Origin of the sequence: Haloarcula amylovorans (genome assembly GCF_004681185.1) — an archaeon.
In the GTDB taxonomy this organism is placed as follows: Archaea; Halobacteriota; Halobacteria; order Halobacteriales; family Haloarculaceae; genus Haloarcula; species Haloarcula amylovorans.
The window spans coordinates 115,343-230,685 of the sequence record NZ_SRIF01000003.1 but is presented as its reverse complement, the minus strand read 5'-3'; the positions used below and the strand labels follow the sequence as shown (position 1 = coordinate 230,685).

Annotated in this window: 81 protein-coding genes and 6 pseudogenes (2 of these 87 running past the window's edge); 47 read left to right on the top strand and 40 right to left on the bottom strand. The window is 55.5% G+C overall.

Going from position 1 to position 115,343, the window contains the following annotated elements; genetic code table 11:
• A protein-coding gene (locus E4S61_RS15475; protein WP_135304864.1) for a PDDEXK family nuclease crosses the window boundary here: on the top strand, nt 1–1,030 show its 3' portion. The gene continues 86 nt to the left of window position 1, outside the view; only the last 1,030 of its 1,116 coding nucleotides appear in the window; the start codon falls outside the window, past its left edge; it ends in the stop codon at nt 1,028–1,030.
• A 141-nt stretch (nt 1,031–1,171) separates the two neighbouring features.
• Here the strand turns inward: E4S61_RS15475 and E4S61_RS15470 are convergent, their stop codons facing one another.
• The 5 genes from E4S61_RS15470 to E4S61_RS15450 form a co-directional block, all read right to left on the bottom strand.
• Nucleotides 1,172–1,531 (bottom strand): hypothetical protein, encoded by a 360-nt coding sequence (locus E4S61_RS15470; RefSeq protein ID WP_135304863.1) that lies wholly within the window; start codon nt 1,529–1,531, stop codon nt 1,172–1,174.
• Nucleotides 1,532–1,787: 256 nt separating this feature from the next.
• Nucleotides 1,788–2,048 carry a hypothetical protein gene (locus E4S61_RS15465; RefSeq protein WP_135304862.1) on the bottom strand — a complete coding sequence of 87 codons (261 nt, stop codon included), beginning with the start codon at nt 2,046–2,048 and terminating at the stop codon, nt 1,788–1,790.
• 632 nt (nt 2,049–2,680) lie between these two features.
• Entirely contained in the window at nt 2,681–3,448 is a 768-nt protein-coding gene (locus tag E4S61_RS15460; protein WP_135304861.1) for a hypothetical protein, read from the bottom strand.
• Between the two features lie 161 nt (nt 3,449–3,609).
• Nucleotides 3,610–6,732: a hypothetical protein gene (locus E4S61_RS15455; protein ID WP_167768530.1), complete on the bottom strand. Its 3,123-nt coding sequence runs from the start codon at nt 6,730–6,732 to the stop codon at nt 3,610–3,612.
• A 251-nt stretch (nt 6,733–6,983) separates the two neighbouring features.
• Nucleotides 6,984–8,762 carry a DEAD/DEAH box helicase gene (locus tag E4S61_RS15450; RefSeq protein ID WP_135304859.1) on the bottom strand — a complete coding sequence of 593 codons (1,779 nt, stop codon included), beginning with the start codon at nt 8,760–8,762 and terminating at the stop codon, nt 6,984–6,986.
• A gap of 214 nt (nt 8,763–8,976) precedes the next feature.
• Here E4S61_RS15450 and E4S61_RS15445 point away from each other — a divergent pair, with 214 nt between their 5' ends.
• Nucleotides 8,977–9,801, top strand: coding sequence for a hypothetical protein (locus E4S61_RS15445; protein WP_167768529.1), 825 nt, complete (start codon nt 8,977–8,979; stop codon nt 9,799–9,801).
• 6 nt (nt 9,802–9,807) lie between these two features.
• On the top strand, nt 9,808–12,750 hold the full coding sequence (locus tag E4S61_RS15440; RefSeq protein ID WP_135304857.1) for a DEAD/DEAH box helicase: 2,943 nt from the start codon (nt 9,808–9,810) through the stop codon (nt 12,748–12,750).
• Between the two features lie 64 nt (nt 12,751–12,814).
• Here the strand turns inward: E4S61_RS15440 and E4S61_RS15435 are convergent, their stop codons facing one another.
• Both E4S61_RS15435 and E4S61_RS15430 read right to left on the bottom strand, forming a co-directional pair.
• Nucleotides 12,815–14,167 (bottom strand): hypothetical protein, encoded by a 1,353-nt coding sequence (locus E4S61_RS15435; RefSeq protein WP_135304856.1) that lies wholly within the window; start codon nt 14,165–14,167, stop codon nt 12,815–12,817.
• Nucleotides 14,160–17,210, bottom strand: coding sequence for an AAA family ATPase (locus tag E4S61_RS15430; RefSeq protein WP_135304855.1), 3,051 nt, complete (start codon nt 17,208–17,210; stop codon nt 14,160–14,162). Before E4S61_RS15430 ends, E4S61_RS15435 begins: the two co-directional genes overlap by 8 nt.
• Before the next feature lie 690 nt (nt 17,211–17,900).
• Here E4S61_RS15430 and E4S61_RS15425 point away from each other — a divergent pair.
• Nucleotides 17,901–18,623, top strand: coding sequence for a thymidylate synthase family protein (locus E4S61_RS15425; protein ID WP_135304854.1), 723 nt, complete (start codon nt 17,901–17,903; stop codon nt 18,621–18,623).
• Between the two features lie 3 nt (nt 18,624–18,626).
• Here the strand turns inward: E4S61_RS15425 and E4S61_RS15420 are convergent, their stop codons facing one another.
• From E4S61_RS15420 to E4S61_RS15410, 3 genes are all read right to left on the bottom strand, one after another.
• A complete protein-coding gene (locus E4S61_RS15420; protein ID WP_209309516.1) occupies nt 18,627–19,595 on the bottom strand; it encodes a hypothetical protein in 969 nt (322 codons plus the stop codon).
• A 303-nt stretch (nt 19,596–19,898) separates the two neighbouring features.
• On the bottom strand, nt 19,899–20,453 hold the full coding sequence (locus tag E4S61_RS15415) for a hypothetical protein (RefSeq protein WP_167768528.1): 555 nt from the start codon (nt 20,451–20,453) through the stop codon (nt 19,899–19,901).
• 86 nt (nt 20,454–20,539) lie between these two features.
• On the bottom strand, nt 20,540–22,264 hold the full coding sequence (locus E4S61_RS15410; RefSeq protein ID WP_135304851.1) for a DUF2254 family protein: 1,725 nt from the start codon (nt 22,262–22,264) through the stop codon (nt 20,540–20,542).
• Between the two features lie 336 nt (nt 22,265–22,600).
• Here E4S61_RS15410 and E4S61_RS15405 point away from each other — a divergent pair, with 336 nt between their 5' ends.
• From E4S61_RS15405 to E4S61_RS15360, 11 genes are all read left to right on the top strand, one after another.
• Nucleotides 22,601–23,440 carry a BrxA family protein gene (locus tag E4S61_RS15405; RefSeq protein WP_135304850.1) on the top strand — a complete coding sequence of 280 codons (840 nt, stop codon included), beginning with the start codon at nt 22,601–22,603 and terminating at the stop codon, nt 23,438–23,440.
• Nucleotides 23,440–27,192 carry a hypothetical protein gene (locus tag E4S61_RS15400; protein ID WP_135304849.1) on the top strand — a complete coding sequence of 1,251 codons (3,753 nt, stop codon included), beginning with the start codon at nt 23,440–23,442 and terminating at the stop codon, nt 27,190–27,192. Before E4S61_RS15405 ends, E4S61_RS15400 begins: the two co-directional genes overlap by 1 nt.
• On the top strand, nt 27,189–27,779 hold the full coding sequence (locus E4S61_RS15395; RefSeq protein ID WP_135304848.1) for a BREX protein BrxB domain-containing protein: 591 nt from the start codon (nt 27,189–27,191) through the stop codon (nt 27,777–27,779). The genes E4S61_RS15400 and E4S61_RS15395 overlap by 4 nt, the downstream gene beginning before the upstream one ends.
• Nucleotides 27,776–31,597 (top strand): hypothetical protein, encoded by a 3,822-nt coding sequence (locus E4S61_RS15390; RefSeq protein ID WP_135304847.1) that lies wholly within the window; start codon nt 27,776–27,778, stop codon nt 31,595–31,597. The genes E4S61_RS15395 and E4S61_RS15390 overlap by 4 nt, the downstream gene beginning before the upstream one ends.
• Before the next feature lie 92 nt (nt 31,598–31,689).
• Nucleotides 31,690–31,857 carry a hypothetical protein gene (locus E4S61_RS25495; protein ID WP_167768527.1) on the top strand — a complete coding sequence of 56 codons (168 nt, stop codon included), beginning with the start codon at nt 31,690–31,692 and terminating at the stop codon, nt 31,855–31,857.
• Between the two features lie 8 nt (nt 31,858–31,865).
• Nucleotides 31,866–32,372: a hypothetical protein gene (locus E4S61_RS15385; protein WP_135304846.1), complete on the top strand. Its 507-nt coding sequence runs from the start codon at nt 31,866–31,868 to the stop codon at nt 32,370–32,372.
• 80 nt (nt 32,373–32,452) lie between these two features.
• The gene (pglX, locus tag E4S61_RS15380; RefSeq protein ID WP_135304845.1) at nt 32,453–36,766 is read left to right on the top strand and encodes a BREX-5 system adenine-specific DNA-methyltransferase PglX; all 4,314 of its coding nucleotides are present in this window, start codon (nt 32,453–32,455) and stop codon (nt 36,764–36,766) included.
• Nucleotides 36,767–36,768: 2 nt separating this feature from the next.
• Nucleotides 36,769–38,919 carry a BREX-5 system phosphatase PglZ gene (pglZ, locus tag E4S61_RS15375; protein ID WP_135304844.1) on the top strand — a complete coding sequence of 717 codons (2,151 nt, stop codon included), beginning with the start codon at nt 36,769–36,771 and terminating at the stop codon, nt 38,917–38,919.
• 67 nt (nt 38,920–38,986) lie between these two features.
• Nucleotides 38,987–43,222 (top strand): BREX-5 system adenine-specific DNA-methyltransferase PglX, encoded by a 4,236-nt coding sequence (pglX, locus tag E4S61_RS15370; RefSeq protein WP_135304843.1) that lies wholly within the window; start codon nt 38,987–38,989, stop codon nt 43,220–43,222.
• Nucleotides 43,223–43,224: 2 nt separating this feature from the next.
• Nucleotides 43,225–46,137, top strand: a complete 2,913-nt coding sequence (locus tag E4S61_RS15365; RefSeq protein WP_209309515.1) for a helicase-related protein — start codon at nt 43,225–43,227, stop codon at nt 46,135–46,137.
• Between the two features lie 287 nt (nt 46,138–46,424).
• Complete coding sequence (locus tag E4S61_RS15360) at nt 46,425–47,876, top strand: ATP-binding protein (protein ID WP_167768526.1); 1,452 nt, start codon at nt 46,425–46,427, stop codon at nt 47,874–47,876.
• A 104-nt stretch (nt 47,877–47,980) separates the two neighbouring features.
• Here the strand turns inward: E4S61_RS15360 and E4S61_RS15355 are convergent, their stop codons facing one another.
• The gene (locus E4S61_RS15355; RefSeq protein ID WP_135304841.1) at nt 47,981–48,370 is read right to left on the bottom strand and encodes an HIT family protein; all 390 of its coding nucleotides are present in this window, start codon (nt 48,368–48,370) and stop codon (nt 47,981–47,983) included.
• 93 nt (nt 48,371–48,463) lie between these two features.
• On the opposite strand from E4S61_RS15355, the gene E4S61_RS15350 reads away from it, so the two are divergent.
• The gene (locus E4S61_RS15350; RefSeq protein WP_135304840.1) at nt 48,464–49,348 is read left to right on the top strand and encodes a DUF6997 domain-containing protein; all 885 of its coding nucleotides are present in this window, start codon (nt 48,464–48,466) and stop codon (nt 49,346–49,348) included.
• Between the two features lie 55 nt (nt 49,349–49,403).
• Here E4S61_RS15350 and E4S61_RS15345 read toward each other — a convergent pair whose 3' ends face one another.
• Nucleotides 49,404–49,958, bottom strand: a complete 555-nt coding sequence (locus E4S61_RS15345; protein WP_135304839.1) for a hypothetical protein — start codon at nt 49,956–49,958, stop codon at nt 49,404–49,406.
• 561 nt (nt 49,959–50,519) lie between these two features.
• Between E4S61_RS15345 and E4S61_RS26700 the strand changes: the two genes are divergently transcribed.
• From E4S61_RS26700 to E4S61_RS15320, 5 genes are all read left to right on the top strand, one after another.
• Nucleotides 50,520–50,876: a pentapeptide repeat-containing protein gene (locus E4S61_RS26700; RefSeq protein ID WP_135304838.1), complete on the top strand. Its 357-nt coding sequence runs from the start codon at nt 50,520–50,522 to the stop codon at nt 50,874–50,876.
• Nucleotides 50,831–51,319, top strand: a complete 489-nt coding sequence (locus E4S61_RS15335; protein ID WP_245180768.1) for a hypothetical protein — start codon at nt 50,831–50,833, stop codon at nt 51,317–51,319. Before E4S61_RS26700 ends, E4S61_RS15335 begins: the two co-directional genes overlap by 46 nt.
• A 186-nt stretch (nt 51,320–51,505) precedes the next feature.
• Nucleotides 51,506–51,886 (top strand): hypothetical protein, encoded by a 381-nt coding sequence (locus E4S61_RS15330; protein WP_135304837.1) that lies wholly within the window; start codon nt 51,506–51,508, stop codon nt 51,884–51,886.
• Between the two features lie 148 nt (nt 51,887–52,034).
• A complete protein-coding gene (locus tag E4S61_RS15325; RefSeq protein ID WP_135304836.1) occupies nt 52,035–52,745 on the top strand; it encodes a DUF429 domain-containing protein in 711 nt (236 codons plus the stop codon).
• Between the two features lie 108 nt (nt 52,746–52,853).
• The gene (locus E4S61_RS15320) at nt 52,854–53,420 is read left to right on the top strand and encodes a GIY-YIG nuclease family protein (protein WP_135304835.1); all 567 of its coding nucleotides are present in this window, start codon (nt 52,854–52,856) and stop codon (nt 53,418–53,420) included.
• Between the two features lie 119 nt (nt 53,421–53,539).
• Here the strand turns inward: E4S61_RS15320 and E4S61_RS15315 are convergent, their stop codons facing one another.
• Nucleotides 53,540–54,397: a hypothetical protein gene (locus E4S61_RS15315; protein ID WP_135304834.1), complete on the bottom strand. Its 858-nt coding sequence runs from the start codon at nt 54,395–54,397 to the stop codon at nt 53,540–53,542.
• Between the two features lie 158 nt (nt 54,398–54,555).
• Here E4S61_RS15315 and E4S61_RS15310 point away from each other — a divergent pair, with 158 nt between their 5' ends.
• Nucleotides 54,556–55,167, top strand: coding sequence for a tyrosine-type recombinase/integrase (locus E4S61_RS15310; RefSeq protein ID WP_135304833.1), 612 nt, complete (start codon nt 54,556–54,558; stop codon nt 55,165–55,167).
• A 443-nt stretch (nt 55,168–55,610) separates the two neighbouring features.
• Nucleotides 55,611–56,360, top strand: a complete 750-nt coding sequence (locus E4S61_RS15305) for a hypothetical protein (RefSeq protein WP_135304832.1) — start codon at nt 55,611–55,613, stop codon at nt 56,358–56,360.
• A gap of 36 nt (nt 56,361–56,396) precedes the next feature.
• On the opposite strand, the gene E4S61_RS15300 is transcribed toward E4S61_RS15305, so the two are convergent.
• Nucleotides 56,397–57,746, bottom strand: coding sequence for a PD-(D/E)XK nuclease family protein (locus tag E4S61_RS15300; RefSeq protein ID WP_167768525.1), 1,350 nt, complete (start codon nt 57,744–57,746; stop codon nt 56,397–56,399).
• Nucleotides 57,747–58,051: 305 nt separating this feature from the next.
• Here E4S61_RS15300 and E4S61_RS15295 point away from each other — a divergent pair, with 305 nt between their 5' ends.
• The gene (locus E4S61_RS15295) at nt 58,052–59,095 is read left to right on the top strand and encodes an HNH endonuclease (protein WP_135304830.1); all 1,044 of its coding nucleotides are present in this window, start codon (nt 58,052–58,054) and stop codon (nt 59,093–59,095) included.
• A gap of 46 nt (nt 59,096–59,141) precedes the next feature.
• Here the strand turns inward: E4S61_RS15295 and E4S61_RS15290 are convergent, their stop codons facing one another.
• The 4 genes from E4S61_RS15290 to E4S61_RS15275 form a co-directional block, all read right to left on the bottom strand.
• Entirely contained in the window at nt 59,142–60,437 is a 1,296-nt protein-coding gene (locus E4S61_RS15290; RefSeq protein ID WP_135304829.1) for a PD-(D/E)XK nuclease family protein, read from the bottom strand.
• A gap of 87 nt (nt 60,438–60,524) precedes the next feature.
• Nucleotides 60,525–61,430 (bottom strand): ADP-ribosylglycohydrolase family protein, encoded by a 906-nt coding sequence (locus E4S61_RS15285; RefSeq protein WP_135304828.1) that lies wholly within the window; start codon nt 61,428–61,430, stop codon nt 60,525–60,527.
• A gap of 43 nt (nt 61,431–61,473) precedes the next feature.
• A complete protein-coding gene (locus E4S61_RS15280; RefSeq protein WP_135304827.1) occupies nt 61,474–61,743 on the bottom strand; it encodes a hypothetical protein in 270 nt (89 codons plus the stop codon).
• 57 nt (nt 61,744–61,800) lie between these two features.
• Nucleotides 61,801–62,157: a hypothetical protein gene (locus tag E4S61_RS15275; protein WP_135304826.1), complete on the bottom strand. Its 357-nt coding sequence runs from the start codon at nt 62,155–62,157 to the stop codon at nt 61,801–61,803.
• 276 nt (nt 62,158–62,433) lie between these two features.
• Between E4S61_RS15275 and E4S61_RS26695 the strand changes: the two genes are divergently transcribed.
• Nucleotides 62,434–62,982, top strand: a complete 549-nt coding sequence (locus E4S61_RS26695; RefSeq protein WP_135304949.1) for an AlbA family DNA-binding domain-containing protein — start codon at nt 62,434–62,436, stop codon at nt 62,980–62,982.
• 158 nt (nt 62,983–63,140) lie between these two features.
• Here E4S61_RS26695 and E4S61_RS15260 read toward each other — a convergent pair whose 3' ends face one another.
• The 5 genes from E4S61_RS15260 to E4S61_RS15240 form a co-directional block, all read right to left on the bottom strand.
• Nucleotides 63,141–64,901 (bottom strand): hypothetical protein, encoded by a 1,761-nt coding sequence (locus tag E4S61_RS15260; RefSeq protein WP_135304825.1) that lies wholly within the window; start codon nt 64,899–64,901, stop codon nt 63,141–63,143.
• A 7-nt stretch (nt 64,902–64,908) separates the two neighbouring features.
• On the bottom strand, nt 64,909–65,949 hold the full coding sequence (locus tag E4S61_RS15255; RefSeq protein WP_167768524.1) for a nucleoid-associated protein: 1,041 nt from the start codon (nt 65,947–65,949) through the stop codon (nt 64,909–64,911).
• A gap of 573 nt (nt 65,950–66,522) precedes the next feature.
• Nucleotides 66,523–66,774, bottom strand: coding sequence for a hypothetical protein (locus tag E4S61_RS15250; protein ID WP_135304823.1), 252 nt, complete (start codon nt 66,772–66,774; stop codon nt 66,523–66,525).
• Nucleotides 66,771–67,064 (bottom strand): hypothetical protein, encoded by a 294-nt coding sequence (locus E4S61_RS15245; RefSeq protein WP_135304822.1) that lies wholly within the window; start codon nt 67,062–67,064, stop codon nt 66,771–66,773. Before E4S61_RS15245 ends, E4S61_RS15250 begins: the two co-directional genes overlap by 4 nt.
• A 140-nt stretch (nt 67,065–67,204) precedes the next feature.
• On the bottom strand, nt 67,205–67,600 hold the full coding sequence (locus E4S61_RS15240; protein ID WP_245180766.1) for a MarR family transcriptional regulator: 396 nt from the start codon (nt 67,598–67,600) through the stop codon (nt 67,205–67,207).
• A gap of 322 nt (nt 67,601–67,922) precedes the next feature.
• On the opposite strand from E4S61_RS15240, the pseudogene E4S61_RS26190 reads away from it, so the two are divergent.
• From E4S61_RS26190 to E4S61_RS15220, 4 genes and pseudogenes are all read left to right on the top strand, one after another.
• A pseudogene (locus E4S61_RS26190) lies at nt 67,923–68,231 on the top strand (PadR family transcriptional regulator); the annotation flags it as partial.
• A 1,126-nt stretch (nt 68,232–69,357) separates the two neighbouring features.
• Nucleotides 69,358–69,669, top strand: a complete 312-nt coding sequence (locus E4S61_RS15230) for a hypothetical protein (RefSeq protein ID WP_135304820.1) — start codon at nt 69,358–69,360, stop codon at nt 69,667–69,669.
• A 370-nt stretch (nt 69,670–70,039) separates the two neighbouring features.
• Complete coding sequence (locus tag E4S61_RS15225; protein ID WP_135304819.1) at nt 70,040–70,252, top strand: hypothetical protein; 213 nt, start codon at nt 70,040–70,042, stop codon at nt 70,250–70,252.
• Between the two features lie 141 nt (nt 70,253–70,393).
• The gene (locus E4S61_RS15220; RefSeq protein WP_135304818.1) at nt 70,394–71,281 is read left to right on the top strand and encodes a hypothetical protein; all 888 of its coding nucleotides are present in this window, start codon (nt 70,394–70,396) and stop codon (nt 71,279–71,281) included.
• 397 nt (nt 71,282–71,678) lie between these two features.
• Here the strand turns inward: E4S61_RS15220 and E4S61_RS26690 are convergent.
• From E4S61_RS26690 to E4S61_RS15180, 9 genes and pseudogenes are all read right to left on the bottom strand, one after another.
• A pseudogene (locus E4S61_RS26690) lies at nt 71,679–71,909 on the bottom strand (ester cyclase); the annotation flags it as partial.
• 102 nt (nt 71,910–72,011) lie between these two features.
• The gene (locus E4S61_RS15210; RefSeq protein WP_135304816.1) at nt 72,012–73,871 is read right to left on the bottom strand and encodes an ester cyclase; all 1,860 of its coding nucleotides are present in this window, start codon (nt 73,869–73,871) and stop codon (nt 72,012–72,014) included.
• A gap of 144 nt (nt 73,872–74,015) precedes the next feature.
• Nucleotides 74,016–74,897 (bottom strand): helix-turn-helix transcriptional regulator, encoded by an 882-nt coding sequence (locus E4S61_RS15205; protein ID WP_209309514.1) that lies wholly within the window; start codon nt 74,895–74,897, stop codon nt 74,016–74,018.
• Between the two features lie 476 nt (nt 74,898–75,373).
• On the bottom strand, nt 75,374–76,426 hold the full coding sequence (locus tag E4S61_RS15200; protein WP_135304814.1) for an NAD-dependent epimerase/dehydratase family protein: 1,053 nt from the start codon (nt 76,424–76,426) through the stop codon (nt 75,374–75,376).
• 215 nt (nt 76,427–76,641) lie between these two features.
• Nucleotides 76,642–77,037: a DUF7344 domain-containing protein gene (locus tag E4S61_RS26975; RefSeq protein WP_449405161.1), complete on the bottom strand. Its 396-nt coding sequence runs from the start codon at nt 77,035–77,037 to the stop codon at nt 76,642–76,644.
• A complete protein-coding gene (locus tag E4S61_RS15195) occupies nt 77,031–77,243 on the bottom strand; it encodes a hypothetical protein (RefSeq protein ID WP_135304813.1) in 213 nt (70 codons plus the stop codon). The genes E4S61_RS26975 and E4S61_RS15195 overlap by 7 nt, the downstream gene beginning before the upstream one ends.
• Before the next feature lie 277 nt (nt 77,244–77,520).
• Nucleotides 77,521–80,220 carry a PAS domain-containing protein gene (locus E4S61_RS15190; RefSeq protein ID WP_167768523.1) on the bottom strand — a complete coding sequence of 900 codons (2,700 nt, stop codon included), beginning with the start codon at nt 80,218–80,220 and terminating at the stop codon, nt 77,521–77,523.
• Nucleotides 80,221–81,547: 1,327 nt separating this feature from the next.
• Entirely contained in the window at nt 81,548–82,849 is a 1,302-nt protein-coding gene (locus E4S61_RS15185; protein WP_135304811.1) for a CHRD domain-containing protein, read from the bottom strand.
• Nucleotides 82,850–83,151: 302 nt separating this feature from the next.
• A complete protein-coding gene (locus E4S61_RS15180; protein ID WP_135304810.1) occupies nt 83,152–83,838 on the bottom strand; it encodes a DUF6517 family protein in 687 nt (228 codons plus the stop codon).
• Between the two features lie 575 nt (nt 83,839–84,413).
• Between E4S61_RS15180 and E4S61_RS15175 the strand changes: the two genes are divergently transcribed.
• Nucleotides 84,414–89,099 carry a multicopper oxidase domain-containing protein gene (locus tag E4S61_RS15175; RefSeq protein WP_135304809.1) on the top strand — a complete coding sequence of 1,562 codons (4,686 nt, stop codon included), beginning with the start codon at nt 84,414–84,416 and terminating at the stop codon, nt 89,097–89,099.
• 589 nt (nt 89,100–89,688) lie between these two features.
• Here E4S61_RS15175 and E4S61_RS15170 read toward each other — a convergent pair.
• Nucleotides 89,689–90,552, bottom strand: coding sequence for a hypothetical protein (locus E4S61_RS15170; RefSeq protein ID WP_135304808.1), 864 nt, complete (start codon nt 90,550–90,552; stop codon nt 89,689–89,691).
• Between the two features lie 198 nt (nt 90,553–90,750).
• On the opposite strand from E4S61_RS15170, the gene E4S61_RS15165 reads away from it, so the two are divergent.
• The 6 genes and pseudogenes from E4S61_RS15165 (at nt 90,751) to E4S61_RS26185 (ending at nt 95,533) form a co-directional block, all read left to right on the top strand.
• Entirely contained in the window at nt 90,751–91,521 is a 771-nt protein-coding gene (locus E4S61_RS15165; RefSeq protein WP_135304807.1) for an ABC transporter ATP-binding protein, read from the top strand.
• Nucleotides 91,514–92,749, top strand: coding sequence for an ABC transporter permease (locus E4S61_RS15160; RefSeq protein WP_135304806.1), 1,236 nt, complete (start codon nt 91,514–91,516; stop codon nt 92,747–92,749). The genes E4S61_RS15165 and E4S61_RS15160 overlap by 8 nt, the downstream gene beginning before the upstream one ends.
• The gene (locus E4S61_RS15155) at nt 92,746–93,981 is read left to right on the top strand and encodes an ABC transporter permease (protein WP_135304805.1); all 1,236 of its coding nucleotides are present in this window, start codon (nt 92,746–92,748) and stop codon (nt 93,979–93,981) included. Before E4S61_RS15160 ends, E4S61_RS15155 begins: the two co-directional genes overlap by 4 nt.
• Before the next feature lie 256 nt (nt 93,982–94,237).
• Nucleotides 94,238–94,519: pseudogene (locus E4S61_RS15150) on the top strand (hypothetical protein); the annotation flags it as partial.
• A 391-nt stretch (nt 94,520–94,910) separates the two neighbouring features.
• Nucleotides 94,911–95,270, top strand: coding sequence for a MarR family transcriptional regulator (locus E4S61_RS15145; protein WP_135304804.1), 360 nt, complete (start codon nt 94,911–94,913; stop codon nt 95,268–95,270).
• On the top strand, nt 95,270–95,533 hold the full coding sequence (locus E4S61_RS26185; RefSeq protein ID WP_245180765.1) for a type II toxin-antitoxin system PemK/MazF family toxin: 264 nt from the start codon (nt 95,270–95,272) through the stop codon (nt 95,531–95,533). Before E4S61_RS15145 ends, E4S61_RS26185 begins: the two co-directional genes overlap by 1 nt.
• Before the next feature lie 128 nt (nt 95,534–95,661).
• Here E4S61_RS26185 and E4S61_RS26685 read toward each other — a convergent pair.
• Nucleotides 95,662–95,748, bottom strand: a pseudogene (locus E4S61_RS26685) (type II toxin-antitoxin system PemK/MazF family toxin); the annotation flags it as partial.
• A 115-nt stretch (nt 95,749–95,863) separates the two neighbouring features.
• On the opposite strand from E4S61_RS26685, the gene E4S61_RS15130 reads away from it, so the two are divergent.
• On the top strand, nt 95,864–97,288 hold the full coding sequence (locus tag E4S61_RS15130) for a sodium-dependent transporter (protein ID WP_135304803.1): 1,425 nt from the start codon (nt 95,864–95,866) through the stop codon (nt 97,286–97,288).
• Between the two features lie 359 nt (nt 97,289–97,647).
• On the opposite strand, the gene E4S61_RS15125 is transcribed toward E4S61_RS15130, so the two are convergent.
• Together E4S61_RS15125 and E4S61_RS15120 are read right to left on the bottom strand one after the other, a co-directional pair.
• Entirely contained in the window at nt 97,648–97,989 is a 342-nt protein-coding gene (locus E4S61_RS15125; protein WP_245180763.1) for a cation-transporting P-type ATPase, read from the bottom strand.
• A gap of 157 nt (nt 97,990–98,146) precedes the next feature.
• The gene (locus E4S61_RS15120) at nt 98,147–99,004 is read right to left on the bottom strand and encodes a universal stress protein (RefSeq protein WP_135304802.1); all 858 of its coding nucleotides are present in this window, start codon (nt 99,002–99,004) and stop codon (nt 98,147–98,149) included.
• 379 nt (nt 99,005–99,383) lie between these two features.
• On the opposite strand from E4S61_RS15120, the pseudogene E4S61_RS15115 reads away from it, so the two are divergent.
• Together E4S61_RS15115 and E4S61_RS15110 are read left to right on the top strand one after the other, a co-directional pair.
• Nucleotides 99,384–99,733 (top strand): annotated as a pseudogene (locus tag E4S61_RS15115) (hypothetical protein); the annotation flags it as partial.
• 428 nt (nt 99,734–100,161) lie between these two features.
• The gene (locus E4S61_RS15110) at nt 100,162–101,370 is read left to right on the top strand and encodes an outer membrane protein assembly factor BamB family protein (protein ID WP_167768522.1); all 1,209 of its coding nucleotides are present in this window, start codon (nt 100,162–100,164) and stop codon (nt 101,368–101,370) included.
• Nucleotides 101,371–102,685: 1,315 nt separating this feature from the next.
• On the opposite strand, the gene E4S61_RS15105 is transcribed toward E4S61_RS15110, so the two are convergent.
• Complete coding sequence (locus tag E4S61_RS15105; RefSeq protein ID WP_135304800.1) at nt 102,686–102,904, bottom strand: hypothetical protein; 219 nt, start codon at nt 102,902–102,904, stop codon at nt 102,686–102,688.
• 30 nt (nt 102,905–102,934) lie between these two features.
• On the opposite strand from E4S61_RS15105, the gene E4S61_RS15100 reads away from it, so the two are divergent.
• The 5 genes from E4S61_RS15100 (at nt 102,935) to E4S61_RS26555 (ending at nt 108,265) form a co-directional block, all read left to right on the top strand.
• The gene (locus E4S61_RS15100) at nt 102,935–103,687 is read left to right on the top strand and encodes an MBL fold metallo-hydrolase (protein WP_135304799.1); all 753 of its coding nucleotides are present in this window, start codon (nt 102,935–102,937) and stop codon (nt 103,685–103,687) included.
• 250 nt (nt 103,688–103,937) lie between these two features.
• Entirely contained in the window at nt 103,938–104,900 is a 963-nt protein-coding gene (locus E4S61_RS15095; RefSeq protein WP_135304798.1) for a transcription initiation factor IIB, read from the top strand.
• Nucleotides 104,901–105,079: 179 nt separating this feature from the next.
• On the top strand, nt 105,080–107,365 hold the full coding sequence (locus tag E4S61_RS15090) for an AAA domain-containing protein (RefSeq protein ID WP_135304797.1): 2,286 nt from the start codon (nt 105,080–105,082) through the stop codon (nt 107,363–107,365).
• Nucleotides 107,366–107,607: 242 nt separating this feature from the next.
• Nucleotides 107,608–107,970: a hypothetical protein gene (locus E4S61_RS15085; protein WP_135304796.1), complete on the top strand. Its 363-nt coding sequence runs from the start codon at nt 107,608–107,610 to the stop codon at nt 107,968–107,970.
• A 172-nt stretch (nt 107,971–108,142) separates the two neighbouring features.
• Nucleotides 108,143–108,265, top strand: coding sequence for a hypothetical protein (locus E4S61_RS26555; RefSeq protein WP_280663815.1), 123 nt, complete (start codon nt 108,143–108,145; stop codon nt 108,263–108,265).
• A gap of 43 nt (nt 108,266–108,308) precedes the next feature.
• Here E4S61_RS26555 and E4S61_RS15080 read toward each other — a convergent pair whose 3' ends face one another.
• A complete protein-coding gene (locus E4S61_RS15080) occupies nt 108,309–109,043 on the bottom strand; it encodes a helix-turn-helix domain-containing protein (RefSeq protein ID WP_135304795.1) in 735 nt (244 codons plus the stop codon).
• An 89-nt stretch (nt 109,044–109,132) separates the two neighbouring features.
• Here E4S61_RS15080 and E4S61_RS15075 point away from each other — a divergent pair.
• Nucleotides 109,133–110,244: pseudogene (locus tag E4S61_RS15075) on the top strand (MBL fold metallo-hydrolase).
• 3 nt (nt 110,245–110,247) lie between these two features.
• Complete coding sequence (locus E4S61_RS15070; protein ID WP_135304794.1) at nt 110,248–111,540, top strand: MFS transporter; 1,293 nt, start codon at nt 110,248–110,250, stop codon at nt 111,538–111,540.
• 362 nt (nt 111,541–111,902) lie between these two features.
• Here E4S61_RS15070 and E4S61_RS15065 read toward each other — a convergent pair whose 3' ends face one another.
• Together E4S61_RS15065 and E4S61_RS15060 are read right to left on the bottom strand one after the other, a co-directional pair.
• The gene (locus E4S61_RS15065) at nt 111,903–113,222 is read right to left on the bottom strand and encodes a hypothetical protein (protein WP_135304793.1); all 1,320 of its coding nucleotides are present in this window, start codon (nt 113,220–113,222) and stop codon (nt 111,903–111,905) included.
• 114 nt (nt 113,223–113,336) lie between these two features.
• Nucleotides 113,337–113,816, bottom strand: a complete 480-nt coding sequence (locus tag E4S61_RS15060; RefSeq protein WP_135304792.1) for a universal stress protein — start codon at nt 113,814–113,816, stop codon at nt 113,337–113,339.
• Between the two features lie 1,443 nt (nt 113,817–115,259).
• Here E4S61_RS15060 and E4S61_RS15055 point away from each other — a divergent pair.
• A protein-coding gene (locus tag E4S61_RS15055) for a single stranded DNA-binding domain-containing protein (RefSeq protein WP_135304791.1) crosses the window boundary here: on the top strand, nt 115,260–115,343 show its beginning. Its footprint extends 963 nt past the window's final position; 84 of the gene's 1,047 nt are visible here — the first part of the coding sequence; its start codon is at nt 115,260–115,262; its stop codon lies beyond the right edge, outside the window.

Sequence of the window (115,343 nt, the reverse complement as noted above, 5' to 3'; positions counted from 1 at the left end):
GAGTGGTGAAGGCGAAGCCAAGTTAGAAGAGTGGTTAAATGCGGCTCCGGAAGCGATACTTGATGAGTCCCTGCTGCTATTCGCCCGGCAGCCAAGTTTGTCGACAGGCATCCCAGACTTGGTAGGACTCGACCAATACGGGAATATCGTCGTAGTAGAAATAAAATGTGGTGAATCAGGTTCTGAATCGGCCTCTGAAGGTAGTATCATCAGCCAGCCGCAACTGTATGCGCAGGCGCTTGACCAGTATGATTACAACGAATTCAACGATATCTACACCGAATATCGGAGTGGATCGTGGGCAGTACAGAACGCTGTCGCCGACAACGAATCACTTCTGTCTGCGTTCAACGAGTTCTTTGATGTTGATCAGGATCCGTGGGAACTGAACCAATCACAGCGGCTTGTTATCGTCGCAGAATCGATCACTCAGCAAACCCGTGACTCGACACGGTGGCTTCGGGACCGAGGGCTAAACATACAATGTGTCGAAGTGCAACGCTTTCAGTTCCCGTCCGGTGCAACCGGCTTTGGTGCGGTCACTATCGTTGACTACGATGAGTCCCGGTCGCAAACAGCCGCTCAATCCAAACCCGGTGATCGGGTGTTCACTACAAACGTGTTCACCAGAGCATTTCCCGAAATTCGGGATCTACTCTCGGTCGAGAGTATCGATCCAGTGCTTGGCAATCTCGCAACCAACTATCCGTATCTCGAGACACGAGCCGACGGTCATCCAGACTCGGTCCGGTATGCGTTGCGGGTAAACCCGTATGATGATCACGAAATCAAGGTCGCGATCGATGCCGCTGGGAGTAGTGCTGCAGACGCCGATCTGCTCAGGGAGTCTCGTGAGACATTCGAACATCATGGCTTCGCCGTGAGTTCTCGAAAGTCGATGCGGATCGTGGTTGATACCTGGGAAATTGATAGTGTCGAAGATCTGCGACAGGCTGAATTCATCCATCGGGTCGCCGAGCGGTACGCTGAACTAGTTACATTGGGGCATCAAGTGCTCACCTCAAGATAATCTCTCGCAGCGTGCCAAGATACTTGCAATAGTCCGTTGTGAGAGATCTACAAACCGATCTATAATATGTTTTTATCGATCTTAGTCCTCGTTAACTAATCAGCCGCGATCCACGTTGTCCTGATAGCATACACGAGCAACTTACTGAGAAGCCGTTCCATCCACTCGCGACACAGTCGTTTGATCAATTGACTCACCATCGATCAGTAATTCAATAGCGTACCCATCGCCGGTCCCATCAGGCTGGACGATGAGTGTCCCAACCCCATCGTCAACCACGGCAGTAAACCCGAATCGGCCCGGTTCAACGTTTGCCGTTGTTACTTTCTGGGCTGCCTCGACAGCGTATACTGGAAGCGTTCGACAGTCATCGAGTGCGTGAAAGTCCACTACGATATCGTCAGGCTCGGCTCCGAAGTTGGGGCGATACTCTGTGACGACACCACGGCCGTACTTTGGGTGCGTTACTTCAACGCCATCCTCAACGGCGGATTCCTTCATGCCTCTGACTCGAATGTCATCTGTGAAATAGTTTTGCGGGACTGGTACTGTTTCGTAGTCTAAGAGTGACCGTTACTGGCGGGGTGCCGCCAGAGACTTGAGTTGGCCTTTTCCAGGCTATTCCGGAACAAAGACCGCCAGCCACTATCTTATCCGTTAGGCCTCCGAATCGCGAACTATCCAAGAATCCCAACCCGGTGGCCTGAGCTAACGAGAGATCTTCGAGTATTACGATACTCAGCCTCGCTCATTTACCTTACCCCCAGACGGTTTCAGACTGGCCGACATGGATATAATACGACTCGTCGTCAACGATCGGGCGTGGGACGACGCCATCGTCGAAGTCGCGAAGCGTCCCAAGGTGGATTGGGAGATAACCGTCAGCGGGGTCATCCGAGTTACTCGTCGCGACTAACCGCCGGTTGACGAGTCGAAGTGTCGTCGAGTCACCGCACGATTCAGCGTCACGTTTCCACGACGTGATCGCCTCACGAACCTCGTCTCGCTTCTCCGGCATCACATCGTTGTGAGGGACATTCACCCAGATGTGTCCGTGTTCAGTAACGTATAGTCGTCCAGGGCTCGGTCTGTACTCCGCATACTTCGCAACCAGTTCGGAGTGATCGAACGCAGACTCGAATTGAAAGTCGCGCCAGTTCCAGACGAGCTGTCCTTCATGGCTCACTGACCATCGTTCACCGTGTTTGAACGGGAGACCTCTCCAAACTGAGGCCTGGCCACTCGGTACGTCGGGATTCGTATCGACGGTCCCGAAGTCGATCACACCCGAAAGTGTGCCGAGATAGACGGGAATCCAACCTTCGGAGACTGGCGCTTGATCGAGATTCTCGTACCGTTCTGCGGGGATTTTCGTAATGACTTCGCCACGAGCGGTAACACGGAAACTACCCTTTCCTTCCTTTTTGCCCGCACGTGTCATCGTAGAACTCAACCCCTTCGGAGCGGTCGCAAAAATCGAGAGGTCTCGGTGTTCCCACTTCAGCACGACGTGCTCGTTGAACTCCTCGTGGGTGACGAGACTATATCTAGATCCCCGGTATGCGGAGGGCCAAGGTTGCATTGATGAGAGGTTGACAGAACGGGTCTGATCGATCGGGACTTTCGTGGATTCTTCTTGGAACGTGAGCGTCATTCGTCTTCTCCGCTGAGTTTGTCTATGAACTGTTCGAAGCACTGGTAGTCGCCGTCGTCGTCAGGGTCTGCGTAGAGTATACCCTTCTCTCGGGTTCCGGATTCTGAATTGGGGGTCGGGGCGAAGACGGGAGACTCCGGCGGGTCAGGGACCTCACCTTCGCTGGTCCATTCGGTCGTTCCAACCGTTCCGAGTGGATCCTTAGTACGGATCTGCTCGGGGAGTTCCGGAAGGTCGGCGACGACAGACGCGATATCTTCTGTGCCTTCTTCGGTCTTTTCGAGGAGTCTTCCGAGAATGTCCTCTGTGAGATGAGCGTCCTCGAACCACCGATCCAGATGAGCGGAGCCGTACAACTCGATGTCGTTCTCTTCGGCGAGGTCTCGGCCCCGTTCGGTGAACCCCGCTGTAGAGACGATCCCAACGGTCGAAGGTGCTCGTCCTCCCGGTCTGGATATCTCTCCGTTGACGACTTCCTGTACCTCCTTTTCAGTGACGGGGGTTCTGGGGGGACGTCCAATTGTTCGGAGTGCGATTGTCGTGTGCTGGCGGTTCCAAAAGAGGTCAACTGCGACGTGGTCTTCATCGATGAGGGTTTGGAAGCTGCCATCGTATTGGGAGAGCACTACCCCGAGGACGAGAGCTAGATCATGACGGCCAAGGTACGCAGCATCGGTGGTGTCTACGAATCGGGATTCGAGTGGTCGCAGCTCGCCGACATCACACGTCGGCGTGTCGCTCTGACTAATCGGTCGTTCACGCACTGATTCGACGAGTGTACGAATTCGCTCTCGGGGAGCATCGAGCTCTTCGTCGACGAGAAGGTCCACGAGATCTCGGGTCGCTACGTCGGAGGTGCGGCCGGCGGTACGGATCGTTTTCGTGACGTTGCCGCGAGTGTACCACTGCGGAAGGTCGGCGCCGCTCATTTGGACCCCCGCTGGAGACGTTCCAGTCCACCCAGTTTTCGCCTGTCGATCTCTGCGTCGGTAGTTCGATCGAGGACGACGAGTTCGTTGGACCTGAGGAAGCCGTGGTATCCTCGGACGATGACATACGCGTCGTTCATGCCAACGCTCGCCGACCGGAACTCCTCGCTGATTACGTCGGGGAGAGCTCCGTTGTCGTCGAGATCACGACAAGTCCGACACCGTCCTTCGGCAAGTGCTGTGGGGTCGTACTCCTGTCGGCAGTAGTCACATGACTTGCTGTGGTCGGCACAGACGGTATTGCCGGTAATGGGGTCCTCTCGGCCATGGTCGATACAGAGTGCTTCTCCTCCTTCGGCACACGTAACGAGGTGGGATGGACAGCGTCCGTCTGCATCTGTCTCCGCTTTATCCTCACAGCGAGCACACGGTGTGAGGTGGTTTCGACAGTGTGGAGCGCCGTCGACCGCACAATGCCCTGTGTGTTCGGTACAGAGGGGGTCGCCGCACAGCGAACAATGCTCAGTATCTTCACTACAGAGCGTGTCCTCACACTGGACACACGACGTCGTATGTGACACTCCGACTGTCTCGGTACACTTGGCACACGTCTCGGTGTCGTCTCGACAGACGGCCCCGTCACACCCGGCGCACTCGACGACGTGGGTTGGACAGAACGCCTGGTCACACTCATGGCAATCGATACGGTGTTCTCGACAGAGATCGTCGCCACATTCCGCACAGTCGACAGTATCTTCGGGACAAATGACGTCACCACAGTGTCCGCACTTTGTCGCGTGTGTCTCACAGATGGGAGTGCCACATTCCGTACAGGCGACTGTATGGGCAATCGAGAACGTCTCGTCGCACTCGATACAGGTTTCGGCGTGATCCTCACAGACGCTGTCACCACTTTGCGTACAGGTACTGGTATGTGAGACGCAGACTGTCTCATCGCATTCGGTACACGTCGTTGCGTGTGACTTACAGACCACGTCGTCACAGGACGAACACGCCACCGTGTGCTCGACACAGGCGTGCTCACCACAGTGAGTACATGTCTCGTCGTGTTCGACACACACCGCAGTCTCACAGACCGGACACGTGTCGGAGTGATCTGGGCAGAGTTTCTCACCACACTCGTCGACGGTGGTGAGGTGTGCTGCACACGTTGGGCTTCCGCAGGCGTCGCACTCGACGACGTGTTCGTCACAGTAGGCGTCCTTACAGTGATCACACGCGACAGCATGAGCAGGACATCGAGACGCTCCACACTCGGAACAGGAGGCGGTATGTGTCTCACAGAACCCGCCCTCACAGACACCACACTCCGAGAGGTGGTCGGCGCACGTCCAGCTGTGACACTCCGTACAGTTTATGAGATCGTCATAACAGAACTGATCGCTACAGTCCGTACAGGGTGCCGTATGCTTTGTACAGAACGTATCGCCACAATCCTCACATTCGTGATGATGAAAGGGGCAGACGACGTCACCACAGGCCGTGCACGTCTCGGCGTGTTCGGAACCGACGACATCGTCACACGCGTCGCAAGTGACTGTATGTTCCTCGCAGTGTCTTTCGTCACAGTAGGCACACTCAGACAGGTGCTCAGAACAGACCCGTTCGTCACAGGTAGCACATGTCTGGAGATGAGTTGTACAGACGTCCGCACCGTCGATCGAACACGTTCCTGCGTGTTCTGCACAGACATACGATCCACAGAAGTCGCATGTTTGCATCGCAGACGTAGTGTGGTAGCCGTCACAGTACGGGCAGTATTCGGAGTGATCGGGACAGAGTGACCCATCGAGCGCCGTGGCCGCCACACGATCAGTAGGGCAGAACCCACCGCCACAGACGGCACAGGCTGTGAGGTGATTGTGACACGTCGATTCGCCGCAGTAGTCACAATCAGCAATGTGCTCAAGACAGTGGTGATCGTCGTCGGTCGTACAGACAAGGAGGCGGTCGTCGCAGTGAAAATCATCGCATGTCGCACACTGCTCGCCACAGAGTGTACAAGTTGGCTCACCATTGTCCGTACATTCCTTATGATGTGCCGAACAGACGACACGCCCACACTCACCACATGTCGACTGACACTCTCGACACTCGACGGTTCCACAGTATGCACAGTCGATTGGAGTATCGTCCTCAGCACCACATAGTAGCGTCCCACAACCCGTACACTCTCTCCGGCAAGACGAGCAGACCACGTGGCTGTCGTCACACACGACCGGTGGGCGTTCGGTATCGAACTCGCCACCGCAGTCGGGACACTCGAACTGCTCAAATTCGTCAGTCGCTGGTGTGTATCCAACACGGAGTGTACCAGTCCGGTCCTCGTCTTTGACCGAGATACTGAGGTCGCCGGAATCGTACGTTATAACGGTTATTCCGGCTGAGACGACATCCACTTCGACTCCATGTTGAGCGTTCAGCTGTGTGACCTGCTCTTTTTCTTCCTGATCGAGACGCTCCTTCTCTTCGTCGACCTCTTTTTCGAGTGACCGGAGTTCGTTAGTATTCACGCCCTCCTGACGCTTCTGGCGGAGTTCTTCGTCCAATTCCTGGCGTCGTTGCTCATAGAGCTCGCGGATCTCCTGCTCTCGTTCGCCGGCCGCATTCGCCGCCTCTGCATGAAGTTCTTCGACGTCTTCGTCGACGCGTTCCTGGAGAACATCTACTGCGGAGTCGTATAAGCGTGCGACAGTGCCGTCGTCAATGCTTACCGAGTTGGCCTCGCGTATACCAGTACTCAAGGCCTCAAAGTGCGAGACAAACCGCTCTGTGAGTCGTGGGCGACGAGCGCTGTTCTCGAGATCCAACGTTATCGTCTCGAACCGCTCGCGGTGGTACGACCGGACACTTTCGATCCGAACGTGAAAGTGGAACGCGAGTGCGACGTCAGCCGTGGTCGGCTCGAACGTAACCGACGGAATCTCCAGGTCTGTGACTTCGAGGAGCGGCGGCTTGTGTAGTTGGAGCTCTTCTGCGCCGAGCCTAATGTGAGCGACCGAGTTACCTTCTCGGGCAAGATCGAGCACCGAGTTGAAGAATGGTGTCCCGGGTCGGACTACGAGCGTGTCGACTGCGTCGTCGCGTTTGTCGAACACCAACGTCGTTTCCAGAGTTGAGTTCTCGCTGTCTCCGTCGATGTCCGACGCGATGGCATCGAGCGACGAATTCCCAGTATCTGACTGGTGAGCAGTTCGATCGTGTATCCTGTGTGGACTGAGTTCCGACGGCAAGGTTACCTGCCATCGGTTCGGAGTCGTTCGGTCAACCTCTCCACCGTTCGACTCGATAACCGCTTCGGTGAGTCGTTTGATACTCACCCGGTTAAGCACGCTCGTTTCAATCGAACTCACGCTTCACCACCTTTCTCGAAGGAATCGAGCACCTCTTTGGAGAACGCTGATGCCTTCTCTGCCGCTGCTTTGTTCTTCTCTAAGTCGACTGCCATCTCCTCGAAGTTGTTCTCCAACTCAACCTCCGAATCTGCGGTCCGGAGACGGTCAAATACTTCGCGCTCGAAATCAGTCCCAGATGTTTCCCGTCGAGAGAGGATATCTCGAAGTCCACCGATCGACTGCGTGAAGAGGTTGATCTTCCCGTAGAGTTTATCCAGGACGTGTTCTTCGACTGTGTCCGAGAGAGCGAGATTAAACACGTGCACCTCCCGATCTTGTCCGATCCGGTCGATACGACCGATCCGTTGTTCAACCTTCATCGGATTCCATGGGAGATCGTAATTCACGAGGACGTTACAGAACTGCATGTTTCGCCCCTCACTGATCGAGTCCGTCGCGACGAGTATCCCTCCTTTCCGCTCGAAGTCAGAGACGACAGCGTCTTTCTCTTTACTCGAGTAGTCACCATTCACCACGTGGACGTGTCGGTCGAGCTCTCGTGCGCTCTCGGCGATCTCGTCTTGTGTTTTCCGGAACTGTGTGAAGACGACTACTCGTGCCGTCTCAAGTTGATCTTCGACGGTCTGTATCACCTCGCGGAGCCGGCGTTGTTTTGTCGTTTCTGTTACCCTGCTTGCGACCTCTTGGATCTCCCGAAGCTGTTCCTGTTCGCGCTTCGTGATTGTCGCCGATCCGTCGCCTCGAAGCCACTTTTCGACCGTCGACAGTACCGCACTCGGACTACTCACGACCTCCTTCTGGAGCAAGAGCAAAACGAGATGCTTCGCATCTTCGCTCGAGTAGCTCGATCGAACGTACTCGGTGACGGCGTCGTAAAGCTCTGCTTCATCGTCGGACGGTTCGAACGTGTTCGTTCGCACCTCACGGTTCGTGAAGTCGATATCTGTCTCTTCACGCCGGTTCCGAATCATCACACGATCGAGCTTCCGTTGCAACGCCTTCGAGTTCCGGATCTGTGAGTCGTCGTTGTCCACAACATACTGATTCTGGAATTCCTGTCGTGTACCCAACAACCCGGGGCGAATCAGATTGACAATATTGTAGAGGTCAGAGATATTATTTTGGACCGGTGTTGCCGTCGCGAAAAACGCTTCCTCGTACTCCACATTCGAGAGAAGGTCGTATCGTTTTGTATCATGGTTCCGTGCGTAGTGTGCTTCGTCCAGTACGAGCACATCCCACCGACGGTTGAGGACGGTTTCGACGTGGCGTTTCGCCTTGGCGGTGTCGATGCTCGCAACGATTTTGTCATGAGCGTTGAACCCGCGGAACTCCTCATCGTAGTTGCAGACGAATTCGAGATCAAACTTCTCTCGAAGTTCCTGTTGCCACTGCGGAGCGAGTTGTGCGGGTGTGAGAACGAGAACGCTCTCTCGCGTGCCGCGTATGTCCATCTCTTTCAGAACCATCCCAATCTCAATGGTCTTTCCGAGACCGACTTCGTCGGCAAAGAGCATCCCGCGGCCCATGTTCGTGATCGCGCGGTGTGCCGCCGTTAGCTGGTGGTCGAGAAGCTTGACCTTGTCCTTGATCTCCTCGATCGCTAATAGGTCCTGCTCGCTCTGCGTAACTCCAAACCGATGTGCCTGCAGAGCTTGAACATGGGTCGTGGCTGCTACCTTAGTAGATTGCTCAGTTTCGCCGACCGACGGGGGGTCGTCTATTGACCAACTTACCCCCGGTCCCCCGGCCGAATCGTCCCCAAGAGACATCTTGACAAAGAAGAGAGTATAAAGAACGACTTGAATGTTTTCATTACAGACTACTAGTTATTGATAGCTGAAAACGATAATATCCAATATCTTCGATGTCTTGGCCCGCAGCTGGCATCTTCTCAATTCATTCTGTCGGATACTTATTAAGTTATCAGCATGCAATTTATTTGTAGTGACGTATTCAGTCAGGACAGCTAACGAGACGTTCCGAATGATCTCCAACCTATCTCCCGGTGACGAGTGGCCCGATTACTATCGTGGCTATCGACTCCGCACGAACCCAGACGGTGATATCTGGTGGCAAGTGTATCAAGGAACTGATCGGCTGTTCCTCGACCCGACTCCGGATACGCTCCTCGAAGACTTACGCTCGATCAAGCGACTCGGCGGACGTGTCCGGATTACTGAAGACAACGATGTCATCACACGTATCGAAGATGGTGATGACTACAGCGACGTCTATGTCGGCGAACTCACTCTCACCGGCAAACTCGTCCCGAAAGACGACCCATCGTACGGTATCGATGTCCATCCCACAGGCCTAACCCCTGGGGATGTCTGGCCGAGTGTCTACGACGGCGCGAAGTACTCCTTCGGCGGCGACCGAGTCTGGTGGAAACACCCAGGAACGCACAAACGGCACCCAGTCAAAACCGCGCTTTCCAAAGACGTCCACACAACCCTCCAACGGCACAAACCACGCGGCGGGTCATTCCGTGTCACCCCGTGGAATGACGTCGTCACGCTCGTCGAGAATCCACCGGATCCATCGAAGACGCAAGACCAACTTCACGAACTCCCGCGTGTCGTTAAGAACATCATTGTCATGCGGAAGAAACGTGGCGTCGAGATGCTCCCCATTTACGTTGGCTCTCTCGATGACACGCCAATCGAAGTACGAGAACCCCGGTCGCTCACCAGCGAACTCACACCCGACGAACAGGCAGAGCTCGACTCGTGGGCCGGCTCACTCGGCTCGACGACTGAGACGAATCCCGATGATCACCGCTTCGACGACGATCCCGAAGACTGGTGATCGTGCGTGAGTCGCCGCTTCCCCCCGCCGTTATTCGGTATCGAACGAACTAAACGACGAAGTACAGCATTCGTCCGACTCGCTATCGAGACCGACGGCGAACTCGACAAGTCTACGTTCGTTACCGAGGCTCGTGACCGTCTCCGTAAACCCGATAGCGGTGAGGAGTACTCCGAGAGCTACATACGACGAATCCTCTCGACGTACGTCCAACTCGGCGTCGTTCGCCAACGATCGGATAGGACGATCACCGTCTGGCAGTTCGCTCGCGACTGGAACGACGATGACATCGATTTCGAGACGTTCCTCTGGTATGCAATCAAACGTTCGTGGGTTATTGACGGAACCTTCCCCGAAGGGATCGATGGTCTCCGCTCGCTTCATCGCCTTCTTACGAACACCGAAGGACCACTCACCCGTGGTGAACTGCGGACGCAACTCGCGACCGAACACGACTACGAGTTCAACGACCAAGGCATCCGTGGATTCCCCACGTTACTCGAACAATTAGGCGCCGCGCGAAAAACTGACGATGGCTACCTCGCGACAAAACCACATGAGCGGTGGCAGGACCGATTCCGGAACGTCGATCTCCTCCCAAAGTTTGAACGCTGGCTCAAACAGGAAGGCGCGAACGTGGTCCCTCCCGGAGATCACATCAAACGAGACCTCGCGAAATACTACATCTACAGGGAGTCGAACGGTCACGGCAGACACAGACAACTCTTCGATACCTTCCGGCGGGACTACCTGAAATCCAGCGCATACGAGAATGACGTCTCCAACCCAACGATTCGTCGTGCCGACCAGTATATCAACGCCGAGAATCGTCGTCGGAATCTCCGCACTCGCATCCAAGATCGCTTCCCGTCATTCACCGGCGACGACCTCGCTGGCCTCTCAACTGATGCCCTCGAACGTATCGCCGACGCAGGAGACGAGGCGGAGGCGTACCGTGTAAAATCGACTACTGGATCCGGGTTGTCCAGAGCAGACTTCGAACGGTGGGCCCAGACAGATCGATCACCGTATGAGTTCCCGGCCAGCTTCGAACTCTACAGCTGGCAACGAGACGCAGCAGAGCAATGGTTTGAGTCCGGAACTGGCCTCAAAGCTTCAACCTCGCGCGACCCCGAAAACGGAATCGTACGCGTTGTCACCGGCGCTGGCAAGACCGTGATGGCGCTCGAAGTTCTCCGCCGCTGGCTACGAAAGCATCCCGATGGCGTCGTCACCGTTCTCGTCCCGACGAAAGTCCTCATGCGACAGTGGCTCGAAGAACTTGTCGAGAAGCTCGCTGTTCCCGCAGACGATGTCGGATGGGCAGGCGACGGTCACAAAGATCGATTCGAGGACGATTACCGCATACTCGTTGGAATCGTCAACACCGCCGTCAAAGACGACTTCCTCAATGAAACACTCGAGACTGCAGGGATCACAGACCACCTCCTCGTTGCCGACGAGTGCCACCGCTACACCAGTGATACCTTTTCGAACGTCTTCGACTACCCACGAACTGCCGCACTCGGTCTCTCAGCCACCCCCTTGTCCGATCCGGGGAATAACGACCGCTCAGAGAGCGACGAACTTCTCCTCCGAGAACTCGGCGACATCTACTACGAGCTCACCTACGACGAAGCCGTCTCGCACGACCTTATCCCCGAGTTCCATGTCAGGTATGTCGGGTTCGATCTCACGGCCCCCGAACGAGAGACCTATGATCGGCTAACCGACGAAGTCGTCGACGCCGTGGCTGATATCGAACACCAGTACGGGAACCGCCTCTACGAACTCAATGGTCACTTTGCACACAAACTTCAGGTCATCGCCGACTCCATAGACGGACCGACACCCGCGATCTCTGACTTCTTCCGGTATACCCAACAGCGACGCAAACTCGTCGCTGATGCGATTGGCCGCCAAGCGATCACGCTCTCGTTACTCAGACGCTCCATCGACGATGATCAGAAGAGCATTGTCTTCCAAGAGCGGATCAAACAACTCGAACAGATGATCGCCCCCGCCGAGTCACGCGGCCGCAACTATCGGACTGGCGGGATCGCTGACGAATATGGTGATCGCCAACAGCTCTACGACCAGTACCCCGGCCTCAAGATGGCCGACAAGGCACTCGAGGAGTTGTTCTTCGACACTCGGTATCGACCCGTGATGTATCACTCCGGTCACCGAAGCGAAGCCTGGAACGATTTCGCTATCGAGTGGTTCGGTGATGACGGCTTCGCGAACGTTATGTTGAGCGTGAAAGCTCTCGTCGAAGGCGTCGACGTCCCGAGCGCAGACGTTGGAATCGTCCGCGTCTCATCAGGGAGTGTCCGCCAACGTATCCAGACACTCGGCCGTGTCCTCCGCACTGGCGACGATCCCACACAGGCCTCCGAACTCTACGTCCTCTACGCACGCGACACTGTCGACGAGAAAATCTTCCGTGAGTACGACTGGGACGAACAACTCTCGACAGCAGACGTCTCACATCTCGTCTGGAGCCCCGACAGCGACTGGGCCGCCGGCGACTGGGACCCTGAGGCCCCGTTTGCCGATTGCGTTCGGGAGGCAACCGACGATGAACTCCCAGAACCGCGGCAGTCCCGTCCTGTCCCGGACACAGACGACCTTGCTCGCGGCGACCCATACCCCGGACCACGCGACGGCTACCGCTTCAGTGTCGATTCAGATGGGCGCCCCTTCGAGAAGACGGCCGACGGACGCCAGTACATCAACCACGACACTGCAGACGACATTGCCGAATACGTCTATCGACGCAAAGGAGGCGGATCGGTCATTATTAACGACTTCGGCCATGCGATGACCATCGTCGATGAATCCGCGATCTTCCTCGGTGTCCTCGATCCCGCTACCTTCGAATACGAAACAGACACCGAGTCGATCATCACCGATGTTGATGATGACGATTTGGATGGCCTCCTCTAGACTCTCTTTGGTGAGTACTGGATGGCCCTCGCCTATACTTGACTTCGTCACCTGCGATACACAATCAAATGATTTTGGAAAGGATATCCTTCAGATTCGTCTCCAACTCGGAGGCTTGGAGGATTTTCAGTTCACTCCCAGCCTGGGCCTCGAACGAAGCAGTCTCTTGCTCTAGGTCCTGCACGACCAGCAGCCCGTTCCAGCCGTCACCAAAGACACTCCCTGTATCATCGGTAAATACAAATTCGTCGTCTAGACGGAGGAACGCCACGTACTCCAGCGTCTCTTTGATGCCCTGTCTGATGGTTTTAATCCGCGAGCTGTTCTTGATCTCAGTGATCAGATACTCATAGGTACCGTCGGGTGAGATAATCTCGAGTGCGATGATGTCCGGACGACCTGTATGATTCTGGAACTCTCGGTCTGTAAAGTAGTTATTCGCGACTTCGTGGGCGACAAGCTGGACCCGATCCGACCGAGACAGTGAGTCATCGTCCGACTCTGCATCGACAACGGTCCGAAACGAGAGGTCCCGATCACGAGCAGAGTTATCGTGATAGATGACGATCTCTTTTTCGCCATCGAATCGGGCGACTTCCTGGCGATCGGTCGCGATTGTCTGCAGCGAGAACGACCCGTCCCACATATCATCGATTGTCGCGATGAATCGAAAGAGGACGAACAGCTCGAATAGGGTGTCCTCGTCGTCGGGTGTGACGGCCGTCTCGTCCAGCAGTTCCTGTAGCAACGCTTCGTCACCATCGAAGAGTCGCTGGCGTTTGCGGAGCAGGTCAGCGGCAGTTCGATACACAGCTTGCCGGGAATTTGCTGCCTGTGTCAGCATTCGTTCGGTCGGCTCGTAGGTTTCCGGTTCCCGGATGCGCGTGACGTGGACGTTTCGTTCGACAAGTGACTGTAGATCGTCGATGAGCTGGTCATCGCCACGCCAAGTGTCCTGCACCCACTCGTAGTCCGCTCGGAGGTACTCTTCGGCCTGGGAGAGTGTAGTATAGATGATCGACAGCAATCGCTTGAGAACGATATTCTCCGGGATGTCGTACTCCTCGGAGCGATTCTCACAGACGAACAGGCTTGTATCTCCGGGCGACTGGGCGTAGCGCTGCTTGATCGTCGCCGACCAGTCGATGCGGCCATCTACGGCTCCACGAGTCGTCCGTGAGACGTTTTGGGTTTCAGTCCGGATCGATCGCACGTGTTTCGGGAGTTCCTGGACGAACTCGACGACGTCGTCCCGGAGGATGAAATGCAGGTCCAGCAGAAGTTCGTACTCGGCGAAGCGCTCGTCCAGGCCATCGGGTTTGAGTGTGGCTGCAATCTCGTCCTCGGGGACGCTGCCATGCATGGCATAGGCGAGGATGTCTTGGGTAAGCTGCTCGAGGAGGGCGTCCTTATGCATCGTCCGTGAGAGCGTCGACCTGGAGCATGTCGCGGCCGGCCTGTTCGATGGTGTCGCGGTTAATCTCCTCAACTTCAGCGATGGCGGTGAGGATCTCTCGCCGCTTTGGCACGCCTTCGAGTTGCGGAAAGATGAAGCTGATCACCGCCTGGGTGAGCTGGCGCTCCATATCGTCGGCACGTTGGGTGAGATACCGGAGCAGGTCCTCGACAATGGCTGGACCGATCGATCGCTGGTCGACGGCCGTGTTTGTCGCCCGCCAAACATGACCGACGGCCAGGCGTTGGGCGCGGGTCGTCTCGAGGTTGTCCCACACGTCGCTGTAGCGCTGCATGAGCTGATTGAGCTGGTTATCGGTCTCGGGGATCGGTGGGACGTCGACACGGATGAACGCGAACCGACGCATGAATGCGTAGCTCATCTCGTACAGCGAGGTCTTGTCGTAGGTATTCATCGTCGCGAACAGCCGCCATGAGGCCGGCACGACGTACTGGTGCTCATCGGGTAACCCCTCAAGGTCAGCTGCGTTCTGGAGTTCGACCTCCGCGCCGTCTTTCAGATACGGGAGTTGGACGGATTGGCCCGACAGGAGCGTGAACAGTTGGCCAAAGGCCTTGTCAATATCCGCGCGGTTCAGTTCGTCGATAATGAGCGGTTCATTCCGTTGAGTGGGTGGCCGACGGCTCTTGAACCGGTTGAGAACGACGCCCGGCGAGAATTCGAGTTGGTCTGAGTCCGCATCGCTGCCGTCGGGCATGTAGCCACCCACCGTATCGAACGTCGACCAATCCGCCGTAGCAGTCGTTAGTTGCGTGTCTGTGTACAACTGGGGAGCGGTGGCCACGAGTTGGTTTGCAATCCGACGAGCGACTTCGGTTTTCCCGGTGCCCGGCGGCCCGGTGAAGATGACGTGTTTGCCAGCACAAAGCGCGCTCTCAACTTGGTCGACGAGTTCACTGCCACGATCTCCTTCAAAGTGGAGCCCGTCGAGGATGTCCTCGTGGTCGAGTTCGCCGTCGAACGACTGTGTAATATCGATGGGCGGCACGGCTGTGAGCGGTGCCTGCTTGGCCATCGCCTCGATGAGAAGGCGTGGCCGGTCGTGACTAGGTTGGTCGTTGTCGTCGAGGAACGGTGAGAACGTCTCGGAGATCGCCAGTCCCTGGCCGGTGTTGGTCTCACAGAGCCGTTCAGCCTTATCGTACGGCAGCAGATTCTGTGTGAGAGCCTGGAGTGAGTCGGTGAGGTCGATAGCTGTCGTGTCTGCGGTGATCGGGTTCGATCCAGTGAGAGGCTCGGGATCGCCCGTTAGATAGAGTGCTTCGAAGCTAGCGAGGAATGGGAATGTAGCGTCGGCGTTGTATTCGTCCCACCACCACGGGTCGTCGGTAGGCTTTTTCGTCATGTGGCCAACGATGCCGGCCCCGATGAAGCCGTGGCCGAGCTCGGCGTCGATGTCAAGGTTCGTCTCCTGGCAGTCGAATAGGATAACGTCACCTTGGGAGAGGCGGTCCCAAGCTGGTTTGTTTGTTTCCTCGAAGGAGACAGTCCCCGTGGCGATGCTTGTGAGCCAATACTCCGGTGAGGCAGTAAAGCGATAGACTGCCGCTTCTGGGGTGTCTGTGAGGTACTCGAGTAATGGGTGAGAGACGTCGATTGGACTGTCGGCCGGTGCGGTCTCGTAGTCGTCGTGGAGGATCGGTCCGAGTGTGTCGGGGTCCGCGGTCAGCTCGCAGTTGTGGCGGCGTTGCAGTGTCCGCACGAGGGCGAGAAACAGTGTCTCTACTTTGGAGAGGTCACTAAGGCGGCCGGACTTGATCGTGGCTGTGAGGTTTACGAGTTCGTTCTCACTATTTTGGTAGAGATCACGGAGTTGGGCATATTTCACGGCCTGTTCCGGGTCGACTGTCGTCTCCGGATTAAATTGTCGGAGGGCAGTCGTCCAGTCGTCGATGATCGTCGCCGTCAGTCGGGCCTCAAACCAGTCGAGAGGCGTTTCCTCAAGACGGTCGCATCGAGCCGTGATGTCGTCGGTTGCGGCGGTGACGGACTCGTAGGTGTCGGCCGGTTCGAACTCGGGGTCGGTTGGGTCGTTGGAAATGATGCGCTCGTAATCCTGTTTAGTGATTTTGATGATGCCGTACTGGATTGGGAACTCTTTGTCCAGCGACTCGCGAACGGCCTCGAAGTCGACGGGGCCGATTCCGTTGTAGTTCTCGATTGCAGCGAAATAGTGGGTCGTGCCGTCTCGATCACGGGCTTCGATAGTGTTGATCTCCCCTGTCGCGTAGAACTCCTTGTCTTCGAGATAGACGAACTTGGCCGGTGCGGCCTCGCGGAGTTGCTTCGACCCCGGAATGCCTTCTTTGAAGTGGTACTCGTCCGCGGGTGTGTCCTCGTAGTCGCCACCGCCCGTGCGGAGGATGAAATACGTGGGGCTGGTGTCGGGATCGGTGGTTTCGATTGCGGGGTTTGGTTCCGTGACGGTATCTCCGAGGATGGCTTCGATACCGTCGTCCACGGCGTACTCGGTGATGTGCTGCCAGATGTCGCCGACGTCGGCACGAAAGTCGTCGACGCGGTCGGGGGAAACTCTGGACAGGCCACGGCGGGTGAAGTTCTCGGCATAATCGAACCAGTCCCAGACAGTCGCCCGACGGATGGCGATATGAGTGTAATCGGTGAGTGTGTAGATGAACTGGCTCTCCTCACTGTCCCAGATGTAGTCGCCGGCCTCACTACTGCGAATTGTGTCCTCGATTTTGCCGGCCGCGAAGAACCACCCCTCAGTGTAGAACAGCATGATGTCCCCCGGGGCAAGTTGCGACCACATGTTCTCGTTACGGGAGCCAGTCCGAGTGCCCCAGATGCGGGTTGGGGGTTGGCCCTGGAGAACGGTTGGGCAGTCAGGACCGAACTCAAAGGGCGTATCGACGGTGCGTTTGAAATCGTCGAGCCACTGCTCGCGGTTGACCGGCATCATGAATACTTGCGGCGGCGTGTCGTCGGGCTCGTCGTCTGTGAGGCGGGTTTGCTGATTCATTGGTGAGCAAGTACTACGCTACTGATACGTGGGCTGGGAGTCCGGGGGTAATGAAATCCTCGAACACGTCAGGCGGGTGGAGAATGAGGAATTCTGGGTACTGTTATTTGGACTTAGAACAGCTCGTCTTCTGGTTCGTGGCTATCTTTCGTATTGGCCATGAGTGCGACTGTATTTGTCCGGTAGTATACGTTGGGGAAATCGCCGGATTCCAGGCATTTTGCGATTGGGGTACATTTCATGTATGCTTCTGATTTTTCCGAGGGTGGATTATAAGCCGATAGAAGTTTATTTCGATGTATGCGGAGCCAAGCCGAACATTTCAAAGAAGATGGGCGATTGAAAGAATTCGTTGACGAGGACATCCAGACGAATTTCAGTGCAAACAGATAAATGACAAACAAAAACCCTCCAAATTACTCTGTTCTTTATAAATGATTTATTTGAATTCTAGAAAGTCGTGATTAACGATGGATAGTGGCCGTATATACATAGAAGTCTGCTAAGTTCAGAATATCGGAAATTCTCTTCTGTCGATTTCGCACTTCAGAATGCTTTCTTTATAATCTGCGGGAAGCTATCGTGGTTTGTGCAGCGTGACCCCTAGGGGTGTAGCCCAAAATTCCCCTTCGCCACAATTGTCAAATCAGTTAAAATTTATTATCCTTCAGACCTTGTACCTTTCTCGGCATGACTGCTAGTTACAGAACAGAAGCAATCGGTGGCAGCTTCGTAGAAGCATATGCTGATGCAGTTGACCTGTGGCTCCGTCACCGACCACAATCCCTGACTGTGAGAGTAACCGACCCTGTTTCAGAGCCGAGTGCCGTCCCAAATATACGGGATACCCAGTTCAATACCTGGCGGCGAGCACTCCGACTCGGAGGCCAGTTTAGTGGTATCGAAGACCTTTCACTCAGCAAGACATCGCCGCTTGCAGGCGGTGACACCGTAGCACACTGGGTCGAGGACCGCGTGATCGAGCAACTGGATGGAGGATACTGGAAGCAGAGTGGGAAAGCAATAGAAGAGTGCATCGGCGAGGGGCTGAAAGGGTATCCCGGTAATCGGAGGAATGCTCTAATCGCCAATCTGTTCGATGAAAATGACCGGCAGCGGGCGATGAAGGCACCCCAGGTGAAAGGGCTGCCCTGCGTCAGCCATCTCCAATTCACGACGGACTTCGGGACGCTCGGCCTCTGCACGACGCTCCGAAGCCAGTTCTTCGGCTTGAAGGGGCTAGGAAATCTCGTGGCCTCCGGTGCTCTCCTAGCATACGCTGCGAGGCAAGCAGATTACGAAGTAGGCGAGGTACGCGAGGAGGTTCACAACGTGACGACCCACGACGAGGGGAATGTCCGAAAGATCTACCGAAGACTCCAAGAATCCGACCGAACCTGCTTCGAGAGATAGTCGTTACTTGAACTCTACCTCAGTCCGATTGTCAAACAACATCGGTTCGGTATCGAGAGGACCTGCGACTCCGCCAACCAGACAATCGAAGCAGTATATTGCTGTGAGTGTCTCTCCGTGGACACCCTCCTCAAAGAATCCGCCTTCTTGAGCAGCCTGTTGCTCAGTCCACTGCCCCTCAGTCATAGTCTCGAAGTCTGGTTCATAAACCAGCTTGTGGGTGCCGACTAAGACAAGCGGCTCTGAGCAAACGGGACATTCCCACTCAGACGTCTCAGAGTACCCCTCCTGAACGAGAGACATAGCCTTCGATTTGAGGTCAGCGAATTCTTCCCCTTCTTGGATCGCAATTTCTCGGTTGAATAGGACATCGTTCACCCCATTTGCGACGGCAGACCAGAGGTTGTCATGAATCGCAGAAAGATACTCACGGCTCATCGAGTCAATCTCTCCAGCTCGTTTCTGTACTTCCCATACCGTCGGGGTCCCCTTCGTATACTCCCAGTAGACTGTCGAGAGAAGACTCATTACGAAAGCCTCCTTGACGGACTTGAGCTCTCTAACTCGATTATACCACTGCTCGAATGTCGGTTCATCAAGCTCAGAACGATCATAATCAGATGCAATGATGACCGGGATGTCGAGCTCCTCTTTTCGACCGTCATTGTCGGTTATAGCAAAGACGAGGTCGATACTTCCGGGCGTGCCCCATCCAACCGCCCCATTGGTTTCGTGCCCGTGTTTGAAGAAATTCTTCAGGTCCTTCTCGACTTCCAATACCATCTTCTGCCCCTCATAGATGACCCGGCAGTCGCCACGTCTTCCTCTCACTTCCTTGTCGAGGTCGCCAGCAATCTCAAAGCCGTAAGCCTCGCTGTGCCCCTCGAGATAGTACCGGACCCAGTACTCTTTGTCCACCGAAAACTCAGCATCGGCTTCTGATTGCGCGACTGTCTCGCGGAAGCCATCCAATACTCGCTGCCCTCGCTCCTCTGACGTTTTAAGTCGAAACGGACCTGGTGAGCCAGTCAGAAGACCGTCAATCGTCTTGTTGCGCGTCAATTCCATTGATTTGAGCTATTCTTGTCGAGGTGTATTACATTGGCGCAGGTATGTCAAATATATTACGTTCATCTGAGGTCTGGCGTCGGGACAAATACAGCGGGAAATTTGCCTCTCAGATTCGCCTGAGTTTGTTTTCCCCTCAATGGGTGAGGGGTTCGCCGTGCTGGCGAATCTCCCGAAACCGGTGATCAAACATGCGACGAAAAACATCTACGAAACGAGCTTCGATGACGCAGTCTGGCGTCCAGCGTTTTTCCCAGCAGAACTCTCAACCGATAGCAGCTGACCACGATTGACGTCTACGTTCAGTCCCCACTCAAGGTCATTCTCCTTGATGTCCAGATCCTGCTGAACGAAGTAGACGAGTGCATGTGGTTTCGGAGTCTCCAAGAGAATCGCCTCGCCGAGTGCGCCGTAAAGCTTTGCCCCCACATCGAATGTCCACGTGTCCCCGTCAATCTCGGCTGGTTCTTTGATCGACGGGTTGTGGTCGGCGAGAAGATATGCGTCGATATCCTTCGGTTCGTTTTGTGGGACGGCTTGGATTCTAAGTGAGCCGTCCGAAGCTGACAATTGACGAGCGTAATATTCAGCGTGTTGTCTCGATCCGAAATTGAGGAGGCGACCGCGGGAGTCGACAGTCTCTCGAAGCTGGCCATTCACGTCGAGCGCCACGGATTTTACTTCGACCGCAAAGCCAGTCCGTTCTCCCGGTTCGATCAGGTCAACGGTGTGGTCCGTATCGGGGCCCTCGCTATCACCCACCCGTTCGACGAGACTCCCGTTCTCGAACCGAAGTTGAAACGTATCTGGTTCGTCATTATTGATCGCATTTTCCTCTGTAGGGGTCGTCATTCTCGCTCTTGGAGGTACTCCGTTCGTTCGAGTACTTCTTTCTCGAACTCGACAATCCACTTCTCAAACGATGTGTCTTCTTTTTCAGTGCTGAGGATTCGTTCAATGAAGCTCTTATCTGTGCTATCAACCGTTGGGTTGGCTGTTCGAACTGAGATATTGGCGCCCTCCGGCTGTTCACCCGCCTTTAGGAGTGCAAATGCTCGATCGACGATGACAGGATCGTAGTCTCGCCTGAGGAACCCAAGATTGTTCGTCCACAATCCAGGACGGCCATCCTCTAGCTGATCAACATGATAGGCGAGCTGAATCGTCGTAATGCAGCACAGCGTCGCCAGTCCATCGATATTAGCATCGGCAGCACACTCTGTAATTTGTCTCCAGCCGTCATCGATTGATCCTTCGACAAATGGATACTCTTCTTCGGAGACACGATAGCGCAGGACCGTTTCTGTGAAGTTAACGTATTCTCGCCAAAAGTTTCGAAGTGGCTCTGCCTCATTGGGGAGTGTCCACTTGCGCCCCTCAGTTGGCGAGACCCAATTGATATCTTGGTTTTCTACGTCAGGACCATACCGGTCAATGAGGGCTTCGAATATTTCAACAACCTCTCGCCTGTAGTAGTCCCCGACGAGATGGTGGGTTACATTCGAATCCGGCCTACGTCGCAAAAGAACCGTCATTTGGAAATTCAGTGAATGAAAGACCGCTCGTAACGTCGGGTAGCCGGCATCGTTCGCTGTGGATTTCGTGAGCTCAAGTAACGATTCTTTGATCGGATTTCGAAGACGATTCCCTTCCCACGTTAACGGAGCTGCATCGAACGCATCTGCGAGTCCCTCAGCAGCAGCCTCGGTGATATCAGTGAATCCACGGTCAAGCCCGTTCAGAGCTACCGCCTCGATATCTTCGATCGCATTCGAAACCAAGTCGTACTGTTCATGGGAGTAAGCTTGCTCCAGAATCGGCGGAACATACTCCATGAGGATCTCGGTCGAAACAACCGTTGCATACTGAGCAGCGTCCCCCTTAGAGCGCTCGCTCTCAAGATAACCGAATGTCCGTATGAGTACTACTCGAAGCCCACCAATTCCCTGTTCTGCGGTCTGGTATTCGCCCAGTTCAATCGCACGAGCAATAGTCTGATACAATGGACGAATCGGATGCACCTCGATCTCCCGGAATTCCGCAACTGAATCTGGGAGGTATGTGTTAGGTGCAAGTTCTCGTTCGATTAATACGGAAATGAGATTGTCGGGTGAGCTGCGTTGGATCATCATCCGTATAAATTGATATAGCGCAACGGTCGAGATAGAAGCAAACGCAAATGCGACTCCAATGGCCGCGTTCGTCAGGCGGTCGTTCTGTACCGGGAGCGAATAGACGACGAGCAGATTAAACGCTATTGCGCCAACGAAGAGAGCGAATGTCGTTCGGAACAGCGGCTCCTTGACGAAGAGCGAGGTGAGACGAGCTGAGTACCGCGTCACAACGAGTTGCAAAGCGACGACGGTCACGGAGAAGACGATTGCTAGAACTGAAGCTTCGGCAGTCGCCAGAGCTGTCAGCAACGTCCGGCTGTTCTCGCTTTCCACAGGCAGATTGAGGAGAGCTGTCAGCGTCGCGAATACCGTAGCCGTAGCGACCGTAAAGGCAGCATATCGAAATAGTAGATGATTAGACCATCCCCAGAACAATCCCCTCCACTTCCGCAAATTCATGTATTCACTCTCATAAAGGAATTAGCACTATTGTTTATATGTGACGCATTCCGCTCATGTTCTCTCTGATACAAGTAATCCAGACGTGATAGAGTAGGAGCTTCGGTGGCTCTCAGTAGATCGCGACTCTGTCAAAACAGAGCTAGTTGTATTGTTTAGTACAGGAAGTCCATTAATCGGTCAGAACAAGGTTCGCCGCTTGTCAGATCTATAGCGACCAGATATTCGCAGCTACCTCTATAAATTCGTGCGCTGTTGGACAGATTCAAGATTCCAGTCATTGGAGCCCTCCACGAGTAACAAACAGTAAAGTAGGTTGATTTTGTTGACCGCACTATGGACATTTCACCTGACGGCGGGAAGACGCCACTCCCTTCCCTCTCCCATCAACTCTCGCCGGCAGAAGTAAACATGGATTTGACCATGTGCGGTCTCTTAGTTGAGCGAGCGGAGGAACTCGCTCGTCTCTATGCGGAGCAGGGAAATTGGAACGAGGTGAAAGAGCGATGGTTCGATGAACGGCTGTCAAACCGGAGCACACGGGGGAGTTCACAGAAGATTTTTCGCGTATTGACATCCCGATTCAAGAATGCACCGACGACACTCCCGAAGCCAAGCCTTCTTCCTGAAGTGTTTGAGCACTGTGAGACGGCACGAGACAAGGCACAAATTCTCTACTTCTATCTTGTTTCCGACGATACCCTGGTTCGATACGCCGTTCACGAATACAGCAATCGTCTTGCTGGGGAGAAGTCGGAACCATTGGACTTCTCAAATGAAACTCTCCAGGATGTCCTCAACGGACTCACGTATACCGATGGCAGCAGCTTCGAGTATGCAGAATCGACGACGGAGCGGTGGTGTGAGGGGCTCCGGTCAGTGATGCGTGAGATTGGTGTTCTTGAGGGGCAACGAACGGTGACGGGATACACCCCAGCTGTAGGAACTGTACCGCTACTTGTCGCAATGGACTATTCGTATGAAACCGGTGACGAGGACTGGATTACAGCCCCACGAGGGTTACTATATCTCTTCCAACCAGAGAAACGCTGGGAGGAGCTCTTCGACCGTGTTGCTAGCACCGATGCGTGGGAGTATCTCGAACTCCACGGCAACCTAAATCTCCGTCCCACCGAAGAACCGTATGCATGGATACACCCTGGGAGTGATAGCTAATGGCTGATGCAAGTTGGTTCGATGATCTGCCGGATGATTTCGAGGAATCGATACGCATCGATCGGAATGAGCGCGATCACCGTCGGCACGCTATCCAATCATACCATATGACGACGGACTCCCAACGGTTTGTTGGGGACTTCGTCGACCGGATGCTTGGACGAGCAGATGACATGCGAACAGGGTCGAACTATTGGCTCTACGGCTACTACGGCAGTGGAAAGAGCCACCTCCTCACGGTCCTCGATGGATTACTTGATTCCAAGTGGCTCGATGGACAGTATGATGAAGTCTGGGACGACCTCACACAACTAGAAGCGGACAGCGCAACGCAGTTACGCGACCACTGGCGGACGATTCACCAGGATTACCACGTAATCCCCATCTCAGTTAACCTCCTCAAATATCAGGGACAGAAACAACGGAGCTTCAGCGAGATCGTGCTCAGACACGCCCATCAGGATCCTGATCTGACTGGTGTCGACGACGACATTTCGGAAGGGCTCTCGTCACAGCTCAATGTCGCATATTTCGAGAAGTGGTTCCGAACAACGGATGCGTGGCCCGAGCGACAGACTCGGGCACAGGAGATCCTCAAAACTGTCACGACTGGATCTAGTGGGTACGACTGGGAGACAGGGGAGCTATGGAAGGACATCCAGAACTACAGTGTCCTGGCGGATGTGATTCTACCAAAACTCTTCGAGGAAGTCAACGAAACTCGGGATGGATATCAGGACCTCCAACCGTCGGATATCGATCCTGAGGAAGTGGTGACTCGATTAGACCGATTGCGGGCTAAGCGAGAAGCGGAACTGGAGAAACCAGTGAAGTTGGTATTACTGCTTGACGAAGTGAGTCTCTTCATCGGGACTGACTTCGAGCGCTTGACCGAACTTCAGACGCTGGCAGAAAATATCGACGATATCGGTGATGGCGACATCCAGCTCGTCGCCACTGCCCAAGCGAAGATCGAAGACGTACAACCGAAGTTCGCTGCACACGGCGCGGATTTCAGTATCGTCAAGGATCGCTTCCCCCACCGCTACCAACTGCCCAGCAAACACGTCGGCGAAATTGCGAAACGGCGTCTCTTTGCGAAGTCCGACCAAGGAGAGATCCAAGTCCGCGAGGTGCTGGAAAATGCTTCTGTGAAGCCCTCGGAATCACTGGTATACAACGAGACCAAGCAGAATACGAAACCGCCACTCGACAGCATCGATGCAGACACGCTCGTCGAGTTCTATCCCTTCCTCCCGTATCACGCTCCACTCTTTCTTGAGATACTATTCAACCTGAGGCGGGAAGCTAGCGATCCTGCCAAATCGATTTTCTCAGGCACAGCTCGCGCGATCCTCGCACTCATGCACAATCTGCTCCAGCGCTGGGTCGAGAGCGGTGAACCCGATCAGGTAATTACGTTAGTTGACTTCTATGACCTGATCAAACCTGAGCTTCGCGAGACGCTTGAGCAAGATGTTCGGGTTGTTGGAGAGCTACCAGACAATGATGACGACGATGGGGAGAGAAACGATGAGAAAGGGCGAAGTATTGCAGACGAAGTTGCAGACGGCAACCTCGAAGAGTTCGACCTGGAGGTGGCGAAAGCAGTATTATTGCTGCAGCACGTCCACGACATCGTTCCACTAAACGAGGGGAACATCGCTGTCTCCGTCATGTCCGATCTCAACGGGCAGTCGTGGATCAGTACGCAAAATCGAGTCGAAGAATCGCTCGACCGGCTTCAGAAATTCATTCGACCGACAGAAGACGAATCTGGTGCCCGATATCGGTTCGCTACGCAGGAAGAACGACTCATCTACGAGGACACAGAGGCAAACGAGGAGGACCCAGAGTGGGATGCCATTCTCAATGCGTTAGATGAGCATCTCTGGGAGCGAATCATTCAGGACCTCTCGCTGCCGGAATCTGTTCCATACGGGGAGTCCGGTGAGGAGTATCCTGTTGCATATGAATTCAGCCTTGATGGCACAGACTTTGAAACGACCACAGAAGCTGACGGGGGACTGGAAGTCCCGATTTCGGTCCAGGGTGTCCATCCTAACCACACACTACAAAACACGGACGAAGAGACGCTCTACTGGGAGATAGATACTGACGGGCTCGACGACCTGCGCAAGCATCTTATCGATTGGTGGGCACTCCAAGATGCGATTTCGACACACAATGCCCCACCTGCCGTCGAACGTGATCTCGAACGACGAGCAAGTGCTATCAGAAGTAAGCTCGTCAGCGTAATGCAGCGCGGCTCCTTTACCGTGAAAGACCGAACGGACATCGGGAATCTAACGACGGCAGTACAAACTGCTGTCGACGTCGGATATCCGGACGACTTCCATCCGATGATGCTCCAGGTGACTGCAGATCGGCTGCAGGAGCTCGCGGAGCTGTCTACTGAAGATCCGCTACCTGCCTGGGCACAGACAATCCAGGTACCGTCCTCGGACCCATCCGCGAACCAGGGGAAGAAAAGCATTCAGCGAAACGTCCTGTCGCTCACTGGACGACAGCTGAAGGACACAGAAGCCGGCCTGAACATGAATACGGTCCTCGATGGGATTACCGACGAAAAGCCGTTCTACGATGACGCTCGGCCCGCATTGTGTGCCATCATCTGGGGGTTCTGTCGAAAAGGACGCCTTGTTCCCGTCGACGAAGCTGGAAATACGCTTGAAAATGCGGCCGTACTCGATCAAGACCGGCTCTCGACAACGAGGCTGAAACTGCTTCCACGCGAGTCGATTGGGAAGCTCCTCGAAGCGGGCGGCTTCAAAGAAACCACAGAGACAGTCGCTGACGGACTAATCCACCTCCAGGAGGCGAACCAACAGCTCCGTGCCACGCTCACTGGCCTCCAGGAAGATATCCAACTGATTGCAGACACCGATATCCGTTCAGACGCTGTAGCCGGTTTGCTTGGCGCACTCATCGATGAACTAGCTGATCGTATTGCTGCCACCACTGACCGTCTTGCTGTCGTCAAGTCACAGGGCGATGGACTTGGCGACGCGATAGAACAGACCAACGACGAGCAAGACTGGCTCGACGAAGTCGTAGACGTCTGGAACCGGCGGCTAGTATCTCTGTACCGCTTCGATGCCCAGCTTGCCATCGGTGACATTGAGTTCGAATGGATCGATACCGATGCCCAGTCGCTGGTGGCGGAGCAGCGTGATGCGCTCACGACGTTCGACGGAAGTTGGTGGACGACCGATGGCTGGACAATGTTGGCTGGAGAAGCATCTACGGAACTCAGCGACGAACTCCAGCGATCGTGGGACGAATATGTCGACGAACAGGGCCTCCCGTCGTTTGTCGATCGCCTCGAAGAGCATCCGTGGATCGTTGATGCAACGGCACTTCCGGCAAGTGTACAGCCTGCGTTTGAGCGGACATACATCACGCCGCTCCGTGAGCTTCGTCGCTGGTACGAAACCATCGAAGAGACCGTCTCAGCACTCGACGCCGACAATGAGGATACGCTTGTTTCGGCGGCTGATGACATCGCCGACGTGCAGGCTCGTGCAGACGCCATTGACGGCGATATCGAGGGACTAGAGTCGAGGCTCGACCGGTTCTCGACAATCGTCGGTGATCAGACACCCGATGATGTTGACCGAATCGGAACCATTCCAGACGACCGGCAGGCTCTCAACCAGCGCCTCGAACGGCTTGTTGAGACCCGAGAACTAGATATTGAGCAGGTCGAGTCGGGGGTGATCATCCGATGACAGACTCACCGTATCTCGCGTTCAAAGAGAAGCTGTGTACGTTTGCCAATGGACAAGCCGGCATCCGGAATCCGTTCGTCATTGCAGCGGTCGACCCCTCGCTCGAGCATCGGGTTACGGACCGACTCAGTGCGTGGGCGAGAAGCGCCGATGAACAACCAGTCATCAAAGACGAAGTCTCGGTACAGCCGATTTGGCTCGACGAGCTCCTCCCGAAGACGAAGGTGTACAATCTCTCAGTAGCACTAGGCGGCGAGACGACCGCCGAGCGCATCGAAGAGACGATGCAAGATCGTCTCGCTGCGGAACTCGTCGAAGAGATACTGGATAACGAGATCGACGACGAACGACTGCAAACCCAACAACACGTCGTCTTACTGCTCAACCTCGGGAGTCTCTATCCGTTTACCCGTGCCTCTGAACTCCTTGATGAACTCGACCGTCAAAACGTCAGATCTACCATTGGCATCCCGTTCCCCGGCGACGTCGTCGGTGGGAAGTTGAGTTTCTTCGGCGGTGACTCACGGCACTACTATCCAGCCCATCAGATCGCCGAGCCGATCAAAGAGCAACATCTCCAACAATGAGTATCAAAGAGCTATTCCGTAGTGATCCGACGCGACAACTCGAAGAAGTCCAGAAAGTAAACGCCCAAGAGCGAGCGGAGACCGACGTCGCAGAGTTTCATGAGACTGACAGCGCAAAGCGTGTACTCACGGAACTCGGGGAAGTCATACAGACATACCCTGAAGAAGCACCGCGCTTTCTCTATCTCCACGCGACGTTCGGATCGGGGAAAACTCACCTGCTGAAGCTCATCGGTCTTGTTGCAGACAGTGAATCGGAATTCGCCAACCTTGGTGACGAATTGGCTCAACAGTGGCCTGGGTTCGATAACCTTGCCCGGTCGATCGACGAGTCACACGTCGACCGTCTTAAGCCAGTCTTCCTGAATCTCCTCGACCGGGACGCTTCCAAGGAACCACCTCTCCCGTTCCTTATCTTTGAGGCGATTGGTCGCGAGCTTGGGTACCCGACAGATCCGAACTGGCTGCTCGAGTGGGCCTGGACCGTCGATATGGAATACGAGGGTATCTGGAACGCGCTTCTCGACGCCGAGCACGACGGCCAAACCTTCGAGGACGTTCTCGAAGAACGGGCATCGTTGCGACGCTGGCTCTACGAGAGCCTCCCGTCATTGCCAGAGACAAGTGGGACCGATCTCGACAGCAAAGCCGGTATCAAAGCGTCCATCGAGCAAGCAGAACAGGATGTGAACCCAGAGTCGTTCGATCCAGGAGACCTAGTCAAGCGAATCGAGACCGCGACTGACGCATTGAACGAAAGCGGCCCACGAACTGAGTTGTTGTTAGGGCTTGACGAGGTTGCGCTGTTTGTTGGTGATAGCCGGCATCGGTACCGAGAATTCGAGGAGACGATGGAAGCCCTCCAGCACGGCCCGAATCCGGTCGTTGTCACAACTGGGCAGTATTCGCTACCGGCGACACGCAAGAGCCTCATCGGTGAGCCGGCGGACGAACACTGGACACACGAGCAGGTCCCGCTTGAAGGCGCTGACACGGAGATTATCGTCCGGAAACGGTGGTTGCAGAAAGATAGTTCAGGTAGTGATCGAGTAGCCTCACTCGTCTCGTCGATGCCCGATCTCTCTCTGGAGACGTATTCGCCAGTGGCGAGTGCTGACCCCGACCCAGTCGAGTCGTATCCATTCCGCGAGTACGATCTCACGCTGCTTCGCAATGTGATGCAGGAGTTGATCACGCAGGGGAGAGCGACGGATCGGGACTACATCCAAGGACGAGCGTTGCTCGTGTTAGTTCGGTCGCTCTTTACGAAATTCGACTGGGCAACAGCGGAGGCGGGGGCACTCGTCACGTGGGACGAGCTGTTCGACCTGTTGGTCGAAGAGACAACGTACGTCCCGCTGTGGGTGCAGGAGATGTTGGACAATACGTTGATCCCGACCTTCGACGGCGATGAGAACGCCTGGGAGGTCCGGGTGTCGAAAGCGCTGTACCTCCTCAACCAGACGCCAGCCGTTCCAGCAACGCCGGAGAACCTAGGGCGGCTGATGTTCGATGACGTCCACTCCTCTGTCCATGAGACAGTTGAAGCGACCGAATCGGCGCTGAACACGCTCGTGGATAAGCGAAAGGTTCTCACTGAAACCAACGACGAAGGGGACGAAGTGTACACGCTGGTCTCGGAAGAACAGGAAAGCATTCTCAGCCGAGCCCAAACCAAAGCCGAGCAGATTTCGCCCCACCAACTGTCTGCATGGCTAGAGACGCGCCTCCGAGAAAACGACGACTTCTTCCGGAGTGATAGTAGCCGTCACGAAGTGGATGTCGGCGACGAACGGCGCGTCCCGCTCCGATATAAATACTCTATCCTTGACCCGGTTGGTCGAGCCCCAACAACGGAATTCGATGCCATGCGGATTCGGGTGTTGGCCGACGCTCCTGATACGGTTACTGAGCAGGTCGCAACGTGGAAGGACGTAAATGATGGGCGAGGCGGTGGCGAACACATTCTCATTGCCATCGAGGTGCCCGAGACGACGCTTGACAGGATTCGGAACGTCCTCGGCATGGGGAAGGTCCTCGAGGAAGAGACGGAGACACACGAGGAACTTGAACGGGAATATCGGACTGATAAACGTCAATTGGAATCTTCGGTGAGCGATCTCCTTGAAAGTGCAGCAGTCCACACGGTTCACGAGTACCGGGGAGAGCGCCCAAGTGTGCTCGAAGAAGTCGTCGAAGACCAGGTACATTCGGTCTTCGGGTCGACTCGGAAGGTTCTGTCCCGCCCACTCGTCGAGGTCGACGATGCGAAGGGGTTAGCAAAGTTCTTCCAAGGCAGTAATGAGTGGCCACTGGCCGAGAGCGATGCAGTCATGTTGGGGGTAGACACCTCGGAGCGGACAATCGGTACCAGCGGTTGGTGTCGGGAGTTTATCGACGAATACGAACAACAGAGCGCAGTTGATGTCGACACGTTGCTCCAGCAAACCCGCACGGCAAATGGCGACTATCGAGGAACGCCTCAAGAATCGATCGCAGCATTGCTTATCACGCTCGCGACATCCAGCGAGAAGGTTGCGCTCAAACAAGACACCGAGTACGTAACCGACCCAGCAGCGATCGGCCGCCAAGTGCGTACAAAGAGTGGGCTCACGTCGTTGCAGGTGCGGTTCGGTGTTGATACGGTCAATCCCAAGGAAATCCGCACGGTTGTCTCGACTCTCCTCGGTCACGATCCGGACGGCGACGACCCGGACGCATGGGTTGCCGAACTCGGTTCCTGGGTCGACGAACACAGTGTTCTCGTCAAACGGACGTTCAAGGGCGTCTCCCGGGAGTTTGATGTCTCTCTGGATACACTCGAAAGCGCACTGTCGCCGGCATACAGTGGTGGAGAAATCACTACCTCGGATCTTGTGACGGATGGTGTCACATCGGAGGCTGAGACGTTCGCAGACGCGCGTGAACTCTTTGCCGTCGACGATGGTGAGAAATCGCTCTGGGCGCAGTTTGCAGAGATGCTCGAGTTGATTGAGTCGTTGTATCCCCACGCTACAGTTACGTCACGAATGCAGACTACGGCCGAAAGTGGATCCGTGCCCACGAAGGAGACGGTGATAACCCGGATTGCAGATGCGAGCGGCCACCGTGTTGATGTCCTCTCTGAGCAGTACCGCCGAATCACTGGTGAGGCGGTGGACAAATCAGACCCAACGGAGATCTGTGGAGACCTTACAGCATGGGTGCGGGAGAACGAATCGTCGGTTCGTACACTGCTTGATGACGCTACAGACACGTTCAGTAGTGTTTCCTTCGACAGTATCGATCAGGTGTTCGAGACTGCGTGGGATGGCGACCACATAGACGAAGCAGCGCTGGTCACCCAAAGCGTTCGACAACAGATAGAGACATACGAGAACGTCCGCGAAATTCTCGATGGCGAACCGAGTCCGTGGGCACAGCTGGAATCGGCAGGGGACACTCTTCGTACAGAGCATCCAGACTCGCCGACGACCGAGGCCGTAGAGACCGTGCTCGAGTCATCGCAGCCACCGTCGCTGCAGCGAGTCCAGCAGCTCATCGAGGAAGCAAAAGATCCGAAGCCACCTGGTGCCGATGACGATGTCTGGGCAGAGCTACAACGTGTCGCCGAGGACCTCCGTCAGGAGCTCTCCAACTCGACGATCACTGATGAAGTGACCGCTGTCGTTGACGCTGACGAGCGTCCGACCGAAGAGCGGTCAGAAGAGCTCCTCGCAAAAGCGAAGACAATCTTGGATCGAATGCGGGCAGTTCAGGAGCAATTGGATGATCTTGCTGACGACGAAATCGTGCTCATTGACAAAGTCGAGAAGTAGCGAATCAACTCGTTGTAGAACGTGACTGCACGCTTGGCGCTAGAATTATAAGTCTCGATGCGCCTAGAGACTATCAACAGCAGGTGAGAGTCATGAGTGAGAAAACAGCAGAACTGTGGGCGCGTGCCGAAGACGGCGATGAGTCACCTGCGGAAATCGAGGCAGCACTACAGGAACTCAATCAAAATCTCGACTGGGATCGAGAAACCCTCGCCGCAGAAGCAGTAGATCAGCGAGAATCACTGCCGGCGGACGACTGAGTTTCTGAATGCTGATTTTGGACAGCAACGTTTGGATATACATAGCAACAGCAGACGAACTCCCGGTAGAGATCTATTCCAATACGCTTGGCGAACGTCTATACTTCACTGAAGAGTTCTATGAAGGTCGCCATCAGACCGTGCTGTCTGCGTATATGCTAGAAGAGATTCAGCAGGGACTTCATCGGTCAGACCGGGTGGAGAGCGAGGAGATCGATGACGCGCTCACACTACTTTTCAAGCTTCTCAGTAGCTGTGATGACGTAATCACCACTTTCGACGACGATGAGCTTAACGAGGTTGAGTTGCGAGACGTGCGACAGAAATCACACAATCAGCTGTTGGGACACTTATTAGATATCCAAGCGAAAGACGTCCCTATTCTCTCGCTCGCGTACGAGTACCGATACGAGCGGCCACATATATTGACTGACGATGGTGGTTTTGGTGAGCTATCGCCAGCAGCAGTCGGATTAGAGAACATCACCATCGAAGAGCTCTCACTAACGTGGTAAGTAGGATGGCCTCACCCAGTCGCCTTCGGCAACATTGAAGTCACTGCTCACAGTGGAACATATCAGACAGGTCATCTCATATGGAACATAATTCTCTCTCTCAACAGAAGGCGCAACTCGATAAAGCCGAACGCGAACATCTTGAAGACGTCATCACGGAGATGCGAGATCGGGTCGAAGATAACGTCCGATTCCAACTCACGCAGCAAGGCCTCGACGACAAACCGGATGATGTGGATGCATTAGACGAGGATACAACGTCGCTTGTCGAAGCGATCGAGCTGGAGGCTGTAGACGGTCAATCTTGGAGTGATGGTTTTGAGCAGTATGTTACGAGTGTGGGCTATACAATCGTCAATCGACTGGCCGCCCTCCGCTGTATGGAGGTTCGTGACTTCATCGATGAGGAGGTCACCGTCTTCAAAGACAATGGTCTGACCCCCGCCGCGGAGACGCTCGTCCACGAGAAATTTCTACTCGAAGATGAGGCTATTCTAGAGGCATACCATCGAGCATGCGATACCCTCGCTGAAGAAATCGAGATTCTATTTGATCGCTCGTCAGCATACAGCCTCGTCAATCCTGATGACGATACCTTCGAGGAACTCTGCGAAATGCTTGACTCGGTCCCCGATGAAGTCTGGCGGGCCGACGACGTACTCGGATGGGTCTACGAATACTACAACGTCAAGCTGCTCGACGACCTGCGCCGCAAAGGCGACCGCGAAGGCCTCGACCCTGAGGACGTTCCCGCGGCGAACCAGTTCTATACGCCCCACTGGGTCGTGCGGATGCTCACCGACAACTCGCTCGGAAAGCTCTACCTCGAACACACTGGCGAGTTGCAGGACGTCGTCGAAGCGCAGGAAGCATTCTCCCCGGACGAACGCAAGAATCGACCGCTCTCTCCCGACGAGTCGCCCGAAATTTCCGATTTCTGTACCTATCTCGTTCCCTCGGAGGAAGAGGGTGAGCCGACCGACTTCGAGCACCCGGAGGAGCTTCGCGTCATCGACCCTGCCTGTGGCAGCGGGCACTTTCTGCTGTACGCGTTCGACGTACTGGAGCGCATCTGGCGTGCCGAGACGGACCTCTCTGAGGAGGAGATCCCGCGGAAGATTCTCCAGCACAATCTCTACGGCGTCGACCTGGACATGCGGGCCTGCCAGCTCGCGGCGTTCAATCTGTATCTAAAGGGACGGACCCGCGCAGAGGCGGAAGGTTCTGACGGGTTCGACATGCCCGAGGTTGGTATCGTCTGTGCGGACGCGAAGGTAGCCGACGTCGACGGCGTCGAGGCAGTGTTCGACGAGGTTGCCGGCGACGATCCAAAAGTCGAGGACGCCCTCCGGCGAATCCTCGATGCCTTCGAGGAGGTCCACGGACTCGGAAGCCTGCTCGACGTTCGCGGGACGCTCGGTGACCTTTTCGAGGACGACAGTGATACCGAGGGCGTTCAGATCACACTCGGCGACGATCCGACGGCAGACCACACGCTCGGACAGGTGCTCCACAGTCTCCGGGAGGCTGTCGAAGAACACCGAGACTCGGATTCGTTCCTCGCACAGGACCTTCGGAGCTTCGTCCGGCTACTGGATATTCTGGCACAGGACTACGACGTGGCGCTGATGAACCCGCCGTATGGGTCCCGGAATCGGATGCCGGATACTGTTACATCATATGTGAACGAGCATTATCGATACCGTCCAGAATTTTACATTAATTTCTTCGAGACATGTGAGTCTCTTGTCTCGGATAATGGCCGTATTGGAATGTTGATTCCTCGAACATTCATGTATAAAAGCTCATTCGAGGACTTCAGAACAGATTTTGTCGGTAGTCGGGGTTCCTTTGACTTCTTAGCAGAGTATGGAATCGGAGTTTTGGACAATGCTACAGTTCGGACTGTTGGTAGCGTTGTGAGAATCGGGTCAGACAGTCAACAATCTAACGGGAGTTTCTATAGACTTCATGACATCAAATCTAGCCAGAAAGAGGACCATTTCTTGAGAGCAGCCTTCGAGAATGAGGTCATTGAGGGTGTAAAGAGATCATTTGAGGTTGAGATGGACGAGTTTGGAAGAGTTCCGGGAACCCCAATTAACTACTGGGTACCATCTAATATCAGGGTTCTCTACGAGTCAGATGTGGTATTTGACGCAGAAAACGGAGATATTGATAGAGAAAGCCATGGGACAACGAAACAGGGCCTCATCACTGGAAACAGTGATCGGTTCGTTCGGAGTTTCTGGGAATCTCTTGGTAATGATTGGGTCCCGTTAGCGACAGGCGGTGAAGACGCATGGGTGATTCCCCAAGCGAGTCAAACCGTTCTCTGGGAGGGAGAAGGGAAAGAGATACGAAGGATACAGAATTCTCGTACTAGAACATTTAGTGTTCGCTTTGATCAAGCGCTGGCATACAACAGGATCAAAGAAACGGCGAGACGGTTTGGGCTGCTGAACTCGGATTCCATATTCAGTGACACAGGGATGGTATATGATCCGAATGAGGCTCCGTTTAAGACTTTAGCTTACGGTAATAGCGATATACTAACATATCTTGCTCTGGGTCTCACTATCGGCAGGCACTGGAACACAACGGAAGTTGGAAAATTCCCCTGGCCAACCGAATTGGGGAATAATGACTCGATAGGTGAGCTTGCGAAAGAACAGTTTTCGGCACTAGTTAAGTTAAGAATCCACAATCCTAAGAGCCCGTATTATATCGGACCTTCACTATTGCCTGCCACAGCTGAACTAAGCTCATTTTATGGACATCCGCACGCGGAGAACACACTTGACGCTGTCTCTTCGGATATGTTTAGAGAGCCCAGTATGGACCTTCACCAATCGTCCAGACGGGCTCGGAAAGATGAGTTACAACATAAAAATGAGCTAGAAAAAATTGCCTCTCAGATAGATGATTCCCTGTTCGAAAGCCTATCAATCGGATCAAATACTCAGAAACAGATTCAGCAGGAAATATTCCTTCGAACGGCAGAAAGCCCCGAGGATCGCGAGGTTCCCGACCCAGAGTCGGTCCCAGAAGTACCCCAGAACATCGGCACACAAGTCAAGGACCTTATCCACCATTTCGCAATGGATGCCGTTCGCGAGGAAGCCGACGATATCATCCCGCTCCATAATATCAAAGGTCAAGCCAATATGCTTGATCTCATCGTCAAGCGCTTTGAGCACGCTTACGGTGAATACGCAGACGACCGCCTTGTCGAAGTCGACGAAATCCTCGGAGCCAAGTCGGCTGCAGAAGAGGCATACCCCAACCTACGGGAGTTTGTCGAGAATGACCTATTCGATTACCACCTCAACATGATGGAGAATACGCCTGTTCTTTGGAAGCTCACTACCGAACGCCTTATTGCAGACTCAACGGGGGAGGGCTTCGCTTGCTTCGTCGACTATCACAGTCTTGATGCCAGCATTTTCGATCGGCTTGCTAATCAGTACCTCGAGCCTCGAAAGGCCGAACTCCGGGAACGCCGCAGTGCCGCAAATCGACGCCGGAGCGACGAATCCCTCTCGACGAGTGAGCAGGCGGAAGCCGCCGAGCAGTACGAGCGCTGTGCAAGCGGGCTCAACCAGATCAGCGTCTTCGAAGACGTGCTTCAGGACCTAGGCAGCACAACCGAACGCGACTTCGAGGACGAGGACCGGCAACTCGTCAAGGAACTAGTCCCAAAGGTCGCCACCTTCCGTGAGGAGACCCGGGAACGCGTGGAGACACTGGCCGAACTGCGAGAGCGCAACAGCGAAGAGTGGTTCCAAGACACCTTCTCGGACAACTTCTGGAACGCCGTCGACGAGTGGCGAGAGAAATGGATCGACGCCCTCGGCGAACTCGAACGCGCTTGCGAGGAGTACGCCAGGCCCGCCGACGAGTCCGTCGAGGCACACCTGGCCGATCTGTTCGACTACTTCAACTGGCGACTCAAGGGGTCGGACCACTACTCCAGCACGGGCATCCTCTTCATGACCTACTACTTCGAGCGCGAAGGGGCTGATCTCCTCGACGATGACGGAGAACCGTTCGATACGCTGACCGATGACGAACGCCTACTTGCCTCGCTCGCGACCGGTCTCGACGATCCCTCGGTCGTCGACGAGGAGTTCCTCGAAGCGATAGCCGACGACGAGGATGTCGAGATCGACGACCTCCCGCCGCTAGCGGAGTTCAAGGCATTGGCAGCGGAGATCGACGACCGCTGCCAGACCATCGACAAACGGATTCCCTCGGATTGGACTGACCGTGCGCTCTCAGAGATAACAACCGAAGGGTACCAACCGAATCACAAGCACGGCGTCGAAATCAATATTACACCACTCGCACAGGCCGAAATAGTCCCGAAGACCGTGGAGGATGACGTTCTCTAATCATGCCAGCGACGAAGACACTCCCACGGTGCGCTCACGATGCTATCGAGAGTGCCATCGATGAAGCCGCAGACGAAGAGCCTGTCGTCCTCTGGTGGGACGACGGCGGCTACCTACGCGACATCGTCCGAAACACCAGCAGCCAGCTCGGCTGTGAGTTTCAGGCCGCTGAACAGACACCAATAGAGCTTCGCGCAGATGCACCACGAGACCGAACCGTCTGGTACATTCCACAGGCCAGCAGCGACGACGTTGACTGGTTCAAAGACGTCGAGCACACCGGCGACGTAATCGAACAGCATATCGGAAAGCTCGCAGCCCGCTGCTTCGAGAACGACCGGCTTCAAGCGGCGACGATTCGAACAGCCTACGAGGACGCGGAAGACCAAGAGAAGGTCGCCAAGACGCTCTACGATGAACTCAACGGCGAGGGTGGCCTTCCATCGCTCCAGGGCCTCCAGACGAAGATCGTCCTAGAGGGGCACGACGACCCCGTCCAGTTCGTCCTCGAACACGGCACGGAGAATCTCCCCAAGGGTGATGATCTGATTGAGATTCGTGATCTCCTGGTCGACAACGGCGTGGCTGCCGTCGACGGCGTGAGCGACGCCCAGACTATCGTCGAACGAACGCGCCGCTGGGCCGTCGCAGAGTGGCTCGTCGACGAAGGGCTGGACAAATCCCGACTCCCCCAGGAGTACCAGCCCGAAGCCAGCAGTGGGTTCGGCGTCTCCAGACCGGAACTCCGCTCCGTCCTGAGCAAGACCGAACGTAAGCAGGAACTGGCTCGCGTCTATCTCGACCCCGAGCAGCGGTTCTGGCACAACGTCCTTCACACTTACGACGATCCGTGGGACTTCGTTGATTGTCCCGTCGACGCCTCGCTCGAACACCGTCTCTGGGATGAGTGGACGCAGTCGTTCCATGCCGGCGACTACGAGGAGTGTGCAACCCAGGCAGAACAACGCTACGAGCGCCTCAACGCGACCTACGGCGACGTTTCGTGGACGCAACTCTGGGACCAGGCCATCGACATCGCGACGCTCGCGAACGAACTCGAAACCTGGGAAGAAACCGGTGATACTGGTGATGTCGTCGAGCTGTACGGGGACGTAGAGGACGGAACGTGGCAGATCGACAACGCCGTGTTCAACCTCGTTATCTCCGGCGAACCGGAAACCGCGCTTCCAGAGGAGCACCCGGCGACGGCGACACTCGAAGGCCTCCGCTCGTCGCTGGTCGAATCCAGATACCTGGAGTACCTCACCGATCTCGGTGACCTCGTCGAAGACCAAATTGAAGCCGGTTCGCCGTTCGTCGGTGAGAACCATGCCCACCAGTTCTTCGCCGAGGAGCAGGAACACCTCCAGAGCGGCCAGAGCGTCGCGCTGTTCATCGTCGACGCCCTACGCTTCGACCTCGCCCACGAACTCGCAGAGTCCATTCGGAGCGAACTTCCCCAGCTCGAAGTTGACGAGAGCAAGTGGGTGGGAACCCTTCCCTCCGACACCGAGTTTGGGAAGGCCGCACTCACCCCCGGCAGCAAGTTCAGCTTCAACATCGAACTGCAGGACGGCGAACTCGTTCCCGAGCGAAATGGACGGAAGATTACACCTTATCGTCGGGAGACGCTCCTCGAGAACGACGGCTGGAGCTACATCATGCAGGATGCCGAGGACGAAGTCGGCTGGGGGCAGTCCCGTGTTGCCTACTACTGGAATGACATTGACGAGACTGGCGAGAAGGAGCTTACGGACTTCGAGGAACTGTTCAGCGAGCGGATTGACGCTATCTCCCAGATCATCTGTGAGAAGGTCGGGAACGGTGGGTTTGACCGGGCGTACATCCTCGCAGATCACGGTTTCGTCTCACTTCCACGGCACGTGGACATCGACGACCTGCATCCACCGGACGGGGGCGAGAAAGTGACCCGTCGGTGGGTCTCCGGTGCAGGCCTCGACGGCGATTCACCTGGTGTGTTGTTGGACGAAGACACACACCTAGGCTACCTCGACAACGATACTAGAATCAGCATCCTGACCGACCCGATCCAACGGTTCAGGAACCAAGGGCTCCCAGACGCTCGTTTCTACCATGGAGGCATCCTCCCACAAGAGTTCGTCCTGAACTTCGTCACAATTACCCAAGAATAGCGCCGTCGGGCGATTTCGCCAAGATTGATATGGCTGTATGATATGTTAGTAGTTATTCACTGATTCCATGTCTGATATTTCCTCTCCACAGCAGAAAGCCCAACTCGATAAGGCCGAACGCGAACATCTCGAAGATATTGTCACGGAAATGCGAGACCGCGTTGAGGACAATATTCGGTTCCGACTCACACAGCAAGATCTTGACGAGAAACCGGATGACACGGACGCACTAGACGAAGAGATGGCGTCTCTTGTCGAAGCTATAGAATTAGAAGCTGTCGACAGTCAATCGTGGAACGACGCGTTCGAGCAGTACGTGATGAGCGTCGGCTATACGATCGTCAATCGGTTGGCTGCCCTGCGCTGTATGGAGGTTCGCGACTTCATCGACGAGGAGGTTACGGTATTCAAAGACAATGGCTTGACCCCCGCAGCCGAGACGCTCGTCCATGAAGAGTTCCTACTCGAAGACGAAGCTATTCTGGAGGCGTACTATCAGAAGTGTGACAGCCTCGCTGAAGAGATAGAGATTCTCTTCGACCGTTCGACTGCGTACAGCCTTATAGACCCTGACGACGATACCTTTGAGGAACTCTGTGGGCTGCTCGATAAGGTGTCCGATGAAGTCTGGCGAGCCGATGACGTACTCGGTTGGGTCTACGAGTACTACAATGTCAAGCTCCTTGATGATCTCCGACGGAAGGGTGATCGCGAAGGTTTAGAACCCAAGGACGTACCGCCAGCAAATCAGTTTTACACCCCTCATTGGGTCGTCAGGATGCTTACCGACAACTCACTTGGAAAGCTCTATCTCGAAGACAAGGGGACGTTACAGGAGACGGTCGACGCGCAAAGTAAACTAACTTCCGACGAGCGAAAGAACCGTCCACTCTCCTTCGCCGAATCTCCGGATATTGCTGACTTCTGCACTTATCTCGTACCCTCCGAAGAGGGAGGTGAACCGACGGACTTCGATCATCCAAAAGAACTCCGCGTTATCGATCCAGCATGTGGGAGTGGGCATTTCCTGCTGTACGCGTTCGATGTGTTGGAGCGAATCTGGCGTGCCGAGACCAACCTCGACCCTGCTGCGATTCCGTGCAAAATTCTGCGGCACAACCTCTATGGCGTCGACCTGGATATGCGGGCTTGTCAACTCGCGGCGTTCAATCTCTATTTAAAGGGGCGTAATCATGCTGAATCAGAAGGTGCCAACGATTTCGATATGCCCAATGTCGGCATCGTCTGTGCTGACGCGAGGGTAGCCGACGTCGAAGGTGTTGAAGAAGTATTCGACGAAGTGGCCGATGGCAAATCTGACGTAAAGGACGCACTTCGGCGGATTCTCAACGCGTTCGAGGAGGTCCATGGATTGGGAAGTTTGCTAGACGTACGTGGAACGCTCAGTGACCTATTCGAGGACGAGGTCAGCGATGGAAGTGTTCAGATCACCCTCGATGATGACCCACGGGAGGATTATACTCCTAGACAGATTCTTCGCAATCTGCGTGAAGCTGTAGAGAAACACCGGGACACAGACTCATTTTTGGCACAGGACTTGCGGAGCTTTGTGCGTCTGATTGACATTCTAACGCAAGACTATGACGTGGCGCTGATGAATCCACCCTATGGCTCGCAGAACCGAATGCCAACTTCTGTACAAAGATATGTGGAGGACCACTACAAGTACAAACCAGAGTTCTATATTAATTTCTTTGAGGTCTGTGACAACATTACTAAAGACAATAGTAGAATTGGTATGTTGGTTCCGAGAACATTTATGTTCAAGCGAAGCTACCGAGAATTTCGGAGTGATTTTATCGGCAGTAAAGGAGGGTTCGACTTTCTCTCGGAATTCGGCCTTGGCGTACTTGACAACGCGACAGTCAGAACCGTAGGTACTGTTGTAAAATCCGGCTCGAGCTGGAATCAGACTGGTTCATTTATTCGTCTCCATGATATCTCCGCTGATTCGAAAGAAACAAAATTTCGGTCAACGCTTTCAGATGAAACTTCGGATGATATAACCCGAATGTTTCATGTTAATGTAGAAGCCTTTAATCAAGTACCGTGGTCTCCACTGAGCTATTACATTCCAGCTGAAATCCGGTCTCTGCATTCCTCGGAGTCGAAATTAGATCCAGAGGCTGCGGGGATCTCAGCTACAAGTATAGCAAATGCTGTACAAGGAATGTCGACGGGAAATAACGATCGTTTTGTCCGAAATCATTGGGAAACAACTTCAGAATCATTTATACCCTTTGCAAAGGGTGGATCGTCATCCTGGATTCTTCCACGGGTAAGTAAATCTCTCAACTGGAATGGAGAAGGAGATGAGATTCGTCGCCAGTCGAGTTCTGTGATGAGAAACGAGTCGCTGTATCTGCGGTCTGGCCTTACCTGGACGAACATCAAAGCAACTGGGAGACGATTTGGATATCTCCCACCTGGAGCAGTGTTTGATCAGAAGGGTCCCCTATTAGTGAGTGAGGAGATATCAAATTGGGATCTACTTGCTGTGATCAATTCAGATGTCTACCATGGGCTGCTGTTGTCACTAACTCCTGAGCGAACGTGGGGACAAGGAGATGTGGGGCGATTACCTTGGCACAATCAACTGCAAGATGATGGAATACTTGGGGAAATGGCAAAGGAGCAGTATACTGCTCTGCTTAATCTGGCAATCACAGACCCCCTTAGTCCGTATTACATTGCTCCATGCTTAGTCCCAGAGAGATACAGAGATCAGTTCTTCTATTGCGACAACGATCTGTTGGATAACGACAAACGGATTTCAGATCTACCATCTGTCTCGGGTCAACAGTCCGAGTCGGTTTGCGAACGGGCACGAGCGGCAGAGGAAGAACGCAGGAGGATTAATCGCGAAGTTGAAGCCCTTGCTGAAAATATTGATCAGCGTATTTGCAGGATACTCAATATTCCTGAAAGGAACTACGAACAGATCCGCCAAGAGATCTTCCTACGAACTGCTGAATCACCCAAAGATCGCAAGGTTCCCGATCCTGAATCTGTCCCAGAAATGCCCGATAATATTGAGAAACAGGTCAAAGACCTTATCCACCATTTTGCAATGGAGGCCGTTCGCGAAGAGAGCGACGGCATCATACCCTGCTACGAAGTAGACGGCCAAGCCAATATGTTCGACCGTATCGTCGAGCAATTTGAGAACGCCTACGACGAGTATGCAGGGGACCGTCTCATCGAAGTCGACGAGATTCTCGGGAACAAGTCGGCCGACGATGAGGCCTACCCCAACCTTCGGACATTTGTCGAGAATGACTTGTTTGCTTATCACGCCGCTCGTATGGAGAACACGCCCATCATCTGGAAACTTACGACGGAGCGACTCATCGCTGACTCAGCGGGAGAGATATTTGCATGCTTCCTCGACTATCACCAGATCGATGCTGGGACATTTGACCGCCTGAGCAATACTTATCTCGAACCGCGGAAGGCCGAACTTCGGGAACGACGGTCTGCTGCGAATCGCCGACGGAGCGACGAGTCGTTACCAACGAGCGAGCAAGCCAAAGCTGCCAAGACCTACGACCAATGTGCGAGCGGACTCGAACAAATAGCGGTCTTCGAAGAACAGCTGCAGGCGCTTGGCGACACAAGCAAGCGAGATTTCGCCGATGAGTATCAAGACCTCGCGTCAATGCTCGAACTGAAGGTCCGTCGCTTTCGGAAAGATACCGAGAATCGCCTCGATGCGTTAATAGAATTGCGAGAAATGAAAGAGGACGACTGGTTCGAGGACACGTTCTCTCCGAGCTTTTGGGAAAAAGTCGATGAGTGGCGCGGCGAATGGATAGACGCGTTAGAAACACTCGAAGACGCCTGCGTTGCGTACTCGAAGCCGACCAACCAGCCTGTCGAAGCGCACCTCGCTGACCTCTTTGACTACTTCAATTCGCGATTGAAGGGCTCTGACCACTACTCCAGTACGGGTATCCTCTTCATGACATATTACTTTGAGAGTGCTGGTTCGGACTTTGTTGACGCAGACGGAGAACCCAAAGATGGTCTCAAAGACGAGGACGCGAAGCGACTCGCCACACTCGCGACTCGGCTCGAGGAGTACAAGGATCTAGCAGATGAAATCAAAAACGACTGCGAGACACTCGCTACCGCTACCCCTTCAGATTGGGCAGATCGAGCGCTTTCTGAGGTTACCACAGCCGGTTACCAGCCGAACCATAAGCACGGCGTCGAGATTAATATCACACCGCTTGCACAGGCCGAGATCGTTCCGAAGACAGTTGATGACGACGTCCTCTAACGATGATAGATGACCTCGAACCCGGAGACTCGATTCTCCTCAACGATCAGCCCGCCGAGGTCATCAAGACGTATTCCGTCGGCGATCTCGACTATCTCAGGGCCTACCTCGAGAACGTGGGTGTGAAGACAGTTTGTATTGACGACGTGAATATCGAGTCGAAGCGGGAACAACTCGGAGCACTCGATACCGCAACTGCTGGGCAACTGCATCCGAATCACGACGCTGTCTCAGCGGAGTGGTTCGATCTTCGCTCGCAAGCCCTCCAGCTTCAGATTGCTCACGAACAGGGACAGCTGCTCAGCATTTCGAACTCGCTGGTTCGCCTGGAGCCGTATCAACTGGCCTGTGTTAACTGGGTAATGCAAAAGCTCCGTCAACGAGCGCTTATCGCCGACGACGTCGGGTTGGGGAAGACGATCGAGGCGGGACTTATCCTCAAAGAACTCACTGCACGAGATAGAGCAGATCGGGTGCTGTTCGTCGTCCCCGCCCATCTTCAGAAGAAGTGGATCCGGGATATGGACCGTTTCTTCGATATCTCACTGACGCCTGGAGACCGACAGTGGGTCGAGGGCGAGCGCCGTCGGCTTGGTGAGGAGGCGAACATCTGGAACCAAGACCACCAGCAGATGGTCACGAGCATGGCGTTTCTGCGTCAAGAAGAGTTCCGCGACGAACTCGACAATGCGTTCTGGGACGTTGTCGTTGTCGACGAAGCGCACAAGGCAGCCAAGCGCGGCGAGTCTCCGAGTAAGACCTCGAAGATGGTCGAATGCGTCGCCGACAATTCTGACTCACTACTGCTACTCAGTGCAACACCACACGACGGCAAGGGAGACGCCTTTCGCTCCCTCGTGGAATATATCGATCCGTTCCTTGTCTCGGAGGATCAGGAACTCTCGAAAGAGGCCGTCGACCGCGTGATGATGCGTCGCGGCAAGCAAACGATCTACGACGACAACGGTGAACGGATTTTCCCCAATCGCGAAGTTGGGACGATTCCTGTCGAGCGGACACACGAAGAGCGACAATTCTACCAGGCAGTCACTGAGTACGTCAAACACGTCTACAATCGCTCAGAGCAACTCAACGAGCCCGCAGTCGGCTTTGCGATGGCCCTGATGCAAAAGCGTCTTGTGAGTAGTATTGGCGCGATCCAAGCAACACTCAGTCGCCGGCTGGCAAACTTGGTCGACCAGCAATCCACTACAACCTCGCTCTCCGAAGCGGCCTCGGCGTACCTCGAAGGTGAGGACCTCGACGAGGATGACAAGCGAAAGGCCGAGGGTGAACTTGCAGGGCTCACCATCACCGAGAGTGACGCCCAACTCGAAGAGGAAATCGAAACGCTCCGTGACCTCGTCTCCCTCGCTGAAGGAATCCCAGTCGATTCGAAGGCCCAGAAAGTCCGTCGCTACATCCAGCAACTACTCGAAGAGAACCCAAACGAGAAGGTGTTGCTCTTTACCGAGTACCGGGATACGCTCGACTATATTCTTGAATTGGTGAAAGACGAACCGTGGGCCGACGAGATTCTGACTATCCACGGTGACGTCGACAAAGAGGACCGGGCGAAGATCGAAGACGAGTTCAACCACGGACAGTCTCGACTACTCTTCGCGACGGATGCAGCAAGCGAAGGGATCGACCTACAGCACAGCTGCCACATCATGGTCAACTACGAACTGCCGTGGAATCCTAACCGGCTCGAACAGCGAATCGGTCGCCTCCACCGGTATGGCCAAGATAAAGAAGTGAAGGTGTGGAACTTCACGTTCGAGGACACTCGCGAAGGTGAGATCTTCGAGATGCTCCAGGACAAAGTCGAGAACATTCGCGGGAAGCTCGGAAATACTGCTGACGTCCTCGGGATGCTCGATGACATTAATGTGGACTCGCTCATCATGGAGTCCATTCGGAATGATGAACCGGCGAGTGCGACAAAAGAGGAGCTCGAAGAACTTATCGACGACCGACAGCGGACGCTTGCAGAGTGGTACGAACGCAGTCTCATTGATACGAGTACGTTCGATCAGGAGAGCCGGGAGAAGATTCAAGAAGTGATGGACCAATCCGAGGATGTCTACGGCAGCGAGGCTGACATCCGAGAATTCTTCGAGCTCGGCGTTAGGGCACTCGGTGGCGATGTCGAGAAAGCTGGGGCCAATCTGTTCCGTGCTGAGTTACCTGAGAAGCTTCGTCGAACTGCTGATGATGAGTCCTATGGGCCGTTCACATTCAACCGTGAGTTTGCGATGGATCACGACGATATCGAATATATCTCCCCCGACGCACGGCTGGTCCAAGAGTTGATGCAGTGTGTCCTCGACGGCGAACAGGGTGCGGTTGGTCTCAAGATGCTCCCGTTCGTCGATAATCCAGGAATTACCTACAACTACCGAGTTCGGTTCGAGGATGGTACCGGCGAAGTAATTCGGGAAGAGATTCTTCCGGTCTTCGTCGATGCAGCACACAAAGATCCACAGGAACGCCTCGGACAGCGAGTCATCGATGGGGACAGTATCAAAGGGTCACCTGACGAAGAACCAATTCGAGTGTTGTTGGAAAACGAGGGTGAAATACGCTCTTCCGCCGACCGATACCTTAGTCAGCGGGTCGCCTCACGCCGCGATGAAGTGCAAGTGCGGCGGCAGGAAGAAACGCAACAAGAACTCGCAGACCTCGAAGCCTACGCTGACTCCGAGCGAGAACGGATTGAGACGTTCATCGCTGAGTACGAGCGGAGAGCGGAAGCAGGGACTGATATGGACATCGCTATTCGAAAGCAACAGGATCGATTGGGAAAGTTGGAGGATAGAATCGAGGACCGTCGAGGTGAGCTCCAGCGGAAGTCACAAGTGATCTCCTTAGCCCCGGAGATTGAGAGCCTTTGTCTGACGCTGCCAATATAATTTATATCATTTCGGTATTAGGACCTCTAAGTAGGAAAATATTTAACGATCACTCCTTAGAGGTGGTTACCTCGGGTACAGGCTATGTATTTGTGACTAGAAGTTACTCTCGGGTTCGATGATTGTAGCTAAAAAGCTGTAGCAAGAGTACGACGGTATCACAGTATTTGATGTACACAAAAATGCATAAAAATATATGTATAATGTATACAGATACGAGATACAGTTTAGATCAACGATCTCATTTCAGGTTAAGTATTAATATTCTACTTGTATATGGTGCTAATATGGGTAAAAAAGGTAACTTAGAAGTCCCAGCCTCAGACCGCGTTTTCGACGTACTGGGTAACAATGACTATAATGACGTAGATTTGATATCAGAGCTTATTGATAATGCTGTCGCAGCTCGAGTTAACGATCAGGAGATACACATACAAATTGAGATCGGTCTTTCGAATGAAAACCCGGATGAATCCTATTTTTCAATTCGAGATGATGCATCTGGGATCGCTCACTCGAGCCTTCCAAATGCAATCTCACCGGCGGGTACTACCTCCGAATCTGACCATCCTTTAAATGAACATGGACTTGGAATGAAGCAAGCAATCTCAGCTGCTGGTGAACTTGCGTATTTGAAAACTAAGCATACGGATGAAGATTCCGCCACGGTAATTGAAGAATTTTCGTATGGAGAGATTCCTCATGAGACGGAAGACGTGGACTGGGATCATGGTACTGAGATCAGAATTAGAGATTTGAATGAAATCCTTCAAGAAAGTGCTCAAGTGTATGACTGTCGTATTAAATCTTATCTTGGTGCCCGATACCGCCGACTAATAGGGAAGCCAGAAGACAATCTAAAAATCGAAATTAAGCACAAAAATCTCGATAAGGGCGAAACGCGGAAAATCAATCCAGATGATGTAAGGCCCATCTATTTTCACCCAAGCACAAGAGTAAATGATCCTGTGGTCCATAAGGAGATATTTGAAGGTACAGAGGGAGATGGCTGGAAAGTAAAGCTAACATTTGGGTATGCACCCGAAGACGATGCAGAGTACGAAAGCCTCGGAATAAATCCTCCGAAGAATTATGAACCATACTATAGAGGATTATCAAATCAAGGATTAGATCTCATACAGCACGATAGGGTTATCCAATTTCACCAGCTTGAGGAAATAAATATTGTGAATACCACTCACCCACAATACAATAGAATTCGCGGAGAGATCGACCTCATAGATGGATTTTCGACAGCGATTACTAAGAATAGAATTATTGGTGGCACCGAATTTGAGGCTATGTTAAATAAGATACGGGATTTTTTACACTCTAATGACTATTTGGAAGAAGAAAGCATTCCTGGGCAAATACCAGAACCGTGTCTCAGAGATAGACTATCTAATTTGTTGGAAAAACCACCCTACAGCTGTAAAGATGTGGAGACAGAATACGTCGTTGGTGGGCTGGAAGGATTCATCGATATTTTATCAGATGGGGAAGCATGGGAATTAAAAGTAAACCAGGCAAGTGGACTTGACGTATATCAGCTATTCGCATATATGGACATGGGTAACATTGATAAGGGACATTTAGTAGCGGATGGAATTACAACGGGTGCTTCAGAAGCAATAAAGCACATAGAAGATAACCATGGGAAGACGATTGAATCCGTTGATCGATTTGACTTAGCTATTAATCAAAGTATGACTGACAAGGAACTCGCGAAATATGTTTGAAACCACATATTATAGCACACACCCTATATCGTACTGAAAAGATATTCGACCCCTGTATACAAAAGTTTCATCCCATTGACTTCAAACTTCTTGGCTCAAGTTCCTCAGTCGTATTTTCTCTGCTTGGGAATGACACCACGAACACCGCCGGTTGGATCCGGTATATCTCCCTCATAGCGAGGGATAATGTGCCAGTGAAGATGTGGAATAGTCTGGCCTGCCTCTGGTCCATCGTTGATCCCAATATTCATCGCATCGGGCTCATAACGACTGTTTACCTCTTCAATGGCTTCGCTGAGAAAAGAGTTGAGAGCCTCCCAGTTACTCTCTTGAAGATATTGAATGTGCTCTGTGGGAAAAACCAGGGCATGGCCTTCGTTGACGGGATACTTATCGAGAATGCACAGGTAGCCTTCTGACTCGAGCAACACGGTCGCGCTTTGCTTGTCGGCGACGACTTCGCAAAATACACAGTCGCACGAAGAATCATCCATACGGGTATTTGAGGATAGAACGATTGAAATAATATCGATTCCAGAGTTTCTGGACGAACAGATGGACGCAGATTTCAGAGGGAGTACTGCCGAATGACTGATAGCCACTGGACGCCTGCAATAGAGACACTTCTTGACGATTCCGCTGGTGTATACGGTCCGCAGTCGTTTCGAGACTACATTACAGAAATCGGCCGAGATCCACGTGATTTCCGGACCGCTGCTGAAATCTCAATCGACAGGAAACGGGAGTTGGCCGACGAGTTGCGCCAGAACGATACCATGGTCCTTCGGCTCGGAAGTGCACCCGATGGTACGGGAACTCAATTCGGCTTAGTCAGAGTTGAAGGAGGGCTGGACGACTTCTTTATCGAGGAAACTGCCTTCCCATCGAAGCAGCGAACTGAAATCAACCTGCAGCCGGACAGTGAAGACGTACAGGAGTACGACCAGCAAACACAAGATATGCTGGAGGCGTATCGATACTTACCACGATTTTCGGAGTCGTCCTTAGTCAACCTTTCATTGACAACTGGACTCTTGAGCCAGGCTCTGGATTTAGACGTCGAGTCAGTCGGTACAGCCCCAGTTACAGTCGCATCAACTTTTGATTTCAGCTTTCGGCCACACATGACACAGCCGACGACGCTGCCCCATAACAATGGGCAGGTCGAGATCGATGCCTGCTTCGTAAGTCGTCGCAACGGTGAGCGAGTGTTAGTCGTGCTTGAGGCGAAGACTGGCCCAAAGCGATCACTCGCCAAGCACAAACTCTTCTATCCGCTCATGAGCGTGCAATCCGAAGCTAGCGATTCGCATCTGGATATGATTCCGGTATACCTCCGAGCACGACGACAGGGCGATAGCGTCACCTACGATATCTATGAATGTTCTCCATTTGATGTCGGGCGGTCAGAACAGTGTCTGAGCGACATCAATGTTGAATCGCATAGCCAGTATCGAGTTCGATTTTACTGACCATCACGCGGAGTTTCACTGATGATCGCTTAGCGCTCAAAATACGCTGCACAATTCACAAATTATCCGTCCATATTAGCAGCAGAAACGCTGCAACACCACCAAGTATCGCCTCTGTTTCTCCGTATTGAGACCCCAGTAGATAGCCCATCATCACGACTGCAACCACGAAGATTATGGATGGCCCACTGCCTGTACTTTTGAACCGGCCTTTGGAATCTCTTGGAGGGAGATTCTTATCACCACCATCCGGTCGAAGTCGATCCGTGCTCTCTACCTCACTACCAACTGCACGAATTAGTCTTAGTGCCCATGCTTGAAGAGCGATAATTACCGTAGCGAGAATCGCCAGGCCGGTATTTGATGTAAGGAAATTCGAGACATCACCGACTATTGCAGGTAGTATCCGTTCTATTTCATCCGCAAACAGAATTTGGAAGAGGACTGTGGATATCGTCCCAAATATACCAATCTTCAGTCGATGTATTTCATAGACTTCCCTAATACCGTTCCATATCCCTCTCAAATGCTGAGTGATTCCCTCAGAAGCCGGTGTTGGTTCCACCTTCTGGGAGACAGTAGGGTCCTCTCCATCTGGTTCTTGCGACATATATTGTCTCATATCAGTAGAGTACTATGATTAGTTTTTATTGGTTCAGGAATTATGGACAGGTATCTGGGTACAGAATAATCGATACACTGTCTGCTGCAGACCTCGATGACTTTCGCTGCCATGAAAATCTAGTCGATAGTGCGTTGGAAGCGTATTGCCTAATGGTAGTGTCGTAGATAGTACCTCAACACTCGCCAGCCCGATCGCCAAAGAACGTACCAAAACCACCGCTACTGGCTATAATCCTTTCTCTAATTCTGAACTAAGGAGACAAGGTTATTATACAGAGTGCTGACGGGAAAGATGAACCGTTATGGCTGTGGCAATGGCGCGATTCTACGACGTCGTATATCCCAGCGATCTCCCAGATACATTTGACGCTTCCCAGAGATGCCAGCATGAAATCGATTCAGAACACTGTTCAGAAACATTGGAGCATGGTCCTGCTACCGTCCTGTTTGAAAAGACTACGACCGCTGCACCTGGCATGCTGAAGAGGCGGGTAAACCCGTTGACCAGCTCCGGGCTGCAAACGAACACGAGAGATCCTGGCCGCAGATGTTCTCGAACCTCACGCTCACTATCAGACTCGACGAAGCATATCTGCAATCACTGACTGTCTCAGAAAAGCACAGTGAGGATTTCGGAGTGGCTCTCTCGTTCACTGGCTGTACCATGGTGGACTCGAACTTTGCGTATAGCCAACTTTCTTCGATGTCAATCAAGGGCGTACAGCTGGAGGGGTCTACTTTTGAACAAGCTGATCTCAGTAACACACTTATACAGCAGTGTACGCTAAACGAGACCAATTTCAAATACGCACAACTCCAAGGTGCCCGTCTCCTACGACAGAATATTCGGAACAGCAGTTGGCAAGGCGTCAAACTGAAGAAAACAGTGAGAGCACGAACTTAGAACGAAGCCAAAATCCAGCAACGAATACTCCAGAACTGGAAGACAGCGTCAGAATTGGTGATGATGACGATCCTGAAATCGGGACGTATTCGAAGCCAGAGGAACCGAGAAAACAGAACCTCGAAAAAGACGAGATCAAGGAATTCTTCGAAAAGAAAGGGGCCGTCGAGATCCTCGCCCAGCTAAGCGACGGGCCAAAACGATTCAGCGAAATCGACACCGCAGTCGTCGCAAGTCACGGCACAGTCGCCAACAGACTCACAGAAGGGGCCAAGCTCGGACTCTGGAAAGAGTACTTCCACTACCCCGACGACGGTGGCAAGACGAAACTGTACGAACTCACCCCCGCAGCAGCATCCTTGGCCGAATCACCGAGGAACAAAACATCCGTGAAACGACCCAACAGCTACAAGAAAGCAAGCAACGACACACAGACGCCGTAGCCAGCTTTCGAGACAAGATTTGAACCGACGACTCCTCAGAATAGTCCTCAAACCTGAAGCCCGGGACCCAGAAGGCCGTCAGTACCCTACTACTCGCCGAATACATCTGGGAATCAGTCCTTAGCTACGAGAGTGAATCGACCACTCTATTAAATCAGCGATTTCAAACACTGCTGTAAACCTACAATGAGCACTAATGATCCGTATCCTGAGCCAGTAAAACAGGCGGCAGAGTACGCCCGCGACGAGTTGGACAACGGTTTCGTCCCAGACCCAGCGGACTTCTACGAAAATGAAGCTCAGTGGAATGCTCGGACCAACGGGTCTCAGAAGACGTACTCTGGACTTGGTGTTTTTGTTGATCGAGATGAGCATTCGGAGACTCAGGGAGATGAGGAGTGGAAGGTTGAAGTGCGGATGGCGAGTCATCAGTCTGCGAACCCACTGCCGGTTGCAGATGGTCTAACAGCTGAGGAGATGCAAAACGTGATTCGGGCCTTTCAGTACCGCTTGGACTGGTTTGTGCGACATGGCGAGTATGAACCCAGTTATGAGCGGAAGGATTGAATTTAGGTCTCTAAGCATCCCTGAAGACAGGTGAGTATCTTGGTAGACTAGCGCGCTGTATTCAGCACGACCGCTGACAGTTGTCACCGATGAAGGGTTCAAGGAGTCGGTAACTGAAAACTAAGTGTTCTCCTCAATTCTCTTCTCTATGGAATCTCACGTCGGCGTGGACTGGGCGAGCGGATCATGGGTCGTCGTCGAAGCGACCCCAGAAACCACCGACATCAGTACAGAACCCTCTCTGCTCAACGTCTGGCACGAATACAGGAATCGGGCAAACAAGATCCTCGTGGACATCCCAGTTCACCTGCGACATGAAGGAGACCGTGAGTGCGACCAGAAAGCAAAGGACTTCCTCGGATCACGCGGCAGCACCGTCTTCTGGACACCAAACACCGACGCAGTGACAGCGCGAGACTACGACGACGCCGTAACGAAGAATACGCGCGGGTTAGGAAGCCACAGTTGGGGCCTCATCCCGCGTATCCGGGAAGTGAACACCGTGCTGGATGAATTCGACACCGCACATGAGACGATCTACGAAAGCCACCCAGAGGTGTGTTTCAAAGCATACTATGGCGACGATCTCCCATCGAAGAAAAGTGACGCAGGTTTCGAAACCCGGAAACAGTGTCTCATCAAGCACGGCGACGAGTCCTTCCAACCAGTTCTTGACCTCGTTGACGAACGGCGGACGAACAGCCAATGGCATCATCGAATCCAGTCAGGTCGCGTCGACGACGTGCTTGATGCCGCCATCCTCGCACTTACTTCCCGCGAGTCTAACGGTGCCTACTCAACCCTCCCAGCTGATGCCGACCCCACCCGTGATCCCTCGATTGTCTATCCCGGCAACTGACTCGTCTCCGGCGGAACACACTGTTCTCTATGAGCACTCGTTTCCGTCCCGGGCGGAGGGCTTATTTGTTCCAATATCGGAGTTATATGACACACGAGGCCGCACTATATGGCCGTTGAACCACCATACTCGCACGATGCCGGACCCGCAGCAGTCTCCCCAACTGCACTTCGCATAGTCAGCGGGCACATCGAACTCCATCACCGTATAGAGAGTACCGAGCCCGAACGTTCCGAGGACGATGAGGACTTTTGGATACTCGGAATGGCCGATGAAGACGTGCCGTCCATCTACAAGCTCCCCAAGCCCTACGCCGTCTACACCATTGAGTGTGAACACATCAAGAACGTCGAACTACAGCGTCGTCTCAGCGACGAAGACACATCGCACGAGGTCTCCCCCGAGTTCCAGACTGCCTACGCCATGAACAACGCCCCTGTTGTCTACGTCGGCTACACCAAGAATCCATATCGGCGCATCGACGAACACCTCGACCCGTTCACGACCGGCTCGAAGTTCACCAACATCTTCCGACCTGTTGATGTCCACAACATCGACTGGTACGATACCGAAGACGAGGCAAAGGAAGCCGAACTGGCCACCGCGGACCGCCTCCACCGCAAACAGGGCTACTTCCTCAACCCCAGCGTCCATCCCGCCTACCGCGGCGACTAATCTCGGCACGACCGACCATGAACCAACACGCGAGCACCCTTGCGGACCACTCACCCTTACTCCGTCAACCCTCCGCTTGGCGAACGATACGATTTCTGTATGCTGTACCTCTCTTCCACTTATTCAATTCCTTCTAAGGCTTTGTAGATCGTCCAATCGATCTCTAACTCCTGTTCGAGCAACTCTTCAATTTCTGTAATCACAGATATACACTTGGCAATCATCTCAATCACTTGCTTGTGACCCGCAATCTCAACCATCAGCATCGGATTATGAATATAGGTATTCCTGGCTTCTCTTACATCGTCAACCAGGTCAAAAAGCGTACTATCGATCAGGTCCGCACGGTCAAGCATATGCTGATACTGACCAGCATTCGCCTTTTCCTCTAGATCAGAGTAGATCGCCTGGATTGTCTCCTCATGATTCATATGGTCTTCCACCACCTCCTTCCAAGGAGTCGAGTCATAGTAATCAACAAACGGCTGGATCGGCACACCGGATCTTCGGAGCTTATCTGTGACCAAGAGATATGAACTCGCTTCAAAATATGAGATAGTCAAAGCATGAATTTGGAAGAGACCTATACCAACCTCACCTAAGGGCAGATCTACTCTAGTAGTCTCACCTCGATCCAAATTCTCCTGAACATCGGAGCTGATTCGTTCTACGCTATCGCTAAGCCCTTGAAGAAACAGAAAAAATACAGCGTTCTCCGCCGTTGGCTCGACCCTACGTTGAATATGTGCTTTGCCGGTTTGCTTTACTAGAGGATGGTCCTCATCATCTACACCATATTTTTCTCGGATTTTTTCATGAGAAAGTTCTCTGAGTTCCTGAGTAGTTGGTCCCGATGCGCTGAATTCCTTTGATTCACTTGCCTGCTGGTCTTGCTCTTCAGAGCCAAAGAAGGATTCTCGAAATTCATTAGAAAGTTCATCTTTGGGATCAGATCTATTTGTGTTGTCTTCAGTCATGATCTATATTGGCTCGTGTGATTGCCTTCTAAATAAGAATCCGGGGGTGCGGAGAGAGCGAGAAAGTTCCAGTGTTATTCTAACTTTGGAGTCTATTTGTGGAATCCAAAGTTCAAGTGGTTGAGGCACAGTACTGTTTATAAAGAGGATTGGTCAAAATGGGCGAGCACGCAAATTCCCAAGTTCGGGCGAAAGTGTGGGTGACCCCCGATCAAGTCGAGTCACTCCGTTCGGCAAGTTACGCGACTGGTGCAGACTATCTTCAGCAGCGAAACGAAGCAATTGTCACGACGATGTACGATACTGGGCTTCGAGTAGGTGAACTCGTCCAGCTCGATATCGAACTACTCCGGAACAACAACTCGGAGCTCTACCTCCCCACGGAACTGCAGAAGGACTACCCGAATCAGAACTCCCCACCGCCGGTGACCCTCGAACTCGCCGACGACACGACACGGCTGCTCTCAGCGTATCTCACCAACCGATGGAAGGACACGCCAGCCCTCTTCCCATCAAGATCTTCGGAGCGCATCAGCGAACAAGGCGTGCGGAACATGCTTCGCAAGATCGCTGAGGGGGCTGGGATTCGACCCTACAAACTTGATGGAAGTAGAGGTGATCCAAGCGACGTGACACCTCACGCGCTACGGCACGGCGTTGCTTATCGAATGATGAACGAAGAAGACGGAAACACGCTGTATGATGTCCGCCTTCGTCATCGCAGTATTCAGACGACCGAGAGAGTCTACGACCATCTACTCAAAGTCTAACCGTTTTGTCTCTCCGCGCCGCTAGGCAGCATTCATCACAGAACCTCTCCAAACGTTTCAGCCGAAGAATAATCACATCATGAGTCTACGGTCAGTGTATGACTGACTACCCTTCTAAGTCGTCGCTTCTGGTGAATGCGACGCAGCAGCAGCAGTTAGCCAAGGGTGATTTCGACGCGGGGGTTGCTATCGTCCCGACGTAGCATGAGGAAGCCGAGGGCGGCTACGACATCGAATTCAGTACCGCGTCACGGCTCGAACTCCAGTACAAGGCCGTCTACAGTGAGATCGACGACCGCACCTTCGACCCCGGAAACCCACAGACAGCAGTTAAATTCCCGTTCAACGGCCAACAAGCCAAAACACTACTCGGCCGCGCTCCGCTCCCCGGACTCACGTTCTACGCACTCCCAGTCGTCACTGACCTCACCGGCCTCGGCGACGTGCTAAGCGCGACCGTCTTCCTCGACGTCGAAGCACTCGCCACACTCCCAAAACACCAGGATAACCTGCACGAGTACACCGCGTTCTGGGTGCCGGTACACGAATCCAGCCCGACGTTCTCATCGGTCTACCTCAAAGACAAAACCGAACCGCGGTACTCAGAGCCAAACGCGTATCATCGTATGGACTCCGACTTCCTCTACACGTGGCCCGAGATTAGAGCCCTCACGCGCGCGACGCTCATTGGTGTCCCACTCCGAACGCACAGCAGTACAGCCCCAACTGCGGGGTACCAGCAGCTACACGGATACGAGAGTCAATTGCTGGACTCCCGGTTCCCTGGGAACCTGATTGATAGAGAACCGCCGTTTGAGTCCGGTGATAGGGACATCCTTGGAGTTGTCGTCAACGAAGTTGAACGTCGTAGTCGAGAGATACGCGACGTGATTACTCAAGAACGGCCGACGCGGGACTCCCTCACTCAGTCTCAAAAGGAGGTCTTGCAATCGCACGAGTACTTGCTTGAACCCGAGCAGCTGGATGTGAACCGGCGTGCTTCAATCCGTGCGGCGCTGCTGACGTACCCAGACGACGAGGAGGACGAAGAAGACTCAGAAGACCCGTCACCGATAATCGATTACTCTGGCCTGGATCCACGCCAGGGATCACGCTACCGACAGTATCGATACCTAGCATGGGGCGACGACGCTGACCTCCTCACCGTTCCAATCGGATTCACACCGGACTGAATCTCAGAGACACGGCCGGGTAAACTCACCCGCAGGTTACACTGAGACGTCCTCCGCCACCGTCGTCTCATACAGCCGGTCAATACTCTCGACCAACTCCGAGTTTTCGACAGCACTCTCTCGGACAGCTTGGGCCAAGGCGTCCACGTACGCGTCGAAGAAGTCGGCGTGTGAATCGACGTCAATGTCGTACTCAGCACGGAGGAGATTCGACTTATTGCCCGTAATTGTGAAGTTCGTTCCGTCAATCGCCTCCGCGATTTCCGCGCTGGCGTCACTGAACCGCGCGGCGAAATTATCGTAGAAGCTATCGTGGCCCGACGGGGCATTTCGAAGGTAAACAACCAACATGTGATCCCGGACGGCCTCCGTTTGATGCCAGTCAAGCCGGTGGACCAGTCCGACCCGCGCGTTCGGTTTCGTCGCATCCGAAACCGCTCGGCCCTCATCCAGTTTCTTCCACCACTCCCGGGGGAATAGCCACGACCAATCTGACTTCCCCTGGCGGAACGTCCACTGCCGGCGCTCCCCCGACTTCATCTCCACCTGGACCGCGGCGTACTCCTCCGGCACATCTGCATCCTCGATTAGTTCAACACCATCCAGCGTCTGCGCCAGCCGCCGTCCCCACGTCGATTCAAACTCCGACCACTCCTCCTCAAACGCTGTCTCTAGGTCCGAGATCACACCGTAGTTTTCGACGTACAGTTCCACCATCTCCTGCTGATTCTCCTGGTATTCGGTCATTGTGAGTTCACTCCGAATCGTGTCGACGAAGTCTTTCAACTGCGCCGTGGTTCGCGCCGGGTACTCATCGTAACTCTCCATCAGGAACGACTGAAGCTCCGCAGCTAGCCACTCCCACGAGACATGCACAAAGTCGTCGGCAGCCGGTGACGACGCCGACTCAGGGGCTAAAAACACGTAGTGCTGGCCGTCAGTGGGGACGTCGGCTTTGTCAACCCCGATCCCGTCGAACGAATCGACGCCGACGTACCGCTCTGTCTGGTCTTGCCCTTCTGATGCGTGGACTTTCAACTCCCAGCAGATGAACCACTCGTCGGACGCCCACATCACGACGTCCGGAATGCCATCGGACGTAGACACTTCTTGTGCGATCTGTATCTCATCGATGTCAAACCGCGAAAACGCATACCTCGAATCATCGCGGTCAGACAGCGCAGCGAGTACGTGTTCTAAGACAGCGTGGTCGAGCCCGTGTGGGGCGTCGGGCGTCAGGAAATGAACGAGGAACTGCTGCCAGTCACGCTCTTGTGTGCTCCGGTCGAGCACCTGTAACGTGGTCGGTGGAGGCTCTTCGGCCTCCGGAAGCGCGGCAAGTCGCCGCTGTATCTTCGTCAGTTCCGTTGCGATACTTCGACTCATACGCATCAGTCACCCACAATGAAAATCAAAGTGACGCCGTCACGCCACAGAACAACACCTTGCCACGAGGTATGAACACCTGGACCGCGCGGACCGGTGAAGCCGAAAGCGACGAATCGCTCCCAACCGCTCCGTCAAGTATGCGGACACCCACCCCAACAGCACGCCCATTTTCGCAGAGAGATATCTCTATCGCCACTCAGAAGGATTATTGACACAGTAGATACCCGGCGGAGAGGACACTCAGTATACATCGTCGATACCGGGCACTGTTATTACACAGCAGACGAAACGACCCTGCTAGCATGCAGCGCAGGTTCCGCGTCGGCGAGCAGTACCGCGACACCGGGAGTTATCGCAACTCTGCCGACCAGTTCCTGCGCTGGATTCGCGGCCAACTAGACGCTGGCATCAAAAACACCGGCGGCATCCGAGCTCTCAGCGCCAGTCGATCTGAGACGCCCGCAGCGCTCGTCCTCGTTTCGAACGACAGCGGCATCTCCCAACACGACGATCCGTGGGAAGACACACTCGCCGTCAACGCCGGCTACATCAGTTACTGGGGCGACGCCAAAGCCGACAACCCATACGACGAATCCATCAAGAACCAGAAAATCAAGACGGCATTCGACCGGGCCGCAGCTGGTCGACGCGAGGACGTCCCGCCAGTCCTCGTGTTCCGGAAACCCGAATCCGGCGTCGTCGAATTCTGCGGGCTGTGCGTTCCGGACCACTTCGAAGTCCGGTCCTATCAAGACGACACCGGCACGCAGATCCCGAATTATCTCTTTCACTTCTCGATCCTCAACACCCAGTCGGTCCCCGTCACGTGGCTGCACGACCGCGCCCAACTGAACGACGACAACCACGCACCGGATGTCTGGACGCGCTGGGTCGAAACCGGCGACGTCGCGCAATGGCCAACCGGCGAAACCCTCGACCAAACCGGACGGATCCGACGCTACGAAACCTCCGAAACCATCGTGAGCGACGCCTTCCGTGACAACGCCTTCGACCGATACGGCCACGCGTGCACCATGACCGGCATTCAAGAAGCAGACCTCCTAAATTTAGCCCACGTCCTCCCGCGAAGTCAACACCCTGACCTGGCCGAGCACCCAGAGAACGTCCTCGTGTTAAACGCGCTCCACCACCGCGCGTTCGATGCCGCCCTCTTCACTATCGACAGTGACTACCGCATCCGAACCAGTCCATCCTTCGACCCCGCCCACCCGTTCCTCCGAGAAACCATTCTTAACCGAGATGGCGAGCAACTCGCATTCCCGCCTGAGGCGCGAGTAAGACCGACATTCCTCGAAGAACTCAACACCGGGCTCTCGTGGCTATAGACTGACGGAGTAGTAAACCGCGTCCACGGGCAGTTGAATGAGTTTCTCAGAGTTGAACGGCCGTTGGATCCTCAAACGGAAGTTCGGTGATTATCTCATCTACAATCTCAGCTACTGGTTTGTTATCTTCGAGCGCGTCCTGTAGAGCTTCGAAGTATGCGTCTGGATCGCCGGGTGTGTATTCATAAGCGCCGTCCTTGGATTTCAGCATGTATTTGTTCCGACGGCTTGGGGAACCGATTTCCATAGTCTCCGGTGTCCGACTCCGGACAACATCCTTATTTTCATTCCAACAGGATTTGATCGAGTCGTTTGCGTCACTCCCTCCTTCGATTTCAAGGTTGAGAACTAGTACTCCCTTTTGGAAGTGCTTCCACCGTGGTTTATGTTCGAAATGGACGTCAATGTCTATGTCGTCTTTCTGCTTCCAGTTTCTGCGGTATATTTGTCCCCAGCCCGGTGAATCACGATTTTCTCTATAGTGAATCGCCCAGTTTTCGTCCCAGAAGTCCGGTTGAAAATCGCCGGTAGATATCGCACTAACCCATTCGTGGGCTAAGTTCCGAGCGATAAACTCCTTGCCTGCCTCGTTAGCAGCACGAATTGCGTCTCGATGTTCGATGTACTCGTCTTTTAGTTCTCGATAGGTTCTGTCATCCTGATCCATGTTTGTCTTGTACGAAATCAGCTCACGGTAGTCTCTCAACTGCTCAATGCTTCGAACGGGATAGTGACCGTTAGGAGGGGCCGTTACCGTGTCTATCGCCCTAGCGATCTCGTTCCAAGTAACCATCGCAAACTCGTTTTCGGCATCCGCATCCGGCGGGAATCCCGTCGGCTGCTCAGTATCAATATAGATGTAGAATCGCCGTTCAGGGTCATACTCTGTTACATCCAAATTGCTGAATTCAGTGGCTTCAACATACCTTTTCAGCTGTCCAGCGTCGTAGCTCGCGTTGACTTTCAATTCAAAACAGATGAACCATCTATCGGGCTGGTAGATGAGGATATCTGGCCGACCATCGTCACCACTTGCTTCAGCTTCTATTTCCACCAGATCCCAGTCTGGATGCAACAGATCTCGCGTGAAACTCGTTTCTTCTGACACCATCTCCAGAATCTCTTCTAAAAGAACTCCCCGGAAGCCATGAGGTTTGGATGGGTCCAGGAAATACGCAAGATACGCTTGCCAGTACCGTTCTCTATTCCGTCGTCCGAGAATACGGAGTGTCGGCCAAGGACGGCGAATGTCTCCACGCTCAGTAAGCGCTTCCACCCGTTGAGCGAAATCCCGGAGATCAGATACAGTTCTGTCTATATCCCGAAACTCCACATCCACCATACAAACTCCATTGAACAGACCTTTAATAAAACTGCATAGGCGAGGTTCGGAACTTGACTGATAAGATCGCTCTTTCGGTCGTCAGTATTACACCGACGTGAGTTGCTCTGCCAGTGATTCGAGTTCCTCAGCTTCATCGATAGCTGCAAGCCATCGATCAGGGAGCGCCGATGCCCCGAATCGTGCGCCAGCGACCGCACCCGCTATCGCGCCAATCGTATCGGTGTCACCGCCACGGTTGACACCGGTCACAATCGCCTCCTCGGCACTCTCCGCGACCAGACCATCGTGGAGTGCTGTCTGTAATGAATGCACGACGTATCCTGACGTCTCTAAGCCATCAGGTGACTCACCGCGAGCGAGTGGTTCAAGCGCCGCCATAAGCTCGTCAGGTGCGTCCGAACCGACGTAGTCGAGAGCATCTCCCAACGGCGACGCCGCGTCGTCAAGCAGGCCGGCGATGGTAACGTTCAGAACTGCACACCCGTACGTACACCGCGGGTCAGCGTGCGTGATCTGCGAGGACTGCCGACTCACCTCGGCGAGTCGCTCCCAGTCCGCCACGTACGGGATTGCAAGCGGCGCGCACCGCATCACACTCCCGTTCCCCGCGTTCTGGCCCTCCGGGCTTTGCTCCCAGACTTGCTGACCGGCCTTGTCCCACTCGTCACCGCGTTTGAGCCGGGTGAGTGCCCGTCTCGTCATCCCTCCAATGTCGAACGGGCCAGTGTCGTACCACGCGACGAACCGGTCCGCGACATCCGCCGGATCGAACGCCTGCTGTTCGACGAAACTACGAGCGATACACAGCGCCTGTTCTGTGTCATCAGTAATTGTCCCAGCGGGTTGGTTCCACGTACCGTGCCCAATCATCTCGTCGAGCCGCCCGTGTTCAGCACTGATCTCGGACGCAGACTTGAACTCCACCGGTCGGCCAAGCGCATCCCCGCACGCCAACCCTAGTAGAACTCCACGGGCTCGATCCGAATCCATACGTCACTCAACGACTACCGCTGAGAAAAATGTAGGGCGGCAGTCACTCGTCGGGTTTTCTTCCCTTGCGGAGATTCTCTCGGTATTCGGCCCACGCTTGATACATCTCCACCTTCTCGTCCTCTGTCATCGTGTCGTGCTCATCCGGGTCGTAGAACGGGAGTTCGTCCTTGTCAGGCATCGCCATCACTCGCGCGAGTGGGTACAGTTGCTCGTAGTAGTTTTCCAGCACCCACTCTTCACCGTGCTCCTCAACCGCTTGCTGAATGAACGGGGCAGCCTCCGGGTAGTCGTCTGTAAGCGAGTCAGTCATCGTGAAAGGGTGGCCGTGCCGCAGTGTTCGTCTTCGATTCGTCGTCCATACTGCCGGTCACGCGTCCGTGTATTCGGCGAGGGAGTGGTCGGGACTGTCGGTGACCCACTTGCCGATCTGGATGAGGTCAAACGTCTCAATCGCGGTGTCAAGCCCATCGGCGAGCTTCGACCGGACTCCGGGTAAAAGCTCATCGACGGGGATCGCGGTGAGGACGTGCTGCGTGAGGAAGTAACTGCTCGCCAGGCTTGTTGGAGCGATGACGGTGACGTTCTCCGCGTCAGCGTCGGCAAGCGCGAGTTCCGCATCTCGACGCTGAAGGACTGTCGCATCGAGTTCCTCAACGGGAAAGAGCACACTCGTATCCCCGTGCTCGATACTCGCCCCCGCCGACTGAAAATGCCCTTTGAGCATAACTACTACAAAATATATTTCTATAGGACATTAGCATTGTGGTGGAATGCTGTGTGGCCACAAACCATACTCGTCGGTGCATTCCCTTGGTCTCGCCTCTCGAATATGCAGAGAAGCAGCGAACACTGGCTATACTGTGTTGGCGATACCGGTGAAGTACGAATGAGCGATGTCCAACTGATCCCGATCAACTTCATCGGCTTCCGCACGGAAGTGGAATAGCGCGTTCCGGGTGTCCCGGATATCTTCAAGTAGACTTTCTACCATTGAGCGTTCCTGGGACAATCGGGCAGGGAGCTGGTCTACATTGCAGAGGTATTCCAGAGCTGGCTATTCAATCAGTTCGTCAGCTCTTCCAAGCAAGATACTCGGGGGCTGATTGAGAAGGGTCGAAGCAAGACAGTCGAATTCGAAGAGCATCTCCTGCCTGATACGGAATCTGACGCCCTCGCAAAAGAAAGAGTCGCTCAACATGTTGCTGCATTTGCTATTGCTGCAGGGGGCCACCTGATCATTGGCGTCGACAAAGACGGGAACGTTCAGGGTCTCGAAAAGGATTTCAAATCAATCACGAAAGGACAAGAAGGGTTCAAAAAGCAGCTTGAGAACGCTCTGACGGAGCACTTGGGTGAAACGTTTGCTACACAGAAGACCGGCGTTCAATTCGAGACTTTGAGCGAGAAGTCGGTATGTGTAGTGAAGGTAGAACCCAGTGACGAGCCCATCGAATTCAGCGGAGATGAGTTATTCGTCAGAAAGGATAGCGACACGAAACAACTCAGTTCAAGCGATTCGGAAGAGTACGTCAAGAGGCATTTCGGATAATCTGATTTGGAGTAGGTCGATATGTATCATCGATGGCTGGGCGACCGATTGTTGTACAGCGTTTGATTAGGTTGTAAAAGTGAATATGAGTCTCAAATTGACCTCGCAATCCCGGAACGTTAGTGCTGGTTGACGATATTAATAATTGTGTTAGGTTACTACGCAGATGGAATTTGAGTGATGAAATCTGTGATGCTTAACGCCTCAAGCGTAAGCAGGGCCGCTATGCATAACACTACAAGTATCAATATGTAGTATATCAGCAGGTCAAGGGCGAACCCGTATTTCACCTTAGCCTGATTGGGATCTTTATTCCTAATATTCCACCACCACCGAAACGGCCGTCCCCACCAAGGAGAAGTGGTTTCAAGACCGATACCACGCTGGGTGAGCTCCTTATCACTGAAAAATTTCTTGTAAAAATCAACCTGTTCTGTCTGAGAACCAACAAGATCTATAAACTGATTTCTGATGCCAAAAATCCGTCGGAGAGTGATCAAACAATAGACTCCCAACAGCGTAGCGACGCCAATATATGTGGGTGTGGGTGGAAGAAGATCATCCAAACGGAATACGACTGTGGCTCCAATAATCACAATGAACGCAAATGTCCTGAATAGGTCGCGAGACAGATCGTTCATCAGTTCGGATCTAAGTCTAACATATTCGCTCTGGATGTTGAAGGCGCTCTCGGTCAGATCTTGCCGGAATTCAAAGAACTCATCCACGCTCTCTTTTACATAGAATTGCCTATTTGATTGGGCTGAACTCAATATCGGCTCGGCATCAGTAATTAACTCAGCAAGAGTGTTGGCGTATAATGTCGCGACATTGCGTACCACTGTTATTCTGTCATCCGCTCGTGCATCATAGATCCACGAATACAGCGCGTAGACATCCTTGACCAGTTCAGCAGTGATTTCAATCGTCGCTGAATTCCCATTGGAAGACACTTTGATCTGCTCACTCGCCGACTGCACTACCTCCCCCTCGATGTACTGGCGGCCCTGAATTCGCACTCGCCAGGTTGAGTCATCGACGAATTCGGCTGTGTTAGCAATAGCTAAAACCGAGAAGATTACAACATACGGGTTAAACAATTTTTTTGCCTCAGTCTCTAACTCTTGGTCGCTAGAAATATCGAACTGAAAAAAGGAGGGTGGTAGGAAACGAACCTCTGGCTCTTGGATTAGTGTTTGGCGCCGAATTTTCTCCATCTGGTCACGCCACTTACTTGACTGACCCTCGTTTGCGTCGTATTTGTGAAGACGTGACAAGCCGTAGATGGAGAGTCCATCGCCTGTGACGAAATTGTCAAGTGACAGAATAACCACCAGGGAATGAGTGTGTCTATCATCAAGCAGCTTACCTCGTATTTCGGCGATACTGGTGTCGGAAATTTCACGTTTGAATGTATCCAATTCGATATAGAAATGGACCGAAATACGGTCTCCAGTCAGTTCGTTGGCGAGGGCTCTCTCTATCTCGTCCAGGGGAAGTGTATATTGAATATCGACCTGGAATTGATCGACAGTGTGGAAAAGCTCTAGAGCTTCTATAATCTCATCCGTAGTACTAATCGTATTATCCCGTAACCCAGCCAAGACATCTATGAGAGCGTCTTGACCCCGATAGAGGTCATCAATTGCCGAGGGTCCATTCCGATCCCGTGAACCCGTAATTGAACCAGTCGATGGATTGTAATTGATGCTGTATTGTTCATCAGCACCAATTATCTCAAATTTCAGCGGACGGAGCCTGGCGAACTCAGACAGCTCTTCTATATCAGCGATCAAGTCTTGGGATGCCTCAGGCGAGACATCGTCTGCATTGAGTGTCAGAGCCGCGTACCGTTCCGTTAAGGAATCGTCCCAAGATTCGACAAACGAAGATAGGGACCCCTTCAGTTCCTGAAACATCTACTAGCTACTGCTTGTAATCTTTGGAGACGTCATACCCTCTGATAACTGCTTCCCATTCATCCTGCATATGTTCCTGCTCCGAAATCTGGACCTGGTCGCTCTCGAGCAGTTCCACTGGAACCTGGATTACGATTTCACCATCAATCGTCCATTCTACCTTAGAGGGAGCAAAGTCTGGGTCTGAACTGATATGTTCCTCGCCTTTTTCATACAATCGGCGCTCAAAGTCATCGTCATCAAACTGTGGGCCAACAATGTTCCTCGCCGTTTCTTTCGCAACATCGTCTGTAAGTTCCCCATGTTCTTCCACGGCATCGTAAAAATCCTGAACATCCTCTGATGTCAGAGACTCATTAGCTAGGGTTTCTTTGGTCTCCTCAACGGCCGCGAGGGTGTGTTGAAACTGCTTCCGACTTCCTTGACCAACGTCACAGCCCAAAAACCGAGGGAAATACTTTGTAGTACCGTCATCTTCGAGGAATTTGATATCGCCTGATTTGCTGAAATTATCGGACTCAAATAGCGGATACACACACCCTTTCTGAAAATCATCAGGATCTGGTAACGCGCTATCAAGCTCCTCATACCGAAGTTCCCGGGTATCTTCATCTATTACGGAGCGTTCCTCATCTTGGGGTTCCAGTTTGAGCATACTAATTAATGGCTCGCCATTCCAAGTCGCTTGAATAACGAAAAATATCCCCTCATTGGTGTTCCCGCTCATCTCCTCTATCAAACGGAAAGAAAAGCTCTCTGCAACATTTTCGAAATTATCATACTCAGCCGACGCTTCTTCCATATCTAACTCAAGTTCAAGCATCTCATCCAGATATTCCTGACTGCGATCGTCATCTCTGAACTGGCCGACACTCACTTGGTTAGTATCGGGTTTGCTGATGATTTTTGCTATGTATTTACGAAATATATCTATAGTGTCATCATCGACATCAACATCCCGGGTACTTGATTGCCAGAACTCATCAGACCCTCTCTCTACATCACTATTGACCGGTGAGAAAGTAAGAGCATTAATTTCAACCGTCACAGTATATATCCAGAGACTTCATTTACATAACCTTTACCCACTCGTTGTCTTCTGATAATATGTTATATTGTCATATCGGTAAAACATCAACTATCACTCGTAGCATATCTTTCCAAAAAGGCGCATTATATACAAACAAGGACTACTTTGAGTTGTCCTCATAGGCGTCATTGTTCTGGTACGCTCTTCTGTTAGAGATTGTGGATAAAGTTCGCCACAGTGTGTCGGAACAGAAACTACCGATCTAACGCCTCCATGTCGCAATTCTCCACTCAATTGGTTCAGCATAGAATCGCAATAAATCTCTATCTGAATAATGTGCCTCCTAAGAGTATTGTAAGAATAGACGCACCCCATGGTAGTCCGGCACCATAACCGTATCCGCTTGACTGGTCGTGATTATCGCCGTAATCAAATTCAGGACTGACGTGCGGGAGTGTCCTCCTAGTCTTGGTAAGCATCTGCATTGATCGGATCCGAATGAATCACCTCCAATTATCGGTCGTGGTGAGGGAGATGTCCAGATGAGATTAGGGCATTTGATAGACCTTGTTACTAATTAACGCAACCCCTCTATATTGTTGCTACGACGTGCTGATACCCAGCCTGCGATGGCACCGGCTGCAACGTCAGCCCAGCCAACGTCAACTCTCGCAGCACTTCGGGCGGCACACTCTCCCGGTCACGCAATACAGCGTCGAGCGTCCACGCGTCGTGCCGACTCGCGTTCGGCGCGACCACGTCGACGGCGATGGTCGGCACCGCATCACGAATCGCTCGTGCAGCCCGCCGGACTTGCTTTCGGTCTTCGACGGTGCAGCTCATGCTTCCACCGCCTGCACGAGATCGCCAACCAGTGAGCCACCGACGTGCGGACCAACGTCCCAGCCGCGCTTCCGCCGCGTGTGCTCGCACCAGTCTCGGAGGGTCTGGCAGGGCGTCTCGGCAAGGTCGAATTTCTCAGCGTTCAGATTCTCGTCGACAACGACGATAGCAGATTCGTAGCTATCCCAGTAGTGGGCAGCGTCGTCACCGTCGATGCCGACGAACGAAGGGTCCTGGGTCAGTCGACCGCGGGCGATACGTTCTTGGGGATTGGCTTGCGTAGTTACCATTGGTTCTCCGTCAGAACCCACGCGTCTCGGTGCTGGTACACCGGGGCGATTTCCTTAAAGGAAATCGACCAGCAACGCGTGCGTCCTTACCTGATACTCATGGCTTCTAGCCACTTAGTATATTCGTTAGTTAGTGAAAATCAGCGCTTTTGACTGCCGTCAGTAACATCGACTTCACGCCGGCCATCCATTGTAATCATGTAGTACGCCCGCCTTCCAGCTTCATCTTCAGGAATGGGTTGAATATTACCTTCGTCAAGTGCCTCTTTGTCAACCCTAGCAACAAACCCCTGTTCCTCAAGCTCAGAAAGAATCGTCTGAACCGTCCGATAGCTGAACGTAATTCCTTTCTCGATTTTGAGTCCGCGGAAAATAGCCTTTGGAGGGAGCGCTATCGAATGGTCTGCCATAAACTCAAGGACGACCTTTCTACGTTCCTCCGGAGGCATACTTCCGCCATCACGCGCTGTTTTATTAGTTACCCCGATAAGACCTATCTCTCCCTTAGTAGAGCTATCAAGCACTTGCTGACACATATCTGCGCTTATAGACGCGAACTACTAAGTGCTTGCGCACCTCACAGTCCTATCACAGCCGACGCGTCGCTCCTCGGGCGTCGTTCGAAAACCGAGTGCGACGCCGTGCCATCAACACGGGCGCCGCGTCGGTCCAAAACAGCATGTACGCACACGCAATGGGGAGCCTTGAAACCTTCCCACGGACTGCGTCGTATCGCCAGCCGACTACCAAGCGTCGTCACGCCGAGCCACAGCACCGATATCTTGCCTCTCGTCCCCGACTCCACACCGATTGTGCTCGTCTTTCTTGGAACCACGCAACAATTCTGGGAGGCCCGGCATGACGACCTACTACGACCTCTCGGGCTTCCAGCGCGATATCCTCCAAGCAATCGCCGCCGTCGAGGAGATACCCTACGGCCTCGCGCTCAAGGACTATCTCGACGAGCGCTACAGCGACCCAATCAACCACAGTCGTCTCTACCAGAATCTCGACCAACTCATCGAACAGGACCTCGTCGAGTGTGCCCCGATCGACGACCGTACCAACGCCTACACCCTGACCGACGCTGGCCAGACCCTGCTTGAGCACCAAGCCGACACCCTCGCCCAATGCTGTGACCGACCCCGACCGGTCACCGACGGTGGCCGACCCACCAAGCCAGACAAAAGTGAGGCCGAACAGACGACCTCACAGACATACCCATGCCGGGAACTGGTCCACAGCGAGCCATCCATGACAATGGCTGTGTGCCAGCACCCACCTAGACAGTGGCTGGCCATAGCCAGTATATCTGTCGCTAGCACGCTTCCAGCACCCAGTGCAACCGACAGCGATGTCCAAGCAACGACCCCAGCAGCTGGCCAGCAGGAATCGACTTCTAGCCACGACGTCCGGACCCGACACACCGAGTCAGTGGGTCAGAACCGGACGCTGGGGCGGTCCCGATACAATGAGTTGCTGTGGATCCTGGCAGTCGCCCAGCGTCCATGCCCATCATCTGTGGCCAGCACCATTACTGGGAGGACGCCGACGAAAACGGCAGCACGTGAGCGAAGTGTCGAGCAGCATCGGAGGGGTGCCTGAAGATGACGGGGCGCCCATCCACTCAGCGACACCGCTCGACGAAACAAGACGGGAACGCCGGCAGCCGAGGGGATCAACGGCATGGAACCACGTGTGTCGCGACTGCCCAGAGTCCGCCTCGACGCGACGCTATTCGTATCGATAGCCGTTGTAGCAGAAGAACACACGGGCGTCCAAACGATGGAATACCCCATCAACAACAACAGGGTACACCAACGTCTGCCTCTGACAGTTGGCCAGCACAGCGCGAACCAGCCTGTGCCAGCCGCTCTTTAGAGGCGGGCCAGTGTAGCTGTACTTCCCGGTACTCGATGTGGCGTCGGTCAATCGCCTGTCAGCAACGTCCACTGCCGACTGGTAAGACACGCCGAGAAGCTACAGTCACAACCCGGCAACAAAAGTGGGTCCTGGCGTCCGCGTTCAAACTGTGGGGAAGTGAGGGGGTGGTACAAGTTGACCACGGAACACAGGACCCATTCAATCAGTGGTCAAGGAGCGCTAATAAAACCCAGTCATTGTCCCTTGACAGCCCCAGCACACGCTCGCGACGGCAGAAATGGATTCCGGGCCCAGTGGTGATCGGATCAGGGAGCGGCGGACGTGACTGGACTCCGTGTGTGGCTAGCTCACTTCCACGGGTTACTGGTTGTGGCTGCAAGCTCACGACCGTCCGGACGGGGGGCCTCCAATGACGGCCACGGCGTGTCCCGCCGTCGGCGTGGTTGTGGTCCTCACCGAGGTAGCGAGTGCCCCGCGACTGCTCGTCACTGGTGTTGACGACGCCTATGAAACTATCACTGGCGTCCTGCTGACCGATCTCGCAGCCGAAACACGCTGGCGGCTCGCAGCCTCCGTCGATGATCGGCGCCACCGTGAGGACGTGACGATCGCCGTCCGACGGACCACAGCGCTAGCGCAGTTCTGTGTGCCCTGTGGCGAGTGTCGCCCTGCCGACGGCCCATGCAGTCAGGGCTGGCAGTCATGGGAGGCTATCGCATGATGGGGCACAAGCACGTCCCACGTCGATTGCTCGGCCAGAAAGTGGCCCTGACCGTCGACAGCTGTCAGAGGCTCGGTATCGGCCAGGACCGTGATCGGATTACTGTCAGTATCTTTTGTAAAAGCGTGGGCTGTTATCGCAAGCCACAGTTGGGACCGGCACCGGAGTGCCGTCACCAACGGGGAAAGGGGGAAGCCGCGAGTGCCTCTGACAGCGCACGTACCCGCACTCGAATCATCAGCTGGCCAGTTGGAAAACGTTTCTTGCCAACCAGGTTGTGTCCGCCGCGTCAGTTCCGTCGCCGTCACCCAGTTCGGGCCCACCACCACACAGTTGGCGCTCTCCGGCCGGCGAATGGGGGTGCCTGCTGATGGCCCAGACAGACCCCACCAGTGAGTCTGCACCCGACGCAGCGCCCGCACAGGACGACAAGTGGCGACTGCGCTATCATGTCGGGGATCTCGTCCACTACACCGAGTGGAGTGAGGACTTTGCGACGGTCGAGAATCTCTACGCGCAATACCGGTACGGCGAGTACGGGCATGATGTCGTCATCGAACGCCGGACGGAGGTCGAGGGATGACAGACTGGGACGGCGGTGGCGTTTCCGCTCGTGTCCAGTGGCTCGTACGTAGCGGCCACGCTCTGCTGACCACCACTCGATCATAGCCCGTCCCGTGGTCGGTCACTCCGGTTCGATTCCGGAACGGGCCTTGTGGTCAGTATGCCACGCAACACCGACGCCGACGAGAGCGAGACCGACAGCACAGCCACCGACGACCAGCTGGCCGCCCAGCTCGGGATGGACATCAGCGACGATGCTGCTGCGCCAGACACCGACGCGCTCCAGGAGCTGGTGGGCCAGCTCGACGGCGAGACAGGCCCCATCATGTCAAGTGTTCTTGAGGGTCTAGTTGCGACGATCGATTCACTGCAGGATCGCGTCGACGAACTCGAAGCAAAGCAGGAGCAGACCCATGACATCGCGACGACGGCCGTCGGCAACGCTGCCGAAGCCGAAAGTAGACTGGACGACGTTGAGGCCCAACAGGAAGAAACGCACGAGGTCGCCAAGAGTGCGATCGCGAAAGCCCAGCAATTAGAGGCTGATCCCGACCAGCAAGAAGATGCTGAGACGCTGCCCGAGGGAATCGAGCCCAGCTCCTCACCACTGGATTTCTTCGCGAACTGCCGGCAGGCCAAAGTCAAGACCATGTTTGTCGAGCGGTCGAACCGCCAGAACACCTACCGGGCGATCAGCATCGCGAAGCGATGGCCCGAGTTCGCGACCGAACGGACTGATGGGAGTGGCGTGTTCTTCACGAAGGACGATGTGGAGACCGCTCTGACTGCCGAACTGGGCAAAGAGCCGCATCGTCAAACGGTCAAGCGTGTCTGGGAGAAACTGATCGAGATCGGCGGCGATGATCTCATCGAGAAGACCCGGCAGGTCGGGCGAGACCAAACGAAGACAGAGCTCCTCTCGATGGACGCCGAGACTGCCGAAGGATTGGTCGAGCAACGCTACGTCGGCTTAGATTTGCTGGAGGACAGTGACCGAAAAGCAACGACTGGTGGTGTCACACCCGTTGTGGTGGAGTCTTCGGGGTAACCCTGTGACGAGCACCCTCTGAGGAGAGAATCGGGACGGAACCAACATCGATGGACGCGGTGGCACGTGCCCTGCCGCCGCCGACGCGGCTGTGTGGTAGCTGCAGAACTCGGGAGCGACCCTATTCTTGCAGGAGTGGAGTGAGTGTTTGTAACACGAACGGAGCGACCAGTCCCGAACTCTGGTTCACAACGGGTGTGACGGACCGTTCATCAAAGTAGGGTCACGTAGCCTCAGGGTTTCGGTCTGACGGGCGAGCGAATCGGCTGTTCAGGCATGAGACCACCAAGAGCCGTTCAGTACAGTCGGGATATTCAGCAAGCAGTTTCGATGTGGATGGGGGTGAACCGAATTCAGTCGTCGTCGGCCGGCACAGCTTCACTGAGGTCCTCGGGAGTTATACCGAGTTGTTGCAGGAATTCAAGGGTGTCCCGTTGCATCCACTAGTCATCGACCTTCCCTCCTCTAGGTGGAAGAAGGCCGTCGTCTGTATCTCGAACTCTTTGCCAGTCGGCTCAATTCCCATGAACTCACCGTCGTGGGTACCGCGCTCAGTCAATTGCATCGTGACGGTATTATCCGCCGCGATACAGTTATGGATCACCTCCGTGGAATCTGAAAACCCTTCGCGGTCACTTTCAGGTCGCGTTTAGTTACGCGTGAAAAGTGAGGCGGACGGATTTCTTGGTGTCCATGCCCGAAATAATATAGAAGGACGTCGGTCCGTCTCTCAGACGGTTGGTTTGATATTTTGGTTCATCCGGAAGAGGTTGTCCGGGTCGTACGTATTCTTGAGTTCCACCAATCGATCATAATTGTCCCCATACGCAGCTTTGACTCGCTCTTCGCCCTCTTCACCGAGGAAATTCACGTAGACACCATTAGCGGAATACGGCGCCATCGCCTCGAAGAACTGTTGGGTCCATTCGATGTGTTCCTCGTCTTCCGTCGGATCTTCCCATCGGGAAAGGATGTTGAAGGTCAGTTCCGCGTCCCGGTGATAGTACGCGGTCGCCTCCGGTTCGATTTGCGTAATCGCGCCTCCTTGATGTTCGATCAGGATCTCGGTGAGCGGGGACGGGCGGGACTCGGCGTACTCCAAGACGAGGTTAATCGCGTCGTCCGACAGCGAGTCGATGAACCGGGACTTCCAGTAGTTCCGAACCCCTGGTTGGTATCCGTCGTCTAGTATCTGCTGGAACGCCGTGTACGGGTAGGTATCGACGAGATCGGCGATCGGATCGCCGTAGTCTCGAAGCGACTTGACGGTTCGCTCGCCCTCCTCGACGTCGCCCGAGTAGCAGAGCGCGAAGGCGAAAACCGGCGACCCGTGGACCTCTTCCGGGAGGAACGGTTCCGGTGGCGCGGTCAAGATCGCGGCGTAACAACAGAGTTCGTCCGGCGCTTCGGCCGTGACCTCCCGGTGGAAGCGCAGGAGGTCGGCGGCGTCCTCGAACGGATGGACGATCAAGCCAGCAAGGACCTCCGGACCGACCTCATAGCAGTCGAACTCGAAGGATGTGGCGATCCCGAAGTTGCCGCCGCCGCCGCGAACGCCCCAGAAGAGGTCCGGATTCTCGTCCTCGCTCACGCGTCGCAACTCGCCGTCCGCGGTGACGATATCGACCGAGCGGAGGTTGTCAATAGCGAGGCCGTACGTCCGACTAAGCCACCCCCACCCACCACCGAGTGTGAGTCCCGCGACCCCGGTCATCGAGACGACCCCACCAGGTGTGGCGAGGCCGTACGCCTGCGTCTCGTGATCGAGGTCGGCCATGGTGACGCCGGGTTCGACACGGACGGTCTTGGCGGTGGGATCGACCCGCACCGACGTCATCTGCGAGAGATCGACCATGATGCCGTCATCGCAAACGGCGTTCCCAGAGACGTTGTGGCCACCGCCCTTGACTGAGAGCAGCAGGTCGTGTTCGCGGGCGAAGTCCACAGCACCGATCACGTCGGCGGTGCCCGCACACCGGACGCTCACCGCCGGTCGCCGATCGATCATTGCGTTCCAAATCGTTCGAGCCTCGTCGTAGCCATCGCCCCCAGGGAGCAGCACCTCACCACGGGCCTGTTCTCTGAGGTTCTCGACGGCACTCTCCGAGAACGGTTGGCTGTGGGTAGGCGTTGACGACTGCTCTGGTTCCCCGGTCGTATCAACGGGCAATTCGGTGATGCCGAGTTGTTGGAGCAATCCAAAAATGTCCCACAATTCGTATCCCTCGACCCACTTCCCATCCTCGAAGCGTGTGACGCTTATTCCCGTGATTTCTACTTGTTTCCCGGTCGGAGCAATGCCCATGAATTCGCCTTCGTGCGTGGCAGAGACCGTTACCCGTTGCGTCAGCCAGTCACCGTCAGCGAGAACCTGTTCGAGTTCGACCTCACAGTCTGGAAACGCTGCTTGTAGCAGCTCGGCGACTTCGCGGACGCCGTCTGCACCACGAAGTGGTTCCGGACGGGCGGGATTATATCCGACGAAATCGTCTGCAACGAGGTGATCGATCGCATCGAGGTTGGATTTTCCCCAGACCTCTTCGTTGAATCGGCGGGCGTGCTCCTTGTTGTCTTGTTCTGGTGTCGCCATGGTTGCTGGCCCCAAGCCGCTGGAGGCCAGGCTCGGATACGGCAGAACGGCCCATCGCCGTATCCCGTGAGAAATGTTCACGGGGTGGACAGCGGATCAGTAGTTGAGGTTCTCGGTCACGCTGGCCGGCGTAGATGATTACTATCAACGATCGCTGGATGACTCCAGTAATTCATCAACGAGATCTTCGGCCTCTTCCGTAGACTCGGAGTCGTGAGATGGTCCCTGTCTCTGTGTAATTTTATCCGATGAGAGGCGAGTAGCGTCCTCTCGGTACGACTCGAAGGTCCGTTCGGCCCAAGCGAGAACGCCACCGTCGTCGCTGAGGATCAATCCTCGGGGATTTTTACCAGTATCCACGAGGCCGATGCCAACGGTGCTATCGACGATTTGGAGTATCGGCGGGGGGTCCACCGTGAGCAAGAATCTCACGGAATCCGATTCGGCCAGGTCCCGAGAGAGCGATGTCAGAGTGAAATCGTTCCGGAGTGTCTTACAGACAGCTGGTGTCACAACCCCTATAGCGCTCATATCATTGTTCAATACCGCATCTCTCATAGCGGCGAAATACGACACGGAGACCTGAGTTGTGAGAAATCGAAGCCGCGTCCCATCCCGTACGTGTTCGCCTGCGCGCCTGATCGGGGCCGTCGGGTCGCTTTCGGTTGCAAACACGAGTTCCGCGTCGTCTAACTGCCGAACAAGACCGTGGTCGATGGCGTCTGCTGGCATCCATCGCACGAAATCCCGTAACTGGTTCGCGGTGGCCATCATCTCTAGGAGGTTGGTGAACTCCTCGTGAACCCACGCGCCGAGCTCGGTAATCCGACACTCCTGGCCGTGTTGCGTAATCCAGGCTCGGCTGTCGAGGTCGTCGAGAATACGTGCGAGGGTCGGCCGCGAGACGTCGGTAGTCTCCATTAACTCATCGCGGCTGTGCGTTTGCTCGTCACTCAGGGCGTCGAGGAGTGCAATACGGTTCTCTGATAACGCGAGGAATGCAACGTCGTCGAGAGCCGTGTCCATGTTATTTGTTATCGTGCACCACGATAAATAGCATTGGGTGGCCCTTCTCTGAATCCCTGTGTTGGCGACAGAGGCCTTTCTGGACGCTATTGAAGACCATAGCGCGTATCTCATCAGACAACCCAGTTGCAGACGCCGAGGTATTCGCGTGACCTCTTGCCTCCCAGCTCGCTTCCGGCGCGAGGTAACCCCGCCCGGACGGTGGTGGGAGGCATTGATCGCACGGTTCGCCGCCGCCCACGCCTACAGGGGCCACTCGGGCCTCAGCAACCTGCTGCAGACGGTCCTGCTGCTTCGAGAGTCTCCGGATGTAATCGTTCCTGCACGGCCACCACGCTCTATCCAGCGCGTCCTATTTCCCGCTCTCGCCGCAGTCGTGCGAGCAATCGGTCGGACGGCTCACTACCCATACCCAGAGGATGACGTAGCCCAGGAGGAAGTACGTCGCTTCTGAATCCCGTCTCAGGAGAGGATGGTTACCCGACTATCGCATCGAGGAGGCGTTCCTCGGCCTCACGCCCCGGATCGTGGGTGCTCCCGTCCCGATTACTCGCCAGAGACTCTTCGACCGTCCGTTCCATGGCGGCCTCGACGAAGGTCGAGTCCCACCCCAACGACGCGAGTTTACACGTATCGACAACGTGGGGATACTCCGTCATCGGATGGTGATACATGATGAAGTCGTTCGGTGTGAGGCCGACCTGTCCGAGTTCGCGGCGACTCGCGTGAATGACTTCTATCGTCGTATCGAGCGCGTCGGCGATCAACTCGATCACGTCCCCAAGCGTGCAGACGCGCCGATCACCGGCGTTGTATGCCTCTCCTGGCTCGCCGTCTTCGGCGACCACCCTGAGCGCCCTCGCCAGATCTTCGACGTAGACCCGGTGCCAGATGGCCGTGCCATCGCCTGGCACGACGATCTTGTCGTACCGGTTGATCCGATCGATCCAGTAGTCGTGGTGGGTCTGGATGCCGGGCATGTCCTCAGCCCACGCGGGGGCATCATCTAGCGGGGCGCTGTCGCCGGGTTGGGGTCCGTATACGACTGTCGGGCGAACGCTCATGGCTGGGATACCGCGCTCGGCGGCTTCGGTCGTAATCCGATCACATTCGGCTTTGCGCGGGCCGTAACTCGCCATCGAGTCGTCTGCTGCTTGCTCTGATGTGCAGTCGTGCAGCGGCGTCTCGTCCTCGCGTTTCGGAATCTCCTGGACACTATACACAGCACCGCTGGAAACGTAGACGTATACATCCACGTCGGCGAAGACGTCCAGGACCGCTTGAACATCGTCGGGATAAAATGCGGCACAATCGATGACGATCACCGGCTCGACTTGATGGGCGACATCCCTGAGAGCGGCGTCATCGGTGCGATCGGCGCTGATGTGCGTTATAGCGTCCCGGTCAGTGAACTCACGCTCCGGCGTACTGCGACTGAGCGTCGTGACTTCGTATCCGTTATCGTGCAGCTCCTCGGCAGTGTGGCGACCGATGAACCCGGTTCCTCCAATGACGAGAGCAGATACCATATGTTAACAATAGTCTATCCCCACTATAGCTCTATTCGAGAAAGCGGGGTGTACACCTAATCCGTCCATTCGAATCCCGCCTTCATCGTGATATCAATATCTGTATGTGTTCCGTTGCTTGACCGATGAGACGAGTTGACATCCTCCTCCGCGTTCACGCAGAGGAGGATGTTAAGGCTCAAACCATGCTCTATCGAACGAACGTTTCGACAGAGCTACCTAGCCCCCAATAAATGGGCCTTAATCCCCTGGGGAAATTCCTCGGTAAGGGTCTGCTCGAGTAATGGCGAGAGATGAGACATGTTTGGCCCAAGTGTGATCGTATCGTCTTCCTGGTTGTAGGTTACTACCTCAGCGTCGGCAAGGCGAGGGATATGACTGTGGTACAACGTTAGATAGACTGAGAGCCGTCGCTCGTCGATCTCGTCTGCCGGCATTTCGTAGAGCAGCTCAGTAACGGCATCTGCGACACGTGGCAAGCTCACGGGGAGTGTAAAGAGTGACAAGCTGTAGAGTGTGTATCGGCGATAGTGTGACGAGAGAAGGTCGAATCGGTCATTAATTGGCAGCGGACATGGCTCGTCTGTCGCACCGCTGGGACGTGTCACCATCTGGAATCACTCTCGTATCGTTTGGCTCTTGCATCCGCGTTACTGGCCTCGAGGAGGGAACCGATTGCAGCAACTTCGTCGGTCAGCTCGTCGAGGACCGCCGCCAACTCATTGTCCTCGTCGTCGAGTGTTGCCGTCGCTCGGTTTAGCTGTGCCGTCGCTTCGAGAATGCGGACATGGGCCGAGAGCGGATCCCGAGTACTCATTGTCTGCCTCCGGCAACAACGTCCCGTCTGCTTGGGGTCGCGCAATCCCGTGATTGCTGAAACCCCGATTTCAGGAACACGTCAAAGGACCGCATGTCACCAGCGATGAGCCGGAGTTCAGTCCATTCCGAATATTCGTTGTAGTAGAGAGACACATCCGAATCCAGGGGCGAAGGAGATAGAAATCTGACCTAGACGTATCTAGACCGATCCGGTCTCCACCAGGGGGGTGTCTCCCAGTTCCTACCGAGACACGCTTAGCATGGGAGCCAGCGGGCTATTGGCAATCATCCTCGAAGAACGACGTCAACAGGTTGTCGAGTGCGTGTCGGAGATGGAAATGGAACGTCGAGGACGCGATCTCCATTGTCTGGGCGATCTCCTCGGCGGTACTCTCTCGTGGCCACGCATAGTACCCTCGTGTATACGCCGTACTGAGCGCAGCTCGCTGCTTCGTCGTTAACTGCTCGCTGACCTGTCGTTTTATCTCTGGAACGGCTCGTATCGGCTGGTTGATCACTTGCTTGCCAAGTAGGTTTATCGTCGGCACGACTTCCTGCAGGGCCGTCACGATAGCTCGGATATCACTTTCGGGAGATAGCTCCGCAGTGACATACGTATCGCCGTCTCTAGCGTTCGCTGCCGTAATCGAAGCCCCGTGCTCCGCGAGCCTACTGATGATGCTTTGATCGATATCACAGATCCGTATCTCGATATATGATTGTTGATCGGTCGTTTCGTCTGCTTCGTGTATCACGGCCCCCGTCTCGACGAATGAAGCTGCAGTCAGGTGTTCGAGCACTGCAGCTGGCTCAGCATCTCGGACAGAGATGTACTGTAACCCATGCTTGGAATCGACTGGAATCCACCGTTCGAACGTGAGTTCACAGTCTAGCTCCGCACTCACTTCCCCAAAGAGACTCCCCGAATCAGGGATCTGTAGTCGGAGTTCCATGGCCGTTTCGGCAGTCAGCGAGCGCTGACTCTGGACGCGCTGAATAGCCAACGCAATTATCTGTCCTAGGTCTGTGAGGACGCCTTTCTCTTCGTCCGTAACGGTATGTTCGAGCGGTGCATATACTACGAGGACACCATACGTGGTTCCGCCGGCCGTGAGTGGAATAGAGACGAGAGAGTGGTCGGGCTGCGTTTGGTCACCTTGCGAATGGGCATCTGGAGCTGGCGCATCGAGTGTGATATCGTCGATACGTTCGGCTTCATCAGTGTGGAGCGCCTCTTTGGCCACCATGCGGTGTTCGGTCGGTATTTCGTCTATCTCTTGCCAACTGTTGCCAGCGCCTGTTTGTGGGACAACAGTGGACTCTGTCCCGCGTGCCGCGTCGTCTCCTTGTGTTCCGATCCATGCAGCTTGGTACAGATCCGACTCCGTGAGGTGCGAACAAACTGCAGTCTCGATTGCAGTACGTGTCTTGGTGTTTTGCAACGCTTGTGTAATCCCGTGGATGAGCGTATTGATACGGTGGAGCTTAGCTAACTCTTGGTGTTGCTCTTCGAGTGCCAACTCCCGCTCTTTCTGTTCAGTAATGTCGCGTGTGGCACCAACGAGTTTGGTGACTGTCCCGTCATCACTGATTGGCGCGATTTTGGTGTGCCAATGCGTTGCGGTACCAGATATCGGTAGCGACTCTTCGTATTCGAGTGGGTCCCCCTGTTCCACACAGCGTCGATATCTCGCGATGATTTCAGCTCCCGCATCATCTCCAACGAGCTCACTCGGTGTGCATCCGTGTAACCTGTCGGCCGAACAGCCCGTCAACTCTTCGTAGGTCTGGTTTACACGCTGGATGCGGAAATTGACATCATCAGTAACATCAATAAGGAACATCCCATCCTGTGCGTTCTGAAACATAGCTTCAGCCGTCGCTAACTTCTCTTCACGGGCCTTCCGGTCGGTGATATCTCGTGCAACAAAAATGACGCTTTCTTGGCCATAGCCTGCTGCTGAGACCGGAGCGATTCGTGCTTCGAACCAGCGAGTTCCCGCTGGAACCGGAAGTTCGTACTCGATGGTCTCGAGGTGGTCCGTTTCGATGGCGTCCTGAATAGCAGTGAGAACCGTCTCTGCAGTCTCAGTCGGCAGTACATCCTGGACCCGCTGGCCGAGAAACTCCTTGGGGTCAGTATACAGAAGGTTCGATGTGGCAGGGCTAACAAAGCAATCCAGATATCGTCCGTCATCGTCGAGCTGGAATCCGATATCAGGAAAGGCAGTCTCTATTGCGGTCAAGTGGGTGGCCTGCCTGTGGTGCGTTATTTCGTGGGTCATCCAGCTCCCGAGGCGTTTGACGAACGACACTGCTTGCTCGGTGAACTCGGACCGTGCGTGTGTATCGTAGAAGCAGAGCGTTCCAGTGACGTGACCATCGACGAAAACGGGGACACCCAGATAGCAGGAGATTCCCAACTCGACGTTCCCTGCCCGCGCCGCAAGCTCTGGGGCGTCTGCTTGCACGTCAGGGAGCACGAGCGGTTGTTCTGTTTCGACAACGCGCTCACAGTTTGTCACTTCCAATGGGACCCGCTCTCCAGACTGAACGTTGGTATCATGTGGAGCAGCAACCGCTTCGAAAACGTACTCCGCATCGTCGACGCGGGAGAGAGTTGCGTACTCGGTTCCAAGCGTCTCACGGCCGAGTTCCAGCAGTGCATCGATACGTGCGGTAAAAGAGCGGTCATTGTCAACAAGCAGATCGTGGGCCTCAAGCAACGCCTGTTCGTACCGTTGGCGCTCGGGGGCGTGGTCCAGTTCTCGTTGCGGATTCTCGGTCACGCGAGCCGTTTCGACAGCGTTTGTGACACGCTGTGGGAGGTCGGGAGGGACACGTCCGTCGGTCGGCAGATACGCTGTCACGTCAGCCTCGATGGCTTTACTAGCAATCTGTTCGCTCCCCTCCCGCGCGCAGAGAACGAAGGGTAAGTCGGGGTGAGCGGTACGGACATTACGGAGTAGTGCCACACCGTTGGTATCGTCGAGGAGGTACGTACTGACGACACACTCCACCCCTGCTGATAGCTTCTCAACACAGGTGGCTGGATCAGCAGTTGCTTCGACTGAAAAGCCCGCACGTTCGAGTGGTTCTGCGAGCGTCCCAGCGGATTCAAGGCAGGGCCCAATAGAGAGTATGCGTATGTCACTCGTTGCAGCAGCCATCTCAAGTATCTCTCAGTCTCTCACCACGATTGATAAGTTGACTGTTTGCCACATTTACTGACAGACGGACCCCGCTCTCAGAGATCAGTATAGGTAGCAGAGCTCTCTCGGACGAACTCGAGGCACTCGGCCTGCAACGCCTGTAGAATTGTAGCCATTGGGCCTGATAGTTTCGCTCCCTTCGATTCCGGTCAGCTACGCACGGCTGCAGCGGTTGGCTTCCGCTGGCATCTCTGTCTGCCCTTCGCAGGGTCGTTCTAGACACCTAGAGTCAAACGATATTCCTCGACTGTCGCTACGTTGTAGCACGAATAATGGAAGACAAAGCGAGTTCATCCTCTGTGGAGAAGACAGGAGTAGAAGTTAGCGGAACTGCTGACGACCGAGCTATCAGAAATTGTCCATTGTGTGTGTTCAAGGGCGATTCGCGGGCTGTCTACCGTCATTTGCAGACGTCACACCGAAAAAGTGAGTTGAGCCGAACACTACTGGAGAAGAACCGACAGACCCAGCAGGCAGGCGCAGACTGACAGTACTGCAAGTATCGGTGAGCAGCGGGCAGAGATATTTCTGTGGAAGCTGGTTACTATTCGTACAGGAGTGGAGTAAGTGATCGTCACACGAACGGAGCGACCAGCCCCGAATCCTGGCTCACAACGGGTGTGACGGACCTCCAAGTCCGGCCCTCCTCTAGGAGAGTGGTTCGGAATTACCCAGTACAGCGCGTGTATCCAGCACAACTGCAAGTTGTGACCTATCGTTGAACGAATATAAAGGGGCGGTCAGCGATCCATTCTGCGGGGTTTATTCGGTCGTCGAGGTCCGGCGGTTCACGAAGGTCATGGATAGTGAGTGCATCGGTTGGTACCTCAGCGTGGTCTCGGGCCTTTAAATAGCTTTCAACGCAATGAACGGTGGCGCCATAGGCTTGGAACCCAGTAAGATCTCGACCAAGCCCACACCCGAGTCTATCATGGAATCAGGCTCGTATGCCTCATGTAATATTTCGGCGACAGGGTGGGCTTCCCTGGTCGGCGTGGTAGAGACCAACTGAAGCCAGCGGTCTCCAAACCCATATATATAGTCGGGAGTGGCAATGCCGAGCGCGTCAGCGCGAGCAGGACAGGGTAGTTCACCGGCCGTTTTCGACCTCTAGCTCTCCTTCTAGTTCGCCTTTGCGTACTTTGACATTCAGCTCACCGGCTTTGTCGCCGGTAGCCGGAACAACTACTACGAACTGTCCGTTTTGGTCGGTTTGTCCGACGAGTCTCCGATCACCATTGCCATCCTTTACGTAGACGTCGGCGTCTGTAACTGGTTCGCCGTCGATGGCTGCGGTGATAGTGATTCTGCTGCCTGGCCCAACTGTTCCCTCATACGAGATGTCAATCACGCCACTACGACTGCCAGACTGACCAGCACCCGGAGTCGCCTGTTGTCCGCCTGCAGAGACGTCGAGCGTTGCTTGAGTCGCAGTTGTCAATCCCTGTTCGGTGGAGAGGCTCGCGTCGACCTGCTCCTGAAGATCGACACTTACACTGTCAACCGACTGGATTTGCCCCCGGATTTCGCCGGCAGGATTCTGTTCAGTATGGACGTTCACATATGCGGTTCCGTCCCGAAGTCGAGACAGCAACGTATCGAGTGACTCGCCTGCGAGTGGACCAACTAGGTTCTCAGCCGTGATCGAGCCACTCCCAAACACACCGGACCCGGAGATTCCGGAATCGAGTGGCCCGACGAATGCCCCCTGTTCGTTCTGCACGCCAAACAGGAACGCAACGGGTGGACCGTTTTTGTCGGCAGCACCAAGATGGATGTGTGCTTGCGTGGCGGCGTCAATGTCCGCGACTAACAGCGAATAGTGGAGTTCGGTTCCATCCGAATTGAGGCCGAGCAACGTCGCCCCTGCAGCAGCCGTCTCGACAGTGTCTGGACGTTCCTGTGCACCGGATAATCGTCCGGCGCTAAACGCTTCAGAGACTTGTATCGCGCTATTGGTTCCTGCGTTCCCCCTGCTAATCGTCCCGCGCATCGAGTTCGGGTGAACCTCACAGTAGTATGTCTGCATCGCCTCCGTCGCTTCGAACTCGACAGTCTGGGTCTCTCCTTCGGTCGTGAGGATGTCAGTTCGGAGTATCTCCGTTCCCCCGCCATCAGTGATGACGAAGTTGTGCGGACGACCGTCAATATTCGTCCACGTGAGCGTGTATGTCTCGCCGGCCTGCAACTGAAGCGTTGGGTTCTGCCTCCCACTAATCGACGCCGGTGATCGACCAACCCAGGCATCTCTGCTACCATCTAACAGTATTGGCTGTGTCTGAGCGAGCGCTGGTGCGCTGGTTCCAGCGAGGACGCCGGTCGCCGCGACAAGTCGCAGAAACGTTCGCCGAGAGCTATCGAAATCGATACCGATGGGGGATTGATCATCCATGGCGTAGTGTTACAATTGTGATATCGTAAACCGAGTCGTTAGTTCAACTCGTTAGTAGGGGAGTACCCCTGAGAGACCAATTAATCGGCATTTCTGTTCTAATCCCTTCTACCAATTTATGTATTATTGGAAACTGTATCGATAAGCATCACGACGCACGTTTGCTTTCCATTCGCTGTTACCTACGGGCGGAGTAAGGGAACAGTAGTCTGCGTTCAATCCAAACTCGAACACTCGACCGTCCCCTGTCGCTATCGGAAGAATGTCCGATCGATAGCGGTAAAGAGCGTTGACTTCACCGTTCACTGCTGGTGTAGACACGTCTCCGAAGTGTCCACTGGAGTTTGAACGTCTGCGTTCGGCGAACGAGTGGCCGTTGCCATAATAATGAGGTCGTCTTGATAGGAGGCAAGAGCGACGTCGACGGCCACGCGCGCGGATTCATTGGCATTGGTCTGACTCATCGTCTCGAAGCTAGTTGCCGTTGTCTCTTGGGCGGAGATGGTGATCGAATACGTTCCACGTCGAGTGAAGTTTTCCAGTGTGCCGTATCCGTCGAGTCGGGTGCCGAACTCACGAGCGAGCTTTTTTGGCGACCATCGGGCAATTGGGTTCACCGGTTGTCCGAGCCGTTCGACTTTCGGGGTTGAGATGACGACGGACGTACTCACCGTCTCAGCCGTGCCATCTGATCGTTCCACCTCATGAGAGTACTCAGTGACGTAGTTTGAGACGACTACCTCGTGGGGCATATCGAGTGCCTCGAAGTTGCGCGTAACATTGTACCGGCTTCCCGATTCTCGTTGATACGGTGTCTGTGCGACTGTCTCCGGACACACTTCGACGGGGCTCGCAACGAACTCGGTCATCATATCGTCTCTATCCGGTTCCATCGGCGAGTCACCTACTGCGCCCGCTATCAGCATACTATTTAACACGACTAATACGCCGATTGCGACCGCGGCGGCGTATCTGCCAGTCTCACCCATTACCGGTGAAGAGAGGGGAGATCCGTTTAAGAATGGATTAACTACGGGATGGAACTGCGGATATTTCGACCGACTACTGCACCGATATCTCTCCCGCTGTTATTCTGTGAAGAGAGTCATCGCCCCGCCGTTTACAGCGGAGAGGATGTCACACGAGCACGCAGACGCACTCACTGTCCGATTATCGTTTCGAGTGGTGATTGTCGACCCCGCCTACAGCCGTCACCACCTCGATGACAGGACATGGAAGCGAACGTCTGTACTCCTCCGCTCACCGATCCGGTTGGGAGCGGATTTTCGAGTTCTCTTTGTATTTCATCAAAGTATATATCATATCAATGTAGGAACACTGCTAAGCTAGCAATAATTCAAAAAATAACGATGCAGTTGAATAGCTAGTAGCTACTATTTACTGATGTGTAAATATCTATTAAATCCCATTATACACTCTCATACAATTAGTGGGAGATTTGTTGAGGTAGTTGATGTCAAAAGACGGTTCTGAGACCGATCGGTCCGATAAGCCTGCATTACAGGGGGACGCATCCGACAGTCCCGATGAGAGGATAGATGACGTGGATAACAAGGCGCAAGTTCTTGGAACTGTCGGTGGAACGACTAGACGGAATTTCCTCAAGGGAGGCGGCTCACTCGCTGCGGCCGCCGCCTTCCCTGCCGGGGCGTCGAGCGCTGGTGAGGAAAAGCGTACCGACCACGTCCCGGACGAACCCGACGATGGCGGACAAGTTCGCCACTTCGACGTTCATGCGATCGAAGTTGATATCGTCTACAACCGATTCGGCCTCCATCAGCCCAATGGCCGGATGTACGTCCTCGAAGAGAACAAGGAGAAAGCGAAGCGAGCGTCGGGCGTCACGCCCGATGGTGCATTCGACCTCATCGAGGACGGTGGGCAGAAATTCGACGACAACGAACACGATCCCGATGATCATCACCACAATGAGAACCATCACCACGATGATCACCACCATCACGACGACCACGAGAAGAAACACGACGTAGATACGCGAATCCTCGAGCCGCTAACGATTCGCGCGAACAGAGGCGATATCGTCGAAATCGAGTTCCACAACGACCTCGACCAGCGTGCGTCGATGCACCAGATGGCGCTTCCCTACGACGTGGAAGACTCCGACGGTATGGCGGTCGGGTACAACGACGACACGACGGTCGCACCGGGCGAGTCCATCACCTACCGCTGGTACGCAGCCAACGAGGGGACGCACTTCTTCCTGGACGGTGCGAATCAGGCCTTTTTCAGCGCCGAGGAGACGCCCGAAGAGGCGAACCTCACGTCGCTCGGGCTGTTCGGCGCGCTCATTGTCGAGCCCGAAGGCGCGACGTGGACGGACCCGAAGACCGGCGAGAAACTGAAAAGCGGCGTCAGCGCGGATATTCACGACCCCGAACTCGATACGAGCTACCGCGAGTTCGCCGTTTACTACCACACGCCCGAAGGCATGGTCAATCCCGACGGTGAGCTGACGTTCCCGGGAACAGATGAACCACAGATGCCGCACGCCATCAACTACCGGGCGGATCCAACTGGCAACCGCGTTAACGACGAGTGTGCGGACTGTGACCTCGAAGAGTTCTTCTATAGCTCGTGGACGAACGGCGACCCTGGCGGCGGCGATAACGTTTACGAGACGTACAAGGGCGATCCGGTGAAGTTCACGGCCATCGGTGCATCCGTTGAAGAACGTCACGTCCACCACCTCCACCAGCACCGCTGGAAGGAGATCACCGGGCGCTCGGATTCGGACACGATCGACGCACAGAACATTGGACTCGGGAACACCTACGAGGCGTATCTCGTTGCAGGACATGGGAACGGGAGTGAGGGACTGACGACGACCCGCCCCGAGATGACGTTCGAAGAGGCGTTCGAGGTCGGTGCCGGCTACGCTCACGGGGCGACCGGAGATATTCTCTTCCACTGTCACCTTTTCCCGCACTACGGCGAGGGGATGTGGGGGTTCATGCGCGTCTACGACAAGGAACAGAAAGACCTCGAAAAACTTCCGAACACCGATGGGATCCTCGACGAAGACTCGGACACGCCCGGGTTCCCCGAGTTCATCCCCGGTGAGAAGGGCCAAGCACCGCCGAAGTCACCCGGTCAACCCGACAACCGTCCGCTGACTGAGGAAGAGCAGGCGGCCTTCGGTGACGATTTCCTCCCGGGTGCGCCGTATGCGGACCCGTGCGACCCGAAGACCGGTGACTTTGGTGGTCCACAGGCCGATGGCGAGGTGGACCGTGAGTACACCATCGTCATGCTGGACGCCAAGATCGTCTACAATGACGCCGGTGACAATGATCCCGAGGGAATCGTCTATGCCCTTGAAGAAGACGCCGAGGCCATCAAAGAGGGGGAGATGAACCCCGAGCCACTGTTTATCCGGGCCAACGTCGGTGAGTGTATCGAGGTGACCTGCCGGAACGAGACAGACAAGGATCTCTCGGTCCACCCACACTTCGTCGGCTTTGACCCGCTCGGGTCGGACTCGTTGGCGACCGGATACAACTACGACCAGAAGACGGACGCCGGCGGCGAGCACATCTATCGGTGGTACGCCGATGAAGAAGGACCGATCTTCTTCCATGACCACATTACTGGTATTGACGACGTGATGCACGGGTCGTTCTGTGGGCTCATCGTCGAGCCCGAAGGCTCGAAATGGTACGACCCGTACTCCGGCGAAGAGATCCGGGCCGGAGCGCAGGCCATCATCGAAAATCCGAACGGCGACGACTTCCGCGAGCAGGCCCTTCACTATCAGGACTTCGCGCAGTTGGTCGACCGCGACGGCGACTTCCTGGTCAACCAGATCCAGCACAACGAGAACGCGGGCGTGATGGCAGTCAACTACCGCAACTCGCCGTACTACCACCGGGACGACGCGGACCCGGCGTACGTCCACAGCTCCGCGCGTCACGGCGATCCCGAGACGCCGGTGTTCGAGGCCTACGAGGACGACCCGATCCGTGTCCGCCTGTTCCACGGGGCGTACGAAGAGCATCACAACTTCTTCATGCACGGCTACCCGCCGAACCCGGTGGGCTTCGACACGGAGGACTCGACGTCCCAACTCATCGGCCCGTCGGAGGCGTTCACGTTCTTCGTCGAGGAGGATCTCGACTTCGACCTGCTGGACAACCCGTTCGACCTCCCCGTGCGAGACTACCTCTGGGGGTCGGCGATGATAGACGACATCTGGGAGGGACTGTGGGGCGTCAACCGCCGCTTCGGTGCCGAGGTGAAACACCTGCAACCGCTCCCCGACCGAGGGACGCCTGACGGCAAGATCTCCGAGTGGGAACTGAAGAAAATGGGTCATCCGGCACCCCACAGCAAGATCGACTGGACCGAGAAGGGCCAGAAAGCGAAGTTGCTGTACGACGACAGCCACGACCACGACGACCCCGACGACAAAGCGTTCCCGGCGGACAAGCAGGCCCGACAGAACGACTACGTCGGCGAGAAGCCACCGATGGCGGAAGACCCCGGCGAACCCTGTCCGGACGACGCGACCGTTCGGGAGTACAACGTCACTGCGTTCCAGACGGAGGTCGAGTACGACGACTACGGGGACCACGACCCCTACGGCATCGTCTTCGCGCTCGACGAACACGTCGAGGAAATTAAGAACGGCGACCGGTGCCCCGAACCGCTCGTCCTCCGTGCGAACTCCGACGACTGCATCGAGATCAACCTCACGAACGACCTGCCCGAGGATTTGAACGAAGACCACCCCCATCCGAAGATGCGCAATAATCAGGACTGGGACCGATCCTGCCGTATCTCGATGCATACGTTGCGGCTCATGTACGACGTCAACGGGTCCGACGGCGCGACGGTCGGATTCAACTACGACCAGACAGTCCCACGTGGCGAGACCATCACGTATCGATGGTTCGCCGACGATGGCCGCGATAGCGCTATCTTCTGGGATATGGCGGACCTCAGGAGCAATAGACACCACGGGGCGTATGGCAACATCGTCATCACGCCGGAAGACACCGAGTGGCTCCACCCGAAGACGGCCGAGCCGCTACTGGATCATTCGAAGAGCGATCACGCCGCGACGAGCTCCACGGCCATGATCAAGGACCCGAACGGGGAGGACTTCCGTGACTACCGTCTCGCTATGAGCGATGGCCTGTTCATCCTCAACGAGGACGACCCCGACGACTGCGTGGTCCCAGCGCCCGAAGACGATCCCGAGTTCGACCCCGACGACCCCTGTCCGCAGCAAGGTGACCCGGAAGACCAGGGCTTCTTTGGCATCAACTACCGCGCAGAACCGTTCGTGCGGCGCTTCCAGACCGGCTCCGACGAACAACACCTCGTCTACAGCTCCCGCGAGCACGGCGACCCAGCGACGCCGATACTCAACGCGTATCTCGGCGACCCGGTGACGTTCCACGTGAGTCAGAACGGCGATAAGCCGCGCGGGATGGACTTCCACCTCGCCTCTCACCCGTGGCAGGACTTCCCCGGTGTTGACGAATCACCGTACATCGGGGTCGACGGGCAGATCACACCCGGAAAGTCGCTCACCTTCCAACCACAGGGTGACGCCGGTGGCCTGGACGAGAGCACTGGCGACTTCATCTACCAAGGCGACACCAAGCAACGTCGTCGCCTCGAAGGCGGTCTCTGGGGTATCTTCCGCGTTCGCAAGAAGATGCGCCAGTTCAAGGAATCGGTTCAACCGCTCCCAGACCGGGCAGACGGTATGCCCCTGCAAAAGCGACCGGAGTGGATCGTTGCTGAGGGCGACGTTGACGGTGACGGAACGAAAGACCTCGTTATCGGCGTCCCCGACAGTGTGCTCGGGAGCAAGGAGGCCGGTGCAGCGTACCTGTTCTTCGGCCCGGCCAAGAAGCATGATATCACGGATCTCTCGGATGCGGACATGCGAGTCGTCGCCGAACCCAACGACGGTGACCCGAAGGTCGATATCGTCGTCAACGACACCGGCGCTGCCGACTCGATCTTCGAACTCATCAAGGACACTGTCCTGACAGTCAAAAACTGCAAGGACCTCGACGTGACCTTCGATAAGCACACTGCTGAACACTTCGAGAGTGCAACGGTCACGCTCGGTGACGACGAAGTCGATGTCGAACTGGACGACGTCTCTATCTCAGAGAAGGGAACCGTCGTCGCCACGTTAGCGGATGGCACTACGCTGACCGTGCGTGGCTGTCAGTCGTTCTTCGATGACTGACTGCGTCGAATAGCACGACAATACGACTCCAATTTTTTTTGCTGCTGACGACAGTAGTGTCGACGAGAAGTGCCAGACAACATTACATTGTCGAAGGATCATAGCCGTTATTCGATATTTTTGAATGTCGCTGTCAAGTATTCTGCAGTAGTAGATCTCGTTCCATATTTCTCTGGTGACATACTCCCCCGACTACAGTCGTGAACTTTCCACGCCATTTGCGCTGGTTTGGGAACTTACGTTTACGACCTGATCGCCAATGGGAGTGCCATACCCGGTTCTCCTCTCTCGATAATGAGCAAGCGCGATAGCTTCGGGACACCGGCCGTTCGTATCGGGAACCGCACTGCAAGCTGTCGTCCACAACGTCCAACAAGTTGTGAGATCGGGATATTGACTGCCATCGGTGGATCCATGATCGGTTCTGCTGCCGAGTGTCTCGCTTCTGCCTCAAGATCACGAGATGATTCTTCGACAACAACATCGGCGAGTCTGACTGCAGTAGGAATCCGTTGGCGACGACCGAGACCCCAGAAAGTTGCCTGACGAAAGAGGACCATCCAGTGCTAGGAAGCGTGATTGAGAGGCCCTATCGTGGACGCAGATAGAATCCGGCGAGCACTACTACAAGCATCCCAGCCCCCAGAAAATACACGGCCAGCCCGTGAGGTGACCGAGCGGAATCGACAGTCTCGTTCGGGGTGATTACGGCATCGCCTGTTGAAGTCCGTTCCACAGAGTGTGTGGCGTCAGCAGCCTCACCAGTCACCGCCGCACCAGCGGTAGCATCGCCCGTACTGTTACCCTCGGTAAGACGGATACGATCTCCGTCGCTCATTCCGAGTGGAACCGGCTCTCCATAGAGCGTCTCCTCGCCGTGCACAGTCGCGGACACGGTGTAGTTTCCTGGAGACAGCTCGTGAAGCGGGACCGTCGCCGCATACTGCCCGTCACCTATGCGCTCACCCGTCGCCGATACCATCTCTGTTTCGTTGAACACTACCGCACTGACACCTGCAGGAGCGTCTTCGCTAGCCGTTCGAGTGGCAGTCATCGAGACCCTCACCTGTCCTCCTGTCTTGGCGATAGATGGCGCATCAATGGTTACCGAGTACCCGCTGACAAGAACTGGGTGAATCGCACGAGCGGTATCATCCGACGCGAGTACCAGTAAATACGATCCCGGTTCAAGGTTAGTAGTCGAGAGCGTTCGAGTCCCGCTCTCCGCAATGGTGACCTGTCGATAAATCCGCCGTTCAGAGGTATAGAGAGTGAGCGACGCATCGGTATCGTCTGGTACTGTCACGGCAACAGTGAGTGGCTCTCCGGGTCTCGTCCGAGTGAGCTCTGAGACAGTGAATCGGTTGTCACCGATTGGAACTGTCCGCTCCGGGATGTCGGTACTTTCTCCGAGTGAGAGACCGTACGCTTCCCCTGGCGTTGCAATAGCCATAGGCAGCGTAGTGCTCAGGAGTGCCAGAGTGAGGATGCTAGTCCACGCGAGGCGCATGAAACTGACTACAGCGCAGTCAGTTGTTGGAATAGTCTAGCTACTTGGAACGTAGACGATATCTACTGTCGCACAGCGACCCGATCACGCGCGTTATAGCGAGTATACTATTCCCCCTCCCGAGAGCAGACCGCGATATCAATGTCGGATGGGGATCAGCTGCCGCTAGAGTGGGGGAACGGTGAGAGTCCGGGCGAAACCACTGCCGAAACAACAGTGGTCGGCTGTGACGGTGCCGGACGCGTGTATCGCCGGAGCAGTAGCAGATTTGGCGGCGAGTCCAAAGCACACACAGTTACCGCGCTGGACGATGTATCACTACAACTATCGCCCGGCGAGTTCGTCGGTATCGCCGGCCCCAGTGGAAGTGGGAAGTCGACGCTGCTACATCTGCTTGCAGGACTCGATGCACCGACCTCCGGGACCGTCTCAGTCGCCGGGACCGACGTTGGGAGCCTTACAAAACGAGAGCGAACGCGACTCCGACTCACTCACGTCGGGATTGTTTTCCAGCGCTTTCACCTTCTCCCAGCGCTGTCGGCACGAGCAAACGTGGCGCTACCACTCATCGAACGCGGGGTGCCGAAAGCGACTCGGCGGGAGCGCTCGAAAGCGTTACTCGACCGAGTCGGCCTCGGCGAGCGAGCGACACACAAACCCGGTGCATTGAGCGGCGGCGAGCAACAACGGGTGGCTGTCGCACGGGCGCTGGCAACCGAACCGTCGCTCCTCGTCGCTGACGAACCCACTGGCGAACTCGACACAGCAACTGGTGAACGGATCCTCGACCAGTTCGAATCGCTCGCTGCTGACGGGGATCGAGCTGTGGTGCTTGCCTCCCACGACGAACGTGCTCTGCAGCGGACCGACCGAGTGATTCGGTTGCGCGACGGCGAGGTCGTCAATGCGTGAGTGTGGTCGGCGCCACCTCGCACTCGTCGCCCTCGGCGTTCGGCGCGTCGTTGGCCGCGCGACCGGGGTCTCGCCCCGACGCGTCATTCTAAGTATCCTTGCAGTCGCCGTCGCGATCGGGTTCGTGGTCACCGTCAGCGGGATTGCACTCGGACTCGCCTCACAGTCGACGGTCCGGAGTGACGCAGTCGACTACTGGATCGTCCCTGAAGATGGTGGCACGACGACTGCTGTCGCCGTCGACGGCCCGAAACTCGGTGCCGTCCACGAGACAGCAGCGAGCCTCTCGACAGACGACCGCATCGATCACGCGACGCCAGTCCAGATGGCGTTGCTACCGGTTCAAACACCCGGGACAGAGGGCGAGGAGTACGTCCTCGCGGTAGGAGTCGTGCCAGACGAAAATGCGGCGCGTATCGCGGGCCTCTCGACGCAGCCGCTGCAATCGGCTGATCCGTATTACGCTGACGGTGACTACGACGGACCCTGGACCGGCGAAGCGGTCGTCAGCGAGGCCGTTGGGGAACTTCTTGGGGTTGCCGAGGGGGACTCGATCCGCCCGCGAACGGACGACCAATCGCGTTCATTCACCGTCACGCATGTCGACAATGCGGGCCTCTCGACAGGTGGCGGATCAGTGCCGGTGATGCTTGTCCATCTGAGTGAACTCCAGTCACTCACGGGGGCTGAGACAGCCGACCAAGCAAATCAGATTCTCGTTCGTACTGACGCACCAGGCGTCGAGAGCCAGCTTACACAGGCCTATCCGCGGACGACGGTCGTCTCGAAAGGTGGCCTCTCCGCTCGCAGACTCGGGACATCGAACCTCGCACTAGCCATTGGTGTAGCTGCGTTTCTTGTCGTCTTCGTCATCGGCGTGCTCTTCGTCGCGACAATGATGGGCCTAGAGATTACTGCCGACCGACAACAACTTGCTGTCCTTGATGCGGTCGGTTTTTCGCCGTGGTCACGTGCGCAGGTCATTCTCGCTGAGACCCTCTCAATTACCGTCTGTGGTGGCTGCTGTGGCGTGCTGCTCGGAAGCGGGGGAATCGTGGTGACGAACCTACTCGTCGAACAGTATCTCCCGGTCCCAGCAGTCGCTCGGTTCCACCCTGCGCTCATCGTCTACGGTCTCGGCATCGCGGTCCTTATAGGTCTCTTTGCTGCTCCGTATCCCGTGTTTCTCTCTCATCGGACAGTGGGGCAGGAGGACCTCCTCCAATGACTCGCCTGTTCCATCGCCTCAGAGCAATGCTCGGTCTCGGGGGTGCACACCTCCGCCATGACCGTGGACGAACCATTCTCGCAGTACTAGGTGTCGCCGTTGCGGTCCTCGCGACGACTGTCTTAGCGAGCGTCGGTGTCGGCGTTGTTGAGACCGGCACCCAAAAGTTCGATACCGCGGATCGGGATCTCTGGGTCACTGGCGGACCGATCCAATTCGCTCCGGAGAGCGTTGGTGGTGTCGAAAACGGCATTGTGGATGCCCATCAGGTATCGACCGAAATCGAGTCGCGAAAGGAAGTGCGGGCAGCTGTCCCACTTGCCTTTCAGACGGTGTATGTCGGGACAAACACCTCTGAGTTCAAGACGATGGTCGCCGCAGGGGTGCCAGGCGGTGGCCCCTCCGTCGACATCACGAAAGGACCTGGGTTCGAACGAGACGATGTTCACTACGCGAACGGTACCTACAACGGGCCCATGACTCGCGCCATCGTTCTCGACCCACAGACCGCACAGCGGTTTGGCGTTGAACCCGGTGACACACTGTATGTCGGGGGCACTATCGCAGGTGCGAAGGAAAACGCATTCACGGTGGTCGGTATTTCACCCACGTACTCTCGATTCCTCGGGACCGGCACGGCGACGATGCATCTAAGCGAGTTACAGTCACTTTCCGGGACCACTGGCGCCGACCGAGCGACCCTCGTGACGATCCGTCTCGAAGATGGCGTCAGCGCTGGCCCGGTCAAACAGACACTCCAGCAACAGTACCCGACGTACACGGTCCGAACGAATCGCGAGCAGCTGCAAGCAACGCTTGAACGACAAGCACTCGTCGTGGCCAGCGGTATTAGCCTCGTGGTGCTCGCGGTGCTGGCTGGGACGGCGCTCACGGTGAATCTGTTACTCTCATTCATCTATCAGCAGCGGCGCGAGCTCGCCGCGCTCAATGCACTAGGATGTTCGCCAACGACACTGACAGGTGTCGTGGTGTCACAGGCGATACTACTGAGCATAGTCGGTAGTATCATCGGGCTGCTGACAACATATCCGGTCGTAGCTGGCCTCAACTACGTGACCGCAGCTATCGTGGGGTTCGAAAATCTCGTCCATACACCACCGCTGTTGCTGCCGATTGGCTTCAGTATCACCATCGGGATGAGTCTCGTAAGTGCAATTGTCGCTGGCTGGCGTCTCAGCCGCCTCGAACCGATGTCAACATTACGTAGCTAACGAGCGTTCTGCCGGGGAACTCGTTCCATCAAGCTAGCCGCCGATTGAGCTGATCACAGGCGATCCAAGTTGCGTGCCTCACTGGCGTCCGAGACCACGAAGCCGTTACTTCGTAGATACTGTTCACCTTCGCCGGTAGTAGCTCATGAAATTCAGAGATATAATAACAACATGCCGGAGCCTACCCCACATACTGCGTGGGATAGATGACCCACACAGTCGTGTCGTAATGATGGCAGTGGCGTGTCTTCATGAAGACGTGGAGGCCGCCCTGACTGCCGAACTCGGCAAGGAGCCACATCGTCAAACGGTCAAACGTGTCTGGGAGAAGCTGATCAAGGTTGGCGGCGACGACCCCGTCGAGAAGACACGACAGGTCGGTCGAGACCAGACACAGACCAAATTGTTGGCGATGGATAGCGACACTGCCGAAGGATTGGTCGAGCAACGCTACGTCGGCTTAGATTTGCTGGAGGACAGCGACCGAAAAGCAACGACTGGTGGTGTCACACCCGTTGTGGTGGAGTCGTCCGAGTAACCCTGTGACGAGCACGGTCTAAGAAGGGAATCGACACGGGACCAACCTTAACGAACGCGGTGGCACATGGCCTGCTGCCGCTGGCGTTGCTGTTTGGTAGCTGCAGGAACCGGGAACGAACCCCTCTTTGCAGGAGTGGCGTGAGTGGTCGTAACACGAACGGAGCGACCAGTCCCGAACTCCGGTTCACAACGGGTGTGACGGACCAATCCACAGGCGGTTCACGGCAAGTGCCCCAGGGCTTGTCCCTGAGGTACTTCACTACATTACTGCCAGGCAATATCTGTCTGGAGATTCAACAGTATCTTCGTACTGGCTGTCCATCGTCCTGCCTCTCAGTGAGCCGGTACCAGCCGTTACATCTTTTACACGCTGACACCAATTACACACTATGCCGATTGATATCGAACGCTTCGAGGAGGGGACCGGCGAAGAACTCCGATCAGGCGGCCGCACGAACGCTGAGGAAATCCTTTCCTTTCTCGCAGCTCATCCAGACCAGGCATACACACCGAAAGAAATCCACGAAGCGACCGCTGTCGCACGCGGAAGTATCGGCGTCGTTCTCTCACGACTCGAGGATCGTGACCTCGTCCGGCACCGCGGCGAGTATTGGGCGATCAGTGACGACGTTGACGTCGATAAAACACTGTCTGCAATGGCAACAGCACGTGCCGCGACCGATCGCCTCGGTACGGAAGACCCCGCTGAGTGGGGTCCCGGTGCCGACGACGCCGAGGACGAGGAGTGATGGCATACGAGCAAGGCGACGTCTGGTGGGGACCAGCCCCGCATAAGTCTGGGCCGTCGTACCGACCATGGGTTATCATCAGTGACGACTCCCATCCGTTTTCTCATACTGAGTGTATCGCGCTCGCGATGACGACCCAGCGGCACTCCGGCGCAGTCGCTGTCGCAGATGCCGCCTGGCTCGACGGTGGGTCAGCCAAAGACGCCTACATTTCGCCCTGGTATACAGCAACGATCAAACATCGAGATCTCGACCGCCGGTAAGGGAAACTGACACCAACCGTCGTCGGTGAGGCGATTATCGAACTCCACCGGTACACTCCAGCCCCTACCAACTGATACCCTACTGCCTGCAGAAGCTGAAAGGGAAGTTGACTATGGGGAACCACTCCTGAAGTGAGCGTTATCACAATATACTGCTCGCCATGGAACAGATGCCCTTCGTGGTTCGAGAGAATCAGCCACGGTCGGGTGTCTTCCCACCTGTCAACTACCCCACCCTACTTCGCTCACCCTGACGGGTTCGCTCGGGAGCGAGCGGGCTCTGCTGCACGAAGAACTGGCGTTTAAATGCCCGCTCGACAACACTGAAACATGACTACAGCACGGTGGTCCTCGGGATTCGGATTCGTGCTCGCGACGGTTGGAGCCGCGGTTGGCCTCGGGAACATCTGGCGGTTCTCGGCTGTCGTCGGTCAGAACGGCGGCGGTGCCTATCTCGTACCCTACTTGATCGCAGCCTTCATCTGTGCAGTGCCGATGCTCATCTTGGAACTCTCCATCGGGCGGTCCCTCCGGACGGACGTCGTCTCTGCCTTTCGATCGATCAAAACGGAATACACAGCGCTCGGGTGGCTCGTTCTCGGCGGCGTCCTCCTTATCCTCAGTTACTATCTCGTCCTCACGGGGTGGGTACTCGGATTTTCCCTCTCGTGGGGTCTCGGTTCACAGACCACGTTTGCTTCGTTTACCGCGAGCTGGCAGCCCATCGGATACTTCATCGTTGCAACGGCAGTGACTGGCGGTGTCGTCTCAATGGGTGTCCGCGACGGTATCGAACGTATGTCAAAAGTAGTGATGCCGACCGTGTTCGTGCTTCTCGCCGTGCTTGCACTGTACGCGGTGACGCTCCCCGAATGGACGCAGGCCGCTTCCTTCCTGTTCACACCGGAGTTTTCGGTGCTCACGGATCTCGGTATCTGGAGTGCCGCCTTCGGACAGGTCTTCTTCTCGATGTCCGTCGGCCAAGGAATCATGCTCACTTATGGGAGTTATGTGGATGCGAAGACGAATCTCCTCAGATCGGCGTTCGTGATCACGGTCGCCGATATCGGAGCGGCCATTATCGCCGGTCTCGTTATCTTCCCGGTCGTATTCAGCTTTGGCCTCCAGCCAACCCTCGGAACGGAACTCGCATTCACGACGCTACCGACGGCGTTCGCGGCGATGCCGTTTGGACGGCTCATTGCGGTGGGCTTCTTTGGGCTCCTCTTTTTCGCCGCCCTGTCGTCGTCCGTGGCGCTCCTCGAGGTCGGCGTCGCCGCCGTGGAGAACACGACGCGACTCTCTCGTCGGCAAGCGACGCTACTGTTGACGGGTGGGGTGTTCGTCGCCGGCGTTCCCTCCGCGTTGAGCTATAGTCCTGTTGGCCTCGCTGTCGCAGGGCGACCGATTTTGGACTTAGTAGACGAGTCGGTCGGGACGTTTGCACTCCCCATCTCGGCGCTCTGTCTCCTGTTCGCCTTCGTCTGGGTCGCAGATCTCGAGATCATTCACGAGGAACTCGGGCGGCTCTACCCGCTAGTTCGGTATCTGATTCCGATAGTTCTCGTCGTCGTCATCGCCGCACAGGGCGTCGGTATCGTCCATCCGGCGTGGCGACTTATCGTCGATCACGCCCGAAACGGCTCGCTCGGTCTGCTCGTCGCTGCCGTCCTGTTACTATCGTTTGCAATACTGGGATGGGAACTTCGGGACCGCCTTCGGACTCCGCCTCGCCTCCGCAGTCGGCGGCGCTGATCCGATATTGCGGTAACTTGACATCCCCCTCCGCCTGAACGCGGAGAAATCTCGGGCGGCGGGAGTTTCAGGTTTGCAGTCTCATCGGCGAACTACCAGTGCCTGCCAAGAGCTTCGTGTTCATGGCGGACTGCGCGTACTGAGGGGTGGCGGAAAAGCTGTCTGACTTTGGACAATCGCTGGAAGGCAGAGACGACGAGTCGGGAAAGGCCCGCGACGCGTACTGGCGCCCCTCTCGCGTATAGTGACTTCCCAGAATTCGACAGCACCGACACAGACGAATACTAGCGACATGGTATCGCAATCCTCTATCCATCGCGAATGACCGTCGCACGGGTACGGGTGAGTTGTTGGAGTGCCTAGCTGCTGCGCTCCGCACGCCACTCTTGGATACCGCCGACTAGCGTATTGACCAAGAGCACCACAGCGATGAATCCGGCGTCAGTCTCATCGCCGATGGCGAACGAGACGATTGCTGCGATGGCGAGAATGTAGATGAGCGGGTTCTTGAACTGACGAAGGAAGATCTGCCACACGGTGACCGGCTTTGCCTTCGGCAGGCGATTTGGGCCGTAATCCGAGCGTCGGCTTTCAGCTTCCTCGGTTGAGAGACCATCTGAATTGGCGTCAAGAGAGTCGTAAATCTGGCTTAGCCCCCGCGAATACCAGGATTCGGTGTCCGTCGAAGCGGAGACAGCCATTAGTTACTGGAAGTACGCCGGGGGACGACTTAGTGGTCAGTGTCGAGTACAGAAGCAGGGCGTCATTTGACTAACGGGGTGATTCAGGATGGAGTCAGTGTTGAGAACGGTAGATTCTACGTGTGAGACAGACCAAGAGTCATTACTGACCGCTGGTTCACTCTGGCTGACGAACGGTCATTACAGGAACTGGTGACGTGCGCACTGTCTTTTCGGCGACGCTTCCCAAGAGGTATCGCTCGATCCCACTGCGTCCGTGGGTGCCCATCACGACGAGATCAATATCGTGCTCCTCAACGTAGGAACGAATTCCTCGGTAGGGGCTCCCATGTTTAATCGCGGTTTCGACCGCAGACACGGAGGCTTGGGTTGCTTGCTCTTCGATGATTTCTACTGCCGACTCTGCTGATTCTTCCAGCGCATCGAGAACCCCCACTGATCGGACATCGACGCCCATCGCCATCGTATCGATGACTGAGAGGGCATGTAGACGAGCATCGTAAGTGCTCGCAATATCGACAGCTGGGCCAATAGCGGCCTCTGATCCCTCACTCCCGTCGGTTGGCACCAAGATATCAGTATAGGGGTAGGTGACCTCGGCATCGTTTTCCGCCTTGACCGTTAATACTGGCACATCCGAGAGCCGGACAACCTTCTCGGTGACACTCCCGAGCAAATATCGCTCGACGCCGGTCCGACCGTGTGTCCCCATCACAACGAGATCAATGTCCTGTTCGGTCGCGTACCGTAGAATCGCTTTGTGGGGGATGTCAGTACGGACGGCTTGTTCAACAGGGACGCCACTCTCGGAAAGGTCGTTGCAGGCCCTTTCAGCGATTGCTTCACGTTCTTTCTTGACTTCATCGGACTGTGGGCCATCTTCGAGTGTCCTGGAATCGGCGACAGATAGTGCGTGTACTCTCCCATTGTAGCGTGTCGCTATATCCGCGGCGTGCCCGACAGCTGCTTGTGCACAGTCACTTCCGTCAGTCGGAACGAGGATGTTGTCGAACATCGGTAGATAGCACCGAATTCGTTCAGGAACTATATCAAAGATAGGAACAGTCACTTCTCACAACACGCTCGCGCGCTTCCTCGCCGCAGGAATTCACGCCTCCATTGGCATTCTACTATCGTTGGCAATTGGCGCCGTAATCGTGCACTTTCGACGATCATCGTCGCGGTCAACGCCTGCTGAAGGTGTCGATCGCTCTGCATGACGACGCTAATCATCAGGGCTACAGGTTGGCCGACCAGACGACAACGGAAAACTGGCTCTTGACCCAGGCAAACCGGGCGGAATGATCATCGCGGGTCACGATGGGAACAGAGTACTGCCGTTGCTCCCGAGTCGGAGCCCACGTTTTCAGCGTCGCATTCGACCAGACAATTGTGTCGCCAAACGGTGGCCCGAGTTCGCAACCGAACGGACTGATGGCAGTGGCGTCTTCTTCACGAAGGATGACGTGGAGACCGCTCTGACCGCTGAGCTTGGGAAAGAGCCGCATCGTCAAACGGTCAAGTGGGTCTGGGAGAAACTACAGGAATAGGTGGAGATGACCTTGTCGCGAAGACCCGGCAGGGCGGTCGGGACTAGACACAGACCGAGTTGCTAGCGATGGACGCCGAGACTGCCGAAGGATTGGTCGAGCAACGCTACGTCGGCCTCGATTTGCTGGAAAACAGCGACCGGAAAGCAATGACGGGTGGCGTCACACCCGTTGTGGTGGAGTCTTCGGGATAACCTCGTGACGAGCACGTCCTAACGACTGAATCGGCACGGAACCGACACTGATGGACGCGGTGGCACGTGCCCTGCCGTCGCCGACGCTGCTGTGTGCTAGCTGCCGGAACCGGGAGCGACCCTCTTTGTGCAGGATGCTAGTAGTGTTTATAACACGAACGAAGCGACCAGTTCCAAACTACTGTTACAACGGGTGTGACGCTACCAGAAATCCGTTGGAATACAGTGGAACAATCCCTTATTAGAGCGATAATAAAACAGCCATCACCAGTAGCAGTGATACGATGTCGAAAGAGACGAGCCGTCGAAATATTCTGAAGAGTGTCGCGAGCGCAGGCGCCGCCCTCCCGTTGCTCTCGAGTGAGGTCGCGGCCGCTCAGCCAACATGCCGCACCGCGACTGCAACACTCCCCGCCGACGCCTGGCCGATGATTGGTCACGACGCCGGTCGGACGTACCACAATCCGGGAACCAGCGGCCCGCAAACGGGAGTCAGCGAGCGCTGGGCAGCGTCGATCTCCACTCGTGAATTCCCCCCGACCGTCGCTGATGGCAGGGCCTACATCGGTGGCGCGTCGCTCCGTGCACTCGACATAGACGACGGTAGCCAAACCTGGGCGCGGAGTCCCCCAAACTGCCGGTACACGGCGCCCACTATCGGTCCCGAGGCCGTCTATTCGGCCGTGACCAATCAAGACGATGGCGAACGAAACGTGACGATCCAAGCCTTCGATGCCGCGGACGGCACACGTCGCTGGGCAACGGACCCGCTCGTCGAAGGCGACTCCGTAGCGGCCTCGGCTCCAGCTCTCGTCGACGGGATGATATTCGGGCTAGTCCGCTCCGGGCAGGAACGGTTCTTCTATGCGGTCTCGCTCGATTCCCGAGCGGTCGAATGGCGACACACTGTGGCGGAGCCCGTTAAGGAATTCGCAGTCACGGACGGGACGCTGGTCTACGCAATCGAGGAGCAAGTTCGTGCTGTCTCCACCACTGACGACACAGTGCAGTGGGCCGTCAACAGTCCACCTGTCCAGGGTCTCGCAGCCGCTTCCGGAACAGTCGTCGTAGTATCTGGGGACAGCCTCACTGCGCTGGCTACCGAAGACGGAACCGAACGCTGGCGCTCCGAACTCGAGCCGATCGTCGAACCGGGGTTCGAGGGGTCAAACCGTTTCAGCCAGCCCGCAATCGCCGACGGGTCGGTTATCATCGGGACAGCCTCTTCGCTCTTGCCGAGAGTCATAGAGGAGGGTGGGGCGACGCTGTACAAACGGGACCTAGTGACCGGTGACAGACAGGAGACACGCGCAGCCGTGCTGCGGCCCACCGTCCCGGACGACTTCGACTTCTTCAACGAAATTCCATCCGTCAGCTACGGCTGGGGGCGCCCAGCTGTAAGTTCGGACACGATATTCGTCCCGCAGTACGGTTCAATCGACGGCGGTTCGGGCTTTAGAAGTGACCAATCAGGTCTGGTCGCCCTCGATCGGGAAACGTTCGAAGTTCAGTGGACCTCGACAGACGTTTCGCCCGTACCCGTCATCGTCGCCGAGGATCGCCTCTTCGCGATGTCGACCCGCTCCTACGAATCTTTCCTCACGATGCTCGAAGAGCCAGCGACGAACGACACGTGACAGCACCCATTCTAGTAGAGTCGTCACCCTGATCCCGTAATGGACACCTCTAAAAAGGGGATCGGTAGAGAATCGGCGTTGATGGACGCGGTGGCACGTGCCCTGCTGCCGCTGGCGTTGCTGTGTGGTAGCTGCAGAACTCGGGAGCGCCCTCAGTTGTACAGGAGTGGCGTGAGTGGTCGTCACACGAACGGAGCGACAAGTCTCAACTTCTATAGTAATCTTCAGAAGTATCTACACACAGCACTCAGCGTGCGTCTGAAAATTAACGCGTAGCAGCCCTGTTTACCAAGAGACCCTGCAAAGACTTTCAGATTCTACTATAGTTCACAACGGATATAACGACTCTCTAAGCTCAGCCCGCCTCTAGGAGAGATGTTCGGAGTTGTTCAGCAGGCGATCCACAGTTGGGACCAATATCGATCGTCTCGATGAATCTGTTCCAAGATGAGTACTAGCGTGGCCTCTCCCCCAGCCGCCACTCTCAATCCCTCACAACACGCATCGAGCAACCCCTCGACACAACCCCCAATCGACGAGCGCACCGCCGTGCCACTGCCCGTTACCGGACACACTCACCAGCAAGCTGGCCAACTATGGCCACCCACACCCGATCACTACCGATAGCACTCCCGGATAGTCCCACCAGCAGGCACACAAAAGCGAGGTCGACCTGACAACGACCTCGCAGAGACACCTACTGACGCTGGGGTGGCTGTGGAGTGAGTCAGTCCTACCAAAAGCTGTATCCCGGCGTCTATCTGTGTGTTGTTCGTCAGCGATTGTCAATGTTATCACTAGCATCTGCTTGCCGGCAAGGAACACCGACGACCGGTGAGCGAGGGACGACGGCAGTCATTGAGTGGCAGGTGTTCACCGACAGTCGGCGGTCATTAACTCGATACGGAGCCGAGAACGCGGAAATGGACGCTGGGAAGCCGGTCGTACAGTAATTCACGATGGATTAGGGAAGACGTCCAAGCCCGTGCGGCACATGTGCGTTCATACCGACCAATATTTCGATCACACAGAACCCGACAGCAGTGGGCAGGACTTCCCAACGCAGACCAGTACGATCGATGGAGGTGTGTAACACTCTGTGCACCACTCATTCAGCGCTGTCGCTCAGCGAATTGAAACGGAAACTCCGGCAGTCGGTGCTGTCAGAAGCACTGGGCCACAGGGCTGTGGTGGTCACCTGGAGTACTACGCGGGACTACGCTGACGGTATAGATGGCTGTGGCTGTGGCTGTGGCTGAACGAGGATAGTCGCTGATGGCCCAGAAACTAATCCGCCTGTCTGACTGCAAGCGAATCAGCGCTCACACAGGCCACTCATTGACACCTGCGCTATCGGGTCGAGGACCTCGTCCACTACACCGAGTAGACCAACGAATTCGCCGTTGAGAATCCCGCTGTGCAGTATTAAGACGGCGACTACGGCCATGATGTCGTCATCGAATGCTGCACAGATGACTACTGTCAAGTATAGCATATCCAGCACCCTGTGGGAGGCCGACGTCTGGACGTGCATTGCTATTTACGACGCGGTCGTAGAAAGACCATGGGCCACGCTCGAACGGGCGATAGGACTGGAGCCACGAATCGCAGGGTGGCCGAGGGTGTCTACCGATTTGGCACGCGTCGGATCAACTGGTACGTCCTCGAAGCGGATGCAAAACTGACGATCATCGACGCTGGCCTTCCTGCCCACTGGCCGCAGCTCGGCCACTGGCTCGACGACAACGGCTACGAACTCGACGATGTCGCTGCGCTCGTGCTGACACACGCAGACGTAGACCACGTCGGCTTCGCCAAGACCATGGCCGACCGGGGCGTCCCCGTCTACTGTCATCCGAACGACGTGCCCCGGCTTCGCAGCCATCCCCAAAGCCCTCCCAGCTGGTACCTCCGAAACCTCTGGCGGCCGCGGTTTTTCGCCTACGCCCTTGAGATGCTCCGCGACGGTGTCAGGTCCGTCGAGTCGCTTGCCGATGTTGAACCGCTCACCGACGGAGATGTGCTCCCAGTGCCAGGCGAGCCACGGGTGATCTTCGCGCCCGGCCACACCGCTGGGTCGTGTGCGTTGTTCGTCGAGGACCGGAACGTCCTCTTCTGTGGCGATGTCCTCGCTACACGGAATATTTTCACCCAACAAGAGGGTGATCCACAACTCCTTGAGCCTGCCGACGATAACCACGAGGAGGCCAAGGCGTCGCTCGCTCGCCTCGAAGGCGTGGGATTGGTGACACTCCTGCCCGGACACGGAAATCCCTGGTTTGGGGATATCGAGACGGCACTCGCCCTCGCACGGTAACCCTTTCTCGGTCGCTGCTCAGCGAGATTATGCGACATCTGTAATAGCCGGACCTCCCGGATGATTCATTATAATCACTACTTGAATGGTTGTGCGCTGGAGACACAAACACGCGTCTCGTGGCTCGAGACGCCTATCGGCGACCCAACACCAAAAGCATTAATTGACTTTCGGACGAATACATTCTTACCGATTGCTGCCGGGTTCTACGGTTAGCCCCAGTGCCCGGTGAGCCTCGCTTTCGCAACCAATGAGCGAACACACACAAACGCAACAGCGAGTCGACGAAGAGGAACAGACTACAGAATCCACCTCGACAGCCTGTCCGGAGTGTTCCGGGACACTCGTCATGGACGACGAACACGGCGAGACGGTCTGTGAGGACTGCGGCCTCGTCGTCGAGGAAGATGAGATCGACCGCGGCCCGGAGTGGCGCGCCTTCAACGCCAACGAAAAAGACGAGAAGTCCCGCGTCGGCGCGCCGACAACGAACATGATGCACGACAAGGGTCTCTCGACCAACATCAGCTGGCAGAATAAAGACGCCTACGGCAATTCGCTGTCGGGCAAGCAGCGTCAGAAGATGCAGCGACTGCGCAAGTGGAACGAGCGCTTCCGCACGCGTGACTCGAAAGAGCGCAATCTCAAGCAGGCGCTGGGCGAAATCGATCGCATGGCCTCTGGACTCGGCCTACCGAAGAACGTCCGTGAGACGGCCAGCGTCATCTACCGCCGCGCCTTAGACGAGAATCTCCTGCCCGGCCGTTCTATCGAGGGCGTGGCGACGGTTTCGGTGTACGCTGCCGCTCGACAGGCCGGCGTCCCGCGATCACTCGACGAGATCACAGAAGTGTCCCGCGTCGAGAAGAGCGAGATTGCCCGTACGTACCGCTACGTCGTCCGCGAACTCGGACTGGAAATCAAACCAGCCGACCCCGAAAGCTACGTCCCCCGATTCGCCTCGGATCTCGAACTTTCCGACGAGGCCGAACATCGCGCCCGCCAACTCCTCCAGAACGCCAAAGAACAGGGCGTCCACTCCGGAAAGTCGCCGGTCGGCCTCGCCGCGGCCGCGGTGTACGCCGCCTCGCTGTTGACCAACGAGAAGGTGACACAGATGGCTGTCAGCGAGGTTGCGGACATCTCCGAAGTCACTATCCGCAACCGCTATCACGAACTGCTCGAAGCCGAGCAGGGACTTACCGTCGCGTAACGAGAGGTTCAATACGATTCAACAGTCACGCCGTCGAGCGTCTCGAAATTAGCCGTATTCTGTGTCACGACAGCCGCTCCAAAGTCTTTCACAACGGCTGATCGAAGTCACAGCACTTGCTAGATACAAGATACTACCTGACGAATGAGTTATACGTACGAATCCGTATCTGCTAGTCGATGACTGCAGTTGATCTGTCGGTGATGACGCAGGTATTTACTGAGCGGTACTCGCCGTCGCTCGCGAGATTTGCGGAGCGACCAGAGCAAGCCGACACGCTCACCGAAGCTGGAAACAACGTCGATATCGAGGCACTCGCGGCGCAGTTCAAGCAATTTGACGCACTACGGACGAGTAACGGCGTCCGGCTGCCACTCCACAAACCCGATTCAGCGGAACTCACTGGGGAGTTCGTTCGGTACACCGAGGAAAACCGTCGCACGATTATCGAGTATCACTGGGCCGCCGTCGATCGAGAGAATTTCCAATCGGTCCGGCAAGCTGGAACGAGCGCGATCGGCTGGCGACTTCGCTTCTGGACAGACGCATACGACATGCCGACTGTGCCCAGCTACATGCCGGGCGGTGACGATCAAGAAAACAAATCAGTCCTCGAACTCGTCCCGGAGCAACTCACTGCAGCCCACTGGGATGAGATGACACGCGAGGAGTTTTTCACCCACCTCGCAGACTTCGTGAAAGCTGAGAAACAACGGGATCGACGTGAGAGCATCGACAAGTACCAGTCCTTCGATCAGAACACCTACTACGCTAAGGAAGGCGGGCTACACGATGCGGTCCCAGTATACGAAGATTCGGGGGCAGACCCGACGCGATGGCACGTTTCTGCGCCCACTGAGGAGAATGACAAGACTGAGTCGAGGTATATCTGCGCTGAAACGAACCTGTGGGAGGGCACGGAGATCATGATCGATACACCACCGTGGGCCCGATCACCTGCTGGCCTTCCCGCTCTCGGCAAGGTCGTCGATTCCGAAACACGTGCACTCACCGTCATCGTCTCGGACCAAGCCGACGACCGCGACACCGCAATGCAGTCGATTCGAGAGATCTTCGATTCCGATGAGTTCGTTATCAGCCTCTATCCGATCTTCAACGCGCTGCCGTACAATCGAGAACTCGACTGTATTCGCCGCGTCCAGCAAAAATCTTCGAAGTATGCACCAATAGCAGGCAATAGCGGCCTGTCGTTCACACCGGCACGGGGACTTGCGACACAGTTCCCGAAGTTGAATGACTCACAACGGGATGCCGCCTACTACGGCCTCTGTACAGACGATATCACACTCATTCATGGGCCACCCGGTACCGGGAAAACCCGGACACTTGTTACACTCATCAAGGAACTCGTTGACCGAGGGAATCGCGTCATCGCCTGTGCCCACTCGAATCAAGCCACAGACAATCTGCTCGTCGGCACCAGCACATCAAGCGAGCCAGAGGAGGGCTCACTTCACGAGGCCGCCATTGATGGTGAGCTAGCGATTGCACGAGCTGGCTCGGGCAGTGACAACCGCGTCGTGCAACAGCACTACGTGTCACAACCCGCCAAGCAAGCAGACGTCGTCGGCGCGACCATGTCAGCTGCCGCCGAATTCGAGACGAACGAGTTCGATGTCGCGATCGTCGACGAAGCCTCGCAAGCCTCAGTGCCAGCGACGTTTGCTCCATGGCTCGCAGCGAAGCGAATGGTGCTCGCTGGCGATCACAAGCAACTCCCGCCGTACGGCAGCGACGAAATGCGGAACCGTGACCTCGAAGTGAGCCTGTACGAGCACCTCGTCAACCGATACGGACAGGAGGCCACGCAGTTACTCGATACCCAGTATCGGATGCACGAAGACATCGCCGCGTTCCCCAGCGCGGCGTTCTACGACGGGCAAGTCAAAACCGTCGACCGACCGAACGACCCATACACGCTCTGGGACCTGCCACCGATCAGTGCCCACCACGTCGTCGGTGCGGAAACACAACAGTACGGCACCTCCTATGCAAACGAGGCCGAAGCAGAGATCATCGCTCAACACGTCCACGACCTCCGCGACCGGGGCACTCCAAGTACGCATATCGGCGTCATTACCGGATACACTGGGCAGATCCAAACCATTCGCAACAAACTTGATGCCCTCCCCGTCAGCACCGACAACGTAGAAGTCGACACGGTCGACTCGTTCCAGGGCGGTGAACGAACCGTCATCCTCATGTCGTTCGTCCGGTCCAACGATGCCGGGAACGCAGGATTCCTCTCGCTTCCCGATGTTGGCCCGCGGCGTCTCAACGTCGCTCTCACCCGCGCGAAAAAACACCTCGTTCTCGTTGGTAACTGGGAGACACTCATCGCTCCAGAGTCAAACCGAGACGACTGCAGTGACGTGTATGCCGACCTCCGAACATGGCTCCTCGAAAACGACTGTTTCGAGACGACTGAGCCGATAGAACAGTAGCGATGTATCGCTACTCGTAGTGCGCTGCTATTCGACGTTCTCATCCGTGTGCTGTTGTCATGAATTGCGGGGACAATAGCCTCTGAACAGCGGTCAGACTCAGAACATGAGCGAAAACTCAAAATGTGGGTCACCAGTGTCTTTCCTGACCTCTCTATCGGAAGCATTGTCTGGACTCGATACGGCGTTAACACGGACTAACCAACAAGCCCAAGGATATACAGCACACTGTTGGTTAGCAGATGAGCAACCGTTCCCACGTCGAAGCGGCACTTGCACAGCTCCAAGAAGTGAACAGAACGTCACTGGACAAAGCAGCAGCCACGACCTACGACCAGGCCATCGATCACGTCGAAACCCTTCTCGACGAACTCAACACAGCAACCATGGACGACCAGCCGACCGAATCCGCCGAAACACCGGACGAGTGGGACGACGATGAGTGGGAAGAGCAGCTCGAAGACGCGCGTGAGAAAGCGGAACTGCCGCCACCCAAAGGAACACTCACAACGAAGACGATCGACGGCCGTGACTACTACTACCTCCAGTGGCGAGATGGTGAAACTATCAGGAGCCAATACGTCGGCCCTGTCGACCCAGCTTGAACGAAGCGTGGGGTCATGAATAATCAGCGTCCCACCCCACTGGGCCGCTGTTAGCGGTCCAGACGACGCCACACTTCTTCGTAGTCGACGAACACGAATACAACCCAACCTACCTGACGAACTGGGAACTCACACACCCCTCGTCCAGAGTGAAAACCGAGGCAGAGTAGGCGTGGCAGTCCACGTGAAAGAAGGGTGGACTAAACATGAAGACGCCGAAAAAGACAAAGAGAAGAGCGATACCAACAGAAATCAGGATGTCAGTTATCTAAAGGTGGGAGGTGAGTTTCTCTGAGGTCGAACGAATGCCATATTCGTTCCGATGAATTAGCGGCGGACTAGCCGGCAGGCTGCTCAGCCTGCCGGGTCTTTTCTACTTGCAGCGGGTCCGCCGTCGATGTCGCGGTGACCAGCCGCAAGAACTGTCCCGCGTTCGTGAGGAGCTTGTTCTCCGCCTTTCGAAGATGTTCTTCGTACGTCGAACGAGCAACAGCCGTCTGGCCGGCTAGTTCCCGCAGTGACGTCTTCCGCGGTTGCTCGTAGTAGCCGCTTTCCAGCGCCAACTGAAGTGCTGCTAACTGCCGGTCGGTTAGGTTCTCAAATAGTTGATTCGCGGGGGCCAGCATACTGTGAGGAATCTGCGTCTCCGAAATCGAGGTTTTCGAGAGGAGTTCGATCTCCCTATCGGCTCGCAGGTTACCGAGTAGGTCCCGGATGTCTTCACTGTCGAACGCGACCACAGTGTAGTGCTCCCATCCCTGGCGGTATATCGTCGGTGACTGGTACAGACAGTTGTGTTGCTCGAAACGGTCGATGATGGATTCGTCAAGTGAACAGAGACAGGACTGTGTAACGACATGATACCCGCTGTCGTCCTCCGATTCGTGTAGAACGGTCCCCAGCTGACTGATCTCGTCGTGCAGTTCGTCAGTCGGTGTCGTCTCGGAGGAGATTTCGAGCACCTGGCAGTCGCTCAGTGGCCACTCACGGATGGTCAAGTCTGGGTGCCGTTCCGAGATCTCCCGGTACGGACACTCGTGTTTGACTCGAATTGAGGCCTCGTATAGACTCATACGAGCAATTTTGGTCTGACCAGAAATAACGGTGCCGGTCATGTCCGGCAGGGCGTATAAGCAAATGTACCTACTATTCTGGTATACCGATGCAGGAGATACCGCCAGAAGAACTCAGCGAACAGTTGCAAAACGGTGACGGAGGCCCGCTCGTTCTCGATATTCGCCACGAAGAAGATTTCGAGGACTGGCAGATTCCCGGCAGTATCAACGTCGACGTCTACGACGAATTAACTGAAGACCCTGACCAAGCGAAAGCGGCTCTCTCGGACCTCTCCCGTGAGGAGCAGATCGTCACCGTCTGTGCCGCAGGTGTTGTCTCGCAGACCGCAACGGAAGTTCTCCAAGAACTGGACTACGACGCGGTGACGCTCACTGACGGGATGAACGGCTGGAGTCGAGTGCATAGGAACGCTCCAGTTCCTGCTAACCTCGACGGGACGCTTATTCAGGTCGCACGTCCGGGGAAGGGCTGCCTCTCGCACGTCCTCATCTCGGACGGTGAAGCCGCCGTCTTCGACCCGTCGCACTACCTCGACGAGTACGAGGCGATTCTTGACGAGTACGATGCCGGGCTCGTCGGCGTTTTCGATACCCACGCCCATGCTGACCACGTCTCGGGTGCGGCTGAACTCGCGGACTGGCACGGTGTCCCCTACTACCTCCACCCGAAGGACGCACTCGCTTCGACGCGACGCCCCTCGAAGATGGACAGATTGTGACGGTCGGTCAGCTCGACATCGAGGTTATCCACACGCCGGGACACAGTGAAGGGAGTGTTTCGTTCGACATCGCCAGTGCAGCGCTGATCACGGGCGACACGCTCTTCCACGAGAGTGTGGGCCGCGTGGAACTCGGCGTCGAAGCCGGTATCGAAGACTCCGATGTCGAGGGGAACGCCGCGACACTCTACGAGAGCCTTCAGCGGTTGCTGGACCGACCAGACGACACACTGGTGCTGCCAGCCCACGACCCCGGTTCCCCCGAACCGCCAGTAACTGCGACGCTCGCCGAAGTCAAAGAACGGAACAAGGACCTCGGTCGCGACCACGAGGAATTCGTCCGAGAACTCGCGTCGGATATCCCAGATCATCCACCGAACTTCCAGCGCGTCAAGCGGACGAACGTCGGGCAGGAACCCGTTCCCGCCGATGAGCTGGCCGAGCTGGAACTGGGTCCAAACAACTGCGCAGCGGAGTGATCTATGCATACGGACACTGAAATCAAACAAGGAATCCGCGAGCACCTCGGGCAGTTCTCATTGCACGTCCTGCTGGTGTTCGCGACGGGCCTGACCATCGGGTCCGAACGCGCTGTCGTGCCCGTACTTGGCCGCGACGTGCTCGGCGTCGAGTCGCTACTGGTCATCGGGTCGTTTGTCGTCTCGTTCGGCTTCGTCAAAGCGCTCCTCAACCTCTACGCCGGCAAGTGGGGCGGCGAGTACGGTCGCAAGCCAGTACTCGTCCTCGGCTGGGCAACTGCCCTCCCGCTCCCGGTTATTCTCATCTTCGCGCCGAGCTGGGGCTGGATCACCATCGGAAACATCCTCCTCGGTATTAATCAGGCGTTGACATGGAGTATGGCCATCAACGCGAAAATCGACATTGCAGGTCCTGAGCAGCGCGGGCTCGCGGTCGGTATCGATGAGGCGTTCGGGTATACCGGGGTCGCCGCCGGTGCCTGGATTACGGGCGTTATCGCCGCTCGGACGAGTCTCCGGCCCGAGCCGTTCTACTTCCTCGCAATCGTGGTCGTGCTGGCGTTCCTCATCTCAATCTTCTTGATCAAGGAGACGGTCCAACTCGCGGAGGCCGAGATCGATGACGAGGACCACCACAACGCCAACCTCCCGTTTGTCGAGGTGCTGAAGCGGGCGACCTACGGTGACAAGACGCTGTTCGCTGCGGCACAGGCAGGGCACATCGAGAAGTTCGTCGACACGCTGTTCTGGCTCGCCGTTCCACTGTATCTCACAAGTCAGGGGCTCGGGATCGCAGCTGTCGGGTTCATTGTCGGCATCCACAGCGCGATGTACTTCCTTCAGATTGCAACCGGTGGCCTCGCGGACCGAATCGGTCGGCGTCCGCCAGTCGTCGCTGGAATGTTCCTCGCTGGCACAGGTGTCCTCGGGATGGTCCTCGTCGAGGGCTATCTCCCGTGGGCCGTGCTCTCCGGTGTATCCGGCATTGGGATGGCACTACTCTACCCCAATCTAATGACCGTTCCCGGCGACGCTGCTCATCCGACGTGGCGCGCAACTGGAATGGGCGTCTACCGGATGTGGCGCGATGCCGGGTATGGTGTCGGCGCAATCCTAGTGGGCCTCGCAATGGAGTTCGTGAACGCCGAGGCCGCGTTCTACATGATTGCGGCCCTGATGTTCGTCTCCGGGATAATCGTCTATCTGTGGATGGAAGAGACGCACCCTGAGTTCGGCACGCACGAACCACCTGCACCAGCAACTCCCACAACTAACCAACCAATCTCCGATGACTAATCTGGAACAATAGGCCATACATCACTTGGTTTGTCAGGTATTCGCCACACCCCGCTATCGAGGTGTCTCGTCTCGCTCGGGTGTCCTCGGCGTGTCCCGCGACGGTCGGGTGTCCCCCTATTGTCGCGTCGGTTTAGTTCCGAGTAGAGTGAGGACATAGAGGGTCGAAGCGATTTCGCTTCGAGGCAGAACATAATCGCCAGACGTCACGGCCCTGAGGTACTTCGAAGCGGGTTTCGAAGCGGCTTCGAAGCGGGATTTGGAAAAAGACGTTGTCCCCCGCTTTGAAGGCCGCTTCGAACCGGGATCAGTCGGGGTCAAACCTCGGGTCGAAAGAACCAGACCAGAGTCGTTAACTATCCCTAAGTAACCTGATACTCAGTCCCGGCGTCTTGGCGATAGTCGCCCCCGACGAGTGCGCCAACATCGGCCAGTTCGTCGATGCGCTTCGAGATCGTCCGCCGGGAAACGTCAAGACACTCCCGGCCATCGGCGGCCGCAAGGTCGACGGCTTCGGAGATGGTGACAGCCTCGCCATGGGCGAGGAGACAGTCGTACAGCGCACGGGCACCCTCGGAGACGTCGAGGTCCTCGGGGTCAGGATGGTCGCCCTCGATGGCAGTCTCTCGGTCTCTACGGAGGGACGTCAGTTCACCGTCCGCCCGAAGTGCGAGATCGGTCGCCACTTTGTCGGGATCGAGCACGACAAGGTTCCAGTCGTCGCGGTCGGGTGTCTCGTCATTGAATAGTCGCTTGGGAATCACCGGTTGCTTGACTGGCCGCCATGCCTCGGGGTCGTCAACGTCGCCCTCGATCTCGGGATACGCCTTGGCGTCCTCATAGATAGCGCCAACATCATCGAACGTCGCCAGCTCGCGGCTCTCGCTATCTGAGAGAATGTACGCCTCTCGGTCGGCGTCGAACCGCCACACACTGTTGTGTGCGTCTGCTGGCCGGAGCATACGGTCGCCGTCGATACGGAGGTCACGTCGATTGTAGAACCGTCGGTCACCCTCAGGATCGCCGCCAGCCAACAGCGGCGGGTCCGAAAGCGCTCCCTCCACACGCCGGGCGGCGTCGGGCCGGGCAATGAATAGACACCGTTCACCACGATCGACAGCCTGTGCGAGGTTCCTGATTGTCTGGCCTGGCTTGGTGCTCGTCTCGCACTCGGCCTCGACACTAACCGTCTCGCCGCCTGTCAGTCGGTCCAGCGTCGGGTAGTCCTCGGCGAAGTTTTCGGCCACCACGCGCGTCTCGGCCAGCGATAGCGCCTTGACGTCGACATCACGCATCGGTTCAGGAGTAGCGCGGGCATCTGGAAGATCACCGTTGCCGTCCTGCTGCACGATGTCGACGCAGAGACCAAGACGGGTCAGCGGAACGTAGCTATCTCGAAGCAGCTGCCGGTGTTCGAGCCCACCAGCATTCTCGTCGTCGCCGCTGGCGAACACCTCGCTCTGGCCGCGGTCGGTGGTTCGGAGATGCGTTTCGCCATCGCGATGATCCCGATCAAGAAGAGCTTCGGGGACTCGTTCGACGATGTCCCACACGTCGGCGATGCCGTCGCCCTCAGCGTCGAGATAATCGCGTATCCGGGCCTCAGCGTCGTCTTTCGGGACGAACCCACCGACCTCGGCGTTGTCGGCGTGGATGCTCTCGTCGAACACGGCTTTCAGCACGGCCCGCTCGCCGGTCTGGTCTCGTGGTGTTACCTAAATGCAGGCACTACTGTCCATCCTCAACGAGGCGTTCGAGAGAGCAAAGCGGCGATACAGCGCCGTTATCAGCAGCACCTACCGATCAAGACCAATCAGTTGCTCAATTTCCTCCGTCAGTGCCTTTTGATCACCGATGTGCACGGTAAGAACAGGGATTGGTGAGAGACGGACTACTTTCTCTGCAACACTCCCGAGTAGATAGCGTTCAAATCCGGTCTTCCCGCGGGTACCCATTACGATGAGATCGATATCGTTCTCCATCGCGTAGGTAATGATGACGACGGCGGGGTCGCCCCACCGTACTTCTTGGACGGCTTCACACTCCGCCTCAGTGACCTGTTCCGCAACTGCCCGAGTAGCGTCATACCCATCGCTTTCCAAGGCCGCATTCACTTGGTCTCGTGCATCATCGGGGACTGACATGTACGCACGCTCGTCCACGACATACAGTGAATGCACCCGTCCTCCAGATCCCTCCGCAATGCCGAGTGCTTGCTCTGTGACCTGCTCCATCCCGCTGCTTCCATCTGTCGGGATCAGAATTTCGTCGTACATGTCTAATCAAAGTAGCCATTGACACATAAGGATAGGGACAAATTGACTGTCCTACGCAGGTCAGACACGGCAGAATCCGCGATGACAGGATTACGATTGCAGGCGCATTCGCGCCGTTCTCTCACACACATATAGCTGAATGAGTGCATACGTCCGCCAGTCCTATGTATCTCAGCGATGTAGTTGAGAATGTAGTATGCTACCATATACCTCAAAAACTGATCGATCGGCCTTCGAGCGTGTCCGTGATGCGATACTCAACCGCAAAGATCCGGAATCCGAGGACGATCCAGTTGACCCAGGAGCACCGACACCAGGCTAACTAGTATAAGCCTCAGCTGACATGCCTCGAGTTTCGCTGGCACGCTTCCTCTGTCTGCTGATCAGAGTTAGGAACAACTTGAGGCGTGGGGCAGACAAGAAACCAGGAAACACCGGATTTCCGGTGAACGACATGGAGGGGCTGACAGCCAGGAGACAACGCCGAGAGACTAGTGTGTGAGTGACGTGGGACTGACAGACTGGCTGGATGTGTATTCCTCCGTGTTATCGTATGCAGCGGCAGCAGCCGCTGCTGGGCGGCAATGAGGGATGGAGAGATGCAGGGAACGGTAGTCCCGAATGGTACACCGATCGAGATGCGAGTACGAGAAAATTTCTATGAGCGTGTACCACATTTCCAGACGAGAAGAGCGACGGGGCTCTGACTAGATTCTACTTTGGCGTTTCAAGTCGTTACAGATCAATAGAGCCTGTTCGGGGAAAAACGGGCACCACTATCCCGGTGATAATTGACAGAACTAACACGCGTACCGCTGAAATCTGCCAGAGATAACGGACCGGATTAACTAAACTCGGATTGCCGGCAGGGGTGTCAGTAAGACTCGACCAGCACACCTTGAAAGCCCCACGGCGCTGGCGGTCGCTCAGCGACATCTCCTCACTGCGCTCGGAGAGGGGTCGCTGACGCGACTACAGCAAGCGCCAGCGCCGTGCCCCTTTCAGTCCCACCCGACCCAACAGCAGAACCCTTCGGGCCGCCCTCCCTCGCCGGAACGAGGATGCTCACTCCGTTCGCTGTGTTCCGGGCGCGGCCGGTGGCCGTGCCGGGCTTTCACCCATCCGGCACTCGGGCGGCCCCGCGGGATGCTCACAACTCCGCACCCGCACGAGATGTCCCCGTCGTTGAGGGCATCCCACCAATCCTCATTTATATACTATCGCCGCCAAAATCCGAAGTCAATAATCCGGTTCTTTAGCCACTCTATAGCTACTATATCCCATTTGAAGCAATACTATTCAGCCGTTGGTTTTAAGTACTGTGCACTCGTGAACTTATGTACGGAAAGACACGACACGCGGCGCTCACGAAGGCAGTTTCATGCCGCAGGAAATCGGGTGCTGAGACACCCGACAAGTGTCTTTCTGTAACCCTGAAAGACAATGTACGCTAACGACTCCGGCAGTAAGAAAGCATCGTCCGATATTGACCAGCAGCTGCAACTTGGTGCCCATGTCGAGGGCGGT

What these genes read in the sequence shown, in the direction of transcription:
- E4S61_RS15470 (WP_135304863.1), bottom strand. Translation starts at nt 1,531, where the DNA reads ATGAAGGAATCCGCCGTTGAGGATGGCGTTGAAGTAACGCACCCAAAG.
- E4S61_RS15465 (WP_135304862.1), bottom strand. Translation starts at nt 2,048, where the DNA reads ATGCCGGAGAAGCGAGACGAGGTTCGTGAGGCGATCACGTCGTGGAAA.
- E4S61_RS15450 (WP_135304859.1), bottom strand. Translation starts at nt 8,762, where the DNA reads ATGTCTCTTGGGGACGATTCGGCCGGGGGACCGGGGGTAAGTTGGTCA.
- E4S61_RS15445 (WP_167768529.1), top strand. Translation starts at nt 8,977, where the DNA reads ATGATCTCCAACCTATCTCCCGGTGACGAGTGGCCCGATTACTATCGT.
- E4S61_RS15435 (WP_135304856.1), bottom strand. Translation starts at nt 14,167, where the DNA reads ATGCATAAGGACGCCCTCCTCGAGCAGCTTACCCAAGACATCCTCGCC.
- E4S61_RS15430 (WP_135304855.1), bottom strand. Translation starts at nt 17,210, where the DNA reads ATGAATCAGCAAACCCGCCTCACAGACGACGAGCCCGACGACACGCCG.
- E4S61_RS15425 (WP_135304854.1), top strand. Translation starts at nt 17,901, where the DNA reads ATGACTGCTAGTTACAGAACAGAAGCAATCGGTGGCAGCTTCGTAGAA.
- E4S61_RS15410 (WP_135304851.1), bottom strand. Translation starts at nt 22,264, where the DNA reads ATGAATTTGCGGAAGTGGAGGGGATTGTTCTGGGGATGGTCTAATCAT.
- E4S61_RS15405 (WP_135304850.1), top strand. Translation starts at nt 22,601, where the DNA reads ATGGACATTTCACCTGACGGCGGGAAGACGCCACTCCCTTCCCTCTCC.
- E4S61_RS15400 (WP_135304849.1), top strand. Translation starts at nt 23,440, where the DNA reads ATGGCTGATGCAAGTTGGTTCGATGATCTGCCGGATGATTTCGAGGAA.
- E4S61_RS15395 (WP_135304848.1), top strand. Translation starts at nt 27,189, where the DNA reads ATGACAGACTCACCGTATCTCGCGTTCAAAGAGAAGCTGTGTACGTTT.
- E4S61_RS15390 (WP_135304847.1), top strand. Translation starts at nt 27,776, where the DNA reads ATGAGTATCAAAGAGCTATTCCGTAGTGATCCGACGCGACAACTCGAA.
- E4S61_RS25495 (WP_167768527.1), top strand. Translation starts at nt 31,690, where the DNA reads ATGAGTGAGAAAACAGCAGAACTGTGGGCGCGTGCCGAAGACGGCGAT.
- E4S61_RS15385 (WP_135304846.1), top strand. Translation starts at nt 31,866, where the DNA reads ATGCTGATTTTGGACAGCAACGTTTGGATATACATAGCAACAGCAGAC.
- pglX (WP_135304845.1), top strand. Translation starts at nt 32,453, where the DNA reads ATGGAACATAATTCTCTCTCTCAACAGAAGGCGCAACTCGATAAAGCC.
- pglZ (WP_135304844.1), top strand. Translation starts at nt 36,769, where the DNA reads ATGCCAGCGACGAAGACACTCCCACGGTGCGCTCACGATGCTATCGAG.
- pglX (WP_135304843.1), top strand. Translation starts at nt 38,987, where the DNA reads ATGTCTGATATTTCCTCTCCACAGCAGAAAGCCCAACTCGATAAGGCC.
- E4S61_RS15365 (WP_209309515.1), top strand. Translation starts at nt 43,225, where the DNA reads ATGATAGATGACCTCGAACCCGGAGACTCGATTCTCCTCAACGATCAG.
- E4S61_RS15360 (WP_167768526.1), top strand. Translation starts at nt 46,425, where the DNA reads ATGGGTAAAAAAGGTAACTTAGAAGTCCCAGCCTCAGACCGCGTTTTC.
- E4S61_RS15355 (WP_135304841.1), bottom strand. Translation starts at nt 48,370, where the DNA reads ATGGATGATTCTTCGTGCGACTGTGTATTTTGCGAAGTCGTCGCCGAC.
- E4S61_RS15350 (WP_135304840.1), top strand. Translation starts at nt 48,464, where the DNA reads ATGACTGATAGCCACTGGACGCCTGCAATAGAGACACTTCTTGACGAT.
- E4S61_RS15345 (WP_135304839.1), bottom strand. Translation starts at nt 49,958, where the DNA reads ATGTCGCAAGAACCAGATGGAGAGGACCCTACTGTCTCCCAGAAGGTG.
- E4S61_RS26700 (WP_135304838.1), top strand. Translation starts at nt 50,520, where the DNA reads ATGTTCTCGAACCTCACGCTCACTATCAGACTCGACGAAGCATATCTG.
- E4S61_RS15330 (WP_135304837.1), top strand. Translation starts at nt 51,506, where the DNA reads ATGAGCACTAATGATCCGTATCCTGAGCCAGTAAAACAGGCGGCAGAG.
- E4S61_RS15325 (WP_135304836.1), top strand. Translation starts at nt 52,035, where the DNA reads ATGGAATCTCACGTCGGCGTGGACTGGGCGAGCGGATCATGGGTCGTC.
- E4S61_RS15320 (WP_135304835.1), top strand. Translation starts at nt 52,854, where the DNA reads ATGGCCGTTGAACCACCATACTCGCACGATGCCGGACCCGCAGCAGTC.
- E4S61_RS15315 (WP_135304834.1), bottom strand. Translation starts at nt 54,397, where the DNA reads ATGACTGAAGACAACACAAATAGATCTGATCCCAAAGATGAACTTTCT.
- E4S61_RS15310 (WP_135304833.1), top strand. Translation starts at nt 54,556, where the DNA reads ATGGGCGAGCACGCAAATTCCCAAGTTCGGGCGAAAGTGTGGGTGACC.
- E4S61_RS15300 (WP_167768525.1), bottom strand. Translation starts at nt 57,746, where the DNA reads ATGAGTCGAAGTATCGCAACGGAACTGACGAAGATACAGCGGCGACTT.
- E4S61_RS15295 (WP_135304830.1), top strand. Translation starts at nt 58,052, where the DNA reads ATGCAGCGCAGGTTCCGCGTCGGCGAGCAGTACCGCGACACCGGGAGT.
- E4S61_RS15290 (WP_135304829.1), bottom strand. Translation starts at nt 60,437, where the DNA reads ATGGTGGATGTGGAGTTTCGGGATATAGACAGAACTGTATCTGATCTC.
- E4S61_RS15285 (WP_135304828.1), bottom strand. Translation starts at nt 61,430, where the DNA reads ATGGATTCGGATCGAGCCCGTGGAGTTCTACTAGGGTTGGCGTGCGGG.
- E4S61_RS15280 (WP_135304827.1), bottom strand. Translation starts at nt 61,743, where the DNA reads ATGACTGACTCGCTTACAGACGACTACCCGGAGGCTGCCCCGTTCATT.
- E4S61_RS15275 (WP_135304826.1), bottom strand. Translation starts at nt 62,157, where the DNA reads ATGCTCAAAGGGCATTTTCAGTCGGCGGGGGCGAGTATCGAGCACGGG.
- E4S61_RS15260 (WP_135304825.1), bottom strand. Translation starts at nt 64,901, where the DNA reads ATGTTTCAGGAACTGAAGGGGTCCCTATCTTCGTTTGTCGAATCTTGG.
- E4S61_RS15250 (WP_135304823.1), bottom strand. Translation starts at nt 66,774, where the DNA reads ATGAGCTGCACCGTCGAAGACCGAAAGCAAGTCCGGCGGGCTGCACGA.
- E4S61_RS15245 (WP_135304822.1), bottom strand. Translation starts at nt 67,064, where the DNA reads ATGGTAACTACGCAAGCCAATCCCCAAGAACGTATCGCCCGCGGTCGA.
- E4S61_RS15240 (WP_245180766.1), bottom strand. Translation starts at nt 67,600, where the DNA reads ATGTGTCAGCAAGTGCTTGATAGCTCTACTAAGGGAGAGATAGGTCTT.
- E4S61_RS15230 (WP_135304820.1), top strand. Translation starts at nt 69,358, where the DNA reads ATGACGGCCACGGCGTGTCCCGCCGTCGGCGTGGTTGTGGTCCTCACC.
- E4S61_RS15225 (WP_135304819.1), top strand. Translation starts at nt 70,040, where the DNA reads ATGGCCCAGACAGACCCCACCAGTGAGTCTGCACCCGACGCAGCGCCC.
- E4S61_RS15220 (WP_135304818.1), top strand. Translation starts at nt 70,394, where the DNA reads ATGCCACGCAACACCGACGCCGACGAGAGCGAGACCGACAGCACAGCC.
- E4S61_RS15210 (WP_135304816.1), bottom strand. Translation starts at nt 73,871, where the DNA reads ATGGCGACACCAGAACAAGACAACAAGGAGCACGCCCGCCGATTCAAC.
- E4S61_RS15205 (WP_209309514.1), bottom strand. Translation starts at nt 74,897, where the DNA reads ATGGACACGGCTCTCGACGACGTTGCATTCCTCGCGTTATCAGAGAAC.
- E4S61_RS15200 (WP_135304814.1), bottom strand. Translation starts at nt 76,426, where the DNA reads ATGGTATCTGCTCTCGTCATTGGAGGAACCGGGTTCATCGGTCGCCAC.
- E4S61_RS26975 (WP_449405161.1), bottom strand. Translation starts at nt 77,037, where the DNA reads ATGGTGACACGTCCCAGCGGTGCGACAGACGAGCCATGTCCGCTGCCA.
- E4S61_RS15195 (WP_135304813.1), bottom strand. Translation starts at nt 77,243, where the DNA reads ATGAGTACTCGGGATCCGCTCTCGGCCCATGTCCGCATTCTCGAAGCG.
- E4S61_RS15185 (WP_135304811.1), bottom strand. Translation starts at nt 82,849, where the DNA reads ATGGATGATCAATCCCCCATCGGTATCGATTTCGATAGCTCTCGGCGA.
- E4S61_RS15180 (WP_135304810.1), bottom strand. Translation starts at nt 83,838, where the DNA reads ATGGGTGAGACTGGCAGATACGCCGCCGCGGTCGCAATCGGCGTATTA.
- E4S61_RS15170 (WP_135304808.1), bottom strand. Translation starts at nt 90,552, where the DNA reads ATGGCTATTGCAACGCCAGGGGAAGCGTACGGTCTCTCACTCGGAGAA.
- E4S61_RS15165 (WP_135304807.1), top strand. Translation starts at nt 90,751, where the DNA reads ATGTCGGATGGGGATCAGCTGCCGCTAGAGTGGGGGAACGGTGAGAGT.
- E4S61_RS15160 (WP_135304806.1), top strand. Translation starts at nt 91,514, where the DNA reads ATGCGTGAGTGTGGTCGGCGCCACCTCGCACTCGTCGCCCTCGGCGTT.
- E4S61_RS15155 (WP_135304805.1), top strand. Translation starts at nt 92,746, where the DNA reads ATGACTCGCCTGTTCCATCGCCTCAGAGCAATGCTCGGTCTCGGGGGT.
- E4S61_RS15145 (WP_135304804.1), top strand. Translation starts at nt 94,911, where the DNA reads ATGCCGATTGATATCGAACGCTTCGAGGAGGGGACCGGCGAAGAACTC.
- E4S61_RS26185 (WP_245180765.1), top strand. Translation starts at nt 95,270, where the DNA reads ATGGCATACGAGCAAGGCGACGTCTGGTGGGGACCAGCCCCGCATAAG.
- E4S61_RS15130 (WP_135304803.1), top strand. Translation starts at nt 95,864, where the DNA reads ATGACTACAGCACGGTGGTCCTCGGGATTCGGATTCGTGCTCGCGACG.
- E4S61_RS15125 (WP_245180763.1), bottom strand. Translation starts at nt 97,989, where the DNA reads ATGGCTGTCTCCGCTTCGACGGACACCGAATCCTGGTATTCGCGGGGG.
- E4S61_RS15120 (WP_135304802.1), bottom strand. Translation starts at nt 99,004, where the DNA reads ATGTTCGACAACATCCTCGTTCCGACTGACGGAAGTGACTGTGCACAA.
- E4S61_RS15110 (WP_167768522.1), top strand. Translation starts at nt 100,162, where the DNA reads ATGATTGGTCACGACGCCGGTCGGACGTACCACAATCCGGGAACCAGC.
- E4S61_RS15105 (WP_135304800.1), bottom strand. Translation starts at nt 102,904, where the DNA reads ATGCACGTCCAGACGTCGGCCTCCCACAGGGTGCTGGATATGCTATAC.
- E4S61_RS15100 (WP_135304799.1), top strand. Translation starts at nt 102,935, where the DNA reads ATGGGCCACGCTCGAACGGGCGATAGGACTGGAGCCACGAATCGCAGG.
- E4S61_RS15095 (WP_135304798.1), top strand. Translation starts at nt 103,938, where the DNA reads ATGAGCGAACACACACAAACGCAACAGCGAGTCGACGAAGAGGAACAG.
- E4S61_RS15090 (WP_135304797.1), top strand. Translation starts at nt 105,080, where the DNA reads ATGACTGCAGTTGATCTGTCGGTGATGACGCAGGTATTTACTGAGCGG.
- E4S61_RS15085 (WP_135304796.1), top strand. Translation starts at nt 107,608, where the DNA reads ATGAGCAACCGTTCCCACGTCGAAGCGGCACTTGCACAGCTCCAAGAA.
- E4S61_RS15080 (WP_135304795.1), bottom strand. Translation starts at nt 109,043, where the DNA reads ATGAGTCTATACGAGGCCTCAATTCGAGTCAAACACGAGTGTCCGTAC.
- E4S61_RS15070 (WP_135304794.1), top strand. Translation starts at nt 110,248, where the DNA reads ATGCATACGGACACTGAAATCAAACAAGGAATCCGCGAGCACCTCGGG.
- E4S61_RS15060 (WP_135304792.1), bottom strand. Translation starts at nt 113,816, where the DNA reads ATGTACGACGAAATTCTGATCCCGACAGATGGAAGCAGCGGGATGGAG.